57 protein-coding genes, 2 rRNA genes and 1 pseudogene are annotated in these 115,343 nt (G+C 48.9%); 15 read left to right on the top strand and 45 right to left on the bottom strand.

The annotated features are described in order from the left end of the window. Nucleotides 1-27 precede the first annotated feature (27 nt). From yidC to nadA, 3 genes are all read right to left on the bottom strand, one after another. Nucleotides 28-861 (bottom strand): membrane protein insertase YidC, encoded by an 834-nt coding sequence (yidC, locus tag C400_RS0124025; protein ID WP_016818947.1) that lies wholly within the window; start codon nt 859-861, stop codon nt 28-30. Next, nucleotides 827-1,156 carry a hypothetical protein gene (locus C400_RS0124020; protein WP_232795424.1) on the bottom strand — a complete coding sequence of 110 codons (330 nt, stop codon included), beginning with the start codon at nt 1,154-1,156 and terminating at the stop codon, nt 827-829. The genes yidC and C400_RS0124020 overlap by 35 nt, the downstream gene beginning before the upstream one ends. A gap of 112 nt (nt 1,157-1,268) precedes the next feature. Continuing rightward, nucleotides 1,269-2,375 (bottom strand): quinolinate synthase NadA, encoded by a 1,107-nt coding sequence (gene nadA / locus C400_RS0124015; RefSeq protein WP_017428492.1) that lies wholly within the window; start codon nt 2,373-2,375, stop codon nt 1,269-1,271. A gap of 167 nt (nt 2,376-2,542) precedes the next feature. Between nadA and C400_RS0124010 the strand changes: the two are divergent. Beyond that, nucleotides 2,543-3,698: pseudogene (locus C400_RS0124010) on the top strand (IscS subfamily cysteine desulfurase). Next, entirely contained in the window at nt 3,695-4,234 is a 540-nt protein-coding gene (locus C400_RS0124005; protein ID WP_016818943.1) for a transcription repressor NadR, read from the top strand. Before C400_RS0124010 ends, C400_RS0124005 begins: the two are co-directional and overlap by 4 nt. 129 nt (nt 4,235-4,363) lie before the next feature. Here the strand turns inward: C400_RS0124005 and greA are convergent, their stop codons facing one another. Continuing rightward, nucleotides 4,364-4,843: a transcription elongation factor GreA gene (gene greA, locus C400_RS0124000; protein WP_013371005.1), complete on the bottom strand. Its 480-nt coding sequence runs from the start codon at nt 4,841-4,843 to the stop codon at nt 4,364-4,366. A gap of 370 nt (nt 4,844-5,213) precedes the next feature. Between greA and C400_RS0123995 the strand changes: the two genes are divergently transcribed. After that, nucleotides 5,214-5,561 (top strand): hypothetical protein, encoded by a 348-nt coding sequence (locus C400_RS0123995; protein ID WP_016818941.1) that lies wholly within the window; start codon nt 5,214-5,216, stop codon nt 5,559-5,561. A gap of 231 nt (nt 5,562-5,792) precedes the next feature. Here the strand turns inward: C400_RS0123995 and C400_RS0123985 are convergent, their stop codons facing one another. Together C400_RS0123985 and C400_RS0123980 are read right to left on the bottom strand one after the other, a co-directional pair. Next, nucleotides 5,793-8,828 (bottom strand): chitinase N-terminal domain-containing protein, encoded by a 3,036-nt coding sequence (locus tag C400_RS0123985; RefSeq protein WP_017428491.1) that lies wholly within the window; start codon nt 8,826-8,828, stop codon nt 5,793-5,795. 102 nt (nt 8,829-8,930) lie between these two features. After that, nucleotides 8,931-10,832, bottom strand: a complete 1,902-nt coding sequence (locus tag C400_RS0123980; RefSeq protein ID WP_017428490.1) for a serine hydrolase domain-containing protein — start codon at nt 10,830-10,832, stop codon at nt 8,931-8,933. Between the two features lie 102 nt (nt 10,833-10,934). On the opposite strand from C400_RS0123980, the gene C400_RS28280 reads away from it, so the two are divergent. Next, nucleotides 10,935-11,075, top strand: coding sequence for a hypothetical protein (locus C400_RS28280; protein WP_164965038.1), 141 nt, complete (start codon nt 10,935-10,937; stop codon nt 11,073-11,075). A 22-nt stretch (nt 11,076-11,097) separates the two neighbouring features. On the opposite strand, the gene C400_RS0123975 is transcribed toward C400_RS28280, so the two are convergent. From C400_RS0123975 to C400_RS0123900, 16 genes are all read right to left on the bottom strand, one after another. Continuing rightward, complete coding sequence (locus C400_RS0123975) at nt 11,098-22,278, bottom strand: non-ribosomal peptide synthetase (RefSeq protein WP_026065510.1); 11,181 nt, start codon at nt 22,276-22,278, stop codon at nt 11,098-11,100. A gap of 165 nt (nt 22,279-22,443) precedes the next feature. Then, on the bottom strand, nt 22,444-40,158 hold the full coding sequence (locus C400_RS28275; RefSeq protein ID WP_232795423.1) for a non-ribosomal peptide synthetase: 17,715 nt from the start codon (nt 40,156-40,158) through the stop codon (nt 22,444-22,446). Next, nucleotides 40,116-64,796, bottom strand: a complete 24,681-nt coding sequence (locus C400_RS28270; RefSeq protein WP_232795422.1) for a non-ribosomal peptide synthase/polyketide synthase — start codon at nt 64,794-64,796, stop codon at nt 40,116-40,118. Before C400_RS28270 ends, C400_RS28275 begins: the two co-directional genes overlap by 43 nt. 51 nt (nt 64,797-64,847) lie before the next feature. Further along, a complete protein-coding gene (locus C400_RS0123965) occupies nt 64,848-66,713 on the bottom strand; it encodes an ABC transporter ATP-binding protein (protein WP_017428489.1) in 1,866 nt (621 codons plus the stop codon). Further along, on the bottom strand, nt 66,688-68,517 hold the full coding sequence (locus tag C400_RS0123960) for an ABC transporter ATP-binding protein (protein WP_017428488.1): 1,830 nt from the start codon (nt 68,515-68,517) through the stop codon (nt 66,688-66,690). The genes C400_RS0123965 and C400_RS0123960 overlap by 26 nt, the downstream gene beginning before the upstream one ends. 212 nt (nt 68,518-68,729) lie before the next feature. Further along, nucleotides 68,730-69,554 carry a thioesterase II family protein gene (locus tag C400_RS0123955; RefSeq protein ID WP_017428487.1) on the bottom strand — a complete coding sequence of 275 codons (825 nt, stop codon included), beginning with the start codon at nt 69,552-69,554 and terminating at the stop codon, nt 68,730-68,732. A gap of 813 nt (nt 69,555-70,367) precedes the next feature. Further along, nucleotides 70,368-71,345, bottom strand: a complete 978-nt coding sequence (glpX, locus tag C400_RS0123950; RefSeq protein ID WP_017428486.1) for a class II fructose-bisphosphatase — start codon at nt 71,343-71,345, stop codon at nt 70,368-70,370. 218 nt (nt 71,346-71,563) lie between these two features. Beyond that, complete coding sequence (locus C400_RS0123945; RefSeq protein WP_016818475.1) at nt 71,564-72,367, bottom strand: pyruvate, water dikinase regulatory protein; 804 nt, start codon at nt 72,365-72,367, stop codon at nt 71,564-71,566. Nucleotides 72,368-72,380: 13 nt separating this feature from the next. Next, nucleotides 72,381-72,995, bottom strand: coding sequence for a helix-turn-helix transcriptional regulator (locus C400_RS0123940; RefSeq protein WP_223822107.1), 615 nt, complete (start codon nt 72,993-72,995; stop codon nt 72,381-72,383). Between the two features lie 239 nt (nt 72,996-73,234). Continuing rightward, nucleotides 73,235-74,446, bottom strand: coding sequence for an ABC transporter permease (locus C400_RS0123935; RefSeq protein WP_017428484.1), 1,212 nt, complete (start codon nt 74,444-74,446; stop codon nt 73,235-73,237). Further along, nucleotides 74,443-75,162 (bottom strand): ABC transporter ATP-binding protein, encoded by a 720-nt coding sequence (locus C400_RS0123930; RefSeq protein ID WP_016818473.1) that lies wholly within the window; start codon nt 75,160-75,162, stop codon nt 74,443-74,445. The genes C400_RS0123935 and C400_RS0123930 overlap by 4 nt, the downstream gene beginning before the upstream one ends. Nucleotides 75,163-75,168: 6 nt before the next feature. Continuing rightward, nucleotides 75,169-76,626: an efflux RND transporter periplasmic adaptor subunit gene (locus C400_RS0123925; protein ID WP_017428483.1), complete on the bottom strand. Its 1,458-nt coding sequence runs from the start codon at nt 76,624-76,626 to the stop codon at nt 75,169-75,171. Between the two features lie 13 nt (nt 76,627-76,639). Beyond that, complete coding sequence (locus C400_RS0123920) at nt 76,640-77,803, bottom strand: TolC family protein (RefSeq protein WP_017428482.1); 1,164 nt, start codon at nt 77,801-77,803, stop codon at nt 76,640-76,642. Between the two features lie 689 nt (nt 77,804-78,492). Continuing rightward, nucleotides 78,493-78,816 carry an MGMT family protein gene (locus C400_RS0123910; protein WP_016818470.1) on the bottom strand — a complete coding sequence of 108 codons (324 nt, stop codon included), beginning with the start codon at nt 78,814-78,816 and terminating at the stop codon, nt 78,493-78,495. A gap of 116 nt (nt 78,817-78,932) precedes the next feature. Next, nucleotides 78,933-80,093, bottom strand: a complete 1,161-nt coding sequence (locus C400_RS0123905; RefSeq protein WP_017428480.1) for a rhamnogalacturonan acetylesterase — start codon at nt 80,091-80,093, stop codon at nt 78,933-78,935. Between the two features lie 267 nt (nt 80,094-80,360). Next, entirely contained in the window at nt 80,361-80,783 is a 423-nt protein-coding gene (locus C400_RS0123900) for a hypothetical protein (RefSeq protein WP_016818468.1), read from the bottom strand. A 168-nt stretch (nt 80,784-80,951) separates the two neighbouring features. Between C400_RS0123900 and C400_RS0123895 the strand changes: the two genes are divergently transcribed. The 4 genes from C400_RS0123895 to C400_RS0123880 all read left to right on the top strand — a co-directional run bounded on the left by C400_RS0123895 (nt 80,952) and on the right by C400_RS0123880 (nt 84,634). Continuing rightward, nucleotides 80,952-81,377: a CHRD domain-containing protein gene (locus C400_RS0123895; protein WP_016818467.1), complete on the top strand. Its 426-nt coding sequence runs from the start codon at nt 80,952-80,954 to the stop codon at nt 81,375-81,377. 200 nt (nt 81,378-81,577) lie between these two features. After that, entirely contained in the window at nt 81,578-82,753 is a 1,176-nt protein-coding gene (locus tag C400_RS0123890; protein ID WP_017428479.1) for an acyltransferase, read from the top strand. A 57-nt stretch (nt 82,754-82,810) separates the two neighbouring features. Next, entirely contained in the window at nt 82,811-83,512 is a 702-nt protein-coding gene (locus tag C400_RS0123885) for a response regulator transcription factor (protein WP_026065508.1), read from the top strand. 15 nt (nt 83,513-83,527) lie between these two features. Next, a complete protein-coding gene (locus C400_RS0123880) occupies nt 83,528-84,634 on the top strand; it encodes a sensor histidine kinase (protein WP_017428477.1) in 1,107 nt (368 codons plus the stop codon). A 15-nt stretch (nt 84,635-84,649) separates the two neighbouring features. Here C400_RS0123880 and C400_RS0123875 read toward each other — a convergent pair whose 3' ends face one another. The 8 genes from C400_RS0123875 to C400_RS0123840 all read right to left on the bottom strand — a co-directional run bounded on the left by C400_RS0123875 (nt 84,650) and on the right by C400_RS0123840 (nt 94,894). Then, nucleotides 84,650-85,405 carry a LutC/YkgG family protein gene (locus C400_RS0123875; RefSeq protein WP_017428476.1) on the bottom strand — a complete coding sequence of 252 codons (756 nt, stop codon included), beginning with the start codon at nt 85,403-85,405 and terminating at the stop codon, nt 84,650-84,652. Further along, nucleotides 85,398-86,918: a LutB/LldF family L-lactate oxidation iron-sulfur protein gene (locus tag C400_RS0123870; RefSeq protein ID WP_017428475.1), complete on the bottom strand. Its 1,521-nt coding sequence runs from the start codon at nt 86,916-86,918 to the stop codon at nt 85,398-85,400. Before C400_RS0123870 ends, C400_RS0123875 begins: the two co-directional genes overlap by 8 nt. After that, a complete protein-coding gene (locus tag C400_RS0123865; RefSeq protein ID WP_017428474.1) occupies nt 86,915-87,643 on the bottom strand; it encodes a (Fe-S)-binding protein in 729 nt (242 codons plus the stop codon). Before C400_RS0123865 ends, C400_RS0123870 begins: the two co-directional genes overlap by 4 nt. Before the next feature lie 166 nt (nt 87,644-87,809). Beyond that, nucleotides 87,810-88,568 carry a DeoR/GlpR family DNA-binding transcription regulator gene (locus tag C400_RS0123860; protein ID WP_016818460.1) on the bottom strand — a complete coding sequence of 253 codons (759 nt, stop codon included), beginning with the start codon at nt 88,566-88,568 and terminating at the stop codon, nt 87,810-87,812. A gap of 20 nt (nt 88,569-88,588) precedes the next feature. After that, a complete protein-coding gene (locus tag C400_RS0123855) occupies nt 88,589-90,064 on the bottom strand; it encodes a rhamnulokinase (RefSeq protein ID WP_017428473.1) in 1,476 nt (491 codons plus the stop codon). Continuing rightward, complete coding sequence (rhaI, locus tag C400_RS0123850; RefSeq protein WP_017428472.1) at nt 90,061-91,281, bottom strand: L-rhamnose isomerase; 1,221 nt, start codon at nt 91,279-91,281, stop codon at nt 90,061-90,063. The genes C400_RS0123855 and rhaI overlap by 4 nt, the downstream gene beginning before the upstream one ends. Nucleotides 91,282-91,538: 257 nt before the next feature. Beyond that, on the bottom strand, nt 91,539-93,608 hold the full coding sequence (locus tag C400_RS0123845) for a bifunctional rhamnulose-1-phosphate aldolase/short-chain dehydrogenase (RefSeq protein ID WP_017428471.1): 2,070 nt from the start codon (nt 93,606-93,608) through the stop codon (nt 91,539-91,541). A gap of 272 nt (nt 93,609-93,880) precedes the next feature. Further along, nucleotides 93,881-94,894, bottom strand: coding sequence for an LLM class flavin-dependent oxidoreductase (locus C400_RS0123840; RefSeq protein WP_017428470.1), 1,014 nt, complete (start codon nt 94,892-94,894; stop codon nt 93,881-93,883). 246 nt (nt 94,895-95,140) lie between these two features. Here C400_RS0123840 and C400_RS0123835 point away from each other — a divergent pair, with 246 nt between their 5' ends. The 3 genes from C400_RS0123835 (at nt 95,141) to C400_RS0123825 (ending at nt 97,557) form a co-directional block, all read left to right on the top strand. After that, entirely contained in the window at nt 95,141-95,617 is a 477-nt protein-coding gene (locus C400_RS0123835; protein WP_016818455.1) for an RrF2 family transcriptional regulator, read from the top strand. A 30-nt stretch (nt 95,618-95,647) separates the two neighbouring features. Beyond that, nucleotides 95,648-96,529: an Hsp33 family molecular chaperone HslO gene (gene hslO, locus C400_RS0123830; protein ID WP_017428469.1), complete on the top strand. Its 882-nt coding sequence runs from the start codon at nt 95,648-95,650 to the stop codon at nt 96,527-96,529. A 158-nt stretch (nt 96,530-96,687) separates the two neighbouring features. Next, entirely contained in the window at nt 96,688-97,557 is an 870-nt protein-coding gene (locus C400_RS0123825; RefSeq protein WP_017428468.1) for a class I SAM-dependent methyltransferase, read from the top strand. A 1-nt stretch (nt 97,558) separates the two neighbouring features. On the opposite strand, the gene C400_RS0123820 is transcribed toward C400_RS0123825, so the two are convergent. After that, nucleotides 97,559-100,780: an S-layer homology domain-containing protein gene (locus C400_RS0123820; protein WP_017428467.1), complete on the bottom strand. Its 3,222-nt coding sequence runs from the start codon at nt 100,778-100,780 to the stop codon at nt 97,559-97,561. 314 nt (nt 100,781-101,094) lie between these two features. Between C400_RS0123820 and C400_RS0123815 the strand changes: the two genes are divergently transcribed. Then, the gene (locus C400_RS0123815; protein WP_017428466.1) at nt 101,095-101,964 is read left to right on the top strand and encodes an aminoglycoside 6-adenylyltransferase; all 870 of its coding nucleotides are present in this window, start codon (nt 101,095-101,097) and stop codon (nt 101,962-101,964) included. A 104-nt stretch (nt 101,965-102,068) separates the two neighbouring features. On the opposite strand, the gene C400_RS0123810 is transcribed toward C400_RS0123815, so the two are convergent. From C400_RS0123810 to C400_RS0123755, 12 genes are all read right to left on the bottom strand, one after another. Then, nucleotides 102,069-102,413, bottom strand: coding sequence for a cupin domain-containing protein (locus tag C400_RS0123810; RefSeq protein ID WP_016818451.1), 345 nt, complete (start codon nt 102,411-102,413; stop codon nt 102,069-102,071). 114 nt (nt 102,414-102,527) lie between these two features. Further along, nucleotides 102,528-102,863 (bottom strand): YolD-like family protein, encoded by a 336-nt coding sequence (locus C400_RS0123805; protein ID WP_016818450.1) that lies wholly within the window; start codon nt 102,861-102,863, stop codon nt 102,528-102,530. A gap of 12 nt (nt 102,864-102,875) precedes the next feature. Beyond that, nucleotides 102,876-103,070: a hypothetical protein gene (locus tag C400_RS0123800; protein WP_017428465.1), complete on the bottom strand. Its 195-nt coding sequence runs from the start codon at nt 103,068-103,070 to the stop codon at nt 102,876-102,878. A 104-nt stretch (nt 103,071-103,174) separates the two neighbouring features. Continuing rightward, nucleotides 103,175-103,663, bottom strand: coding sequence for a hypothetical protein (locus C400_RS0123795; RefSeq protein WP_016818449.1), 489 nt, complete (start codon nt 103,661-103,663; stop codon nt 103,175-103,177). Nucleotides 103,664-103,747: 84 nt separating this feature from the next. Continuing rightward, nucleotides 103,748-104,110 (bottom strand): response regulator, encoded by a 363-nt coding sequence (locus C400_RS0123790; protein WP_014599711.1) that lies wholly within the window; start codon nt 104,108-104,110, stop codon nt 103,748-103,750. A gap of 356 nt (nt 104,111-104,466) precedes the next feature. Beyond that, nucleotides 104,467-105,465: a metal ABC transporter substrate-binding protein gene (locus C400_RS0123785; RefSeq protein WP_017428464.1), complete on the bottom strand. Its 999-nt coding sequence runs from the start codon at nt 105,463-105,465 to the stop codon at nt 104,467-104,469. Between the two features lie 35 nt (nt 105,466-105,500). After that, nucleotides 105,501-106,349, bottom strand: a complete 849-nt coding sequence (locus C400_RS0123780) for a metal ABC transporter permease (protein WP_016818447.1) — start codon at nt 106,347-106,349, stop codon at nt 105,501-105,503. Continuing rightward, the gene (locus tag C400_RS0123775; RefSeq protein ID WP_170973163.1) at nt 106,295-107,002 is read right to left on the bottom strand and encodes a metal ABC transporter ATP-binding protein; all 708 of its coding nucleotides are present in this window, start codon (nt 107,000-107,002) and stop codon (nt 106,295-106,297) included. Before C400_RS0123775 ends, C400_RS0123780 begins: the two co-directional genes overlap by 55 nt. 216 nt (nt 107,003-107,218) lie before the next feature. Next, nucleotides 107,219-108,238, bottom strand: coding sequence for an ABC transporter substrate-binding protein (locus C400_RS0123770; RefSeq protein WP_016818445.1), 1,020 nt, complete (start codon nt 108,236-108,238; stop codon nt 107,219-107,221). Nucleotides 108,239-108,306: 68 nt separating this feature from the next. Next, on the bottom strand, nt 108,307-109,095 hold the full coding sequence (locus tag C400_RS0123765; protein ID WP_016818444.1) for an ABC transporter ATP-binding protein: 789 nt from the start codon (nt 109,093-109,095) through the stop codon (nt 108,307-108,309). After that, entirely contained in the window at nt 109,092-110,204 is a 1,113-nt protein-coding gene (locus C400_RS0123760; protein WP_017428463.1) for a FecCD family ABC transporter permease, read from the bottom strand. The genes C400_RS0123765 and C400_RS0123760 overlap by 4 nt, the downstream gene beginning before the upstream one ends. Further along, on the bottom strand, nt 110,201-111,289 hold the full coding sequence (locus tag C400_RS0123755; RefSeq protein ID WP_017428462.1) for a CobW family GTP-binding protein: 1,089 nt from the start codon (nt 111,287-111,289) through the stop codon (nt 110,201-110,203). The genes C400_RS0123760 and C400_RS0123755 overlap by 4 nt, the downstream gene beginning before the upstream one ends. 231 nt (nt 111,290-111,520) lie before the next feature. On the opposite strand from C400_RS0123755, the gene C400_RS0123750 reads away from it, so the two are divergent. The 3 genes from C400_RS0123750 to C400_RS0123740 are packed head-to-tail and all read left to right on the top strand — an operon-like array spanning nt 111,521 to nt 114,636. Beyond that, nucleotides 111,521-112,522 (top strand): permease, encoded by a 1,002-nt coding sequence (locus C400_RS0123750; protein ID WP_017428461.1) that lies wholly within the window; start codon nt 111,521-111,523, stop codon nt 112,520-112,522. Between the two features lie 8 nt (nt 112,523-112,530). Next, nucleotides 112,531-113,508 carry a TIGR03943 family putative permease subunit gene (locus C400_RS0123745; RefSeq protein WP_017428460.1) on the top strand — a complete coding sequence of 326 codons (978 nt, stop codon included), beginning with the start codon at nt 112,531-112,533 and terminating at the stop codon, nt 113,506-113,508. 18 nt (nt 113,509-113,526) lie between these two features. Next, nucleotides 113,527-114,636, top strand: a complete 1,110-nt coding sequence (locus tag C400_RS0123740; protein ID WP_026065507.1) for a CobW family GTP-binding protein — start codon at nt 113,527-113,529, stop codon at nt 114,634-114,636. Between the two features lie 240 nt (nt 114,637-114,876). Here the strand turns inward: C400_RS0123740 and rrf are convergent. After that, nucleotides 114,877-114,992: ribosomal RNA gene (gene rrf, locus C400_RS0123735) — 5S ribosomal RNA — on the bottom strand. 151 nt (nt 114,993-115,143) lie between these two features. After that, nucleotides 115,144-115,343 (bottom strand): 23S ribosomal RNA (locus tag C400_RS0123730); the annotation flags it as partial.

Genomic DNA, 115,343 nt, shown 5'->3' with positions numbered 1-115,343 from the left:
CTATGTCAAACAAATAGCATCTTCTTATTAGGTTGGCGTGACTTCACCAAGTTTAATCTTATTCTCTGCTTCTTCAATTGGATAGCGTTTGCGGAACCACAGCGATTGAAGCAGCAAAAAGGTGCCGCTTACGGTCCAATATAAAGGCATGGCCGCAGGAGCGTTGAAGGAAAAGACCGCCATCATAATCGGTGAAAGATAACCCATAATAGCAAATTGCTTGCGCTGGTCAGCCGTCATCTGTTGCTGAGAAAGCTTAGCCTGTGCCAAGTATACAACTGCGACGACAATTGCCAGAATCCAGTCCGGCTGTCCGAGCCGGAACCATAAGAAGGAATGAGACGCCAACTCCGGCGTGAGTCGGATGGCAGTATACATACCGCTTAAAATCGGGAGCTGAATGAGAATAGGCAGACAACCGATATTGAGCGGATTGAATTGATGCTCTTTGTACAGCGCCATCATTTCCTGCTGCATACTCTGCTGGCTGGTGGTATCTTTTTTATTCTCATACTTCTTTTTAATTCGGTCCAAGTCGGGCTGCATAGCGCTCATCTTGCGCTTCATACCCTGCTGGGCACGCGTTTGACGCATCATTAGCGGCAATAAGGCCAGACGGACAATGAATGTCAAAGTCATGATCGCCAGCCCAAAACTTCCACCGAACCATTCCGCCAAATGCTGAATGAGCCAAGAAAGTGGGAATACCACGTAATGATTAAAAAAACCAGGTGTCTGTGCATTAATCTCCGCAGCATTCGCACCACAACCAGACAGCAGCATGACCACCGCCAACGCTACGATTAAACCCAATATCCGTTCTTGTTTACCCCAAAAAGTGAATCCCTTGAATCGTTTCATATGTTCCTCCTCGTTGATTGGCTGTGCCATTTTTCAACAAGGGGGAACAATCGGAAGCATCTTCATCTGGCGCTTCCTTCCGCCGAATGTGACGTGCTAGCCGGACAGGCATGTCCTGTCCGCGGGCAGACATCGGCATCAGTGGAGAAGCATGCGAGCGAACGGGGCCGCCTTCGACCCAGCATTCAGCTACGCTGCCATGCAAATGAGCAAGATACGTATAAGTCACAGTGCACAGCAAGCCGATCGTAAGCAAATAGGGGAGTAGGTCCTGAAGCTCAAACAAGGGATTCACCTCCTTCGGTATGTTGCTACAATTATAGCACGAAACCGGACAATCGACTAATCTTTAAATAGAGATAGAGGTCGGATTACACAAGAAAGTACGCTCTACGTAACGGTAAAACTTAACGTATAGCAAGCATACGATTCAGTGCCTGTACAGCGTCCTGTCTGATCTGAGCATCCACACGAATTACGCCTACAGGCTCTCCCCGATCAATCTGTTCCATTGCCCACAGCAAATGCGGAAGATCGATCCGGTTCATGGTCAGACAAGGACACATATCGGGATTGAGCGATTCAATCTGCTGTTCAGGGTACTGCTGTCTAATTCGTTGCACGAGATTCATCTCTGTGCCAACGGCCCAACGGGTTCCCGGCTCTGCCGCACAGATCGTATCGATGATGAATTTGGTGGAGCCAGCACAATCTGCGAGTTGTACAACCTCATAAGAGCATTCGGGATGAACGATGACTCGGATATTTTTATCGCGTTCACGGACGTTGCGAATATGATCTACCGTAAATTTTTCATGAACTGAACAATGCCCTTTCCATAAAATGATTTTTACGGTTGCCGGGTTTCGTTCAGTCTCCAACTGATCGGTCATAGGATTCCATACAGCCATTTCATCTAGCGGAATTCCAAGATCATGGGCTGTATTGCGTCCCAAATGTTGATCCGGCAAAAATAAAATACGTTCCTTTTGTTTCAGTGCCCAGTCTAGCACCTGCTTTGCATTCGAAGAAGTCACGGTAGCCCCGCCATGCCGTCCTACAAAGGCTTTAATCTCTGCTGTGGAATTTACATATGTTAACGGAATGATCGTATCACCAACCAACTCCTGCAAATGCCTCCACGCTCGTTCCGTCTGCTCCATATTCGCCATATCTGCCATTGAGCAGCCTGCGCGCATATCCGGCAGAACAACGGTTTGCCGGTCGGTAGTCAGCATATCCGCTGTCTCCGCCATAAAATGAACCCCGCAAAACACAATAAACTCCGCTTCCTGATTTTGTGCCGCCATTTGAGCGAGCTGTAGAGAATCTCCTGTTATATCAGCAAATTGGATAACTTCGTCTTTCTGATAGTGATGGCCCGGAATGAGCAGCTTTGAGCCCCATTTTTGTTTCAGCTCGGCTACGCGTTGCTCCATGTCAGCAACCGTCAGTGTTTTATAATGCTCTGGCATAAGTCCACGATTTCCTTGTAAAACGTCTAGCATAGACATTAGATTCCCTCCATATCGTTGCGGCTGACTGTCCCTCGCTCACGAATAGATAACCGCTATGTGTACAAAACATATTTACATGTGTCTTGACACCTATATTTACACATGCCTACAATAATCTCAAGAGTTTTTGGAATGGAATTATTTTTAAGCGGGGAGGATTTGCTGTGATTTACCTGGACTACGCCGCTTCCACACCCATGTGTGACGAAGCTTTGCATATATATAGCGTAATGAATAAGGAAATGTTCGGAAATGCCAGCAGCCTCCATGATGCGGGCGGTCAAGCAGCCTACACACTAGATTACAGCAGGCAACGAATGGCAAAAATGATTGGCGGGCAAAAGGAAGGCATCTATTTTACATCAGGGGGCACAGAATCCAATATGGTGGTCGTGCAATCAATCCTGAACGGGCTGCCGCCAGACAAAAAGCATTGGATTATGAGCGCTTTGGAACATCACTCGATGTATAATCTTGCTACTTTGCTAGAACATCAGGGCTATGAGCTAACTATTATACAACCGGATCGGGAAGGACGAATAACCCGTGAAGTTCTTGTACCCCATCTTAGAGACAACACCGGGCTCGTATCGATACAACACGCCAATTCGGAGACAGGGCTGATTCAGGATCTTGCTGCCTTGTCTCCCCTGCTTCACGAACGTGGTATTATGTTGCACAGTGATGCGGTACAAACATTTGGGAATGTTCACATAGATGTAGAAGCCATGGGAGTGGATGCACTCTCTATATCAAGCCATAAAGTATATGGCCCCAAAGGTGTCGGTGCTGCATATCTCAAACCCGGAACCCCATGGCGTCCGTTGTATCCTGATACACTGCATGAAAACGGATTTCGTCCTGGTACAGTTAATGTTCCTGGGATTGCAGCCTTTGTCGCAGCGGCAGAAATGATGACGGAACAGATGGAGATGCATCAGGAGCGATATGCTACCCTGCGAAGATACTTTATTACGAAAATTCAGGAAAGATCCATTCCATTACGTTGGGTCGTAGAGGAAAGCGAAAAAAAAAGCAGTGCTTCATCATATTGTAGGATGTTTTTTTCACGGTTACGAGGGACAATATGTTATGCTGGAATGTAATCGTAGCGGTGTCTGTATATCTACCGGAAGCGCATGTGCCGCCGGACATCACGATCCTTCACCTGCCTTACAGGCACTTGGAGCATCTGAACGTGAAGCCTTACAATTTATCCGTATTTCTTTCGGCAGGACAACCACCATCGAGGAATTGAATGTACTGGTAGATATTTTGACAGACCTGACGCATCGACAAGAAAGGAGCTTATCCCGTTGACTGAATCTTTAAAACGGTCAGGTACGGATCGCCGCGAACAGCTGCTATTGTGGCTCAAAAGCGAGTCACCGCTGACCGGGAGCGAGCTGGCACGCAGGTCCTCCGTTTCCAGACAAGTAATTGTACAAGATATTTCCCTGTTAAAAGCAAGCCAAGAGCCTATACTTGCAACGAGTCAAGGATACATTTATATGGAACCTGCGGCTCAAGCCGCTCCCTTAGCCTCTCGTATTATTGTGTGTAATCACCGACCTGAACAAACAGAAGAAGAATTAAAGCTAATTGTAGACTACGGTGTCAGTGTGCAGGATGTTATAGTTGAACATCCAGTATATGGAGATCTGACTGCTCCAATACGGGTCGGAACTCGCAAAGAAGTGGACGATTTTATACGTAAGATCAGCTCCACCCAAGCCACGTATTTGTCCCAGCTGACCGGAGGCATCCACCTGCATACCTTGCATGCGTCGGATGAAGATAAAATTAATGATGCCTGTGCTGCATTGGAGCAAGCCGGCTTCCTAATGACAGATTGATCTTAATACGATAGCAAAGCAATAAAAATCCTTTCCAGTTTGTGGAGTGCAAATGCACTCCGCAGGGATGGTATGTAAATAGCTTGAAATGAAAAATCCCGGCCCCCTATAAAGGGAATCGGGAATGGACTAAGTGAGCTTAATTTCTAGCAACTCATATTTGATTACAGCCATAGGTGCATCGACATGAATGATACTGCCCACTTCTTTCCCCAAAAGTGCCTTACCTAAAGGACTCTCATAGGAAATTTTGTTGTCCAGAACATCTGCCTCCGCAGGACTTACAACTTTGTATTCCACCTTCTCCGAAAATTCGATGTCATTCAGAATAACAGTAGAACCGATACTGACCGTTTTAAGATCCAGATTACTTTCATCCACTATCCGAGCTTTGGTCAACATTTTTTCCAAGACCATGATTCGTGTTTCCATAAACGCCTGATCGTCCTTGGCTGAGTGATATTCACTATTTTCCTTCAGATCTCCATAGCTGATGGCCAACTTGAGGCGTTCGGCTAGCTCCTTGCGTTTTACTGTCTTCAGTTCCTTGAGCTCTTCCTCCAGCTTGGCTAATCCCTCTTTAGTTAACAATACTTCTTCATTCGACATGGTCTTATTTCAACTCCTATTTCAGCACTTTGCATAATTCAAGTTCAATACTCGAAGGTACAATATATACGAGCTAAACCGTTAGGGTCCATCTATTGCTAATTGGATAAAGCTCCTGGAATTGATGCAAAATGCTCATTTAGCTTGCTTTATTGTAGTTTACTCTAAATTGGACCAACATGCGAAAAGAAATTCAGGAAATAGCAATCAGCTACCTTCGACCACTGTGATCCATATGGTAACCAAAGCTTTCTTGTTCGCATATCGTATGATCATAACGTATTTTAATGAGCACGTGCAGTGCCACTGCCCTTGTCCCAAATTTCATGCAAATCAGGCAGGAGCAGTGTATGGCGGGAGGAAGGATTCAATGGCTTCCTTAGGAAAGAATGGCAATGGGAACGGGAATCGCAAATCCAAATCCCCCCCTAACGGTCAAAAGAAAAATGGATTAAACAGTAATTCGGCTATCTTTTCAGCACTTCAAGGAAAAAATGTAGAGGTCCTAGTCGCAGCCCTCCTACTAACAGGAAAACTAAACGTCGATTCCGTGACTTTATACAGACAAGCAACATTATTTTTAGGTCTCACAGGAAAATACAAAACATTAGCATCTGCCCCTACTAATGTCGACAATATGGTGAAATTTTTAAATGATAACGGCAATATGACGTTGGATCAGGTGATACAAGCCTTTTCGCAGAAAATAAATAATTAACAGGTGGCGAAAGGAGATAGTTGTGGTGAGTGAGTTTGATGGAGAATCTTTTGCAGAGTTTATCATTATTGTGATTCTAGTTGCCATGATCTTCTATGGCTCCTCAGATATAGAGGGACTTTCCGCTTCGCCAACCCAATCCTAAAATGCTAATTCCCGCAAAAAAGAGCATCTATAGACTCTCGCGAGGTCAATAGATGCTCTTCCTTTTTAACGGCTCATTATTTCGAATTAACGTTCCTTCACTTCTACACTTATGGTTTGACTGGAAACCTCTCCTGCAGCATTGACTAACTCGGCCCGATACTCATATATACCCGGCTTTTGATTTTGGATGTTGGTCACAGCACTTTGGGCCTGCGGACTTTGGCTCGACAGATCCTGCGTGTCGATCAGCTCTCCATTTTCATACAGGTTGTATTGGGTTGCATTCGTACCCCACCACATGTTCATTGTCAGGGTATAGTTGCCGTCACCATCCCAATTGTTATGAGACAACACCGGTATGCCAGGAGTAGCATCGATCACTTCGACAGTTAACGGGTCGCTGACCGTTTTACCGGAAGCGTTGATCAGCTCAGCAGTATACGTGTAGGTTCCATTGCTCTTGCCTGTAACAGAAATGACTGCATGCTGTGCTTCAGGGGAAGCCGCTTGCAACGATTGGGTCGCGATCAGCTTGTCATTTTCATACAACTTGAGTTCATCACCATTCGTGCCCCACCACAGATTCATGGTGATGTTGTAGTCTCCATCCTTCAGTCCGGTGTCCTGAGCGTTATCATGAGACAGCACCGGTTTACCCGGCACTTCACCTACAGTGTTTTTCTCGACTCTAACGGTTACTGGATTGGATACGACCGTTTTACCGTCCAAGGTGACGCTCGCTGTAATCTCGGCGCTCCCCTCTTTTAGGGCCCGAAGCTCTCCATACGTATCCAGTGCAACGGATTCATGGCTGCTGATATACTGAACAGAGGCATTACTTAAATCAGCTTGGCTGCCATCTGTGAGCGTACCCTTGAGATGTGTGGCTGCTGTATCCCCAACGTTAAATGTTGTTTGATCCAGTGAAAGCTCTACTTCCTGCAAAGCTGCGCCTGTCTGAGCTGAAAAATCATCTAGTCCGCGCGGCTTTAACTGATAATTTCCTTTGAAAACCGCCGAAATTCCCTTCAGCTTCACTTGCTGTCCTTCTTGATACGGAAAAGATGTCCGTGTTAAGCCTGTACGTGCATCAACTCGCACATGATGGCTAACCTCACCCGCTACTGCATCAAATTCAAACGAACCTACAGGAGTTGCATCTATTATATTACGAATAATGGCAGTAGGAAGCTCAACCAGCTGTCCTTGATTCGCATCGCTGAGCTCGGTGACTTGCACAGCTTGCGGAAGTTGTCCTTCTCCCATTTTTTCAATAGCCACTGCATCAGTCAACTCGACTTCACCATTGTACAGTGCCAAACTTGCTGTAATCTTTACTCGATCACCTTGGTGAAAGCCGCTTTGGTTTTGATATACATAAATGCCGCCACTTTCATCCTGCATGTAAAAGGCTTGACCGCCAAAAGCCCCTGGTTCTGTCGTCACAACACCCTCTAAGGTCACAACTTTGCCAGCCGAAAGATTCCGTGCTTCTGCAACACTGATTCGAGCCGGAATTGTATTGCCATCCTCAGGCAACGGCTGGGCTGGGACATCTGCCAGCACGACGGATTGGGTCAGCAGGTTGCTGCCGTTTTGTCTCAGCCTAAGATTAGCTGCACCACTGGTACCCGGCTTGATCCGCACCGTCAGGTCCCTATAGGCATGCCCCTTGCTGTCGGATTCCAGACTAAATGTTCCGCTATAACCGTAAGAGGTCGGCCAGCTTCCATCCGGATTTTGAATCTGGGCTACTTGATTGCCGCCCGCTACATAAATACCTGCGCTGAATCCGTTAATCGTACTATGGGTAGCCAGTTGGTCGGCAACTATGCGAATTTGAAAAGGCTGTGCATTCGGTAGTTGCTCCTGCCGAACGATGCTGTACACAGGCTGCGCACTGGCTGTAAGTCCGCCATAGGAGCCGGCCTTGAACGTTCGCTGATCCCACCATTTGTAGCCGGCTGCAGGAGCGGACCAAGGCTCGGCTTGCGGTTCCGTGGAAGCCTGAGGAGCTTCAAAAGACAGCAATGCCGTCGGCTGATCTAGCTGTAAGTTTTTTACATCCGACAGGCTGGTATACTCCTCCTTCTTGGACAACCAATCGACGATATTGACCAGTAACACAGCGTCATCCTGCTCCTTAAAGCCGTCATACGTTGTCTTCTTGGTTCCTGTCTCTTCACGCAGATATTTCGGCGTTGCATCTTCAACAGGAGATGAATCCCCAATAAAAGCAGCTTTGCCTAGACCTACTTTTGCTACAGCTGCATAAGGTCCTTCCGCTATACCACCTCCGTTATAAACGCCCTGATCTACTGCATTCCCCCAAGCCTGATTGGTTTTAGGCAGATATACGATTCCCTTGGCTTTGGTCGGGTCAATAATCGCCAATGTTGATCCTGCGTGCATTGCCACATTACTCACTCCTGCTGTAATGCCGAACGCCTGGGCAGGTTCAACAATCTGATTAGCCGTGATATCGCCTAATGCATTGTAGCGAAAGCGTATACCAAACTGGTTACCCAGCCAATCTGAGCTAACCACGCCCTGCATCGCTGCCGAGCCTTTTTCTTCCTCACTCATTCCCTTTGCAGGGTCTTCCCAGGCACCACGACGGTACCCATTGATACTTTCCGATCCGTCCCAGCGATTCTTGTTGCGGTCGGCGTTATAATGATCACCAATGAAAAAAATGCTATTGCCTGCTTTAACATACTGTTCCATTGTGGCCTGTTCGCTTTGTTTAAAAGGGATATTGGGCTCCGCTGTCACAAATACATCATAATTCTTTAAATCATTATAAGTAATAGGTGTAGATTGGCGAAGTTCATGAACATCGTAGCCATTGTTTGCAAGGGCTTGGCCAAAATCTGAAAATCCACCATCAATCACCCAATCTGCTGCGCCGGCTGTCTGTCCATGTGTATTATCGAACAACACTTTTTTACCAGCGTTTTCGTTGACCACTTTGGCTGCAATGAAAGGGGCCGGGTCTGCCGGACCTTCTGCGCGTGCCGGTTGCATGCCGCCCACAACACCAGCGTACAACGATAAAGTGAAAACCATAGCTGTTGCGTATTTGAAGCTGCGGGATGTAAAACGACGAAAGATTCCCATTCTATTCCTCCTGTTAATTGGTTTAAGGCCCCTCTCAAGAGGGGCACTAAATATAAATGTTAGCATTCATTTATGTGTGGACATGCGTTGTTTTGTAAATCTTTAGGAATAATGAAAAGGGAGGAAATTCCAATAAAAAAGGTAGGCTGTATGCAGCAAAGTGAGTATCGCAAATACAATTTTCCCGGCAGCCCGGGTTCTTTTTTCCCCTGTAATCAGCTTGGTGCCATTCACGATCAATACCCACACGGCAATGAGTGCTGAAATGAGCGGCAGCGTACAAATTCCCCAGATATACCAGGCGGAATAGCCATACACCATCTGATTGTTACCATAGACGACCTGTACCCCGAGAAAAATCGTATTTAGTAACGCGATGTATGCCAGGTTGGACGAAATGTGATTATTCGTTTTGCGGATAGCTCTGATCACATATCTTATGATCCATATCAGTAGGGTTGTGACGAAAAATAAGGATGCGGCTGCATAGCTGACGAGTAGCGTCCAGGTACGGTGCCAAAGTGTCGTCTGCTTCATGGTCTTACTATCCGGGGCAATCATCATCCACGTACCCTTTTCCTGATACAGCAAAATTTTAAGCTGGCCCCCCTTTTCCACAAACAGCCCATCACCTGCTGCTTGAAAAACTTTGTCTGTTGCTTCATTCTGATCCGGGTATTTTCCTTTAACAATTAGCGTATGATCATCTTGAATATGAACGGTGTATTTAATGCTTCCCAGTATCCGAATCCATTTTCCCCACCCATGAACAGGAGTAGTATCCACCTGATATACGCCCTCGATCTCTGGCGAAAGCTTCACTTGCGTGACAGAACGAGCCAGTGACTGAGAAGCGGCCTGTGGCTTTACGGGCAGCATTTGAGCTATCGTATTGATGACTTTTCCATGAAGCAGGGTGTCTGTGTCAGCTGAATTGATGGTCACAAAAATACCGATCTTTTGGGATGGAATCAGTACCATTTCGGAAATAAAATCATCAATTTCTCCAGTAGCCCACAACATGGGTACTCCCGTCTTCAGTTGACCACGGAAAAATCCGTAGCCCAAGCCATCCAGACGGGCATCCGCTGCAAATTGCTGTGCATGCATCACTTTTACCGTTTGTGGCTGGAGTACCGCTTTGCCCTCATACTCTCCTTGGTTTAAATGAGTGATCAGATAGTGGGAAAATTCGTTGGGTGTGACGTTCAACGCTCCTGCTCCCGGCAGATTGATATACGATAAGGGTTGTTTCACATAAGCTCCATGCTTCCACTGATACGATTGCGCCAATTCTGGATGATTTAATGGCAACTCCAGTGTCGCGCTGGGCATATTCATCGGCTGGAATAGATGTGTACGAAAGTAATCATTCAGTCCCTGACCGGTTACTTGCTCCACGATATTACCGATCAGACCGAAGGCGACATTACTGTATTCATACTGAATTCCAGGTTTGCGGATAGGTGGCTGATTTTGAAAATACGTGCTGAGATACTGCTCTGTAGGTAAAACGCCTGCGCGAGTTGAGCTGTTAATGTCGTATATCGCTTCATCTAATCCCGCAGTATGTGTCAGAAGCTGATGCAGATTAAAAGGATGATTTTGGTATTGCGAAGCTTTATAGCTGTGAAGATAGCTGTTCACGTCTTCATTCAAATCAAGCTTGTTTTGCTCGACCAGTTGCATTGTGGCACTTGCACTAAATGATTTGGTTAGCGAGCCAACACGAACAATGGTCTTTGCCGGGTCGAATACCATTTTCCGCTCCAGGTCTGCATATCCATATCCTTTACTAAAAAGAATTTGGTCTTCCTGGGTCACAACGACGGCCGCTCCCGGAATATGCAATTTTTCCAATTCTATACTCATGATATCGTCCACTGCTTTTTCCACTGAATTAGGTGTTATACTATCTGCTGCCCATGCTGAATTAATGAGCAGATTCCAAAGAAACAACGTTGTTAAGAATGCGGATAGGTAGCCAATACCTCTATTCTTCATATTGAAGTACCCTCCTTACCTATGAAGTTGATTTCATGATTTAAACCGTGCGGTGATTGCATAGCGGAGCAGATATTTACACTCCGTATGGGAGCCATCAGCATGGCGCTATGGAATCATCGCACTTCCCTCGCGGGAGTGCGCATGATAAAGCGAATCCTGATCGAATCGCGTAAGCAGAAGGCTTCTTACCTGTTCGATCAGGATTCATGCATTACAGATAAAATTAGTAATTCCAGTTAGTTAAATCATCGACTGTAAGTTTTCAAGAATTATGATGGGCCAAACCTTGTGTCACGTCTTTGCCCATGCTCCGGGTTATCTTGTGTATTGTGGCACGGATACATTTTACATTTTCTTCGATAAATCCGGGTTCCAGCAGTTCATAATGATTACCAATCAAGCTATGCTCTTCATAGCTTCCTTGTGTAGCATCTTTCCATAAAAGTTTATTATCTCCTGTGCCCTTCACCGTTTCCGATCCAGCGGCAACAAAGCCATGAATATTCGCCTGAACATTTTCTGTGTTCACAAGCTGGTTGCCATACACCGCATAAGCGATCATTTTACGCTGGTACGTTTCATTCAACAGCTCACGATAGGATTCGGGAACCTGTTCCAGCATGGCATGAATTTCCTGCTCTGTTTCTTCATCTGTGAAAGGCAGAGCTTCTGCCCTTTTGACCGAATCGAGCATTAAAATATCGGATACAGTATGACCTTGACGCTCCAGTGTGTCGGCAACCTTATGCGCCAGATTCCCACCTATAGAATAACCAAGCAGCACATACGGACCTTGCGCCTGCGTGCTGATGATTAAATCAACATATCGTGCCAACATTGCCTGCTCATCCGTAACATCATCTACGAACTCTAATCCATACACAACTGCATCTTGGTCCAGTTGTTTTGCAAGCTCTGCGAACGACAGTCCGTATCCAAGCATAGGAGGAAAGCAGAAGATGGAAACCGGACCGTGTTCATTCAACCGGATGATTGGACTATCGACCTTGTAGTCCAGATCGGCTTTCAATAATGTGAGCGCTTGCTCTTCTATGGTCGAGAACTCCAGAACACTACGGATGGGCAGCTCAATATCTGTAGCAAGACGAACTTTGCGTATAAGCTCCAGTACTTTCAAGGAATGTCCACCCAACGTGAAAAAGTCATCGTGGATTCCCACTTGCGGGATTTCAAGCACCTCCTGCCAAATAGCTGCCAGCAACTGCTCCACATCGGTTCGTGGTGCGACATATTCTATCCCCGTGTGCAATGCTTTGTCCGGCACAGGTAAAGCTTTACGGTCAATTTTGCCGTTAGTCGTTAGCGGAAACCGATCCAGCTGTACAAAAGCGGACGGAATCATATAGCTCGGCAGACTGGCCGACATCACAGTTCGAAGCTCACGGATGGTCAGCTGTTCATCGGCAGTGAAGTAAGCACATAATTGCTGCTGACCTGCTCCATCCCGCAAAGCGATAACAACGCTATCCCGTACAGAAGGTACACTTGCCAGTCTCGTCTCCACCTCGCCCAGCTCAATCCGGTAACCGCGAATTTTAACCTGTTGATCAATCCGTCCAGCGTATTCCAGTATGCCGTCTTCACGCCAGCGAACAAGGTCCCCAGTACAGTACAGGCGATCTCCGTCCACCCACGGATTAGCAAGAAATCTCTCAACCGTCAGTTCAGGGCGATTCAAATAACCACGCGCAACTCCGTCTCCACCAACAACCAGCTCACCCCAGGCTCCGACCGGTTGCAAGTTAAATGATGAGTCCACAACATACGCCGTCGAATTGCAAATGGGACGTCCGATTGGCACAGAATCTCGCTGTTCTTCCGTAATGTGATATGTCGTCGAAAAGGTTGTATTTTCCGTTGGTCCATAGCCATTAATGATGTTCATATGCGGATTATCGCGCAGGACCCGGTTAATATGGGGTGCAGACAAAACATCACCACCAACCAACAAATACTTCACATCACCAAAAAGTTTACTATCCTGCTGCGAAAGCTGATTAAATAACGGTGTAGTCAGCCACATCATGTTGACGTGATGATCCTGTATCGTCTCTTTCATCTTGGCTGCGTCCAAAAGATCATCCTTATGCAAGAGAACAAGCTGACCGCCGTTCAGCAGTGCACCCCAAATTTCAAATGTAGATACATCAAATACAAACGCACATGTCTGCAGCATTCGGGTTGATTCATCAAATGGGACATAATCCGTATTGCGGACGAGACGCACAACACTTCGGTGCTCAACTACGACACCCTTAGGCTTACCTGTTGAGCCTGAGGTATAAATGACATAAGCGGCATGATTACTCGCTCCATCTATACCCGGATTGGAAGCATCTGCACTGTACGACTTATCATCATTCAGATTGACAATCTGTCCGTCAAAATAGCACCGATCCAATAAATCCTGCTGAGCCAACAGTAGCTTGGCTCCCGAGTCCTCTAGCATATAACGGATACGATCCTCTGGATATTGAGAATCTATCGGCACATACGCGCCTCCAGCCTTCAAAATGGCAAGTGTTCCCGTAATCATATCCAATGAGCGCTCCGTCAAAATGCCAACAGGTTCATCAGGTTTGACCCCTGCATCCCGCAGTATACGCGCTAATCGATTGGCTGTCTCATTGAGCTCCCGATAGGTCAATGTTTGATGATCCAAAGCTACGGCAATATGATCTGGTGTGTGTTCTGCCTGCTCCTCAAACAGTTTATGAATCGTCTGATTGTCTGGATAGGCAGAGGCAGTGTCATTAAACTCTCCAGTAATTTGCTGTTTTTCTGCCGCTGTAACCAGTTCCAGCTCTTCTACGCGAACATTTGGGTTAAGCAAAGTTTGCTCCAACAGGTTCACAAAATGTCCATGCAGACGCTCAATGTCTGTTTGATCATAATTTAACGCATTATACATAAAACGAATCTTCACGCATTCTCCCGGCATTACAACTACATTCAGATCATAGTTGGTCTGCTCAAGAGCTACCACGTTGGAAATCGGGGAAAGTTCCTGCCCATCAATTTCCATCTCCTCGACCTGCTCATCCACCGGATAATTTTCAAACACCATAATATGGTTAATTAAATCCTGTTTCTGGTCAGTCAATGCCTGAATTTCAAACAGTGGGTACGTATCATACGCATGAGAAGCCAGCGCCTGTTCCTGCGTTTTCTTCATAACTTCTGCAAAAGATTCCCCTGCCTCACTAAGGATGCGAACGGGAATGGTATTAATGAACAAGCCGATAATACCCTCGACTCCGATAATATCCGATGGGCGGCCTGAGACGACACTACCAAATACGACATCACGGTGGTTGTTATATTTTTGCAGCACAATTCCCCATACGGTTTGTAATAACGTATTCATGGTTACCTGATATCGCTTAGCCGTCTCCTCCACCCGGAGGGTAAGCTCACGCTCCAAAACCGTCACCCAATCACTAGCTGTATAGCCTCCACTCTTGCGGCCGGATTTTACAGCTGGTAATGCTGTTTGCTGCTCATACCCGGATAAATAGCTGCTCCAGTAATCAGTTGCCGCCTTGCGATCCTGTGCTTCCAGCCATTCAATAAAGCGGCTGTACGGCACTGCCGGTGCCAGCTCTGGCACTCTGCCCTCCTGAAGTGCTGCATAGCTCTCAAACACTTCTTTATTTATTAGGGACAGACACCAGCCGTCCATGACGATATGATGGAAGCTCCACACAATATGGTAACTGTCTTCCCCGGTGCGCAAAATCGCTATACGCATCAGGACATCCCGACGCAGATCAAATCCCCTTGCTTTATCTTCCAACTTGAAGTTCTTCAGCCAAATGCCCCTTGTATCGCTATCCAACTCGCGTAAATCTTCATAATAGAAGCCACAATCCCGATTTCGGTAGACCACCTGCAACGGCTCCGTATCCCGGCCGAAATAAAAATGTGTACGTAGCACCTCATGTCGCCGAACCAGCATATTCAGACTTTCTGCAAAATTCCCGATGTCTATCCGACCCCGCATATCATAAGAAACCTGCTCAAAATACGCGTCATTCGCGGCTGCTTGACTATCAAGCTGGCTGTGAAACAACATTCCTTTCTGCATCGGGGTTAGTGCATATACATTGTCGATCTCACCCGCAGCGCCCATTTCAGATAACAGGCTGTCCAAGCCCTCCACACTCATTCCTTTATAGGAAATATCACTTGGGGTCAGCTCTGGGTGTTCTTTATGGGTGCAATGTGTCAAAATTTCGCGCAAGCTCGATTCCAGTAATCTCGCCAATCGCTCAATCGTCTCTGGTCGGTAGCTGGTACGGCTATAGCTAATTGTCAGCCCCAACTGACCTCCCGAAATGATGCCGCCAAAATCCAGTGTATATGTCCGAGCCATTGTCGGGCTAAGTGGCATCCCCCCCTCATATGGGGATGACTGCAAGTCGTTTCCTTTCATATCCTGATCGAACTGTCCCAAATAGTTAAAACTAATTTCAGGAGCTGTCGTAAATATGGCTGAAGGTCCCTCCGATGCCTGTGTCTGACTGTCGAATAAATATTTCAGTGCGCCGTAGCCGATCCCTTTTTGCGGGATACTGCGCAGTCCTTCCTTCACATGTTTGATTCGCTGTGAAAGAGCAGTCTCTTCTGGCATATCGAGTAAAACAGGATATTGGCTTGTAAACCACCCTATCGTCCGGGTAATATCCACCTCTGATAAAATGGGTTCACGTCCATGTCCCTCTAGATTTATCAGGAAACGATCATTTCCGCTCCATGCCTGTAACGCCATTCCTACCGCAGTCAGCAACAGGTCATTAATTTCTGTACGGTAGGCACGATTGGCCTGCTTGAGCAGTTGCTCTGTCTCTGCATTTGTCCATAAAGCAGTAACCGACTCACTATCGCCAATCAATGGCTTATCGTGCTCGTTATGTCCGTAATCCTGCGGCAAAGGAGCCAGTTCCGCTTGTGCAAGCTCCTCCCAATACGCCCGCTCACGTTCCATGGCCGGACTGTTGGCATAGGCGTGCAGCTTTTCGGCCCACGTTTGGAACGAATCCGTCTTGTGAGGTAACTGAATCACCTGCTCACCCTTGGAGGCTTGCTCATAAGCTGTCGCCAAGTCCTCAAATAAGATGCGCCAGGACACTCCATCTACCACCAAATGATGAATTGCGACCAGCAGATGATCCCCATCGGGGCAACGGAACAGGCCGAGCCTCATCAACGGCCCTTCGCTTAGAGAAATACCAGATTGAATTTCATTGCATTTGGCTTCAATTATCTTCGCCAAGTTCCCTTCAATAGCATCACTGTTCCTATAGTCAAAGCACTCCAAATGGTACGGTTCGCCTTCATCTACACCTCGGTTCCATGCTGTATATCCGTTCTCCGACGACCGAAAAATCATACGCAATGCATCATGATGCGTTGTAATCTGATGGAGCGCCTGCCGAAGTGCCTGTTCGTCATAGCCTTCCTGCCGATAGAGCATGACCGATTGGTTGAAATAGTGTGGTTCACCTGTTGGCTGTTCAAAGAACCAGCGCTGAATCGGTGTAAGCACAACATTTCCGGTAACCTCGCCCTGCTCGGCTACTCGGTTAACTGGCTGAATATAAGCACTTAGATCCGCAATTGTCGGGTATTTAAACAAGTCTTTCATTTCCAGCTTGTATCCAGCCTGAAACAAGCGAGACGATACTTGAATGGCCTTGATGGAGTCGCCACCCAAATGGAAGAAGTTATCCTGTATCCCAACCTTCTGAATACCTAGGATGGCGCCCCAAGCCGCAGCCAGTGCTTGTTGAACATCCGTTTCAGGTGCCACATAATCCATGCCTGTATCGAGATTATGCTCAGGCAGAGGTAGTGCCCTGCGGTCTACTTTGCCATTTAGCGTCAAAGGCAGTCTGGAAAGACGTACAAAGTAAGAAGGCACCATATAGCTCGGCAGATCCTGTGATAGAGCGTTACGTAAGTCACTAGCGCTTAGTTCGCTGTCTGTTACAAAATAGGCACACAGCTGCTTTTGCCCGTGATCGTCCTGCCGTACTATCACAACCGATTCCTTCACACCTGCAATCGTGGACAAACGGGTTTCAACTTCACCCAGTTCGATGCGGTAGCCGCGAATTTTGACCTGCTCATCCATTCTTCCCTTGTACTCCAGTACGCCATCAGCACGCCAACGCACCAAATCCCCTGTACGATAGCAATATTCTCCAGGCCGGAATGGACTTTCAATAAACTTTTCTGCCGTAAGCTCAGGCCGATTCAGATACCCGAGTGCCACGCCATCGCCACCGAGAAGTAGTTCGCCCCATGCCCCCACAGGCTGCAATTTTAACGAACGATTGACCACATAAACGGTGGAATGATTAATCGGACGGCCAATGGGAACACCTTGAGTTTGCGGTTCCATAATTTCATAGGTGGTGGAAAAGGTTGTGTTCTCCGTCGGCCCATAAACATTACTCAATCGAAGGTGCGGGTACTCCTTCAGCACGCGGTTAGCGTGTGGTACGGACATCACATCACCACCCACGAGCAATTCCTTCAGGGATGCAAACACTTCAATGTCTTGCTGTGAATGCTGATTAAATAAAGCCGTGGTCATGAACATGGTGTTAATCCGATACTTGTTCATCGCCTGTTTGAACTTGGCAGCATCCAAAATAGTGTCATGATTTACTACATATAATTGGCCACCGTTCAGCAGCGTTCCCCAGATTTCAAATGTGGAGGCATCGAATACAACTGCACCCATTTGCAGCATGCGCGTATTTTCGTCAAGCGTGGCATAGCTAGTGCTCTTCACCAATCGTACGACATTACGGTGATTGACCATAACGCCTTTCGGCTTGCCTGTCGTACCAGAGGTGTATATGACATGCGAAAGATCTAAGGCAGATCCCCCATTTGAAATAGCATCTGATCCATGGGTATGAGTGTAGCCTTCAAATTCACTGCTCCATAGTTGCGCATCGCTCAAATCGATGACTGGAATACCTGGTTCAAAAGAAACCTGCTCACGTCGCTGTGACAGTAACAGCTCGGCACCGGAATCCTCTAGTAAATATCGGATGCGCTCTTCCGGATACTCGGGATCAATAGGAACGTAAGCCCCCCCTGCCTTCAAAATAGCCAGCATGCCCACGACCATTTCAATGGAACGCTCAGCCACTATCCCTACTCGCTGTATCTGAGTTCCGGATCCGTGCCGTATCCCATGGGAAGTAAGGATGCATGCCAAACGATCGGAACGCTCATTCAGCTCGCGATAAGTGAGCTGTGTGTCCGCAAAGGTGATCGCTAGTCGATCTGGCGACTGTGCAACCTGTTCCTCGAACAGCACATGCATTAATTGATCCCGTGGATACGGAGAGTCTACTTCTGTAGTGCTGAATTGCTTCACCAGCTGCTCTTTTTCTTGGGTCGAAACCATTTCTATAGCCGCAAGAGCGATCTCCGGCTGTTCGATAACCACATTGATTAACTGCTGTAAATGTACAGCCAGTCGTTCGATGGTTTCGCGTTTGTACAAACGGGTTCCGTATTGAAAACCGCAGGCAATTTGTTCCCCATCCTCCTGCGCGAACAGACTTAGATCAAATTTAGCCGTCGTTTGTTCACTCGGATAAGGCGCTAATTGCAGCTCTGCCAGCTGCTGCTCTGTTTGCTCCAGGTTTTGTAAAGCAAACATGGTATCAAATAACGGATTGCGGCTTAAATCTCGATCCACACCCAGCTTTTCTACCAGCTCTTCGAACGGATAATTCTGATGTTCAAAAGCCTTTAACGCGTTATCCTTGACCTCCAGCACATAATCATGGAACGTTTTCCCGCCTTCCGGATAATTGCGGATTGCCAGTGTATTGACGAACATACCGATCAGATTGCCAAGATCAGCATGAGGCCGCCCCGCGATTGGTGAACCGACAATGATATCCTCCTGCCCGCTGTATTGGCTAAGCAAAGTCGTATAGGCAGCCAACAGCACCATATATAAAGTCGATTCGGTCTGCATCGCAATGCTTTTTAATCCTTCGCTTTGCCGTTGATCGAGCGTAAATTCCAGTACATCCCCTTCAAAGCTTCTCACCGCCGGACGTGGATAATCAGTCGGAATATCCAGCACAGGCAGCTCTCCTGCGAAGGTATTGAGCCAGTAGTCTTCCTGTTCTTGATAGCGTTCACTTTGTTGCTGCTCCCGCTGCCAAGCAGCGTAGTCCTTATACTGAATACGCAGCGACGGAAGCGTATCCCCTGCATATAAGTGGATGAAGTCCTGAATCAATACATTTATAGAGGTGCCGTCAGAAATGATGTGATGCATATCCAACAGCAAAATATGATGCTCTGGACTAATTTCAATCAGACCAGCCCGGAACAGCGGAGCCTGCTCAAGATTGAATGGCTGGACAAAGCCATGCACCAGCTCATCGGTCTCCCTCTGGTCAGCTCTGGGGGCATGAATCAACTCCACGCGAAAAGGAACCTCGTTATGTACTCGCTGGACAGGTTCACCATTCATGGTCTCAAAGCTCGTGCGCAATGTTTCATGGCGGTCAATAAGCTGACGGAACGCATTATCCAGTGCCTTATGATCAAGTGAACCGATCAGTGTCAGGGCTCCGGGTATGTTATAGCTAATTCCCGCTCCATCAAGCTGATTGAGAATATACATCCGTTTTTGGGCCGAAGATACCGCATAAAATGGCTTATTCTCCGAAACAGGGATGGATTCATAGGTGGTTTGCTCCAGTGCTTCAATAACCTGCGCAAACTGTTCGATGGTTGGGTGCTGGAATAGATCCTTTAGCTGCACATTTTTATGCAATTGCTTATGGATGAGTGATATGACATGTGTCGCCCGCAGGGAATGTCCTCCTGCTTCAAAAAAGTTATCCTTAATGCCAATACGTTCAATTTCAAGCACTTCTTTCCAGATGCTTACCAGTTGTGCTTGTAATTGATTTTGAGGAGGTACATATTCTGCGCCTGAGCTTATGCCTCCCTCGGGTCGCGGCAACGCCCGGCGATCCACCTTGCCATTAGGTGTCAAGGGTAATTGTTCCAGCTGTACAAAATACGACGGCACCATATAACTTGGTAGCTCTCGGTTCAAAGCACTGCGAAGCTCACTTAACTGTACATCCGCATGGGTTACCACATAAGCGCAGAGCTGCTTTTGCCCCTGCTCATCCTCCCGTGCAATCACAACTGCTTCTCGGACTGCCTCCAGCTTCAACAGCTGCGCTTCCACCTCGCCCAATTCAATCCGATAGCCCCGGATTTTCACTTGTGCGTCGATCCGCCCTTTGTATTCCAGCGTTCCGTCCGCATTCCACCGCACCAGGTCCCCTGTTCGATAGCAGCGTTCGCCGTTACGAAACGGACTGTTGATGAACTTTTCGCTTGTCAGGTCCGGGCGGTTGCAGTATCCACGAGCCACCCCGTCACCGCCAACGAGCAGTTCTCCCCACGCTCCAATCGGCTGAAGCTGCATCGAACGGTCCACGACATATGCCGTTGAGTTATGGATCGGGCTGCCAATGGGCACGGCTTCTGATTGGACGCCGGTAATGGCATGCGTAGTAGAAAAGGTCGTATTTTCTGTAGGACCATAGCCGTTAATGATCCGCAGGTTCGGATGAGCCTTCAGTACCCGGTTAATATGCGGTACGGACAGCACATCGCCACCGACCAGCAACTCCCGTATCCCCTCGAACAGTTCCAAATCCTGCTGGGAAAGCTGATTAAAGAGCGGCGCGGTCAGCCACATCGTGGTAATGCCATGATTACGGACAGCTGCCTTAAGTCTAGGTGCGTCCAAAATGACATCCTGGCTCACCAGTACCAGCTGTCCACCGTTCAATAGCGCCCCCCAAATTTCGAAGGTAGACGCGTCAAAGACAACAGACCCGGTCTGCAAAATGCGCGTGTCCGCATCCAAGTGTGCATAGTTTGTATTTTTCACCAAACGCACGACATTGCGATGCTCCACCATAACGCCTTTGGGCTGGCCTGTTGTACCAGAAGTGTACATAATGTAAGCCAAACGATCAGCTGCGTAAACCGGATGTATTGGTTTAGCATGTTCTGATTGCGTAGCTTCTGTTGGGGTGGTTGTAGTAGAAGCAAGTTCGGAACTGGCGGAAATAGAGTAAAACGGATTTAGGCAGTCCACGTATGCCATATCAGCCATATCCGTATTTGTTCCATGATCATTCGGCAAGATTGGATCGTAACGATCTGCATCATCCGTTCCATAAATCGCGGCATCACTCAGGTCAAGCACCATTCCCTTAAAATCAGTGGGCCGATGTTCTATTTTCTGCACAAGTAGTATTTCGGCACCGGAATCCTCCAGCAAATAGCGCACGCGCTCGTCCGGGTATTCGGAGTCAATCGGAACATACACCCCGCCCGCTTTAAGAATCGCGAGCATACCTACGATCATCTCTATCGATCGTTCAGCTATAATGCCGACTGTCTGCTCGGTGTGAATTCCCTGCTTACGTAAAGAATGAGCCAGTCGGTTAGCCTTTTCATTTAATTCTCCATAGGTCAGGCTATCTTGTCCGGATACTACTGCCACCTGGTGTGGTACCTGCTTCGCCTGCATCTCGAACAATTCATGAATGGACGCATGACTTGGATAATCCACAACTGTATCGTTGAAGGTATGAACCAGTTGCTCCACTTCTTGCTCTGACAGCACTTGTGCTGTGTAAATCTCCAGCTCAGGCTGATGCAAAACAACGGTGTACAGCCGTATTAGTTGCTCAACAAAGTGTTCAATCGTCATCTGGTCATAACGGTCGCTACTGTATGTCACATTCAGGGAAACCACTGCATTTTCCCATTGAAATTGAAAATCCAGTTCAGATTGCACATGATTCATAAAATAAGAAGTGTGGATATTTTGCAGGGATGCAGTGGTGTGAATAAGAGGCTTATCGTTCTCGTTACGTGGAATTTCAAGCCCCTCGGTATAGTTCCAAAAAGGAATATTTTGGTGTTCAATTGCTTCGCTGACAGAAGTTTTGATTTGGGACAGCAAGGTTTTGAAGGTTGTCGAGGAATTCAGCGTGTTTTTCAGTAAAATCAGATGGTTAATCGGCTTTGCAGTACTGTTGCCAGACTTGGCTACTGGAATGCCCAGCAGCACACTTTCCTCACCTGTGTATTTATGCAATAAGCTCTCAACTCCAGCCAGCAGAACCATAAACACGGCCCATGGAGCTCCACCTGTTATAGATAATATTCTTTGGGAAATTTCAGATGGAAATGTGAGCGTGTACGTAAGAAAATTAGAACTCGTTGCAGCTGTATCCTTGGACACATGATTGGTGTATGGCAAGCAAGTGATATGATCCTCAGATTCCAGCTTATGACTCCAGTAGTTTTTTTCCTTCTCAAATAAGGCTTTCAATGACATCCCTCCTGCTTCATGGGGTCTGTACCCCTGTTGGAATGGTGCTTTGTTACGTAATTGAGCAATGTGTCGGAAAATTAATACTTTGCAGGCAAGGGCAGTCGGACAAGCCGCCGCCCTCTGCGCATGCAAAGTGAAATCATTTCTTTTTAGAAAACTGATTTAGAAAATAAAGTCGATGGAATCTGGCGAGAAGCCTTCCGGCTGCTCGCTCGAGTTCACCTGAATATCACTTAATAGCAAATCTGGATTAGCTCCAACCTGGGACAGGATCGCTATCAAATCTCCGGTTAATCGTTCAATAGCATCTACGCCAAACAGCTTTGTGCAATATTCGAAGGAACCCTTGATCTGCCCGTCTTCATCACTCATGGACAAGGTCAAATCGAATTTGGAAATACGATGCTCCTGAACATACGGACTAAAGGACAGTGTTTCAAGCTTCGCTTCCTGTGACTCCGTATTTTGCAGTACAAACATGGTGTCAAACAACGGATTACGGCTTGCATCCCGCGCTACATCCAGCTTTTCCACCAACTCCTCAAGCGGATAATCCTGATGCTCGAAGGCTTGTAGCGTACGTTCTCGGGCTTCCAGCAGGTAGCTGTGGAACGTTTGGTCGCCCTGCGGCTGGTGCCGGATGGCTAGTGTATTGACGAACATGCCGATCAGTGGCTCCAGTTCTGGTAACAAGCGGCCTGCTACCGGCGTACCGATGATCAAATCGTCCTGACCGCTGTATTTGGACAGCAGGACGGTATAGGCACTCAGTAGCACCATGTACAGCGTACTTCCGGTCTGTGTCGCGATTCGGCGCAGTTGCTCGGATACATTCGAGTCAACAGTAAAATCATACATTGCTCCCTCGAAGCTGCGAACAGCAGGTCTAGGGTAAGCAATCGGCAGCTCCAGTACAGGCAACTCTCCGGCTAAATGCTCCAGCCAGAACTGTTCCCGGCGTTGGTATGATTCACGCTGCATTTCCTGCTGCTGCCACACGGCATAGTCCTTGTACTGAATGGGCAGCGGCGCCAAGGCCTGTCCCTCGTACAATTGTCCCAGCTCCTGCACGATATTGTTAGACGACACACCGTCTGAAATAATATGGTGCATGTCGTACATCAGGAGGTGACGTTCGGGTCCGGTTTGAATGAGACGGACACGCAGCAGAGGTGCCTGCTGAAGATCGAAGCTGCGTACAAAAGACTCGATATAGGCTTCGGCTTCGGACTCATGGGCCTGCAGGCGCTCTACTGCAAACGCTACCTGATCGTAAACCCGCTGAACAACCTCGCCGTCCACCATTTCGAAGGAAGTTCGCAGCGTTTCATGGCGGGCTATTAACTGACGGAACGCATCCTCCAGTCGATCTGCCTGAAGCGGCCCCTCCACGACTAATACACCCGGCATATTGTAGCTGACCTCCCCACCGTCCAGATGGCTCAAAATATACAGTCGTTTTTGAGCCGAGGAAGCAGGATAGTAAGACTGTTTGGCAGCTGTAGGGATCACCGTATAGGTGTCTGTGCCCTGCGCGGTGATCAGCTGGGCTTGCTGCTCAATCGTAAAGTGCTGGAACACCTCACGCAGTGTAATTCGGCTGCCCAGTTCCTGATGGATTTTGGCCACCAGCGTCGTGGCCCGCAGGGAGTGTCCACCCACATCGAAGAATGAGTCGGTGACTCCTACGCTGGACAGCTTCAAGACATCCTGCCAGATTTGGGCTAGCTTGGCCTCCAGTGGCGTCCGCGGTGCCACATACTCCAGGCCTCCTTCAAGGCGTGCTTCCGGTGCTGGCAATGCCTTCCGGTCGATTTTCCCGTTTGGCGTCAGCGGGAAACGATCCAGCTGTACCACATACGTCGGGATCATGTAATCCGGCAGCTTCGGCTGCAGCGCATTCCGCAGTTCCGGTAGACTCAGCGACTCCGAAGCTACGATATAGGCACACAGATCCTTGTGTCCGTCCTCGTTTTCCCATGCTGTGACTACGGCTTTCTGAATGCCGTCCACAGTCAGCAGCTGTGCTTCCACCTCGCCCAGCTCGATCCGATACCCGCGAATTTTGACCTGATGGTCGATCCGGCCTAAATACTCGATACTGCCATCCGGCAGCCACCGTGCCAGGTCGCCTGTCCGGTACATCCGGTTTGCGTAAGTGCTGTCCGCTGGATCAGCGGCCGTCGCATCAGCAAACGGATTCGGGACAAACTTCTCAGCCGTCAGTTCCGGCAGGTTGAGGTATCCTCGTGCGATACCTGCCCCTCCGATATAGAGTTCACCCGCGATCCCCATCGGTACCAGTTGTTGTCGAGTGTTCAAGATGTACACAGCCTGGTTGGCTATCGGCGTTCCGATGGATACCGTGTGCTCCCCTTTTTCCAGCAGTACATTCAGCGACTCTACATCTTCAATCGTATAGGCGGTCGCATCTACGGTCGCTTCGGTCGGACCATACACGTTCGTAATGACCGGATGATACCCGGACCATTTGTGCAGGAACCCCTGTACCAGCTGCACGGATAAGGCTTCGCCCCCGATCAGGTAATGCTTCACATCCGGCGCTTCTGTCACGCTGACGCTTTCGTTCAAAATATGCAGATGCGCTGGTGTGCCGTCCGACAGATCAATCCGGTGCATGCGGTAGTAGGCGATCAAATGCTCTCCGCTCAGGCTGACGTCACGGGACACCACATGCAGGGTATGACCTAGCAGCAAGCTGGCAAAGATTTGCTTCACCGAAGCGTCAAATACAAATGCGGACAGCCATGCGATGTGAAGCGGCTGAGCATACCGACTGTACACTCGCTCATATAAAGCGTCTACCAGATTGCCGACACTGCCTTGCTCAATCATAACCCCTTTCGGCTGACCGGTTGTACCTGACGTGTAAATCATATAGGCCAGGTTATGCAGGCCGGCGACAGGGATCAGGTTGCTCGCATCCTGTGCTCCCCATTGAGCTTGAACGCCCTCATCGTCAAGGACTATAGCTTCTACTGTGGATGGCAAGCTCAGCGAGAGGTTGGCGGCTCTGCTGGTGATCACGACCTTGGCCCCACTGTCTTGAAGCATGTAGTCGATCCGTTCCTGTGGATACATCGTATCCATTGGCACATACGCGCCTCCGGCCTTCAGTACCCCCAGAATGCTCACCAGAAGATCCGCAGAACGTTCCAGCAGTACGCCTACCGGTTGATCTGCTTCAACACCTTTCGCCCGTAGCACACGGGCCAACCGGTTCGCCTGCTCATTCAGCTCAGCGTAGGTTAGCGTCATATTCCCAGATACAACGGCTATCCGCTCAGGGCTGTTTTTCGCTTGCTCTTCAAAACGCTCGCTGAGCGACAGACCTTGGAGTGTTCCACGCACGCTGTGCGCGTTCGGATCATTGAACACCTTCAGAATCTGTTCGGTTTCTTCGGTCGTAATCAGTTCCAGCTCACCCAGCTTCGCATCCGGGTTTGCCGCCACGGCTTCGGCTAAGCGAATAAAGTGACGTGTCATCCGTTCAACGGTTTCCCGTTGATACAACGCAGTTGCATATTGCAATCCGAACTGGATGCCTGCCTCTTCCTCTCTGGCTTCCAGCGTGAAGTCAAACTTCGCCGGTGTTTGCTCCAAGCCGTATGGACGGAAGCTCAGGTCTGCCAGTTGCAGCTCGCCTTCCTCCGTCGTTTGCAGGGTAAACATCGTATCGAACAGCGGATGGCGACTCATATCCCGCTTCACATTCAGCTTTTCCACCAATTCCTCAAATGGATAGTCCTGATGTTCGTAGGCTTGCAGGGCCCGAACCTTCACTTCTTCCACGTAGCTGCGGAAGGTATGTTCCGCTGTCGGATAGTTTCGCAATGCCAACGTACCGACGAACATGCCGAGGATTGGCTCCAAATCGGCATGCGGTCGTCCGGCAATCGGCGTGCCGACAACGATGTCCTCTTGGCCGCTGTATTGATGCAAGAGTGCGGTGTACGCCGCCAGCAGCACCATATACAGGGTAGAGCCTGTGTGCGCCGCCAGTTCCTTCAGGCGTTCGCTCACTTCGCGTCCCAGCCCAAACACCACGGTATCGCCTGCCGTACTTCGTATCGACGGACGTGCAAAGTCTGTCGGTAAATCCAGCACAGGCAGTTCCCCCCGGAAGGTGTCGAGCCAGTAGGCTTCCTGGCGCTGCATCCACTTCTGATGGACCTCGCTTTGTTGCCATACGGCATAGTCTTTGTACTGTATCCGCAGTGGCGGCAGCTTTTCACCGTCATACAAGCGGACAAATTCTTCAGTCAGTACCCCCATCGACACGCCATCCGAAACGATGTGGTGCATGTCGAGCATGAGTACATGCTGCGGTTCCTGCCCTGCTCCTGATACGCCTAGATCTACCAAGCCTACCCGCAGCAGCGGTGCGGCTTTGAGATTAAACGGACGGACAAAGCAACTCACCAGCTCTTGTACTTCCTTGTTGACCCTCGTGTCTGTGTCCGTAGTCGCACCCTCAGCTTGTACCTTCGTAAATTCGACCTCGAACGGTACGGTGTCCTCAATAGACTGCATTGGCTCGCTGTCCACCAGATCAAAGCGGGTACGCAAGGACGCATGACGGGCGATCAGTTGACGGAATACGTCCTCCACTCGCTTCACGTCCAGCGGACCGCTCACTTGCAGCACCGATGGCATGTTGTAGTTCACATCCTGCGGATCGAACTGATGCAACACATACAGTCGTTTTTGCGCCGAGGACAAGGGATAGAAGCTGCGCTCTTCCGTTACTGGAATGGACGCATATGTTACTTGATCCAGCTGTTCCAATACAACGGCCAGTTGTTCAATGGTTGGTGCTTCAAAAATACTGCGCAGGGGAAGCGGCTTGTTCAGTTCCTTGTGAATCTTCGAGGCCAGTGTGGTCGCCCGCAGCGAGTGTCCGCCAATCTCGAAGAAGTTTTCCTTCACACCGACCTGAGTGAGGCCTAGTACATCCTGCCAAATTTGCGCCAGCTTCACTTCCACCCACGTTCGCGGTGCGACATAGTCGGCTCCGGTTTGCAGGCTGCCTTCTGGTGCTGGCAGGGCCTTGCGGTCGATTTTACCGTTCGGTGTCAGCGGCATTTGCTCCAACTGTACCAAGAAAGAAGGCACCATGTAGTTTGGCAGCTCCTCACCCAGTAAACTGCGCAGTTCACCAGCGCTTACGTCTCTTTCAGCGACATAGTACGCCACCAGTTGATTTTGTCCCTGCTCGTCCGCTTGGGCCAGGACGATGACCTCTTGTACGTCCTCCACTTTCAATATTTGTGCCTCGACTTCGCCCAGCTCAATCCGGTAACCCCGGATCTTTACTTGATGGTCAATCCGGCCCAAGTATTCGATGTTTCCGTCTGGCATCCATCTTGCCAAGTCGCCTGTGCGGTACATCCGCTCATACCCGGCTTCGCCAGCCGCAAACGGATTCGGTACAAATTTCTCCGCCGTCAGCTCTGGACGATCCAGGTAACCACGTGCCAGACCCGGACCAGACACGCACAGCTCACCCGCTACGCCTATCGGAGCCAAATGCCCGTGTACATCTACCATGTATACCCGATGATTCGGCACAGGACGTCCAATGGAAATCAGCTGTCCTGCTCTCTCATCCTTGGATACCGGCCAGATGGATGTCGCTACCGAGTTTTCAGTTGGACCATAGCCATTGTAGTACGCCACCTGATCCTTCCACTTGTATACCAGCTCTGTTGAAGCGGCTGAACCCGCAGTGACCAGAATACGCAGATTTGGCATCCGCTGCGGCTCCAGATACACCGCATAGGTAGGCGGCAATGCTGCCACCGTGATGTGGTGATCCGCCATATATTGTTCAAACCGTTCGTAGTCCAAAATCGTCTCTGACGTTGGCACGTACAACGTGGCTCCGCAGAATAGAGCTTGGAAGATTTCCCAGCAAGCCGCATCAAACGAGTAGCTGGCGAACAGCAACATATGATCTGAGGTACTGATCTCGAATTCCTGATCAAAATACGTTTTCAGATTGCATAGCCCGTGATGCTCCAGCATAACACCCTTCGGCTGCCCCGTTGTCCCCGATGTATAGATCACATACGCCAGATCGTTCGGACCGGACAACGGCTCCAGGTTAGAACCATCCTCGTGATACACACTTTCTGCCCCATTCAGCACCAGCATGTGACCGTCGAAAGCTACTTTGTCCACCAGATGACCTTGAGTTAATAACAGCTTCGCTCCCGAGTCATCCAGCATATAGCGGATACGCTCTTCCGGATAGGTTGGATCGATAGGTACATATGCTCCTCCGGCTTTCAAAATGCCTAACATACCCACGATCATGTCTATCGAGCGTTCGGTCATCAGACCCACCAGCCGATCTTTTGTCACACCTTGACTGCGCAAGGTACGAGCCAGACGATTCGCGCGTTCATTCAGCTCGCGATAAGTCAACTGCTCTCCTTCGAAGTACAACGCTGGCTGCTCTGGTGTGTGCGCCGTTTGTGTCTCAAACAGACCATGGATCGTTTGCTCGCTTGGATACTCGGCGGCTGTATCTCCCCATACGCTGAGAATTTGCTCGCGTTCCTGCTCGCTTAACACATCCAGTTCCTGCACCCGAATGTCCGGATTCGCTACCACTTGTTCCAGTAGCTGTATTAAATGGCCCTGAGTCCGTTCCACGACTTCCCGATCAAATAACTTCGTATTGTACTCAAATCGGATTTTCATCGCTTCCTGCGGCATGACGACCAGATTGAAATCATAGTTCGTTTGTTCAATCATACCTGCATTGCTGATTACAAAATCCGACGCTGCACCTTCGCCAAGCTGCTCGACCTGCTCCTCCACCGGATAGTTTTCAAACACGATAATGTGGTTGATCAGCTCTTGCTTTTGCTCGGTCAAGGCTTGAATTTCATACAGCGGATACGTTTCATAATCTTGAGAAGCCAGCGCCTGCTGCTGATTCGTTCTAATCAGGTCGGCAAAGGTGTCCTCAGCTCCACTGCGGATACGTACGGGAATGGTGTTAATGAACAAGCCCACCATATTTTCGATCCCCGGAATATCAGCTGGACGACCCGACACGACACCGCCAAATACGGCATCATCACTACCGTTGTACTTTTGAAGCAGTAAGCCCCAGGCTGTTTGCAGTAATGTATTCGGGGTCACGTGGTACTGCTTGGCTACCATTTCCATGCGCCCTGTCAAATCCTTACCTAGATCGCACAACACATGCTCAAATTGTGCACCGTCCGCTTTTGCGCCGACTTTTCCGGTTGGAATCGACGTTTGTTGATCATAGCCCAGCAAATAATCTTTCCAGTATGAGGCTGCTGCTTCTACATCCTGGGCTTCAAGCCACTCAATATACTGACTGTATGGAGTCACCGGGGCGAGCTTTGGTTCTCTATGTTCTACGGCTGCAAAATAAGCCTCAAACACCTCATCCGTTACCAACGCCACACACCAGCCGTCCATTAGGATGTGATGAGAGCTCCACACAAAGTAATAATCCTCATCACCTGTCCGTAAAATCGCCACGCGCATCAACGCATCCCGGGACAAATCGAATCCGGCTGCCTTGTCCTGGCGAATAAATTCCTGCACATACGCGTCACGTTCCTGATCATCCAAATGACGCAAATCTTCATAGCTGAAACCAACATCCTTGCGCCGGAAAATCACCTGCACGGGCTCATCCTGCCAGCCGCTAATGAAATTAGCTCTAAAGATCTCATGCCGCTGCGCCAAATGATTCAAGCTATCTTGGAAAATATCTGCTTGGAAGCGACCACGCAAGTCAAAGGTCGTTTGTTCAAAATAAGCCCCTGACGCTGCATCCATCAGGCTATGGAACAACATCCCTTTTTGCATCGGTGTCAAGGCATATACATTTTCCAGTTCCCCGATGTCACGAGTCCGCTCTACTAACTGATCCAGTTCGGCCAAGGTTACAGGTTTAAGCATCACATCGCTTGGCGTCAGCTCCTGCTGTTTGCGACCCGCGCAATGTGCGATGATGTCCTGCAGGCTGGTTCTGAGCGCTTCGGCTAGCTGCTCCATCGTTTCCTTGCGATATTCCTGATGGCTGTAGCTGATCGTCAATTGCAATTGACCTTCTGAAATCAGTCCGTTCAGATCCAGCGTGTGCGATCTGGCTGCATGTGCGCTAAGCTCGGCACCGCTAGCGTAAGGAGACACGCCAATGGATTGATTTTGCATATCCTGATCAAATTGTCCCAAATAGTTAAAGCTGATTTCAGGTTCGGTTCCAAAACGCTCTTGCTCACATGCTGCAGACAGGTATCTCAGCATACCGTAGCCAATACCCTTTTGCGGAATACGGCGCAGTCCTTCTTTCACCTGTTTGATGCGCTGTGAAAGATCTTGCCCTGCGCTCATATCCAGCACAACCGGGAATTGGGTCGTAAACCAGCCTACCGTGCGCGTAATATCCAGCTCGGGCAGAATGGATTCCCGTCCATGGCCTTCCAGGTTGACGAGCACTCGTTCAATCCCCGCCCAGCGATGAATAGCCAGGCCGAGTGCGGTCAGCAGCAAATCATTCATATCCGTGTTGTAGGCACGATGTGCTTGTTTTAACAGCTGCTCCGTTTCTTGAGCTGTCCACGTGACTGTCATGAGCTCGCTGTCTTTATTCAAGGAATGAGAAGGTGATTCGTCTTTTGGAAGCGGATCATACATACCCTGCTCCATTTCTTGCCAGAAGGCGAATTCTGCTGCCATTTCTGGACCGTTCGCATAGTGAGACTGTCCCTCAGCCCAGGTACGGAACGAATCCGTTTTGTGCGGAAGACGAGTCGGTTGTCCGTTCAATGCTTGTTCGTAGGCTGTCGTAAGATCCTCGAACAAAATGCGCCAAGAAACGGTATCTACTACTAAGTGATGAATAACCATCAGCAAATGGTCTCCATCTGGGCAATGGAACAGCCCCAGCTTCATCAGCGGTCCTTCGCTTAAATGAATCCCCGCCTGAATTTCATTCGCTTTGGCCTCAATCGCCGCAGACACTTCCGACTCCTTCCTGAAGTCTGCCTGATCCAGCGTATACAGCTCACCCTCACCCACCGCGCGATTCCAAGCTTCATACCCGTGTTCGGTAGGACGGAAAACGATCCGCAGTGCATCGTGATGACTAACCATTTGATCCATCGCTGTGCGCAGTGCCGCTTCATCAAAACCATCCTTGCTATGCAGCATGATGGACTGGTTGTGATGATGAGCATCCGTCAGGTTTTGCTCCAAGAACCAGTGTTGAACGGGTGTCAGCTTCACAGCGCCTACTACTTCGCTTTGATCCGCCAATCGGGTAACGGATTGGACTTTCGGCGCCAATGCAGACACCGTTGGATGGCTGAACAGGTCTTTCATCTCCAGTCGATAGCCTGCTTGTAGCAAGCGGGACGATACTTGCAGCGCTTTGATCGAATCGCCGCCCAGCTCGAAGAAGTTATCCTGCGTGCCTACGGCCTCCACGCCGAGCACTCCGGCCCATACCGTAGCCAATACTTGTTCCACCTTGGTACGCGGGGCTACATAGGCTGCTCCCGTATGGATGCTGCCTTCCGGTTCCGGCAAGGCCTTACGGTCAATTTTGCCGTTGCTGGTCAGCGGGATCGTCTCCAGTCGCATCAGCCGTGCTGGCACCATGTGCGCTGGCAGTCCGGCTTCCAGCGTGGCCTGTACTTCCTCGATCCGCAGCTCGGTTTCTCCCGTGATGTATCCGCACAAATACTTGTGTCCACGCTCGTCCGTCCGGTCGATGACTACGGCTTGACGCACACCCGGTACCCGCTGGATCGCCGTTTCAATCTCGCCCAGCTCGATCCGATAGCCCCGGATTTTGACTTGATAGTCCATCCGGCCGATAAAGTCCACATTGCCGTCTGGCATCCACCGCGCCAAATCGCCGGTGCGATACAAACGTTCACCCGGTACGTACGGGTTCGCTACGAATTTCTCGGCTGTCAGGTCCGCACGGTTCAGGTACCCCCGTGCTACCCCGATGCCGCCGATGCACAACTCGCCCAGTACACCGATCGGTACCGGATTCAGCTGGCTGTCTACGATGTAGAAGCGTGCATTCAGCCACGCCTGTCCAATCGGCACATTCCCGCTGCTTGGCAGTTTCGACAGCTCTTCATCGTAGAAGCTGGAGTCAATCGCCGCTTCCGTGACACCATAGCTGTTGATGATACGGATATCTGCGCCAAACCGTTCTTGCAGTACCCGGTAATCCGTCACGCTGCAGCTATCCGAGCTCGTGATCAGCAGTTCCAGACTGCTCATGTCCAGTCCGTGTTCGTATACATGCTGCATAAACGGTACGATCAAGGCTGGCGTCGATTCGAACACGGTGATTTGATAATCACGAATCCAGCCATACAATCGGCTTGGATCAATGCGGTCGTCTTTCGGACAAACGACCATTGTTCCACCGTTATAAAGCGTCCGCGCAATATCGCCGACGAACACGTCGAAGGAGAAGCTGGCCAGTTGCAGCAGACGTACCGGGAACTGGTTCAGACGGTAATCCCGGCGATAGGCCGCAGCCGTGTTGACCAAGCTGCGATGCTCGATCATGACGCCTTTTGGACGTCCCGTTGTACCGGACGTATAGATCACATACGCCAGATCGTGCGGCTCGTTGATGTGATCGACGTCTGTGACATCTCCGGTATACAGCGACTCATCGTCTAATGCTAGTACAGTGTGCAGACGCAGCCCTGTTGCCAGCTCGGATGCTGCTTCGCGGCCAGACTTCGAATCTGATTTCAAGCTTACACCCTCATTGAGGCTGTCTCTTTCCATCGTTTCAGCGCTAACCGCTGTTTCCAACTCACCCTCGGTCTTTCCTTCGCCCAGAGCCCCTTGGCTTTCATTCAGCCATGCTTGCGTGCGCTCCTGCAAACTGGTTTGGGTCAACAGCACCGTCGCACCGCTGTCCTCCAGCATGAAACGAATGCGCTCGGACGGATAGTCTGCATCCAGCGGCACATAGGCGCCTCCAGCCTTCCATACCGCTAGTACGCCGACCAGCATGTCTACCGAGCGTTCACTCAGAATGCCGACAATGGATTCGCGTCCAATGCCTTCTTTTCGCAGTCTGCGCGTCAATTGGTTCGCACGCTCGTTCAGCTGGCGGTACGTAAGCTGCTGCTCCTCGTACACCACCGCCACATGATCTGGCACAAGCTGTGCCTGTTCTTCCACATAGGCATGGAATAAGACTTCTGCTTCAGCCGCAACCTCCGATACGCCTACATCTCCAAAACCATAGAGGATTTGTGCCTTCTCCTCGACAGTTACCATATCCAGAGCTGCCAGTGGCTGCTGTGGATGAAGTGTAATCGCACGTACGAGTTCGGTAAAATGCTGTGCCAAGCGTGCAATGGTCTCCGGCTTGTACAGCGCCGTGCTGTATTCCAAACTACACAGAATACCTTCGGGCTGCTCTACGGCATCCAAGGTCAGATCAAATTTGGACGTAGGATTGTCCGTCGGATACGGCTTGAAGGTCAGACCTTCCAGCTCGAACTCCTGCTGCTCAAATGTTTTCAGCTCAAACATCGTGTCAAACAGCGCATTCCGGCTCGTATCCCGCGTTAAATCCAGCTTTTCAACCAGCTCTTCAAACGGATATTCCTGATGCTCATACGCACGGAGCGCATGCTCTTTGACCTCTTGCAGATAATCCAGGAACGTTTTGTCGCCACACGGAGAATTGCGAATCGCCAGCGTGTTGAGGAATACGCCTACCAGGCTCCCCAGTTCCGCATGTGGTCTTCCGGCAATCGGCGTGCCGACGATGATGTCCTCTTGACCCGTGTATTTATGCAAAAGCGTGCTATACGCTGCCAGCAACACCATGTACAAGGTAGAGCCAGTTTGCGCGGCCAGCTGCTTCAGCTGCTCGCTGTCCTCCATACGGATCGCAAACTCAAATCGAGTTCCTTCCAGACGCTGTACAGCAGGTCTTGTAAAATCCGTTGGCATATCCAGCGCCGGGATTTCACCTGACATGGTGTTCAGCCAATAGCTTTCTTGCTCACGAAGGCGTTCACTTTGCATATCTGCATGCTGCCAAACCGCATAGTCCTTGTACTGAATACGCAGTGGCGGCAGTTCCTTGCCTTCATACAATTGAGAGAACTCCTGCACGATAATGCCTTCCGTGACGCCATCCGAAATAATATGGTGCATGTCATAGAGCATGACGTGACGCCCCGGTCCATTTTCGATCAACTGAACCCGCAGTAACGGTGCTTGTGCGAGATCAAATGCACGTACAAAGTCCTGTGCGTACTGCGGTGTCTCTTCTTCGCTTGCCTGTACATACTCCACGCTGAATGAGGCGCTGGATTCAATCCGCTGAATCACCTCACCATCCATCATCTCGAATCGGGTTCGCAGGGCTTCATGACGGGCAATCAGTTGGCGGAAGGCTTGTTCCAGTCGTTTTTTATCCAAGGAACCTTCGATAATCAACGCTCCTGGCATGTTGTAGCTAACCTCTCCACCTTCCAGGTGACTCAGAACGTACATCCGTTTTTGCGCCGAGGAAACGGGATAATACTCGCGCTCCTCTGCCACAGGGATAGATACATACGTTTGCTGGGTCTGATCTTCACCCATCACCTGTACCAATTGCTCAATTGTTGGATATTGGAAAATATCTCGCAAGGCCAGCTTGTGATTCAGCTCCTGATGGATTTTCGCCATTAGGGTTGTAGCGCGCAGCGAATGTCCTCCCACTTCAAAGAAGTTATCCTGGATGCCTATTTGCCGATGATTTAAAACACTTTGCCAAATACGGACCAGCTGCTCTTCCAGCTCTGTGCGCGGCGCCACGTACTTCGTGCCTCCTTCGAGACGTGTTTCTGGCGCTGGCAACGCTTTGCGGTCGATTTTCCCATTCGGTGTCAGCGGGAATTGATCCAGGGGTACGACATACGTCGGGATCATATAGCCCGGCAGTTTGGGCTGCAGTGTGCTGCGCAGCTCCGGCAAATTCAGCGCCTCCGAGGCTACAACATACGCGCACAGATCCTTGTCTCCGTCTTCGTTTTCCCAGGCGGTGACGATCGCTTTCTCAATGCCAGCCACAGTCAGCAGCTGCGCTTCCACCTCGCCCAGTTCGATCCGGAAGCCTCGGATTTTGACCTGATCATCCATCCGGCCAATAAAGTCCACATGGCCGTCTGGCATCCACCGCGCCAAGTCGCCGGTACGATACAGTCGTTCACCCGGCACGTACGGGTTCGCTACGAATTTCTCCGCCGTCAGGTCCGTACGGTTCAGGTACCCCCGTGCCACACCAGCACCGCCAATGCACAGCTCGCCCAGTACGCCAATCGGGACTGGATTCAGCTGGCTGTCCACAATGTAGAAGCGTGCGTTCAGCCACGCCTGACCAATCGGCACATGGCCGCTACTTGGCAGCTTCGACAGTTCTTCGTCGTAGAAGCTGGAGTCAATCGCCGCTTCCGTAACACCGTAGCTGTTGATGATGCGGATCTCCGCGCCAAACCGCTCCTGCAGCACTCGGTAGTCTGTCACGCTGCAGCTATCCGAGCTCGTGATGAGCAGCTCTAGACTACTCATATCTAGTACGTGTTCATGCACATGCTGCATAAACGGTACGATCAAAGCTGGAGTCGATTCGAACACCGTAATTTGGTAGTCACGAATCCAGTCGTGCAGACGGCTAAAATCAATCCGGTCGTCTTTCGGACAGATGACCATTGTTCCACCATTATAAAGTGTCCGCGCAATATCACCGACGAACACGTCGAAGGAGAAGCTAGCCAGTTGTAGCAGTCGTACCGGGAATTCGCTCAGGCGGTAATCCCGACGATACGCTGCAGCCGTATTCACCAAGCTGCGATGCTCAATCATGACGCCCTTCGGACGTCCCGTTGTCCCCGACGTGTAGATCACATACGCCAGATCGTGCGGTTCGTTAATATGATCGACGTCTGTCGTATCTCCGGTGTACAGTGACTCATTGTCCAATGCCAGTACGGTGTGCAGACGCAACCCTGTTGCTGGCTCGGATGCTGCTTCGCGGTCAGGTGGCGAATCTGATTTCAAGCCTAAGCCTTCATTCAGGTTGTCCCTTTCCATCGTTTCAGCGCTAACCGCCGTCTCCAGCTCACCCTTAGCATTTTCATCGCCCAAAGCCCATTGGCTTTCATTCAGCCAGGCTTGTGCGCGCTCCAGCAGGTCGGTTTGAGTTAACAGTACCGTCGCACCGCTGTCCTCCAGCATGAAACGAATCCGTTCGGATGGATAGTCTGCATCCAGCGGCACATAGGCGCCTCCAGCCTTCCACACCGCTAGTACGCCGACCAGCATGTCTACCGAGCGTTCACTCAAAATGCCGACAATGGATTCGCGTCCAATGCCTTCCTTTCGCAATTTACGCGCCAATTGGTTCGCACGCTCGTTCAGTTTGCGGTACGTCAGCTGTTGCTCCTCGTACACCACCGCCACGTGATCTGGTACAAGCTGGGCTTGTTCTTCCACAAAGGCATGGAACAGGGCTCCTGCTTCAACAGCATCAGCACCTAATACCCCCACATTTCCAAATCCATCGATGAGTTGCTCTTTTTCCTCGGCGGTTACCATATTCAAAACTGCCAGGGGCTGCTGTGGATGATAGGCAATAGCTCGAACGATTTCCGCAAAATGCTGTGCCAATCGCGTCATGGTCTCCGGCTTGTACAGCGCCGTGCTGTATTCCAGACTGCACAGAATACCTTCTGGCTGCTCTATGGCCTCCAAGCTCAGATCAAACTTGGCCGTATGATTGTCCAGTGGATAGGAGCTCAAGGTCAGACCTTCCAGCTCGAACTCCTGCTGCTCCATTGTTTTCAGCTCAAACATCGTGTCAAACAGCGCATTCCGGCTCGTATCCCGCGTTACATTCAGTTTTTCAACCAGTTCTTCAAACGGATAGTCCTGATGCTCATACGCACGGAGCGCATGCTCTTTGACCTCCTGCAGATAATCCAGGAACGATTTGTCGCTGGACGGATAATTGCGGATCGCCAGCGTGTTAATGAACACACCCACCAGATTACTGAGCTCCGCATGCGGTCGTCCGGCAATCGGCGTGCCAACGACGATGTCCTCTTGAGCTGTGTATTTGTGTAAGAGCGTAGTGTACGCCGCCAACAACACCATATACAGAGTAGCGCCGGTTTGTGCCGCCAGTTCTTTCAGGCGTTCACTAACCTCACACTCTAGTACAAATTCGATCGTATCCCCTGCCGTACTCTGCACCGCTGGGCGGGCAAAGTCAGTAGAGAGATCCAGTACAGGTAGTTCACCTTGGAAGGTGTCAAGCCAGTACGCTTCCTGACGCTGCATCCATTCCTGGTGGGCTTCGCTTTGCTGCCATACGGCATAATCCTTGTACTGAATCCGCAATGGCGCTAGCTCTTCACCGCCATACAAGCGGACAAACTCGTCGGTCAGGACCTCCATGGATACCCCATCCGAGACGATATGGTGCATGTCAAGCATAAGCAGATGTTGAGCTTCCTGCTCTACTCCCTGAGCGCCCAGATCCACCAAGCCTACCCGCAGCAGCGGCGCAGCTTTGAGATCAAACGGACGAACAAAGCTCCGTACCCGCTGTTGCGCTTCTATGTTGACTCTTGTGTACGTATCTGTAGTTGTGTCCTGATCTGTGTCCGCAGTCGCACCCTCTGCCTGTACCTTCGTATATTCCACCTCGAACGACACAGTGTCCTCAATCCATTGCATTGGCTCGCTGTCGATTAGCTCAAAGCGAGTACGCAAGGTCGCATGGCGGGCAATCAGTTGACGGAATACGTTCTCTACTCGTTTCACATTCAGCGGACCGCTCACTTGCAGCACCGACGGCATGTTGTAATTCACATCCTGCGGGTCGAACTGATGCAGCACATACAGTCGCTTTTGTGCCGAGGACAGTGGGTAGAAACTACGCTCCTCCGTCACCGGAATGGACGCATACGCCACCTGATCCAGACCTTCCAGAACAGCTGTCAGTTGTTCAATCGTTGGGGCTTCAAAAATACTGCGCAGAGGAAGCGGCTTGTTCAGCTCTTGGTGAATCTTCGAGGCCAGTGTCGTCGCCCGCAGCGAATGTCCGCCAATCTCGAAGAAGTTTTCCTTTACGCCGACCTGCGCCAGGCCCAGCACATCCTGCCAGATTTGCGCCAGCTTCACTTCCACCCACGTCCGCGGTGCGACATAATCGGCTCCACTTTGCAGGCTGCCTTCCGGTGCTGGCAGGGCCTTGCGGTCAATTTTGCCATTGGGACTCAGCGGCATTTGCTCCAGCTGTACAAAATACGATGGCACCATGTAGCTTGGCAGCTCTCGGCCCAGCTCACTTCTCAGCTCGCTGGCACGGATTTCTTGCCCCGCGACATAGTAGGCCACCATTTGTTTTTGGCCCGTTTCATCCGCACGAGCCATGACAACCGCTTCTCGTACCGATTCCACTTGGAGTAGCTGCGTTTCGACCTCGCCCAGCTCAATCCGGTACCCCCGGATTTTCACCTGATGGTCAATCCGGCCCAGATATTCAATGTTGCCGTCTGGCATCCATCTCGCCAAATCACCAGTGCGGTATATCCGTTCATACCCAGCTTCCCCGCCGGCAAACGGATCGGCAACAAATTTCTCGGCCGTTAGCTCCGGACGGTTCAGGTAACCGCGGGCTACGCCGACACCGCCGATGCACAGCTCCCCTGCCACCCCAATCGGCTGCAATTGCTCCGTGCCTTCCTTCACGATGTACAGACGGATATTTTGAATCGGTTTTCCGATCGGAATCGCTGCATATTCCTCATCCGGCTCGCAATCGAAGTACGATACGTCCACCGTTGCTTCGGTTGGTCCATACAGGTTGACTAGTTTCGCTCCGGCCAGGCTCGACACGAGCCGCTGGAACCGGGCCACATGCTGTGGCGGCAACGCTTCACCACTGGCAAAGACATGGCGCAGCGTGCCCAGCTTCGCTTGCATTACTTCCCGTGGCTGCTGCTCCACATACTCCAGGAACGCATGCAGCATGGCGGGTACAAAGTGTATCGTGCTCACACCGTCGCGGGCAATCGTGTCGACGATGTCTTCCGGGTTCTTTTCTCCGCCGACGGACAACAGGCTTACCTTCGAGCCGACCATCGACCACCAGAACAGCTCCCACACCGACACGTCGAAGGTGAAGGCCGTCTTTTGCAGGATCGTATCTGCCGCACTCAAGCCATAACGATTATGCATCCACAAAATCCGGTTCAGCACGGAATGGTGCTCCACCATCACGCCCTTCGGTTTTCCGGTCGAACCGGAGGTGTAGATGACGTACGCGACATGGTGCGGCCCGGCCAGTAGCTCCAAATTTGATCCGTCTTCGTGATAAATATTCTTGCCATCCTGCTCCTGACGATCCAGCACCAGCACCTGGCCGTCGAAACTCAGCGAGGCTTGCTCCGCCAGATGCGATTGTGTCAGCACCAGCTTCGCGCCCGAGTCCTCCAGCATAAAGCGGATACGATCGGCCGGATATTCCGGATCAATCGGCACATAGGCTCCGCCGGCCTTCAAGATCGCGTAGATGCCTACGATCATGTCCAGCGAACGGTGAACCAGAATGCCCACAGGCTGATCCGGCTGAACCCCTTCGGCACGCAGCGTCCGAGCCAAACGGTTGGCTCGCTCGTTCAGCTCTGCGTAGGTCAACGACTCTGCACCACACAGTACTCCCACTTGCTCCGGTGTATTCGCTACCTGCTGCTCAAACAGACTGCTTAGCGTCTGATCCTGCGGATAGCTGCCGCCGTATCGCCCCACACCTGAACGATCTGTGCCTGCTCTTCCGCTGTCACCAATGCCAGCTCATTCACTCGGATATGCGGATTGTCAATAATTTGCTCGATGACATGCAGTACATGTCCCTGCATCCGCTCGATCGTAGCCCGATCGTACACATTCGCGTTGTATCTAAACATGATCCGGAAGGTTTCATCTGGCATCACAATCAAGTCCAGATCATAGTTCGTTTGCTCGACAACCTCTACATTCGTAATGTCAAACGCGGATGGACGAACTTCACCCAGTTGCTCGACTTGCTCCTCGACCGGATAGTTCTCAAACACCATAATGTGGTTAATCAGATTTTGCTTCTGCTCGGTCAGCGCCTGAATCTCATACAGCGGGAAGCTGTCATAGACGCCTGAAGCCAGCGCTTGCTCCTGCGTTTTGCGCATGATGTCCACAAACGTGGCATTTCGCTCACTTTGAATCCGCACTGGGATGGTATTAATGAACAGGCCGATCATATGCTCTACACCCGGAATATCCGTCGGACGTCCAGATACGACACTGCCGAATACAACATCCTCGTTGTTGTTATATTGCTGCAAAATAAGGCCCCACACGCTCTGCATCAGCGTATTAATCGTGACCTGCTGCTGCTTCGCAATCCGGTACATGGCCTGGCTCCACGTTGGATCCAGCTCTACCGTTATTTTTTCAGAAACATATTTGCTGGTATCGCTTGTTGTCGTAGACAGAACACTTTCGCTGCTATCCGCCACGTGGTCTTTGGATAAAGTATCCGCTCCAGGTAGTAACGTCTGCTGTTCAAAACCAGCCAGATAACTGCTCCAGTACTCTTTTGCCGCACGTTCATCTTGGCGCTCTAGCCATTCGATATATTGGCCATACGGTGTGATCGGAGCAAGCTCCGGCTGTTTCTGCTCCAGCAGCGCAAAGTACGTACCAAACACCTCGCCCGTAACAAGCGATAAGCACCAGCCGTCCATGACAATGTGATGGAAGCTCCAGACCAAGTGATACGTTTCTTCATCGGTCTGCAACACTTGTACGCGCATCAGTGCATCCGTACCGAGATTGAAGCCTCTCGCCTGATCCTCCTGCTTAAACGCCTGGATATATGCTTGTTGTTCCGCTTTCGGCATTTCGCGAATATCCTTGAAGGACAGGTCGCTATCTTTGTGACGGAACACGATTTGCAATGGCTCCGGACCGTTCCCTGTCTCAAATTGATGGAAATTCGTCCGCAGCGCTTCATGACGCTGTGTCAGCAGATCCAGACTCTTACGGAAAATAGCAACATCAAAGCTGCCCTTTTGATCAAACGACGCTTGCTGGAAGTATGCGCCTGAGTCCGGCTCCATCAGACTATGGAACAGCATCCCCTTCTGCATGGGAGAAAGAGCATACACATTTTCAAGCTCGCCCACAGTAGACGTTTGCTCCGTCAATTGCTCCAGTTGCTCCAGTGTCAAGCCTTTGAACAAGACATCGCTTGGCGTTAGCTCACTCCGCTCTTGGGAGGCACAATGCTTGATGACTTCCTGCAAGCTTTCCTGCAATAGCCGGGCAAACTTCTCTACGTTTTGCTGTTGGTATACATGGCTGTCATAACGAATTTCCAGTGTCAGCACGCCTGCTGTAATCATGCCGTTCACATTCAGCGGCTGCTCCAGTACGGTGCGGTCACTCAACGGCTCTCCACCTGGATGTGAAGACAGCGTGATCTCCCCATTTTCCAAGTCCTGATCAAATTGTCCCAAATAGTTAAAGCTGATCTCAGGCTGCAGGCTCCAGGAAAGATCGGCATCATCCGAAGACATATACTTCAACATACCGTAGCCAATGCCCTTATGCGGTACATGCCGCAGGTCCTCTTTTACCCGCTTGATGCGCTGCCCTACTTCTAACTTTCCATCCACATCGAGGAGTATCGGATACTGACTCGTAAACCAGCCCACGGTACGTGTGATGTCGATATCGGGAACAATAGCTTCCCGGCCATGGCCCTCCAGATTGACCAGCACTCGCTCCTGCCCGCTCCAGTTGTACATTGCGGTACCGAGTGCAGTTAACAGCAGATCATTGACCTCCGTATGGTACGCACGATGTGCTTCCTGCAGTAGCAGTCGGGTGTCCTGTTCGCTCCAAGCTACGGTCACCGTCTCACTGTCTCTGACCACAAAATGCTGTCCTGCCGCTCTTTCTTGATCCTTAGGTAGCGATGCGACTTCCGCGTGTGCAAGACGCTGCCAATATTCGCGTTCATTGTCGATGGCCGGACTGTTGGCATATTGAGACAAACGCTCTGCCCAAGTGGAGAACGAGTCCGTTTTATATGGCAAGCGAATCGCTTCTCCCCGAACGGCCTGCTCATATCCAGTCGCAAAATCCTCAAACACAATCCGCCATGAAATGCCGTCTACAACCAAATGGTGAATGGCAATCAGTAAATGATCTCCATCCATGCAGCGGAAAAGTCCCAACTTCATCAGTGGTCCTTCGTCTAGACGAATGGAGCTTTGAATGGCATTGGCTTTCGTTTCAATGGTTGCTGTCACCTCTGCAATGGTTGGCATATCTGTCAAATCCACAACGTCCAGATGATACAGCTCGCCTTCATTCAAACCGCGATTCCACGCTTCATAGCCCTGTTCGGTCTGACGGAAGACCATACGCAGCGCATCATGATGCTCCGTCAACTTGGTCACCGTGTGATGCAATGCGGCTTCATCGAAGCCTTCTGCTCGATGCAGCATCACCGACTGGTTAAAATAATGCGGCTCTGCCGAGGCTTGTCCAAAGAACCACTGCTGGATCGGGGTCAGCTTGACGCTGCCTGATATCTCGCCCTGATCGGTCGTACGGCTAACTTTTTGTACACGACCGCTCAGCAGCGAAATGGACGGATATTGGAACAAATCCTTCATGTCCAGCTTGTAGCCCGCTTGCAGCAAGCGGGACGATACCTGGATCGCTTTGATCGAATCGCCGCCGAGGTCAAAGAAATTATCCAAAATCCCGATTGTCTTCGCTCCTAAGACAGACTGCCAAATCGAAACCAACGTCTGCTCCAGTGCTGTGCGCGGCTCTACATAATCCGCTCCGCTTTGCAGGCTGCCCTCCGGTGTCGGCAGGGCCTTGCGGTCGATTTTTCCGTTCGGTGTCAGCGGCATCTGCTCCAGCTGGATGAAGTACGAAGGCACCATGTAGTTGGGCAGTTCCTCACCCAATAAGCTGCGCAGCTCACCCGCGCTGACTTCTCTTTCAGCGACATAGTACGCCACCAGTTGGTTTTGTCCCTGCTCGTCCGCTTGGGCCAGGACGATGACCTCTTGCACGTCCTCCACTTTCAATATTTGTGCCTCGACCTCGCCCAGTTCGATCCGGTAACCCCGGATTTTCACTTGATGATCGATCCGGCCCAAGTATTCGATGTTGCCGTCCGGCATCCATCTCGCCAAGTCCCCCGTACGGTACATTCGTTCATAGCCTGCTTCGCCAGCCGCAAACGGGTTCGGTACAAATTTCTCCGCCGTCAGTTCTGGACGATCCAAATATCCACGCGCCAGACCCGGACCAGACACGCACAGTTCACCTGCTACGCCGACCGGAGCCAAATGTCCATGCACATCCACCATGTATACCCGATGATTCGGCATAGGACGTCCAATGGAAATGAGTTGTCCTGCCCTTTCATCCTCGGATACTGGCCAGATCGACGTCGCCACCGAGTTTTCGGTTGGACCGTAGCCATTGTAGTACGCCACCTGATCCTTCCACTTGTATACCAATTCTGTGGAAGAGGCTGAACCCGCGGTGAACAAAATACGCAGATTTGGCATCCGCTGCGGCTCCAGATACACCGCATAGGTCGGCGGCAAAGCGGCCACTGTGATGTGGTGATCGGCCATATACTGCTCAAACCGTTCGTAGTTCAAAATCGTCTCTGTCGTTGGCACGTATAACGTGGCGCCGCAGAACAGCGCTTGGAAGATTTCCCAGCAAGCTGCATCAAACGAGTAGCTGGCGAACAGCAGTGCATGATCCGACGTACGGATCTTGAGCGTCTGATCAAAATACGTTTTCAGATTGCACAGCCCATGGTGCTCCAGCATCACGCCCTTCGGCTGCCCCGTCGTCCCTGACGTATAAATCACATACGCCAAATCATTCGGGCCGGACCCCGGCTCCAGGTTGGAGCCATCCTCGTGATACACACTTTGTGCTCCATCCAGCACCAGCACTTGACCATCGATAACTGCTTTGTCCACCAGATGACTTTGTGTCAACAGCAGCTTCGCTCCCGAGTCGTCCAGCATGTAGCGGATACGTTCCTCCGGATAGGTTGGATCGATAGGAACATAGGCGCCCCCAGCCTTCAAAATCCCAAAGATGCCCACGATCATGTCCACCGAGCGCTCAGTCATCAGACCCACCAGACGATCCTTCGTCACGCCTTGACTGCGCAAGGTACGAGCCAATTGATTGGCGCGTTCATTCAGCTCACGATAAGTCAGCGTCTCTCCTTCAAAGAACAAGGCTGTCTGCTCCGGTGTCTGCGCCGTTTGCGCCTCGAACAAGCCGTGAATCGTTTGCTCGCTTGGATACACTGCTACTGTATTGCCCCAGACCTCAACGATTTGCTCGCGCTCCTGCACCGTAACCATATCCAGCTCACACACGCGAATGTCTGGATTCGCTGTCACTTGCTCCAGCAGCTGTACCAGATGACCTCGAATGTGCTCTACGCTTTCCCATTCAAAGGCCAAGGCATTATACCCAAAGCTCATGTGAATGGTATTCCCCGGCAGCACTACCACGTTAAAGTTATAGTTGGTCTGCTCGACAGACTCGGCTCCTGTGATGGTGAAGCTGGCCGCCTCACCGCTACCTAATTGCTCAATTTGCTCCTCGACCGGATAGTTCTCAAAAATAAGAATATGATTGATCAAATCCTGCTTAAGCTCTGACAGCCCCTGAATTTCATACAGCGGATACGTATCATACACATGGGAAGCAATCGATTGCTCCTGGGTTTGCTTCATCACGTCGGAGAATAGATTGTCCACTTGACTGCGGATACGCACCGGAATCGTATTGATAAACAGACCAATGATGTGCTCCACATTCGGAATGTCTGCCGGACGTCCAGATACCACGCTGCCAAACACGACATCATCGGTGCCATTATATTTTTGCAGCAAAAGGCCCCAAACGGTCTGCATCAACGTATTGATGGTCACCTGATAACGCTTGGCTATACGCTGAATACCAGCGGTTAGCTCTACGCCCAAATCAAAATCCAGACGCGCTGCCTGATATCCCGCCTTGCCCTGAATTTTTGCCTGTGGCAAACGGGACTGCTCCTCATATCCATCCAGCACCTTGCTCCAGTAGCTTGATGAGGCCTGACGATCCTGCTGCTCCAGCCATTCGATATATTGACTGTACGGCGTTACAGGGGCCAGTTCCGGTTGTTTATGGGCCAAGATCGCAAAATAGCTTGTAAACACTTCATTTGTCACCAGTGACAAGCACCAGCCGTCCATCACGATATGATGGAAGCTCCATACAAAACGGTACGTATCCTCACCTGTGCGCAACACAGCAACACGCATCAAAGCGTCTTGTGCCAGATCAAAACCTCTTTGCTTGTCTTTACGCGTAAATTCGAGGATGTACTCGTTTTGCTGCTCTTCCTCCATATCCCGCAAATCCTCAACATACAGTTCACTGCGCTTATTCCGGTATACAACCTGAAGCGGTTCATCCTTCCAGCCGCTGTAGAAGTTCGTGCGCAGTACCGTATGCCGCTGCACCAAGACATCCAAACTGGCCGCAAATGCAGCAATATTAAAATGTCCGCGCAGATTAAAGGATGCCTGTTCAAAATACGCTCCCGATTGCGAATCCATCAGATTGTAAAAGAGCATCCCCTTTTGCATTGGCGTCAGTGCGTATACATTTTCCAGCTCACCGATACGTGCCGCCTGTTCCGCAATCTGCTCCAGCTCTCCAGTCGTTAAGCCTTTGAAGGATACATCACTTGGCGTCAGTTCCGGTTGTTCCTGAGCCGCACAATGCGCAATGACCTCTTGCAAAGCGGATTGCAGCAGTCCCGCCACACGCTCCAGCGTTTCTTTACGATACTGCTTACGGCTGTAAGCAATTGTCAAACGCAGCGTGCCTTCCGAGATCATCGCGTTTAAATCCAGCGTGTACGGCAAGCGGGAATGGGCATCCTCTGTCTCCCCTGCATGGTAGGACGACAACGTGATTCCACTGTTTTGCAGATCCTGATCGACCTGCCCCAAGTAGTTAAAGCTGATTTCCGGTTCGGCTGCAATCGCACGGTCATTCGATCTGGACCCAGAGGACAGGTAACGCCAAATGCCATAGGTCAGCCCTTTATGCGGAATCCGGCGCAAGCCTTCCTTGGTTTCTTTAATCCGCTGAGCCAGTGTCATTTCCTTGCTGGTCTCCAGCAACACCGGATACAAGCTCGTAAACCAGCCGATCGTACGCGTAATATCCACCTCTGGCAGGATCGTTTCCCGGCCGTGTCCCTCCAGATTCACCAGCACATGGCCTGCGCCTGTCCAGTTGTGCAGCGCGAGTCCCAGCGCGGTCAGCAGCAAATCATTGACCTCGGTGTTGTAGGCGCGATGAGCCTGCTTCAGCAGTTGCTCGGTTTCAGCTTCGCTCCACGCTACGGTCAGCACTTCGCTGTCTGCGTTTAAGGAGCCCTCGTAGGCAAAATCCTTAGGCAGCGGCGTAGCTTCCGCTTTGGCCTGTTCCAGCTGCTTCCAATACGACGCATCCGAGGCAGCCTCAGGACGATTGGCGTAAGAAGATAACTCCTGTGCCCAAGTTTGGAAGGAATCTGTTTTATACGGCAATCGTACGGACTCGCCCTGGATCGCCTGCTCGTAGCCTGTCGAGAAATCTTCGAACAAGATCCGCCACGACACTGCGTCCACCACCAAATGGTGAATGGCGATCAGTAGATGGTCGCCCTCAGTGGTACGGAACCATCCCAGCTTCACCAACGGTCCTGCGGACAGGTCCATGCTGCTTTGGATTTCCGTTGCCTTCACTTCCAGCGCTTCCGCATAAGCGGACTGTTCACGGTAGTCCACCGTTTCCAGCGTATACAGCGTGCGCTCGTCTACACCGCGTGTCCAAGCTGTATAACCAGCGGAAGTCTGACGGAAAACCGTACGTAGCGCATCATGGTGCTTCACGATGTGGTCCATCACTTGACGAACCACTGCCTCTTTAAAGCCCTCAGCGCGATAGAGCAGGACCGCCTGATTAAAGTGCTGCGGACGCTCGCGCTCCTGCGCAAAGAACCAATGCTGGATCGGAAGTAGCGCCGTTTCCCCGCTCACTTCTTCTTGATTGGCCATACGACGGACCTCATGCATATGCGGTGCCAGGGCTGCAACTGTCGGATATTGGAACAAATCCTTCATGTCCAGCTTATAGCCGGCCTGGAACGCACGGGATGCGATTTGGATGGCTTTGATCGAATCGCCGCCCAGATCAAAGAAATTGTCCAAAATGCCGACCGTCTGTAGTCCCAGTACGGACTGCCAGACCGCGACCAGCGCGCGTTCTTGCGCCGTACGCGGCTCTGCATAATCGGCTCCGGTTTGCAGGCTGCCTTCCGGTGCCGGCAATGCCTTGCGATCGATTTTGCCATTAGGGCTCAGCGGCATTTGCTCCAGCTGTACAAAGTAGGACGGTACCATGTAGCTTGGCAATTCTCGGCCCAGCTCACTTCTCAGCTCGCTGGCTCCGATTTCTTGCCCCGCAACATAGTAGGCCACCATTTGTTTTTGGCCCGTTTCATCCGTACGAGCCATGACCACCGCTTCTCGTACCGATTCCACTTGGAGCAGCTGCGTTTCGACCTCGCCCAGTTCAATTCGGTAGCCCCGGATTTTCACCTGATGGTCGATCCGGCCCAGATACTCAATGTTCCCGTCCGGCATCCATCTCGCCAAATCGCCGGTGCGGTACATCCGTTCATAGCCTGCTTCCCCACCCGAAAACGGATCGGCAACGAATTTCTCTGCCGTCAGCTCCGGACGGTTCAGGTAACCGCGGGCTACGCCGACACCACCGATGCACAGTTCCCCTGCAACCCCAATCGGCTGCAATTGCTCCGTGCCTTCCTTGACGATGTACAGACGGATATTTTGAATCGGTTTCCCGATCGGAATCACTGCATATTCCTCATCCGGCTCGCAATCAAAGTACGATACGTCCACCGTCGCTTCGGTTGGTCCATACAGGTTGACCAGCTTCGCTCCGGCCAGGCTCGACACGAGCCGCTGGAACCGGGCCACATGCTGTGGCGGCAACGCTTCACCACTGGCAAAGACATGGCGCAGCGTGCCCAGCTTCGCTTGCATCACTTCTCGTGGCTGCTGCTCCACATACTCCAGGAATGCACGCAGCATGGCGGGTACAAAGTGCATTGTAGTCACGCCGTCGCGGGCAATCGTGTCCACGATGTCTTCCGGGTTCTTTTCCCCGCCCACGGACAACAGGCTTACCTTCGAGCCGACCATTGACCACCAGAACAGCTCCCACACCGACACGTCGAAGGTGAAGGCGGTCTTTTGCAGAATCGTATCTTCCGCACTCAAGCCGTAGCGATTATGCATCCACAAAATCCGGTTCAGCACGGAATGATGCTCCACCATCACGCCCTTCGGTTTTCCCGTGGAGCCAGAGGTATAAATGACATAGGCGACATGGTGCGGTCCAGCCAGGGGCTCTAGATTTGAACTGTCTTCGTGATAGATGTCCTCGCGATCCAGTACCAGCACTTGGCCGTCAAAACTCAGCGAGGCTTGCTCCGCCAGATGCGCTTGCGTCAGCACCAGCTTCGCTCCCGAGTCCTCCAGCATAAAGCGGATACGATCGGCCGGATATTCCGGATCAATCGGCACATAGGCTCCGCCGGCCTTGAGGATCGCATAGATGCCTACGATCATGTCCAGTGAACGGTGGACCAGAATACCCACGGGCTGATCCGGCTGAACCCCTTGCGCACGCAACGTCCGCGCTAAACGGTTGGCTCGTTCGTTCAGCTCCGCGTAGGTCAACGACTCCGCTCCGCACAACACCGCCACTTGCTCTGGTGTGTTCACTGCCTGCTGCTCAAACAGACTGCTTAGCGTCTGATCCTGCGGATAGGCTGCCGCCGTATCTCCCCATACCTGTACGATTTGCGCCTGTTCTTCCGCTGTTACCAATGCCAGCTCATCCACACGGATATGCGGATTCTCCACGATTTGTCCGATGACGTGGTCGATATGACCTTGGATACGCTCCATTGCAGACCGGTTATACACCAGCGCATTGTACTCAAGTAGGATAGAGATATCCTCGTCAGGTACGACAATCAGGTTAAAATCGTAGTTGGTTTGCTCTGTAAGTTCCACATTAGCAATGGAGAAGCCTGTGTGTGCGTCCGCTTCGCCGGAACCGCCCATCTGCTTCATCTGCTGCCCGATGGGATAGTTTTCAAAGACCATGATGTGATTGATCAGGTCTTGTTTTTGTTCAGTCCGTGCCTGAATGTCGTAGAGCGGGAACGTGTCATAGACACTGGAGGCCAAAGCCTGTTCCTGCGTACGCTGCAATACGTCAGCAAATGTAGCATCCTGTGCACTGCATATGCGTACCGGAATCGTGTTGATAAACAAACCGATCATGCTCTCCACACCTGGAATTTCTGCCGGACGACCGGATACCACACTACCAAACACGACATCCTGATGATTATTGTATTTCTGTAAAATAACGCCCCAAATGCTTTGCAGCAATGTGTTAATCGTGACATGTTGTTGCTTGGCCATTTGGTTTAATGCGGCACTCCGTTCTTTACCCAACATAAATGGCAGCTTTTCCAAAACATAGCCGGAATTTGAACTTTGACCGCTTCGGTTGGTATCTTCATCCCGTTCTGCTACAGAAACTTGCGCATTCTCACTAGGCAACAAGGTTTGCTGCTCAAAACCTGCCAAATAGTCACTCCAATAACGAGATGCTTCCTGTGCATCTTGGTGTTCCAACCATTCGATATAGTCACTATACGGCTTGACAGGTGCAAGCTCTGGCTGCTTGTTCTCCAGCAAGGCAGCATATGCACTAAATACTTCGTCTGTCATTAGTGACAGGCACCAGCCATCCATTACGATATGATGGAAGCTCCATACAAAACGGTATGAGCGATCACCCGTGCGGAAGACGGCTACGCGCATGAGCGCATCCTTGCTTAAATCAAAGCCTCTGGCTTTATCCTGAGACACAAATTCAGCTACAGCCTGTTCACACCCTCTGACATCCTCATAACGGAAGCTCGGATCTTTATGACAATAGACGATTTGCAAGGGTTGACCATGCCAGCCGCTGTAGAAATTCGTCCGTAATATAGCATGCCGGCTAACCAGCAGCTTCAAGCTATCCTCGAATATAGATGGCGCAAAGTGGCCTTCAAGTTCAAAGGTAGCCTGCTCAAAATACACCCCTGTTTCTGCATTCATCAGACTGTGGAACAGCATCCCCTTTTGCATGGGGGTCAATGGGTACACATTTTCCAATTCCCCGACCGCCTTGGTCTGCGCCTTAATCGTATCGAATTGCTCCAGGGTCAGACCTTTAAACAGTACATCACTTGGAGTCAATTCGGCCTGCTCCCGTGTAACACAATGCTCGATCACTTCAAGCAGATTGGATTTCAACAGATTGGCTAGCATTTCGACTGTGTCCTTACGGAAGGCTTTGCCATTATACCGAATGTCGAGTTCCAGGATGCCATTGGTTACGATTCCACTCACATCGAGCGCATATTTCAACTTCGTCCGGCCACTCACGACCGATCCCATCGAATAAGGAGACATGCGGATATCGCTGTTTGGCAAGTCTTGATCCAACTGTCCGAGGTAGTTAAAGCTTACTTGTGGCTCGGCAAAAGCTTGATGTTGACCAACGGCTTGGCCGGATTCACTCCAATATCTCCAAATTCCGTAGCCCATTCCTTTATTCGGAATATGGCGCAGACTCTCTTTGACCCGTTTGATGCGTTCCGACAAAGCGTGACCACGACCGATATCCAGCCACACCGGATATGGACTCGTAAACCAGCCTACCGTACGAGAAATGTCTGTATCCGGCAAAATGTTCTCCCGTCCGTGTCCCTCTAAATGAATCAGGCTGCGTTCATGCCCCGTCCACGTGTACAGCGTCATGCCTAGTGCAGTCAGCAGCAAAGCGTTCACTTCCGTGTTGTACGCGCGGTGTGCTTGCTTCAATAGTTTTTCTGTCTCTTCTTCCGTAAGCTGGAAGACCACTGTATCCGTGTCAGCTAGGATAAACGGTTCGGCCTCCGCTTGATCCTCAGGCAAACGTACTTGGTCAGCCAAAGCGGTTGCGTTCCATTGCTCCCAGTAGGCGTATTCGCTGTCCATGGCTGCGCTATGCGCATACTTGAAAAGTTCTTGCGACCAGAAGCGGAATGAATCCGTTTTGTCTGGTAACTGAAGTACCTCTGCATGAATGGCCTGTTCATAGGCTACGGCCAAATCCTCGAATAAAATACGCCATGATACCCCGTCCACGACCAAATGGTGAATCGCCATCAGGAGATGATCCCCATCTGCACAGTGGAACAAACCAGCCTTCAACAGCGGCCCTGCATGCAGCTGGATACTGCTTTGAATTTCACTGGCTTTCGTCTCCATGGCTGCGCTGAGCGTGGCTTCATCCGTCAAGTTTGTAAAGTCCACCACATCCAGGTGATACAGCTCGCCTTCCTGTACTCCGCGGTTCCAGGCTTCATAGCCTTGCTCGGTCTTGCTGAATACCATCCGCAGAGCATCATGGTGCGCTGTGAGTTTGCCAAGTGCCTGACGCAAAGCGGACTCATCAAAACCCTGCTCCCGGTGCAGCATCACCGCCTGATTAAAGTGATGTGCGTCTACTTGCTCCTGGGCAAAGAACCAATGCTGGATGGGAGACAAAGTTGTTGCCCCGCTCACTTCTCCCTGATCTACCCTACGGCTTACCTCGTGCATATGCGGTGCCAGCGTTGCGACGGTTGGATAGCGGAACAAATCCTTCATGTCCAGCTTGTAGCCTGCCTGGAACGCACGCGATACGATTTGAATCGCCTTGATCGAATCGCCGCCCAGGTCAAAGAAATTGTCCAAAATCCCGACAGTGGGCACGCCCAGGATGGACTGCCAGATCGCTACGAGTGTCCGTTCCGTTACAGTTCGTGGCGCTGCATAATCTGCACCGCTGTGTAGACTGCCTTCCGGTGCTGGCAGGGACTTGCGGTCGATTTTGCCGTTCGGTGTCAGTGGCATCTGCTCCAACCAGATGAAATACGACGGCACCATATAGCTTGGCAGCGCTTGTCCCAGCTCCTGTCTCAGCTCACTACTTCCAAGCTCTTGACTTGCAACGTAGTACGCCACGAGCTGGGTTTGACCCGTTTCGTCTGTACGGGCCATGATGACTGCTTCTTGTACGGACTCCACCTGCAGTAGCTGCGATTCGATCTCGCCCAGTTCGATCCGGTAGCCCCGGATTTTCACCTGATGGTCCATCCGACCCAAATATTCAAGGTTGCCGTCCGGCATCCATCTCGCCAAATCGCCTGTACGATACATCCGCTCCTGGTCTGCCTTGTCACCAGCGAACGGATGATTCACAAATCTCTCAGCCGTCAGTTCTTCACGTTTCCAGTACCCGCGAGCCAAGCCTTCCCCGGCAATACATAACTCACCCGGCACACCGACGGGCTGCAATTCCCCATTCGCATTCAGGATATATATTTGGGTATTCGCGATAGGGCGTCCGATGTTAATTTGTTGAGCATGGGTCAGTTCCTGCACGGTCGACCACACCGTCGTTTCTGTAGGTCCGTACATGTTATAAATCCGGGGACCGTTGATTTCTTGCAGTGCTGCAAGCAGCTTGGACGGCAGGGCTTCGCCCCCCACCATTATAGCCTTCACGCCTTGCAGCGCCCGGGAACCTGCTTCATGACCCAGCAGCATTTGCAACCGGGACGGTGTCATTTGCAACATCTCAATATGATGATGAGCAATCAATTCACCCAGAGCCTGTGGATTCACCTGATGCTGGTGGTCGCCAAGCACCACCGTCATTCCGCCTAACAGTGGCAGGATGGTCTCCAAGACAAAAATGTCGAAAGAAATGGTCGTGAGTGACAACATCGTTTGGCTCGTTTCAAAGTCAATGACTTCGCGCATCCCGGTAATAAAGTTGAGGACCGAGCGATGCTGGAGCATAACTCCTTTCGGATTTCCCGTCGAACCAGAGGTATAGATGACGTAAGCCAAATGCTCTGGTTTGGCAATCGATTCCAGGTTACTGTTTTCTCCCTGATACAATGCTGCATCCTCAAGAAATAGGGCATTGGCGTGGCAATGGTGCTCTTCTGCTAAATCACGACGGGTCAGAAGCACTGTGGCCTCGCTATCTTCCAGCATGTATTGAATACGAGAGGACGGAAATTCGGGATCGATCGGCACATAAGCACCGCCTGCTTTTAGCACAGCCAGCAGACCTACGATCATTTCCACGGAGCGCTGCACCATCAGACCAACCAGTTTGTCAGGTCCTACTCCCTGTGCTTGAAGGATGCGTGCCAATGAGTTGGCTCGTTCATTCAGCTCTCGATACGTCAGACGCCGATGTTCAAACACCAATGCCACCTGATCCGGCGTACACTCCACCTGCTCCTCGAACAGCTGATGGATCGTTTGATGAGACGGAAATGCACAAGCGGTATCATTAAAGGCCGCTATAATTTGCTGTTTTTCCGCTGCTGTGAGTAGTTCCAGCTCTTCCACTCGAACATGCGGGTTGAGCGAGATTTGCTCCAAGAGACGCGCAAAATGTCCATACAGACGTTCAATACCTGCTTGATCAAAGCTGAGCGTGTTATACATAAAACGAATCTTGATGCCTTCACCTGGCATCACGACAACGTTCAGATCGTAGTTGGTTTCCTCTGTAGACACCACGTTTGAAATTGTGAAGGGATCCTGTCCATCACTGCCCAGTTGCTCTACCTGCTGCTCCACCGGGTAATTTTCAAATATCATAATATGGTTGATTAAATCCTGCTTCTGCTCGGTCAGCGCTTGAATTTCATACAGCGGGAACGCATCGTAGGCATTGGAAGCCAGCGCCTGCCGCTGTGTTCGTTTCATCAGCTCGACAAAGGTTTCACCTGGTTCAGACTGCACACGCACTGGAATTGTATTGATAAATAGCCCGATCATGTGCTCCACACCTGGAATATCCCCTGGACGACCGGACACAACGCTGCCGAACACGACATCCGTACTGTTGTTATATTTCTGCAATAAGACGCCCCATACCGTCTGAATCAGCGTATTGATCGTGACCTGATTTTGCTTCGCCACCCGTTCGATCTGGGCAACCAGCTCTGGCTGGAATTCGCAATCCAGATCTTCAGCGATATATTCCCCAGCTTGCATTGATTTCGGCAGTGTTTTTTGCTGTGGAAGCGTAATTTGCTGCTCGTAGTCCGCCAGATACCCACGCCAGTATTGCAGGGCTGCCTCACGATCCTGACGTTCCAGCCATTCGATAAATCGGCTGAACGGCGTGACAGGCTCCAGCACTGGCTCATCACCCGCACGCAGTGCCAGATAGCTACCGAATACTTCCTGGGTCATAAAGGACAAGCACCAGCCATCCATCAAAATGTGATGGAAGCTCCAGATAAAGTGATACGTTTCATCCCCAGTTTGCAGGATCGAGATACGAAGGAGTGCATCCTCTGCGAGATTAAATCCCTTCGCTTTATCGGCAAGGGTAAAAGCCTCCACACGCGCTTTTCGTTCCTCTTTTTCTAGTCCTCGCAGGTCTTCATAATATAATTGTCCGCTGCGATTGCGGAAGACGACCTGTACAGGCTCATCCTTCCATGAGTTGATAAAGTTCGTCCGCAGGGCCTCATGACGCTGTACGAGCAGATCCAAGCTCTTACCGAAAGTAACCACATCGAAGCGCCCATTCAACTCAAAGGATGCCTGCTCAAAATAAGCCGCCGAATTCTCATCCATCAGGCTGAAAAAGAGCATACCCTTTTGCATCGGTGTCAAAGCATACACATTTTCCAGCTCGCCCAGATCTCGCGTATCTTCCACCAATTGCTCCAGTTCGTCTAGCGTTACCTGTTTTAACAGCACATCACTTGGGGTCAGCACCGTTCTTTCTTGGGTGACACAATGATGAATGACTTCACGCAAGCCGGATGCCAGCAGTTCTCCCAGCCGTGCAATCGTTTCATGACGGAACTGCGTTGTACCGTAGCGAATCGTGAACACCAACTCGCCATCCTCGATTAATCCGTTGATATCCAGCGCAAAATCCATAGTCGCGTTCGTGCTGACAGGCACACCGATGGAATAGGATGAAGGCTGTAGATCGTTGCCTTTATAATCCTGATCGAATTGGCCCAAATAGTTAAAACTGATCTCAGGCTGAGCCTGTAACTGTACGCCTGCTTTCTCTAGCACATTTAGATCCGACAGGTATCGTAAAATCCCATAGCCGATGCCCTTTTGCGGAATATGACGCAGCCCTTCTTTGGTCCGCTTGATCAGGCGAGCAGTATGTCCCCCTTCTCCCAGACTTCCATCCAGGACAACCGGGAATTGGCTCGTAAACCAGCCGACCGTGCGCGTAATATCCACATCCGGCACAATGGCTTCCCGTCCATGGCCCTCCAAGTTGATCAGCACTCGTTCAGAACCCGACCAGTCATAGACGGCTTTTCCGAGCGCGGCTAGCAACAGGTCATTCATTTCCGTGTTGTACGCGCGATGAGCTTGTTTGAGCAACTGCTCAGTTTCCTGCTTCGTCCAGCGGACCGTCACCACCTCACTGTCTCCCAGCCGTGCCTTGTCATTTGCAAAATCCTTCGGCAAAGGCTTCGCGAGGCTTGCTTCGGCTTGTTCGATATGCTGCCAGTAAGCCAGCTCCTGCTCCATCGTCGCACTGTTGGCATAGGCTGACAGTTGTTTGGCCCATACCTGGAACGAATCTGTTTTATGCGGCAGCCGAATAGCTGTGCCGGTTTGACCTGCAACTGCCTGCTCATAACCAGATGCCAAATCCTCCAGTAAAATACGCCACGATACACCGTCCACCACCAAATGATGAATGACGATTAATACATGGTCGCCCTCAGCACAATGAAACAGACCGAGCTTCACCAGTGGACCCGCGCTCAAATGAATGCTGGCTTGAATTTCACTCGCCTTAGCTTCAACAGCGGCAGATTCGTCTTCCACTCCGCTGAAATCTACAATATCCAGCGTGTATAGCTCGCCTTCATCTACACTGCGGTTCCAAGCGACATAGCCCTGCTCCGTCTTACGGAATACCGTGCGCAGTGCGTCATGATGCTGGACCATACGGTCCATCGTACGGCGCAATGCATCGACGTCAAAGCCCCCAGCTCGGTACAGCATCATCGCCTGGTTGCTGTGGTGCAGATCAGCCGGCTGCTGCTCGAAGAACCAGCGCTGAATAGGTGTTAGTTCCACCTGGCCTACTGCCTCTTCCTGACTGGCCATCTTGCCATCGGTACGAAGCAACGGACTGAGTGCCGCTACCGTCGGGTAGCTGAAGAGGTCTTTCATGTTCAGTCGATAACCTGCTTGTAGCAAGCGGGAGGATACTTGCAAGGCTTTGATCGAATCGCCGCCCAGCTCGAAGAAGTTATCCTGCGTGCCTACGGCCTCCACGCCAAGCACTGCGGCCCATACCGCAGCCAGTACTTGCTCCACCGTAGTACGCGGTTCCACATAGGCTGCTCCGGTATGAATGCTGCCTTCCGGTTCCGGCAAAGCCTTGCGGTCGATTTTGCCGTTGCTGGTCAGCGGGATCGTCTCCAGTCGCATCAGGCGTGCAGGCACCATGTGCGCTGGCAGTCCTGCTTCCAGCGCGGCCTGTACTTCCTCGATCCGCAGCTCGGTTTCTCCCGTGATGTATCCACACAAATACTTGTGTCCACGCTCGTCCGTCCGGTCGATGACTACGACTTGACGCACACCCGGTACCCGCTGGATCGCCGTTTCAATCTCGCCTAGTTCAATCCGGTAGCCCCGGATTTTGACCTGATAGTCCATCCGGCCGATAAAGTCCACATTGCCGTCTGGCATCCACCGCGCCAAATCGCCGGTGCGATACAGTCGTTCACCCGGCACGTACGGATTCGCTATGAATTTCTCGGCTGTCAGGTCCGCACGGTTCAGGTATCCCCGTGCGACCCCGGCACCGCCAATGCATAGCTCACCCAGTACGCCAATCGGCACCGGATTCAGCTGGCTGTCCACGATGTAGAAGCGTGCGTTCAGCCATGCCTGACCAATCGGCACATTCCCGCTGCTTGGCAGCTTCGACAGCTCTTCGTCGTAGAAGCTGGAGTCAATCGCCGCTTCCGTGACGCCATAGCTGTTGATGATACGGATATCTGCGCCAAACCGTTCTTGCAGCACTCGGTAGTCCGTCACGCTGCAGCTATCTGAGCTCGTAATCAGCAGCTCCAGACTGCTCATGTCCAGCCCGTGTTCATGCACATGCTGCATAAACGGTACGATCAAGGCTGGAGTCGATTCGAACACGGTAATCTGATAATCGCGAATCCATCCGTATAGACGGCTTGGGTCAATCCGGTCGTCTTTCGGGCAGATGACCATCGTGCCGCCGTTATAAAGCGCCCGTGCAATATCACCGACAAAAACATCGAAGGAGAAGCTGGCCAGTTGCAGCAGTCGGACTGGGAACTGGTTCAGACGGTAATCCCGGCGATACGCCGCAGCTGTATTCACCAAGCTGCGATGCTCGATCATGACGCCCTTCGGACGTCCTGTTGTCCCCGACGTGTAGATCACATACGCCAGATCGTGTGGCTCGTTGATGTGATCGACGTCTGTGACATCTCCGGTATACAGCGATTCATCGTCTAGTGCCAATACAGTACGCAGACGCAGCCCTGTTACCGGTTCGGATGCTGCTTCGCTGTCAGACTTCGAATCTGCTTTCAAGCTTACGCCTTCATTCAGACGGTCTCTTTCCATCGTTTCAGCGCTAACCGCCGTCTCCAGCACACCCTCGCTCTTTCCTTCGCCCATAGCCCATTGGCTTTCCTCCAGCCAACCCTGTGCGCGCTCCTGCAAGCCGATTTGCGTTAGCAGCACCGTCGCACCGCTGTCCTCCAGCATGAAACGAATTCGTTCGGATGGATAATCTGCATCTAGCGGTACATAGGCGCCTCCTGCCTTCCATACCGCTAGTACGCCGACCAGCATGTCTACCGAACGCTCGCTCAAGATGCCGACAATCGATTCGCGTCCAATGCCCTCATTCCGCAATCTACGGGCCAGTTGGTTCGCACGCTCGTTCAACTCACGGTACGTAAGCTGCTCCTCCTCGTATACAACGGCCACATGATCCGGCACAAGCTGCGCTTGTTCTTCCACATAGGCGTGGAACAACAATTCGGATTCCTTTTCATCACTCCATGCAGCTACGCCCACGGATCCAAAACCATCGATAATTTTCGCTTTTTCCGCAGTAGTCACCAGCTCAAGCTCATCCACCAGTGCATCTGGTCGGTGAATCGCTTCTTCAATCATATGCAGCAAATGCTCACGGATTTGCTCTACAGCTGTACGTTCCAACACCTGCGCGTTGTACTCCAAATGGACATGGATTTCATCGCCTGGCACCACGGTGATGTTGAAATCATAGTTTGTTTGCTCTGACATGGAAGCATTGGCAATCGTAAAGCCATTGTTCCCGCGGCTACCCATCTGCTCCATGCGCTGCTCCACGGGGTAGTTTTCAAACACGATAATATGGTTCACCAGGTCCTGCTTCTGCTCGGTCAGGGCCTGAATTTCATACAAGGGATAGGTTTCATAGGCACGGGAAGCCAGTGCCTGCTCCTGAAGCTGCTTCATCAGCCCAGCAAATGTCATCTCTTTCTCACTGTGAACTCGTACAGGAACCGTATTAATGAACAACCCAATCATTTTGTCGATGCCCGGAATATCTGCTGATCTGCCGGATACGACACTGCCAAATACCACATCCCGACTATTGTTATACCGCTGTAACACAACGCCCCACGCTGCTTGCAGGAATGTATTGACTGTCACTTGCTTCTGCTTAACCAGCTTGTTCATCCGCTCCGTCACTTCACGGCCCAGTGTAAATGAAAGCTTGTCCGCTTCATATGCTTTTGCATGACCGTCCAGCTGTTTGACCTGCGGCAATACGGTCTGCTGCTCAAAGCCCGCAAAATAATCGCTCCAGAACCGTTCTGCCTCCGCGTTGTCCTGTCGATCCAGCCATTCAATATATTCGCTGTATGGCGTTACCGGAGTAAGCTCCGGCTTACGGTCTTCGAGGATGGCAAAGTACGTATGAAACGCTTCCCCGACAACCAGGAACAAGCACCAGCCGTCCATCAAAATATGATGGAAGCTCCACACAAAACGGTACGACTCCTCACCTGTACGTAAAATAGACACCCGCATTAGCTCGCCGGAGCTGAAATGAAAGCCTTCGGCTTTGTCGCGCTCGGCAAAATCAGCAAGGTATGCGTCCTGCTCTTCTTGTCCCATTGAACGTATATCTTCAAACCGGAATCCAGCCGCTTTATGGCGGTACACTACCTGTAAAGGCTGCTCATTCCAGCCACTATAAAAATTCGTTCTGAATATTTGATGGCGACCCACCAGCTGGTTGAGGCTTTCGGCAAAAGCCTCCACTTGGAAGCTGCCTTGCAGATCAAATGTCGCCTGCTCAAAGTACGCCCCGGATTGCGGCTCCATGAAGCCGTGGAACAGGATGCCTTTTTGCATAGGGGTTAACGAATAAATGTTTTCCAGTTCTCCAGCAGCAGCCGTCTGCTCTACAATATGATCCAGTTCTACAGCCGTCAGTCCTTGGAAGGACAAGTCGCTTGGGGTCAGCTCCGGCAACTCTTTAGCCACACAGTGAGCCAACACCTCACGCAAGCTCTCCTGCAGCAGATCAGCCAGTTTTTTAACCGATTTTTTCATGAACATTTTGTTGCTGTAGCTGATCGTCAGTTCCAGGGCACCGTCCGTGATCATGCCGTTGATATCCAGAGCATACCGCTTGGTCAACGTGTCACTCATGGAAGCTCCGACGGAATAAGGAGACATGCGGAATGCATTCTGCTTCAAATCCTGATCGAATTGGCCGAGATAGTTAAAGCTGATTTCCGGCTCGGCCACAAAAGTGGCTTCTTCTGCCCTGTCAGCAAGATATCTCAAAATTCCGTATCCAATCCCTTTATGCGGCAAACGGCGTAGTCCTTCCTTGACGTTCTTGACACGCTGTCCCACATTCCGGTCCTCGCCCATATCCAGGACCACTGGGAATTGGCTGGTAAACCAACCGACGGTGCGCGTAATATCCATATCCGGCAAAATGGCTTCCCGTCCATGCCCCTCCAGATTCACAAGCACCTGACCGATGCCTGCCCACTCCTGAACGGCCGTACCCAGAGCTGTGAGCAGCAGGTCGTTTGCTTCTGTATTGTAGGCCCGATGGGCTTGTTTCAAAAATTGTTCCGTTTCTTCGACCGTCCACGCTACGGTCAGTGTCCGATCATCGCGAAGCTGTGGTTTGGCCTGAGACTTACGAGTGTAATCCTTAGGCAATGCCTCTTGTGCAGCACCAGCTCGCTCCACCTGCTCCCAATACGCACGCTCCTTCTCTAATGCTGCGCTAGTCGCATAGGTTGACAGCTGATCCGCCCACAGACGGAAGGAATCCGTCTTATTCGGTAAACGGACAGACTCGCCCCGTAAAGCCTGTTCATAGCCGGATGCCAGATCCTCCAGCAAAATACGCCAAGACACGCCGTCGACCACCAAATGGTGGATCGCTACCAACAAATGGTCTCCATCGGTGCAACGGAACAGACCCAGCTTCACTAGCGGTCCTTCATGTAGATGGATGCTACTTTGAATTTCGCTAGCTTTGCTCTCCAGCAAATGGGCAAAGTCAGACTCCTGGGTATAATCCACCACTTCGAGGTTATACAGCTCTCCTTCTTGCACGCCACGGTTCCATGCTTCATAACCACCCTCTGCATTTTGGCGGAATACGATGCGCAAAGCATCATGATGCTCGACAATGCATTGCAATGTTTGATGAAGCGCCGTTTCGTCCAAACGATCCTCACGGTGCAGCATCAGAGCCTGGTTATAGTGCTCAGGATTAGATGGCTGCTGTTCAATAAACCAGTGCTGAATTGGTGTCAAGGCCACGTTTCCTCTGACTTCTCCTTGATCGGACACGCGGGTCACCCGCTGCACCCGTCCATTCAGCTCAGCAATCGTTGGATACTGGAACAGTTCTCTCATTTCCAGCTTGTAACCATTTTGCAGCAATCTCGAAGACACCTGGATGGCCTTAATCGAGTCGCCTCCCAAATGGAAGAAGTTATCCAGTACACCAATTTGTTCGATACCCAGTACAGATTGCCATACCGATACCAATATCCGCTCTACCTCATTACGGGCGGCTACATAATCCTCGCCGGAATCCACGCTTCCCTCCGGCTGTGGCAACGCCCGCCGATCCACCTTGCCATTCGGTGTCAACGGCAATTGCTCCATCTGTACAAAATACGACGGCACCATGTAACCTGGCAATTCCTGGCTCAAGGCGCTTCGTAGCTCACTTGCCGTAATATCCGCAAGGGTGACTACATATGCGCAAAGCTGTTTTTGTCCCTGCTCATCCTCACGTGCAATGACGACGGCTTCTTGCACCGCCTCCAGCTTCAACAGCTGCGCTTCCACCTCGCCCAATTCAATCCGATAGCCACGGATTTTCACTTGCGCGTCGATCCGTCCTTTGTATTCCAGCGTCCCGTCCTCATTCCAGCGAACCAAATCGCCTGTACGGTAGCAACGCTCTCCACTGCGGAACGGACTATCTATGAACTTTTCAGCTGTTAAATCAGGACGATTCCGGTAGCCACGTGCCACCCCGTCGCCGCCGACGATCAGTTCACCCCATGCCCCCACAGGCTGAAGTTGCATGGAACGATCTACGACATACGCTGTGGAGTTGTGGATCGGACGCCCGATTGGCACTGCTTCCGATTGCACGCCAGCAATCGCATGAGTTGTAGAAAAAGTTGTATTTTCCGTCGGGCCATAGCCATTGATAATCCGTAGGGACGGATGAGCCTCAAGCACCCGGTTAATGTGCGGTACGGACAGCACATCACCGCCGACCAACAGTTCTTGTACCCCCTCAAACAACTCCAGATCCTGCTGGGATAGCTGGTTAAAGAGTGGCGCAGTCAGCCACATTGTTGTAATACCATGGCTGCGGACAGCTTCCTTGAGCTTCGGAGCGTCCAAAATAACATCCTGACTTACCAGTACAAGCTGTCCTCCATTCAGCAACGCACCCCAAATTTCGAAGGTGGACGCGTCAAAGACAACGGCGCCGGTTTGCAAAATGCGCGTGTCAGCACCCAGTTGCGCATAGTTTGTATTTTTCACCAAGCGCACAACATTGCGGTGTTCTACCATAACCCCTTTAGGCTGTCCGGTCGTACCCGAAGTGTACATAAGATAGGCAAGTCGATTACCAAATGTATGTGCTCCAGTAGTACTGTCTACGACAGACGAAGAAGATTCCTTTAAAAGGTCATTTTTCAGATTCGAATAATAGGTAAAATCTGCATGACTAGCTTCGTTTTGTTCCCCATGTATGTTATTTGCATCTTGATTATTCTCTGCCCCGTACACAGCGGCATCGCTCAGATCCAGCACAATTCCGGTGTAATCCTCCGGTTGCTGTTTCGCATGCTGCACCAGCAGCAACTCCGCTCCCGAATCTTCCAATAGGTAGCGCACACGTTCAGCCGGATAATCAGGGTCAATCGGCACATATGCGCCGCCCGCTTTGAGAATCGCCAGCATGCCGACGATCATATCTACGGAACGCTCAGCAACGATACCTACAGTTCGCTCAGCGGTAACACCGTTCCCGCGCAGCGTGTGAGCCAGCCGATTGGCTTTTACATTCAATTCGCCATAAGTTAAATGGGCGTTGTCAGACACAACTGCTGTCTGATTCGGTGTACGTGCCGCCTGTTCCTCAAACAGCTCATGAATGCCTGCTTCGTGTGGGTATTCCACTGCTGTAGCATTGAATACGTCGACGATTTCCACCCGTTCTTCCTCACTGATCAGCGACAATTCCTCTATCCGCTTGTGTGGGCCCTGTACCATATGCTCCGCCACACTCAAAAATTGTTGAATAATTCGAGCAATTTCCTGCTCACTAAACAGCTCGGTACGATAATCCAGGTATAATACGAGTCTATCGTCATCCAGCATTTCAACCATGTGAATATCGAAGTCGTTCACTGTATCTCCGCAGAAATCGTTATCCACCTGCTGAATCGCTTCATCAAAACGGGAGAAGCTCAAGGTACGGTACTGAATAGATGCCCCAAATAAACGTTGGATGTCCAGACTACTTTGCTGTTCGCGTAAATCTTGAATAATTTTGTTGTACGGGTAACGCTGATGCCGCAAAATGGACGCCTGCTCCTTCCCTACACCCTGCAAGAAGGCCAGCAGTTCGGATTCCGGTTCGACCAACAGACGAGTAGCCACGGTGCTGACGAACATGCCGATGGTATCCTTTTCTTTCTTAGACGTACGGTTGGCATAGAGAGTCCCTACGGTTAAGTCCTGCTCACCCGTCACTTTATGCAAATAAATATACAGAGCCGCCAGAAAGAACGTGAAAATACTGATTTTATGTTCCTCGCAAAAAGCCGTAACACCACGATACAATTCATGCTTCAGTATAAAACTCTCCCGGCGTGCAGCTGTGCTCAGTGTCAGCGGGTTATATGATTTTAAGCCTGTGGTCTCTGGCAAATCAGCAAACTTTTCCGTCCAATACGTCTTGTCCTTTTGATAACGGTCAGATTGCTCATAGCTTTGCTCTACCTGAATAAAATCCAGATAAGGATTGCCTTTGGTCGGTGCATCCTGACCTGTACCATGCACAATATTCATATAATGTCCGGTGATTTCATTAATGGCCTGATTCATGGACACGCCGTCCGAAATAATATGATGCATTTTAAAATTGAACCAGGTTTCTTCTACCCCTAGCTGTAAAATAACAAATCGGTACAGCTGCGAATCCAACAATGAGAACGGTTGTGGATTATGGCGCTTTAACCATTCATTCGCTTCTTCCGGGGTTACTTGAAGCGTTTCAATATTTTCCGCTGTAAACGGCTCTACATATTGATATGGGATTCCATCCTGAGCAGTGATTTTGATACGGAAAGAATCGTTTTGGGCAATCACTCGGTTCATTGCTTGCTGCAATGCATCTATACGAACAGTTCCTCTAATTTTTACAGTACCGATAATGGTTGAAGTGTTCCGATGAGGATACAAAAGCTCCGTATACCAAATACGTTGCTGTGGCTGGCTTAGGGAAAACAATTGAACATCTTGCTGTGTCATCCGTCTCTCTCCTCGCAAAATAGATATTTGGTAAAAAGAAAATTCGCATATTTATGCGGTTTGTTCCTCTGGATGCTTTCGAAACTGAAGCTCATACAGCTCCGCATAATGACCACCCTCAGCAAGGAGCTGGTCATGAGTTCCCTGTTCTTTGAGCTCGCCATCGGCAAGAACACAGATCGTATCCGCCCTCTCAATCGTAGACAATCGATGGGCAATAACTAATGTCGTACGATCCTTCATCAGCTCATCTAAGCCCTGCTGAACTTCATATTCCGACTCTGCATCCAGGGCCGAGGTGGCTTCATCCAGCAGCAAAATCGGCGCATTTTTGAGCAGAGCACGGGCAATCGCGATTCGCTGTCTTTGACCCCCGGACAAATTGGCTCCGCGTTCACCGACAATCGTGTCATAACCCTCCGGAAGCTCAGCTATGAAGCCGCTGGCATAGGCTGTTTTGGCCGCAGCCTTTACTTCCTCATCCGTGGCATCCGGTGAGCCGAAGCGGATATTGTCTGCTACTGTACCGTGGAACAGTGTAGCCTCCTGTGGTACATAGGCCATTAAATCCCTAACCTCATCCAACCGAAATTCTTCTGCCAAGCGGCCGCGAACCCGCAGCACACCTTCATCCGGTGGGTAAAATCCCAGCAACAACTTCATCACGGTGCTTTTCCCACCACCACTCGGACCGACAATCGCGGTTACCTGCCCTTCTGGCACGACCAAGTTCAATCTTCGCAGCGTTGGACGGTCTGGCTGATAGCCAAAGCTGATATTGTGCAGCTCCAGCGCAGCAGCAGTCTGTTCAATAGAGAGGTCTGAATCCACAGTCTCGACACCGTCATAGGATTCCTTAGGTTCACGGGCTGATGAAGCTGACACCTCCGGATCGATAAGCCCGGTTACTGATTCCTTCTGTTTCGCCGCGGGAAACTGTTCCTCTTCCTTCGACTCATTCAAGATTTCGCGGATACGTGCCAAGCCTGCCAAAGAGTTTTGTAACAGGGATACAGCTGCCCCCAGCTCCAAAAATACCGTTGAAATACCCGTTTGCAGCTGCACAATCTGTCCCAAAACTCCGAGCTCCATTTGCTTCTGCGAAACCAAGATCAATCCAGCAACAAGCACACCGCCCAGCGTAATAAATTCAATAACAAAATTACACATATCCTGCAGTCCCATATGACGTCCCTGTCGGATACTGATGCGATTTATGTCCTCGCTTGCATCGTTGCAAAGTCCACCCACTTTTGTCCTTAACCCAAATAACTTCACCGTCTGTAAACCGGAAAGCAAATCACTCAATCGTTCCGTGAACCTGCTCATCCGTCCCTGTAATTCTTCACTCGTCTGTCGCATTTTCTTCGCAAAATGAGCATTTATCCAGGCTGAAGCTAGTCCTAGTAGAACCGCCATAATCCCAAATCGCCAATCCAGCACCATCAGAATGACTAGTGAGCCTAAGAAAAGCGAAGTTTCCAGTATAATCGAGCGAATATGAACGGTGTAAGCCTGCTCCAGCGTTTGGACATCGTTTGTCATGCGGGAAACAAGATTACCCGAATGGTGTTTTTCGGCTTTTTCATACGATAGCTTGACAACATGGCCGAATAGTTTCATTCGTACATCGGCAATTGCGAGCTTGACACATCGTTTATACATATAGCTACACACGGGGGAAATAAGACTTAACGCCAAAAATGTGCCGCTGACCAAATAGACCGCTCGGTACAGCTCCTGTACATCGCCATTAACCGCAAAATTCAGCAAATAATGCACCACAAAAGAAAGCAAAATTGTGATGCTGGCATTGGTCAGACTGTTGCCAACCAACCCCGTAAAATACCATTTTCGATGCGGCTTCATCAGGGACATCAATTGCTTAAATTCATAAAACCCCTGCTTGAAGGTCACGACGCTCACTCCTTTCCTCAGGCAGTGAATACCCGTTTTCCTCCGTTTGCTGTCCTTCAAAATTTTGCAAATACAGCTTTCGGTACACACCTTCACGGCCTAGTAATTCCTCATGTGTACCCGATTCCACAATGCTCCCCTGATCAAGTACGATAATGCGGTTCGCCTGGCGTACAGTTGACAGTCGATGAGCTATGACCAGTACCGTCCGGTTTTGCATTGCTGCATTCATTGCAATCTGTACCTGAGCCTCCGACTGGCTATCGAGTGCTGAAGTCGGCTCGTCCAGTAGAAGCAGCGGAGCATTTTTCAGCAATGCTCTTGCTATAGAAATACGCTGTTTTTGTCCTCCAGACAATCCGCCTCCCCGTTCGCTCAACAGAGTTTCATAGCCCTCGGGTAGCTGAACAATAAAATCATGCGCATGTGCCGCTTTCGCCGCCTCGACAATTTCTTTCCGGGTCGCCTCCAGACGTCCATATCCGATATTTTCTGCAATAGTGGCCGGAAAAAGCGACGGTTCCTGAGATACCATCGAAATATGGCTACGCAGGCTTGTTAGGTTCCAATCTGTCAAATTCTTACCAAACAATTGAACGGTTCCGGCATGCTCTCCAGGTTCATTAAATCCGCAAAGCAGCTTGAAGATTGTGCTTTTACCGCCACCGCTGGCCCCAACAATCGCTACCGTTTCTCCTTGTCCTACCTGGAAGCTAATCTCCTTCAGCACCGTGTTCTCTTCGTTGTAGCCAAAGGTTAAATGCTCAAAGCTGACTACAGGAATGTCGTCCTTGCTTTCTGCATCGTCTTCCTTGAGATCTTGGCTTATTGAAGTGATTTTCCCGTCTTGCCGCTCATCTGGCCAATCCAGCACCTCAAACAAATGCTTCGCTGCTCCCCCCGCTTCCTTCATTTGCGAAATGATCGTCGGCAGCATGGCAACAGGCTGCAATATGAACGAAATAAGATATAAAAAAAGGACAATGCCACCAGCATTCAACTCACCTTGTTGAATCAAATATCCACCGTACACAATGACCAAAATAATCGGTGTTGCCAGCATCATCACACCTACTGGAGTTATGAACGCATAGCGTTTTTCTAGCCGCAATCCGCGCTTGATGACCTCCTGCGTAATCACCATATACTTCTTCAACAGCACAGCCTGCATATTAAATGCCTTGACGATAGGAATTCCTCCGATCGCATCCTGTCCCACCGCGTTCAAATGAGCAATTTTCTCCTGAAGCTCCTTGGAGTATTTCTCAATTGGCTTGCTCATCAGTGAGGTTATGATCATTCCTACAGGCATAAGCGCAAGACTTGCCAAAACCAGTTTCCAGCTTGTCAGTAAAAGCAACGTTAAGGATGCCGTAAACACAAGTGGCAAATAAAACAGATTAGCAAACTGCTGGATAAAAAAGTTCTGCAACAGCGCCGTATTGTTTGTTAGACGGGATACCAAATCTCCGGTGAACTTGCTCTCCACGCTGGAAACAGGTAAATCATAAAACTTATGTACGAGATCGCCTCTCAAGTCGCGCAGGGCACTAACACTAAATCGTGCCGAAGCGTACCTCATCACAAACTTACAAGGCATTCCAATTACCGTCATACCAACAACTAGATAGATCATGTTCTGGGTGGAGGAGAATGTTCCCTGTGCCATTTGCTCTATGGCCTTACCCAAAATAATGTCAATAGCTGCCAAACACAAGGAGGAAATCACGGCTATAAAAACCCAAAGATTATAAGGCTTTATATAGCGTGTGAGTCTCCGAAAAGCAGAATTTGATCGAAACAAAGGCATCCCTCTTTTTCATTGCCACACTTTAGCAGTGCGAACTTTTTAGATTGGCGATGGACGTCATTGAAGTAAACTCTGTGTCTGAAATGATGAGGGCCTGTACAGAAAAATTGGATTTTAATCTACGCTGGAAAATGCATCATGGTGGGCGGTTTTATCGGTTATTGCTGAGATGGTGATAACGAGGTGTATCGTGATGTGTGGGACATTCAACTCTGCCTGAATCGTGGTTGTGGAGTGCTTGTGTTGTAAGTTGTATGAGCTGCCGCAGCGTGGGCCATCGGCGAGAATGCGGAGAGAATGTCCTCGACTGCGCTCATAACCTCTTGCTCTTGTTCATGGATGAAAAAGTGATTGCCTTCGAACATCCGGACATCCATAGGTGACATCGTATGCTGCTGCCAGGCACGAAGTGAATCTGTGCTAACCTCAAAATCCCTCGTTCCCCCTAAAACCGTCATCGGGCATGCCAGTGGATCTCCCGGCTGATAAACATAAGTTTCACATACCTTAAAATCTGCACGCAGACGAGGCATAATAATTTGCATCAATTCTGCATTTTGCAGCACCTCTTCGGGGGTGCCCTGCATCAAGCGAAGCTCTTCGGTGAAAGAATCGTCTGCTAAATCATGGAGTCGTTTTTTGGAGTATGGAAGATGAGGGGCGGATTTACCAGATACGATAATATGCACAGGTAGTTTTCCAGTTTTACTGTACAACTGCCGCGCTGTTTCAAATGCAATCAGTGCCCCCATACTGTGCCCAAAAAAGGCAAATGGCTTATGTATGTATGGAGCCATAGCGGGAACCAACGATTGGACGATGTCTTGAAGGGTTTCCATTGGAGCTTCAGTGGAGCGGCTCTCACGTCCTGGGAGTTGTATTGGCAACACAGTAATATCAGGCGCGAGCCTGGACTTCCAAGAGTTAAATATGTAAGCACCACCACCGGCGTAGGGGAAGCAGAATAGTTGGAGCTTCGCAGCCGGTTGGGCCTCTGTTTTAGCGAACCAAGATTGTGATCGAGTCGTCATATGAATTCCTCCATCCTCTATGCAGTTCATAATTTTACAGTAAATCCTTATATCTCTTTTTTTCTTCCAACACTTTCTAGCTTTTTTAAATATACAAACTTTAAAACGGCTTGACACGGGACAAAAGGGCTAAATTACTAGACTTCATAAAAATAAAACAAAATCCATATTATGCTATTTGTTTCCAAACTACAAAAACAACAATTTGACTTTTTCGCTCATTATCTGCCCATCATGATCTGTAAATCTAGCCTAAAACATAATTTCACATTTTCACGAACATTGTAAAACTAAAATCATTATGATTTACAATTACGCCCAAACCCCTTATCCTATAACAATTTTATCTTTACATGCCATTAACATAAATGTAACAAATTCAACCTGATATCATCCGACAAATTCCGCCTTTTTCCGCGCCCACCTTCAACCTCCTATATAATGGAACTAATTTAAAACAAGCACACACAAACCAAAATTAATAACTCTTTAAATTTTTAATAAACCGGGTTTTTAAGTAGTTCTAAAGAACTATATTATGCATAATTTTTTTTGACTCTTCGTCTAAAAAAATTAGTTCTAATTGATTTTTTCGCTTCCAAAGCTATGTTTTTTTCTTTTCAAGCCTAATAGAAACTTTTCAATTTTACTTCATAAGTACCTGTTTTTTAGAAATTTATATCCTTGATTTTACTCTTTCATCCCCCAAAAACAGTAACAGCAAACAGCAAGTCTCCCTTTAGTCAGAGACTTGCTGTTTTATAAGTTTATTATGATTGAATTCACCAGCGAGGGAAGTCTTGACTTCAAATTTCAAGAGGATGCCGCTGCCGCGAGCGTACCGGAAGAATCAGCAGTATGATGAATACTTCGCACGAAACGAATCGTTTTTGTATCTGAATGCATTACAACTGAATGGGTTTCAGCTCTGTGACCAGGCAGAGAACGAACCCCCTGCAACCACTCACCAGCCGTCACGCCTGTAGCGACAAACATCACGCCTTGGCGTCCGACCATGTCCTCCATCGACAGCAACGCCCCTGGATCAGTAATACCCATGCGTTTGCAACGTGCAATCTCTTCTTCTCCATGAGGCAGCAAGCGGCCCTGTATTTCTCCGCCCATGCATTTCAGCGCGGCCGCGGCCAATACACCCTCAGGAGCGCCGCCAGAGCCGATATGCAAATCTACACCGCTGTCCAGGCAGGTTTCAATTGCACCCATCACATCCCCATGACCAAGCAGCTTGATCCGAACGCCGCTTTCCCGCAGAAGCTGAATGATCCCGGCATGCCGTGCACGATCCAGAATGGACACTGTAAGATCGGACAAGGATTTCCCCAGTATGCGCGCTGCTTTTGACAGTGTAGTCGGGATCGTGTCCTCTAGTGACAGCTTTCCAGCCAATGCCGGACCAACAGCTAATTTTTGCATGTACATATCCGGAGCGTGTAGTAGACTACCACGAGGTGCAGCAGCAATGACCGACAGTGCGTTATTCAAACCGTTCGCCACCGTTTCCGTCCCTTCGAGAGGATCAACAGCTATGTCCATGGCTGGCCCTCTGCGATTGCCTACTCTCTCCCCGATATACAGCATGGGAGCCTCATCCATTTCGCCTTCGCCAATCACGACCGTGCCGTCCATGGATACCGCATTAAAATGAGTACGAATGGCTACTGTTGCCGCCTCGTCCGCGCTATTCTTATCTCCACGCCCTGTCCATTGTGCCGATTGCAGTGCCGCTGCCTCTGTTACCCGAACGAATTCCAATGCCATTTGACTCTCCATACCTATCCCTCCACCTCTCCTAAAAATGATATTACCTACAGGCAAATAAATATTTTCAGGGCAGCTTTGCTGCCATTTTATTTATATCTTTATATAATCTCCTATATCCTACGGCCGATCCTTATCTTTAGAGCAGCTTTGCTGCCTTTTATATTTACACTCCTGTATCCCGTAATTCATATTTTCTTTATAAGCGCTGCTTCTAAGTTGTTTCGCTTCTATAACATTCTGATAATCAAGCCTGCTGTCTCTTCAATGGCTTTATCTGTAACATCAATGACCGGACAATTCAGCTCTTTAAACAAAGACTGCGCATACGCGATTTCCTCTTCCACCCTTGTCGCTGTGGCATATTGCACATTATTAGGAAGCCCCATAACCTTTAGTCGTTCACTGCGTATTTTCAACAGCAGCTCCGGCTGGATCGTCAATCCGAATACTCGGCCATGCTGAACATCCTTCAACTGAACAGGCGGTGTAAGCTCCGGTACAACCGGAATGTTGACTGTTTTATAACCTTTATGTGCGAGAAACATGGATAAAGGAGTTTTGGAAATACGTGACACTCCAAGCAATACTATATCTGCTTTGAGAATGGCGCTCACATCTTTGCCATCATCGTATTGAACTGCAAAATCCAGTGCCTCTACACGCCGAAAATAGTTGTCGTCCAGTCGGTGCAGTAGACCAGGCTTCTCTTTGGGATCGTTATGAAACGTATCGGCAAACGCCTGCATCATCGGTCCCATAATATCGACAGCCCGCACATTCAGCCGGACAGCCTCTTCTTTCATCGCCTCTCTCAATTCCGGCTGTACCAGCGTATAAGCTACAAAGCCTTTACGCTCGGCAACTTCCTCCATTACCCGACTCAGCTCGTCTTCATCCCTCACGTTCATAAATCTTTTGATCTCTGTGTCTGGTAACTCAAATTGGCGCATGGTCGCCTGTACGACAGCTTCTGCCGTCTCACCAATCGAGTCTGAACAGATCGCTATAAAATGACTGCTCGCCTGAACCATTCGATTCCTCCCATTAATCCTCTGCTACCATATCGAGCAACATTTTAATAATATTTGTTTTTGTAATACGTCCCACGACTTTCCAGTGCTCTCCTGGTTTGTCAGAATCCGAAGGGACGACGACAGGCAGGCTGTCGATTTGACGAGCAATAATTTTGCGTGCTGCCTCTAGTACGGTATCCTCTGGGGAAACAGTGACCACATTCGCCTGCCGGGTCATCACAAGACTGACAGGAATGGTTGCTGCATTGGGATTGCCTAACGTTACCTTGAGTAAATCCTTGCGGGAAGCCACCCCTGCCAAATCTCCGTCTTCATCGGTGACGATCAAATTGCTCACATTTTCCAAAAATAGAGCTACGACAGCTTCCTGAATTGTGGTTGTTTCACGTACGATGACTGGAACCCCGTGAAGATCACCGACCTTCATTTGCAAAAGCCGGAATTTTTCCTCCCGGTTCGGCGTGCCCCGCTTTCCAACAAAATAACCGACCTTGGGCTTAGCATCTATGTAATTCAGAATGCCCAATTTGGATAGGTCGGTCCGAATGGTCGCCTTACTGAGATTAAGCATTTCCGCAATCTGGTCACCCGTTATCGGGGCATGCTTTTGTACGATGTTTAAAATTTCTACTTGTCTTGCCGTAAGGTCGATGATGAACGCCCCTCCTTTTTTTGCTTGCGATCTGATATTGAATATAATACGTCATATATAATAATAAATCAACCTAAAAAAAGCATATAAAACATCACATATATAAAATTAAAGTGGTTATTCATGTTTTTTTATCATTTAAAACACTTATTCCATACAAAAAACGGGTGCTTTATCCCCCCTCTTTCGAGTAAGGCAAAGCACCCGCTTTCCTATTCGTATCTTAAAGCATCAATCGGACGCAGCTTCGAAGCCTTGCGCGCCGGATATACTCCAAACAGTACGCCGACTCCCATGCAGCACAGAAAAGAGTACAACACTGGCTCTATCGAATACACAATCGGCATTTGGACGAATTTCTCAAGCAGCTTTGCACCCCCAAGACCCACCATTACACCGACTAGTCCACCCATTAGACTAAGAAAAACAGCCTCAGCCACAAACTGCAGCATAATATCACTGCGCTGCGCACCAATCGCTTTGCGAATTCCGATCTCCCTCGTACGCTCCGTGACGGACACCAGCATAATATTCATAATACCAACACCGCCAACACCGAGCGCAATTGCAGCTACACCGATCAGCAGCATATTCATAACCCGGTCAACCCCAGACACTGTTTTTAAGATTTCCGTCTGGGTCATGATTTGAAAATCATCGCCCTCTGATGGCTTTAGCTCATGTCTGGCACGCAGCACCTGCCGGATTTCAGCACTTGCCTGATCAATCCTGTCCTCCGTTGTTGCAGAGGCATTCACCTGCTGAATGCTCATATTGCCCAGCCGTTCCATTCCAGTTGTAATCGGTACATATACCTGCTGCCCGCTGTTGCTCATATTGGAATTGGAATTGGTCAGCACACCAACCACCTTAAAAGGCAACTGCTTGATCATGATGGTCTCACCGACTGCCCTGGAGGCATCCGGGCCAAAAATATTACGGGCTGCATCACTCCCCAGCACAGCCACATTCATCCGTTTATCCACTTCATAGTGAGTAAACGACCTGCCCTGAGCTAGCGACAGCTTTCTCACATGGACAAATGCCAGCGAAGTCCCCTCAATTTGCCCGCTGACCTTATTGCGACTCCACGTAATATCTGCACTGGTCATCGCACTTGGTGCTACCTCTGCGACTGCTTTTTGCTGCTCTAGCGCCTCGATATCCTCCAGAGATATCCCTTTCGTCTGATTGAACGACATGGAGCTGGACCCATCATATGGAGCATAAGGATAGATCATCAGCAGATTATTTCCCATACTATTGATCTGCGATGTAATTGTAGCGGTTGATCCTTTACCGATGGCTACAATCGCAATCACGGCGGCCACTCCGATAATAATGCCCACCATGGTCAGCAAGGATCGCAGCATATTGGTTCGCAAACTATTGAGCGATACACGAATAATTTCCTGAAATTTCATGCCTTCACTTCCTCTGCCGCCATTCTTCGTTTCTCAACAGGCTGATCCTTTTCAATCCGCCCATCTCGAAAATGAATCAGACGCTTGGCGTATTCCGCAACCTCCTGATCATGAGTAACCAGTACAACCGTTTTCCCCTGATCGTTCAGACGCTGAAAAATCCCCATGATTTCCACACTTGTTTTGGAGTCCAAAGCTCCTGTCGGTTCATCCGCCAAGAGAATAACCGGATTGTTCACAAGTGCACGCGCAATGGATACCCGTTGCTGTTGACCGCCTGACAATTCGTTTGGCCTGTTGTTCATCCGGTCGCCTAGACCTACACTTGTGAGGGCATCCATGGCCCGCAAACGACGCTCCTTGGCAGAAACTCCCGCATAGATCATAGGCAGTTCCACATTCTCCAAAGCTGTTGATCGCGGAAGCAAATGGAATTTTTGAAATACAAATCCGATTTTCTGATTACGTATAATAGCCAGTTCATCCTCGCGGGCATCTAAGATCGAATATCCATCCAAATAAAATTGTCCTGACGTAGGTAAATCCAGACAGCCGATAACATTCATCATCGTGGACTTGCCTGAACCAGACGGTCCCATAATCGCAACAAAATCACCGTCAGCAATATCAAGTTGAACCTCACGCAGAGCATGAATTTCCTGATCTCCGACATGGTACACTTTTTTCAAACCCTCAATCTGAATAACATATCTCATGCCCGTTTAAAAGCCCCCCTGCATGCCGCCCATTGCGGAAGGATCTGGCGGAGGTTCAGGAGCAGGCACAACAATCGTGTCCCCCTCCTTTACACCGGATTTAAGCTCTACTCGGTCTGGCGTGTAAAATCCGAGTTCTACGGGCTTAAATGTGCGTGCCCCGGGATTCGCAGCGTTAGCAGAAACATACACGCCATCCTGGCCTCCTTCGGATCTCAGTGCAGTCGCAGGAACGAACAGTACATTTTTGTGTACTCCCAAAATAACGGCCACATTCATAATCATGCCTGTTTTTAGCTTACCTTTCGGGTCATGTACAGACATCTCCATTAAATACGTCGTCATCCCTTCATCCGTAGAGGCTTCCGGTGAGACAAATTGCACCTTGCCTGGAAACGATTCACCCGGATATGCATTGGTCGTCAACACAGCCGTAAGCCCCTTTTTGACCTTGACAATGTCGGTCTGACTTACCTTCACAACGACCTTAAGGTCGTTGGAATCCGAGTTATTCATTACAATAAATGGAGCCGTCGGACTGGTTCCCACATCTCCGTTCACCTTTAAAACCACTCCGTCCCACGGCGCCGTGACCTGAAGCTTGTTCAACTCATTTTTTTTCTGCTCCAGCTCAGTCGCCAGTCTTCGAACCTCTATCCGTGAGGATTGAATACTCGATGCATCAGCCGGAACCTGAGTCTTATGAAGCTCAGCCATTGCTGCACGGTAGCCAATTTCAGCCTCTGAAATGGTGCGACGTTTTTGCGACATAATTTTGCGGAACTGTAAATCTAGATTATCATAGTCCGTTTGTGCTTTATCCAATGCTTGCTCAGCCTGCTCCAATTCACTGTTGGATACTGCCCCGGCATCGTGTAAAAACTTTTGGTCTTCATATGCCTTTCGTGCCTGCTCCAACTGCTTTTTGGAAGCTTTCTTCTGACTTTCGGCTTCTTCCAGCTCAAATGATTCTTGCGCTGTATCGACAGCCATTTTGGCCCGAAGTACATTTGTTTTCTGAATTTCAATATCCTCCGCCTTCGGACCCTTCTCCAATTCAGCCAGCTTGGATTTCGATATCTCCAAAGAATCAGACGCACTTTGTATTTGCATTTTAATTTCTGAACTGTCCAGAAGCGCCAGCACTTGCCCTTTTTTGACCTTGTCCCCGGCTTTCACGTTCACCGCAGCCAGCTTGTTATCGCCTGCACTCGTAAAGTTCAGCTTCACTTCCTTGGATGCTTGCACGGTGCCGGACGTGTCCAGCTTCTCGCTCACATCGCCGCGCTCTACTTTAAACGTCTCGTCCTGAACTACAGGTGCTGCCTGCTCTTTGGGCATATTCAGATATACTGCTGCTCCGCCTCCGCCTACAACCAGCAAAAAAATCGCAGTCCAGATCCACTTTTTTCTCCGTTTTCTCCGTAGCTTGATTAAAGCATCATTTAAAACCGTTTCTGCCAACGCCTTTTCCTCCCTATGTGCTCCATGGCTTGTTCAACGTATACTCATTTTGATCCAACTCGATCGCCAGCTCTTCCATTTGCCGTTCAATCTGGTTTACTTTCAACTGGTTGTTTTTCAATTCCATCTCAATAATTAGACCTCTGACCCACTTTTTGTGTGATAACTCCAAGGCTTCTTTTGCTGTACGCAAGCTTTCTTCCAGTTGTACGTATTTCTTTTGGTTTTCCTTAACCGTGGCATACAAATTGCGGAGTGATTCAGCAAAATCCTTTTGACCTTTGGCGAGCTCCTCCTTAGCTGTATCAACATCCATTTTAGCTAGATCGTAAGCACCTGCACCGTTATTAAAATCAAAATATCTCACATTGAGTTCCGAAGTTTTGATACTATCCTCCAGCTTCCATAAATTCGGATTCATGTCTGTCAGCTGTTGTATATGTAATTCAATATCCAGCTTCTTCGGTTCCTTGTACACGGGTCGATCCACCATTTCATAGGCTGTTCCGTTAGGCTGTCCCATAAGGAAGTTCAGAGCATCCCTGGATTTTTGCAACGCAATTTTCCCCTGCTCGACCGCTTGCTCCGCCTGGACTCTGGCCTGTGTACTCTCGTTTTTCGCATATTCAGACAGCTTGCCTCGCGCAAATTTGGCAAGTGCAATCTTTTCCTCCGCTTGGGCGATTTCAAGCGCCTCCAGATCATTTTTCACCTGATTCTCTGCTACAAACACACTTTGGTAGCTTTTCATTACATTAAAATAAATCTGGTCTTTGGCATATTGCGCTTGCTTTTTGCTGGCTAGATAGGATAGTGTCGAGGAACTGTAATTCCTCCAGGACGTTTCATTATCAACATACTCATTGTCTATATAATCGATAGGTGAATTACCCAGCTCCTTTTCGGCATTTTTCAATTCAAGTCTACGGCGCTCTACATCCCGCTCGGCGGTACGCGTATTGTAGCTGTTCGTCTGTGCCCATTCCACTGCCTGCTTAAGCGTTAATGGAGGTAGAGCCTGTCCCGTTACGGATGATGTCTTTGACGTAGCTGCAGCAGATGAATTAACTGACATATTTGCTGACATGCTTCCTGATGGACTGTCAGCCTGTACAGTGGTGACCAAACCTGTAGAAAAGGACAATACAAGCAGCACGGCAGCCGCTTTTTGCTTCATAAATGAATTTCTCCCCTTTCGGTGCATCTTCGAATCTTTTCCATTCTTTTCGACATAAATTTCCACGAATTCTTCGCATTCTAATTGTACTTTCAGGTTTATGTTGGTACAAGGTGTCAAAACAATACATTTTTGTAACCTTTACTGCCAGATTACTCGTTGTAAACTACTTTACACCCCACCAGACATAGATTTAATCTGTTTTTACCTGAACTTTACCTAAATTTCAGCTAATTTTAAGGAAACTAACAGCATCTATTAAGGTTTGGAACATATACTAGAGAAAGAATAACAGCCGCTCACTAGGAGGGTTAATAGATGATAAAAGAATCTCGCATGACAACTACTAACGAACCGTCTGATTTATGGATGACTCGCTTTCTACGCGAATCAGAACAAAAAAAAGAAACAACTCATTCGGGAAGCCCGAAAAAATAATGATATACCGCTAATGAACAGTATTTCTTTTCACCTTGCCCAGCGTGACCAGCAGCATCTGATTGGATAAGCTTAACTGGGAAATCTAGTGCTATATATGAATACCCCCCTTCGTTAATCTACATGATACGCCAGTTTAAAAAGAGACGGGACAAATCAAAACTATGATTTGTCCCGTCTCTTTTTGGCGAGGATTCAGACTAGTGTTGTATTGTGTCTCAAAAACAATGCCACCTTTGCTCGTTCCTCGCCTATTCTTCCATCTCCGTCTGCGGATGATATAGATATTGATCCAGCGGGATACGTCCGTTTGCATTAAACTGTATGCCCTCTTCTTCCAAGTACAGGCGCTGCAGGGATGCGGACTCATCCTCCTGCAAAGCAATCTCTCCCAAGCGGTTGACTACTCTATGCCATGGAAGTCGGTGTTTTTGGCTCAGTGTATGCAAAATTCGCACCACCTGTCTAGCACCTCTTGGGCTTCCGGCCTCTGCCGCAATTTGACCATAAGTCATTACTTTTCCCTCAGGGATCAGCAATATAATCTGAAGCACTCGGGCAGTGAAAGGCTGCATGTTCTAATTCCTCCGCATTACTATTGATTTTTTCCATTATTATAGCACCCTGAACAGAGGCCAAAAACCCCTGCTCCTACAAATGTAAGAAGCAGGGGTAAAACCATCATTGAAATTTAGAATCCACTCAGACCCTGCTTCTTCAAATCCTGTGCTACTAATCGCGCCAGTTCCCTTGCACCCGCAAAGTTTGGATGTAGTGTATCACCGTTCATATACAAAGCTAGCGTAGCTTCTTTGCCAATAGAGGTGAAATAAGCTGAACTGAGAACATTCAGATCGACTAAAGGCGTTTGTTCCTCTTGAGCCAGCGCCAAAATAGCGCTTCTATACCATCTGTTTTCAGCGTTGTGTACATTGTTAGCATTAAAGTCAGTGGCTCGGCCTTGCGGTGTTGACAGAATTACCGTCGCCCCCTTAGCCTTCACCTGCCGAATCATATCCCGCATCCAATCCTTAAACTCCGCTTCGCTTTCGTTATGCTTTGGATTGGTGTCATTAATGCCTAATTGGAGAATAAAATAATCCCCTGGCTTGATATATTGAACGATCGCCTCTAACTGACCATCGTGATGGAAGCCTCTAGCAATCTGGCCCCCTGACGCCATATTGCGAATTTGAAAAGTATTCGTATTTACAAACTCTGGCAGCAGTTGACCCCATCCTGCCTGCACACTGCTATCTAGCGGATAATAGTTACATACCGTAGAATCCCCGCCGATATAAATCGTGCGATTCGTTACTGGATTGCTAGACAATTGCCTGATTTCCAGTGCACTGAGTGTGAAGACTGCGCCCTCTTTGCCTTCAGTAACTAGCAGATTTAATTGTCCGTCTGTCACTGGAATTTGAAAACGATCCTTGGCCCCATTTCCCGTCATATTTATGACCTGATACACCCCTTCGGCCGCAACACTCGAACGAGAAGTATTTCCTAAAGTAACCGACACCTCATACAAACCTGGAGAAAGATCGACGTCGAAAGTATTCTCGCTTTTCGTACCTGTAGCCAAGAATTGTACCGCATCACTTGCCACTCCAGTTCCCGATGCACTGACATTACGCATATTCTCAGGGGTACGAAAGCCATAGCCACGTGCTGAGTCATAGGACAGCGAAGCGCTCACTCCGGTATACCCCGTTTCGACCGTACCCCCGCCAAAATCAAACTTGTACTCGCCAGTGGATGCATGTGCCGGGGTAGCTATCCCCAGCCCCGGCGCACCACATAAAAAAGCTGCTAAAAGCATACCAGTCAATCCTTTTTTCCACTTCATTTTTCATTCCTCCTCCAGATTTTTAATTGCATGAAGCAAAGAATATTTTTGTAAGCGCATACATAAAATTCTACCCATGGTTGCAGGGTTGTACCTATGTCATTCTTATGCAATTGAAAAGTAGCTTATTCGTTAAGCTGAACTTGTACTTGTCAGCCTGCATAGTGAGTATGATCCAGTATATTATATGCCTGTACACAAAAAAGCTTCGCAGATCCAACTGCGAAGCTCCCTGAAGCAAAATTCCGTTAGTTCAAAACTACTGCATTAATCCGAAACCAAAATCCCGTCGAAGCTCTCTGGACCTACTCGTATTGTACCCAGCAGGTTAGCTGATACAAAGGCTGTATACACCAATTGTGGCGTAATCGGTGGGTTAAAATCATCTGCTGAGAACGCAATAACCTGTGGAGCTAATAAACTTAAATTAAAAGTTGACGTAGCCGAATAAACAACAGGGTCTGTTATCTGCGTACCTCTCACAATAGTAATTGTAATCCCTACTAAAGCAAGTGGAATTTGAAGAGATATAGTTCCTTTAAGCAGAACCCGTGGTGTACCTGTAGCTCCTTGGGTGTTTAATCCGATCTGTCCGAACAATTGCGGCGTATTTAAAAGAGTGATTGGGATGGCAATAGAGTTGGCTGTCGAAGCATTTTGGGATGTTCTTCCATCAATAAATGTTCCCATAGTTTCTCCTCCTCTCTCTATCAGATACTCATAGTCTATGAAAAAATCAGTTTTGTGCTTGGACTGAATAACTTGTAAAACACACAACTTCTGATGAATAGGCGAATGTACAGCCCCTTCTCTGATCCTGTGAATACACTAAACCAACACTGGGAAAGGAGGGACGTAATGTCCAATAAGTTTAGAGCCACGTTGAGGGGGGCTAATGAAGTGCCTCCTGTCAGAACGAATGCGACAGGAACTGCGGAATTTCGTTACCGTCCAGCGAGCCAGCAATTAAGCTTTGAGCTGACGGTTCGCAATATTTCACGGGTAACTGAAGCGCACATTCATCTGGGACGAAGAGGTGAAAATGGTCCTGTTGTTGCTACACTGTTTGGCCCTTCGAAGTTTGGGATTACCGTAAGAAGAGGTGTCGTTACCGGCGTGCTGCGTGCAATTGATCTTACCGGTCCACTCAGAGGCAGAACCATTAATGATTTGGTATGCCAAATTAGAGAGGGCAATGCCTACGTCAACGTCCACACGATCCGTCATCCGAACGGTGCCATTCGTGGGCAAATCAGACGCGCACCTATCAAACGTTGCAAATAACGAATGAACATGAGTACTAAAAAGAACTTCCATACTGCTCATTTTGAGCCTATGGAAGTTCTTTTTTTTTAATTCTTAACAAAAGTTAAGAAGTTCATAAGCGATTCTTAAGCCGCTCCCTTTCAGGTTGTTAAGAACTTTATCTTTTAATAGAAAGAGTTCAACAAGATACAGTTCACTACTGAAAGGAAATGAAGCTTATGAAGCCTACGACCAAAGAAAAAATTCCTGAATTACAGTTGGTCAGAGCCATGGCGATTTTAGCCGTCTTAATGGTACATGCCACTTCCTATGCAATGGTCCAACTTACAAATTCCAGCCTTTATGTTGTATATAATGCGCTCAATGTGTTGATGAAGTACGGTACCCCTGTATTTATCGCGCTTAGCAGTATGGTGCTATTCTATAACTATAAGGATCGCCCGCTGGGACGACAGCTCTTGAGGCGCTTTTATAAGCAGAGATTGCTGTACATCCTCTTACCTTATGTCATGTTTTCTCTGTTTTATTTCATCCTGTCCCTTATGGCTGGCAGTACCGAACCATGGAGTATAACTACACTTGCGGAAAACTTTGCTCTGAAACTGGTTACGGGCAAAGCGTACACCCATTTATATTATATTTTTATCATGATGCAATTTTATCTTGCATTTCCATGCATACTGTGGCTATTCCAGCGTTATCGGCAATTTCCGCAATGGTCTATTGTCATTGGGCTGCTGCTACAGTGGTCATTTATAATTAGCAACAAATTTCTCTTTCAGGTTCAAAATAAAGGCAGCTGGGCGCTGTCCTATGTGGCCTGCTACATGCTGGGCGCAGCTCTCGGCTATTACTATCCCCAGCTTCGAACTTGGTTTCTGATGCGTAAGGAGGAACGAAGCTTTACAAGTGTGCTGACATGGATCGCAATTTGGGCTTTATGGCTGATTTCAGCCACCATTCATGTCTATATGTGGTACGAAAATAGATTGTACGGAACCTCGTACAATTCGCTAGTTTTTGAACTTATGTATAACATGTACAGCCTGTCTAGTACGCTGGTATTACTACAGATTTCCTTTTTAATGTATAGAAGACAACATTCCTTTGTCATTCGCAAGCTGGAACGTCTGGGCACACTGTCCTTTGGTGTGTATCTCATACATCCATTTTTCCTACTCTTGTATCGGCAGTTTTCACCACACATTGGCTCACCGCAGCTTATTCATGTGTGGTACGCTGGAGGTTTTTTCTGTGCACTTCTTTGTTCTTGGCTCGTCGTGTCGGTCATCGCCCGCTTCCTGCCATGTGCGTGGATTTTGTTCGGTCAACTACCAGCCAGCAAGCGACCTGAGATCAGTGTCCATAGCCTCCATCGCCAAAAAGGTATATAATACGCCCATATTGTATACTGCTGGAAAGAACAGAAAGGGTGCACAACCATGCATAACATGCATAACGGAACCATTTTATTAGTAGACGATGAGCCTGAAATTATTAAGCTCATGCAAATATATTTAGAAAATGAAGGATATCGCTTGCTCATGGCACGGGACGGACTGGAAGCGCTAGAGCAGGTTAATCGGGAACAGATAGATGTAATGGTGCTGGATGTGATGATGCCCAACATGGACGGGATTGAAGCCTGCATGAAAATCAGGGAAACCGAGCATTTTCCGATCATTATGTTGTCTGCGAAGGGACAAGATATGGACAAAATTACAGGGCTTAGCGTTGGGGCCGATGATTATGTCACCAAGCCGTTCAGCCCGCTGGAGCTAGTGGCACGCATCAAATCCCAGCTACGTAGAGTACGGAAATATACCCACTCCTCTCCTATATTGGAGCATGAAATGGTACTGGATGAACTCTCCATTAACACTGTTACACATGAGGTCACTCTCGCTGGAGAATCCGTTAAGCTGACTCCGCGTGAATTCGCTATTGTTGAGCTTTTGGCTCGACACCGGGGTCAAGTGCTGAGCATGGAGCAGATTTATGAGAAGGTCTGGAAGGAACAATATCTGGAATCCAACAACACGCTAATGGTTCATGTGCGTAAAATTCGCGAGAAAATTGAGACTGATCCAAGAAAGCCCAAATACCTGAAAACGGTGTGGGGCATCGGCTATAAAATGGAAAAATTCGATTAATGGAGGACTTGCGTCTTGAAGGCAAAACGATACGATACGCTGGGATGGAAGCTGGCAGCCCTTAGCCTTGCCGCCTTCACTTTAACTGGACTAATTTTAATGGTGTTTTATTATGGAGCGTCTTTGCTGTTATGGCTGAATCCCTCGCGTTCTTTTTTTGGCACTCGGCTGATCCGCTGGACCGTCAATCACATTGGTTCCTCACTGATCTTGCTGGTGTGTGGGCTGCCTTTATATATTTATTTCTTTTTCCTCTTTACCAAAAATACGATTGGCTATCTACGCGAGATTACGACAGGGATGCAGAATTTCGCGGACGGAAATTTATCCTATTCGATCCCGGTATCTTCCGCAGATGAACTGGCAACCTTGGCAAAAAATATGAACACCATGGCAGACAAGCTCCGTCTTTCAATAGAAGAAGAACGGGCTTCCGCCAAAGCGAAAAACGACCTGATCACTGGTGTATCCCACGATCTTCGCACCCCGCTAACATCGGTGATTGGCTTTTTGGAGTATATTGAAACCGACCGTTACCGGGATGAAATTGAGCTACGCTATTATGTAAACATTGCTTATGAAAAATCGCTGACGCTTAAAAAGCTGATCGACGAGTTATTTGAATACACGCGTGTGAGTGGTGGTAGCCTGCCACTGGAGCTGGAGCCTGTAGACCTCGGCAAATTGCTCACTCAACTTGCTGAGGAATTTGTACCCTCACTGGAACAGGCGGACATGTCCTATCGTGTCCGAATCGTTGAGCCTGTTCGGATTTTGGCCGACACGGACGAGCTGGTGCGCCTGTATGAAAATTTATTTTCCAATGCGATTCGATACGGAAAGGATGGTAAGCGTCTCGATATCACGATAGGACGTGAAAGCGATGAAGCGATAGTGATCTGCACCAACTACGGCACCCCGATTCCACCGGAAGATGTCCCACATCTCTTTGAACGGTTTTACAGAGTGGACAAATCACGCTCCAAGGAAACCGGAGGTACCGGGCTGGGCCTTGCTATTACCAAGAGCATTACCGAGCTACACAATGGCCGCATTTCGGTTAGGAGTAATCGCAAACAAACAGATTTTGAAACCCGTTTTCCGATCTATCGCGCCCGTTAGACGGGCAGTATAACGCTAACCAATCAACAATGTATAAACGATACCTGGTCCGTGTACACCGATCGTCAAATCATTTTCGATATCCGACGAGCGGCTCGGTCCAGTAATAAAATGAATTCCTGCGGGTAATTGCTCGCGCCCTGCTACGTCAAAACGGCTTAAAATCTCGCCCAGTCGTGTTCGCAGACGTTCCACGGGCAGGAGAATGATCAGCACGGTCGGCAGCAGACTGACCGAGCGCCCCTTCTCCGGCGAGGATAGCACTGCTACCGAGCCGGTGTAGGTGGCGGCCTCATCGGCCATGACGATGCCGATATCGGCCTCCGCGGCGCGTGCCTTCCAGTCTTCGGCTGGATCGGTGTTCCACACCGACAATCGGACTTCCGGTAGCGCTGCTTCCAACTGAAGCGCATCCAGGTCCGGCTCATTCTGCCGGACGATATAGGCTGCTCCCAGCTCGCGCGCCTTGTGCGCGATCCAGTCTGCCGCCTTCTTCAGATCTGGCAGACGCACCACGTGTCCGCCAACACTTGTAAAGTTGGCGGTGAACTCCTCGATGCACTGCTCCGCACTCCATTCGAATTTGTGCCAAAACGCAGGTGCGCCGCGAAACGGCTGCATCGGTGGCTCCGTCTGTCGTGGACGCTTGAGCCGCGCCGCAATGCCTTCCATAAAGCGTGCCTGCTTGACACGGGATTCTGCTTGCATTTGATGAAGCCATGCTTCATGCTCCGCTTTTGCTTGCGCAGAAGGATTACGCTGTTCACTCATGCTGCATCCCTCCTTTTCTTCTATCCGCCAAGATCGTCTCCATTCGGCTGAGAATGTCCGGATGCATGACCTTGCGTTCCTGCTCCAGCTCACGCGCTAGTGTGTTCCAGTGCTGACGGAAGGATTTATTCGCCAGACTAGGAGCCACACGGTACGTATTCCAGCCTTTTAAGGGGCCAAGCTTAAGGGTAATTTCTCCCTTACGAACCACCGCTTTCTGTGCGATCTGCCCGAGACTGATCGCCGCAGCGAATCGCTTCGAGCTGGAAACTACCGCCGCAAAACCTTTCATCCCGATCGTCTCCAGCTTATCCCCTTGTCCTGCCTCCACCTTGCGTCTACGCAAATAAACCAGCATATCATGCAGTGGTATTTTGACCGGACAGGCTTCATAACACGCTCCACACAGACTGGACGCACTCGCAATATCGTTCCACTCTTCAATGTTGCCATGAAGGGCAGGCGTAAGCACTGCACCGATAGGACCGCTATATGTCCCGCCATACGCGTGCCCCCCAATGTGTCGGTACACCGGACAAGCGTTCAGGCAAGCGCCGCAGCGGATGCAATTTAACAGCTCTTGAAACTCAGGATTGCCTAGCTGAAGCGAACGTCCATTATCTACGATGATAATGTGCATTTCCTCCGGTCCATCGGCATCCTGGCTGCGTCGGGGTCCTGAAATCCCCGACATATACATCGTCAGCTTCTGTCCGGTAGCGGAGCGTGGCAGCAATGTAGCCATCACCTCCAAATCTGTCCAGGATGGAATAATTCGCTCCATACCCATCAGGGTGATTTGCGTTTTGGGCAGAGTGGAAACCATACGCGCGTTGCCTTCATTTTCAAACAAAACCATGGAACCCGTCTCGGCAATGGCAAAATTGCAGCCTGTCATGCCAATATCCGCTTCTAGAAACTTTTCACGCAGCTTTTTGCGGACAAAGCCCGCCAAAATCGTCGTATCTGCGGACAGCTCCTCTCCCGCTTCTTTGGATAGCAGCTCGGCAATCTGATAACGATTTTTGTGAATCGCAGGGATCACGATATGAGATGGTGCCTCTCCCGCCAGTTGAATAATATACTCACCGAGGTCACTTTCAATCGTCTCGATATCCGCACCTTCCAGCGCCTGATTCAAATGCAGCTCCTCCGACACCATCGACTTGGATTTGACGACAGAACGGGCTTGATTATGCGCGGCAATGTCCAGTGTAATGCGCACGGCATCCACTGCGGTGTCGGCAAAATGGATATGCACCCCGTTGGCACGGGCATTTTCTACAAATAGATTTAAGTAATAGTCCAGATGGGCAATCGTATGAAGCCGAATTTGACGCCCCCGCTCACGCCATTCCTCCCAATTTCCATGCTGCTCTGAAGCTACACGCTTACCGTTGCGCAGCCGCTCGGTAGTGAAACGAACTGCATTCCGCAGAAAATCATCATTCAGAGCCAGCTCTGCACGTTTTTTGACCTTTTGGTTCATAGAGTGCGTATGTACAGCGGTCATGCGTGCTTCACCCCTTCGTATAACAGCTCTGCCAGATGCATCACCCGAACTGGCTCTTTCCGATATCTGAGATTACCGGCGATATTCATCAAACAGGCCATGTCCAGTCCGACCAGTACCTCGGCTTCCGTCTCCCTGATATGGTCCACTTTTTCAGTCACCATCGCTCCCGAAATATCGGGCATTTTCACCGCAAAAGTACCACCAAACCCACAGCAGTCCTCCGCAAAAGGAAGCGGCACTAATTGCAAACCCTTTACGCTGCCAAGCAGCTTCATCGGTTCCTCCTTTACGCCGAGCAAACGTGTTCCATGACAAGACGGATGATAGGTTACCGTATGCGGAAAAGACGCACCCACATCGGTCACGCCAAGCACCTGCACCATAAATTGTGTAAACTCATACGTCTTTTGCTCCAGCCTCCGTGCCGACTCCAGCCACTCAGGCTCATCCTTGAACAACTCCGGGTAATGATGAATCATATATGTGCAGGAACCGGAAGGAGCTACGACAAAATCACTGTTATTAAACGCTTTCAAAATCGTTTTTGCCGCTGCCCTTGTTTCATCCCAATAGCCGCTGTTATAGGACGGCTGCCCGCAGCATGTCTGCACCTTGGGAAATTCCAGCTCGACACCATATCTGGCAAGCAAGCGGGCCATCGCTTCCCCTACCTTGGGATAAATCGCATCACTTAGACAGGTAATAAATAAATATACCTTCAAACGGCACACCCCTTCCGTCCATTTTCCAAAGGAAAACTTTCATCATAAGCATACGCTTGCAGTGGGATTCTCACCTAAGTAGATCTTACTCATCAGAGAATCCCGCTGCAACAGCGATCGTAAATCAAATGAACCGCAGAGCGACCTCACGCCGGAAACTACCTGCTTACACAATCGTAACCGGAATGGACAACTCTGCGAGCTGACTGCGAATCGGGTCCGACAGCCGCGAATCTGTAATAATTTCGGACACTTGCGTCAAATTCACGACATGGGTAAACGCCTGCTGCCCGAATTTGCTCGCATCTGCCAGTAAAATTACCCGATCCGCAATGCTGACCATTTTCTGCTTCAAACGAGCTTGCAGCTCATTTGATTCACTAATGCCACGATCCAGATGAACTCCCTGACTGGAAAAAAACAGCTTATCCACATAATAGGTTTCTAATGAACGCTCTGCAAGCGGGCCCACGAATGACAGTGAACGTTGAAGCAACTGTCCTCCCGTCGAAATGACCTCGATTTTTTCCTTACCTGCCAGTTCTGTAGCTACCCGAATCGAATTCGTCAGTATCGTTAAAGGAATATCCGGCAGACTGGACGCCATATACCAGGCAGTCGTACTGGCATCCAGCAAAATGCGATCGTGCGGCTGAATCTGCTTGACCGCTTCCTCAGCAATCCGACGCTTTTCCTCCGCGTTCATAATTTCCCGTACCGCATAGGGCGTTTCAGGCTGCTCGTTTTTGACACTAACCGCTCCCCCATGAGAACGGCGCAGTCGTCCCGCCTGCTCCAGACGATCGAGATCGCGGCGAATCGTTTCTTCCGTTACTTTACACAGCTCACTCAATTCGGACACCCGTATGCTTCCTCTTTCATTTACGAGCTGCACTATCATCTCATATCTTTCTGCGACCAGCATGGCAATCTCACTCCACATCTTTAATGTACAAAAAGTCCTGTCACCCGCCGGAACCGCCCGTAGGCATCCTCCCACGCTTCTGACTCGGCAGGTTCATATTCCTCTACGGTAATAGAATCCGCAATGACCCGGCGTGCTTCCCATATATCGGCGAACTTTCCCTGTGTCATCCATTGTACCGCAAGATTGCCGATTGCGCTCGCTTCTGCGGGTCCTGCCCATACGGGTTTTTGAATCGAATTGGCCGTCCATTGGCACAGCAAGCGATTTTGAATCCCTCCGCCGACCATATGCAAACCATTAAAACGCTGTCCTGACACCCGTTCTGTAAGCTCCAAAATGTAGCGATACTTTAACGCCAGACTTTCCAGAATGCAGCGCGTAATCTCTCCCGGCGTCTCCGGCATTAGCTGCCCGGTATTGCGGCAGTATTGGCGTATGCGTGTTTTCATATCCCCGGCATGCAGAAACAGTTCATCATCCGGGTCAATCAAACAAGTGAACGCTGGAGCCTGTTCCGCCATATGAACCAATTCAGGAAAAGAATAGGAGTTTCCCTGCCGTTCCCACTCTCTGCGCGCCTCCTGTAGAATCCACAGTCCCATGATATTTTTTAGCAGCCTGTAGGTTCGGCCTACGCCGCCTTCATTTGTAAAATTAAATCGAAGCGTATCATCATTAATTACTGGCTGTGCGGTCTCCGTTCCCATCAGGGACCATGTTCCGCAGCTCAAGTACGCAAAGGACCGCTCCAGCGCTGGTACGGCAGCCACTGCTGATCCTGTGTCATGCTCTGCTACTGCAATCACAGGAATCGCTCCAATACCCAGATCCGTCATGACCGATGAACGGATTGTACCTGCAACATTTCCCGGCTCCAGTACCTCTCCAAACCAAGAGCGGGGAATGTTGATTCCAGACAAAAGCTCATCATCCCATTTTTGCTGTAACGGATGATATAACTGCGTGCTGGTTGCATTAGAAAACTCATGATACATTTCACCTGTCAGAAAATACCGCAGCAAATCAGGGATCATCAGGAAATGTTCTGCCTGCTCCAGCAAGGGTGATCTTGCATTTCGCATAGCAGCCAGCTGATAAATCGTATTAAACGCCAAAAACTGAATGCCTGTGCGCTGAAAAATAAAATCTTTTCCCAGCCGTTCCTGTACTTCTTCCATTACTCCATGGGTGTGCCAATCCCGATAATGATAAGGGTTGCCCAGCAATTCGCCGGTTTCTCCAATCAGTCCAAAATCGACCGCCCAGGAGTCAATCGCCAGGCTGGATGGGTTCACTCTCATATGCTTGGCTTTGAGCAATCCTTGCTGAACCTCGTGATAGAGACGCAATATATCCCAGTGCAGGCGCTCCCCAACCTTGACCGGATTATTGGAAAAGCGATGGATTTCCTCCACCACGATACGTGAATCGGTTAATTTTCCGAGTAGAACCCTGCCGCTGCTTGCCCCCAAATCATAAGCGAGGATGCTCACCAGCTCGCACCACCCTTGCCTCTTTGCAAAATCTGCGTACCATACTCAGACGCCAAATAGGCTTTCATTGGATCTGCAGGTAATCCTTGCTCTTCACGGATTGCTTTGAGCAACGGGGCCACATCAAACTCAAATGCTTGGCGTACGGCATCCTCCGCACCCAGCACATCCTGACGGCTCACCGCTTCCTCCACCTCTGCATGATTGATCAAAAGTGCCTTCGCATATTGAGTCTGCACATTTAGGACCGAGCGAATCATGGCCGGAATTTTGGGTTCGATATTGTGCGACTGATCGATTAAATAAGCAATTTTATCGACAGTATGACGGATACCTGCATCGACATCCTGAGCTGCGTTCAAAATCTGATAAAAGATTAAAAACAGCTCATACGGATTGGAGGAACCCACGATCAGATCATCATCCGCATATTTATAACTGTTAAAATGAAAGCCACCCAGTCGCTTCTCATCCATTAAAAACGCAACAATATGCTCCACGTTGGCTCCCGGTAGATGATGCCCTGTATCCACCAGCACCTGTGCCTGCGGCCCCAACTTGGTCGCGTAATGGTACGCCATGCCCCAATCAGCAATATCCGTATGGTAAAAAGCCGGCTCAAACGCCTTGTATTCAATCAGCATGCGCATATCCGGCGTAAGCGCCTTATACATTTCATGGAGCGCCTCCAGCATCCAATTTTTGCGTTTGCGAATGTCCCCCTGACCGGGATAATTCGTTCCGTCCGCAAACCATAGGCTAAAGTCGTTGGAGCCTGTTTCCTTTGCAATATCCACGCATTCCAGCAAATGGTTGATAGCCTTGCGACGGATTGCCGGGTCTACATTAGTAACGCTACCGAGCATGTAGTCCTCGTCTTGAAAGAGATTGGGATTTACCGCCCCAATTTGCAGGCCAAGACTTTCGGCATGACTGCGAAGCTTGCCGTAATTGTTAACTTTATCCCACGGGATGTGAATGGCAACGGACGGACACAAGCCTGTCAAGGCATGAACCTGTGCGGCATCCTCCAGCTTTTCGAACGGATCACGCGGCACACCCGTTTTCTGAAAGACTTTAAAACGTGTACCTGAGTCGCCATATCCCCAGGAAGGTGTTTCTATGCTAAGCGCTTTCAGTTTGGTCTTTACTTGCTCTAGGTCAATGCCTCGTTGTTGCTGTTGTTCCTCGAATAAGGCGTACGCTTTGTCACTCATCGTGGTTCCTCCTTGGAAAATGAAGTGAGTTATGGGAGGCCGCTTCGCTGCTTACCACCCATAAAGTCACTTCTAATTTAAAGTGTTGGTGTATATATAAAAGGATGAAAACACGCAAATAAGTGTTGTTGCTTATTTACGTGTTTCCCAGAGTATTTTACATCCCTTCGGAACTATGGGCTTGTGCCCTCGATTAATGAAATGGATTAGTGAAATAGAAATGAGTCTATCGCTTACAGAGATTCATTTGAATTTGGCTAGCGTGTAAAGGCTGCGGGTACACCGCCGTCGATGGTCAACATACATCCTGTTGTTTTCTCTGCCTTGGATGAGGCGAAAAAGGCAATACCCTCTGCGATATCCTGCGGATAGATATTGACCAGCAGTGTCGTTCGCTTGCGGTAATGCTCCTCCAGCTGGTCTGGCTCGATGCCGTAGGCAGCGGCGCGTTCATTGCGCCAATTGGAGTTCCAGATTGCCGAGCCTTGCAAAATCGCATCCGGCAAAATAGTGTTTACGCGGATACCGTATTCGCCGCCTTCTGCGGCAATACAGCGGGCTAGGTGCGCTTCCAGCGCCTTGGCCGAGCTGTAGGCCGTTACATTTTTACCCGCATAGACTGAGTTTTTGGAGCCGACGAACACCATACTGCCACCAAGCGTCTGTTCCTTCATCAGCTTGAACGCTTCACGCGCGACCAAAAAATAACCCGTTCCCAACACGTTTACATTTAAATTCCATTCCTTTAATGATGTTTCATCGAACGGGCTGGATGTAGCAAGCCCTGCGTTGTTAACGATGACATCTACACCACCATAGATCAGCGCCGTCTCGGCATAGGCCGCCTGGATTTGCTCCTCCTGCGTCACATCCATTTTCACGGCAATTGCACGGTTTTCACCGTAACTGCTATTGATGTCTGCAGCTACCTTTTGCGCACCTTCCAGATTGAGATCTGCCAATACAACATGCGCACCTTCTTCTACCAAACGCCGCGCGGTTGCACTACCGATTCCGCCTGCACCACCCGTAATGAATGCAATTTTGCGTGAAAATTCTGCTTCTGCCGGCGCAAGTGACAGCTTATAAAGCTCCAGCGGCCAGTATTCCACGTTGTAAGATTCATTTTCACTAAGCGAAACAAATTCTCCTAACGCCGTTGCTCCTCGCATGACAGCAATGGCACGATGATATAAGGCGCCGCTCACCTGCGCATTGCTCCAGCTTTTGCCTGTGTTGATCATACCGATACCCGGAATTAAGATGACACGCGGTGCTGCTTCAAATCTCACGTCTCCTTCATGTCGATTGCGCTCAAAATAAGCTTGGTACTGCTCCTTATAGGTTGCTATACCCTCGGCAAGCTTAACTTTCAACCCCTCTACATCCTCCATATCCGGTGTCCAATCTACATAGAGCGGCTTCATTTTGGTATGAACCAGATGATCCGGGCACGCTGCCCCGATCTGAGATAAAGCAGCAGAATCCTGGCCGTTCACAAACTCCAGCACATCCTCCGCGTCATCAAAGGTGAGGATCATCTTTTTCTCATCACTGACTGCACCTCGAACGGATGGCATGATCTGGGACACCATGCTGCGCCGCTCCTCTAAAGTAAGCGCTTTATATTTTACGCCTCTAAACGCATGCTTTTCCTCTTGGCAAGCTTTAATATAGCTTTCTGCTTCTTGGATGATTTCAATCGTTTTGGCATAAGCTGCTTCGGAAGTGTCTCCCCACGTAACCAAGCCATGCTTTTCCATCAGTACCAACTCAGCTTGTGGGTGATCGAGCACCCCTTGGGCAATCATTTTCGACAGCTTAAAGCCAGGACGGATATAAGGTACCCATACAAAACGTTCACCGAAAATTTCCTTAGCGATTTTCTTGCCGTTATGCGCACAGCACAAGCTGATGATCGCATCCGGATGTGTATGATCGACATGCTTAAATGGCAAAAATGCGTGTAGCAGTGTCTCAATGGAAGCCCGCGGATGCTTGGCATCTATCATACAGTTCGCCAAATATGCGACCATATCCTCGTCAGACATCTCTTCCCGTTCAAACAGTGGACGAATATCCTCCATACGAAGCCCTGTGAAGTTATGCGCTTTCATTGTTGCGAGATCGGAACCGCTACCCTTAACATACATCACCTCTACTTCACGCCCGCGAAAATCTTGTATCGTCGTTTTGGCCGAAGTGTTGCCGCCTCCCCAGTTGCACACGCTCCGATCTGTGCCAATCAGGTTAGAACGGTATACGAGCTGTTCCAGTGTGCTTTTCTGCTCAGATGCTTGCGAAGAATTCCATAGACTTTGTACCATAGGAAAAAGACCTCCAAGTTCTGTTTTGGTTTTGAATGGCTTTATTAAGGTGGATATTTTTATTTACGGAGACTATAACACTTTTGTTTAAATTTGAAAATATAAAATACAAAAATAATCAAAAATAATTTTTAATTTTATCCATATGTAACACGAATATATACATCTGTAAAACAATCATGACCACACAGACACACACAGACAATAAAGGCCGTGCCAGGAATGGTTATAAGAACCTCTCTGGCACAGCCTCGTTTGTTTAACTCAATTATTTACCCATCTATGCGCATCACTTGAGCTAGCAACTCGTACGAACGCAAACGTGCCTGATGATCATATACCTGAGCGGTGGTAATCAACTCATTGGCTCTCGTCTGGTTGATTATAAAATCCAGCCTTTGCTTGACTGTGTCAGGACTACCGATTGCTGAATACCCCAGCATATTACCACGAACCATCTCCTTCTCCTGCTCACTCCAAAGCTTATCCATGTCATCGACTGGTGGTTTTAGTCCTCCGCTATGTCCGCGCAGCACATTTAAAAATTGTTGTTCTTGTGAAGTAAAAAGCCGTTGTGCTTCTTCATCAGAATCTGCAGCAACCACATTCACACCAACCATCACATACGGTTGATCCAGTGCCTTGGACGGCCGGAAATTACGGTGATACAATTCCAGCGCCTGTAGCAAATGAGCCGGGGCAAAGTGGCTAGCGAACGCAAACGGCAGCCCAAGCTGACCTGCCAGCTGAGCACTGAATCCGCTTGAGCCCAACAACCAGATAGGTATATCCATCCCTTCTCCTGGAATCGCTCTTACCCCCGGCACGGCTCCGTTTAACGCTGGATTCAGGTAAGAACGCAGCTCATTCAATTGCTCGGGGAAATCTTCCCCCGTGGTGTGCAGCCCTCGCCGCAATGCTCTCATTGCGGGTTGATCCGTGCCAGGAGCCCTGCCAAGTCCCAGATCAATTCGCCCTGGATAGAGCGACTCTAAGGTTCCAAACTGCTCCGCAATCATGAGTGGAGCATGGTTAGCCAGCATAATACCACCTGAACCGACCCGAATCTTGTGGGTATGTGCAGCCACATGTCCGATGATTACAGAAGTAGCAGCGCTGGCAACCGCCTGCATATTATGATGCTCCGTTAGCCAATAGCGTCGGTATCCCCATTGCTCAGCATGCTGGGCAAGATCCACCGTATCACGAAAAGAATCGGCAGGAGTACCGCCTTCAATGACAGGTGCAAGATCTAATATAGACAGTGCAACATTCCGCGTGGTCATTTTATATAAACCTCCTGTCAAACTATTATTTTACGTATTTCTTTCAACGCCTTAATTCTTTGACCTATCAATTGATGCATCAACTATAATAATGTGTCGTCTTATGAATTGCAAATAATTTAAATTTTTATTATTTATCAAAAAAATAGTTTACTTTTACGATCAGCTCGTCTATCATGCTCATATGTGGATAATGATTATCCATGTTAGCCTGGTTATAACATATTGAGGTGATTGCTAGTGCATATGAAAACAGGTGTCGAACAATCTGTCTACGCTCTCCTTCTGCTCACGATGCTACCGGACAAAGCCGTTTTACCTGGAGAGGCCATTAGCCAGCAGTTAGGCGCTTCACCTACTTATTTTCATAAGCTGTTACGAAAATTGGTTAGCTCTGATTTGATTACTTCTGTACCTGGTGTCAAGGGCGGATTCAAATTAAAGAAAAAACCTGAGGATATACGAGTATTTGATATTTATCTAGCGATTGAGGGACAGCAAACCCTCTATTCTTCCAGCGGTATATACAACGATATGCTTGAATTAAAGAAAGACGATCAGTGCTGTTTACTGGCAAATTTGATGGAAGAAGCGGAAGCCTCCTGGAAAGCCGTTCTGAAAAGAGAAACCATCGCGTCACTCTCTGCTGACTTTTTTAAAGAAGGATATGATGCGAAAATTACTTCTTTGAAGAACTGGATTCAAGAAAAAATGGTCTTGTAAAGAACTTCAAAAACAGAAAGGGATATGAACATGAATGATTATTTAGTAAAAGCTCTTGCCTACAATAACCAGGTGCGGGCTTATGCTGTGAGAACAACGGAAACGGTAAGTGAAGCCCAGCAGCGTCATTATACCTGGCCAACAGCATCGGCTGCATTGGGACGTTCCATGACGGTGGGCGTGATGCTGGGAGCTATGCTTAAACATGAGGATAAACTGACGATTCGGATTAACGGTGGAGGGCCCATCGGCACTATTCTTGTCGATACCAATGCCAAAGGAGAAGTTAGAGGTTATGTAAAAAATCCGCAAACCCATTTTGAGCTTAATCAGATCGGGAAATTAGATGTCGCCAGAGCCGTAGGAACAGATGGAGCGCTGATTGTATCCAAAGATATCGGCCTAAAACAACCATTTGTTGGACAAGTCCCTCTCATATCGGGTGAACTGGGCGAGGATTTCACCTCTTATCTCGTTCAATCCGAACAAATTCCTTCTTCTGTGGGAGCAGGGGTTATTGTTAACCCGGATAACTCCATTCAGGCGGCTGGAGGTTTTATTATTCAGCTGATGCCGGGTACACCGGAAGAGGTTATCAGTTTTATCGAGAGACGGATTGAGAGCATTCCGAGCATCTCCGCAATGGTCATGGAAGGTCTTACGCCAGAGCAGATTCTGGTCGAGATTTTGGGAGAAGGCAACATGAACATACTGGAAACCATGCCTGTACAATTTCATTGTCCCTGCTCAGAAGAACGAGTTACCAATGCCATTATCAGCTTAGGGAATCAGGAAATAGAAGACATGATTCGTACCGATGGACAAGCTGAAGCCCATTGCCATTTTTGTAACGCACATTACCACCTTACCAAAGAAGATCTCGAAAACATGCTGGAAACAAACATCAGTTAAATACGGGCTGTTCCCAAAAGTAGTTTTAGCTACTGGGGAACAGCTCTTTTCTTTCTCAATGCTTTCGATGGATGGTTTCCTTGGCCAAAAACGGTGGACTTGTTTATGACGCAAGTGTTAATGTTATATTATTCCAATTACATGAGGTGAGATGCACTATGTTCGAAAAAGATACGCATGAAATTCTGGCTTATTATGATGGCGGTGCAGAAATAGGCAGATTAGAGCGAGGCATCGGAAAAATAGAGCTGGAAAGATCAAAAGAAATCATTTCCCGTTATCTCAGCAAGTCCACTCATGTTATTTATGATATCGGCGGCGGTGTAGGGGTCTACTCTTCGTGGCTGGCAGAACTGGGATATGAAGTTCATCTATTCGATCTCTCTTCGCAAGCCATTGAATTCGCTCGTCAGCAGCAACTGAATAAACCCATCATCAGCAAGCTGGAAATCGCAGATGCCAGAAATCTTGATCGTAAAGATGAAAGCGCGGACATCGTGCTTTTGATGGGACCTTTATATCATTTAACAGAACAGAAGGAAAGAGTAAAAGCACTGCAAGAAGCAGCGCGTGTCTTAAAGAAGGGGGGAACGCTGATTACTTCGGCTATTTCCAGGTTTGGCTCGCTACTGTGGGGGCTATCGGTGTACGGCGAGTGCAATACCATTGTGGAGGAAGATGCGTTCATGGATATGGTCAGACAGGAGTTAACAGATGGTCAGCATGTACGACCGGCGGCTTATCCCTCTTTTATCACACGCTCCTACTTTCATACACCAGATGCCTTGCGTGCAGACTGGCAGGCGGCTGGATTGCAGGAGCCTCGTGTACTGGGTGTCGAAGGCCCCGTCTGGATTGCACCCGGATTTGAAGAGAAATGGGCCATTCCTTCTCATCGCAGACGTTTGCTGGATATAGCACAGCAGGTTGAAGAGCAGGATTCTGTCATCGGCATGAGCCCGCATATGCTTGCGGTAGGTATCAAGCAAAAAGACGAGCCAAACAGGCTCGCCTCTGTATCATTCTAGATTACTGCTCCAAACTTTCCAATACGGTTTTAATTTCGCTGTTCAAACTAAGTGCATTATAAATCGCAGTCAAGGCTTCAGCACGTGACGCATGATACTTAGGTCCAAACTGACTCGTACTTATACCCGAAAGCACACCGGCTTGTGCTAATTGTTTAATCGTATCAGCCGCAAAAGAAGCGGATAAGTCGGTGAAGCTTTTTTCATTCGAGGTGTCCTTTTTCAATCGGTCTAAATCCAAGATCCGCGCCAAAATGACAGCCATTTCTTGACGGACAATTGTTTGATCCGGTTTAAAAGTACCATCCTCATAACCGTTTAATACTCCAGCTGCGGTCAATTTTGTTATGGCATCCTGCGCCCAGTGATCCCCAATATCGTTCAAAGCCACAGGCTGATTTCCACCACTAATATCGAAGATTCTAGAAATGATAGCAGAAAACTCCGCACGGGTAATTTCACCATCAGGTCTGAAACTGCCATCCTTATATCCATTTACGATACCCAGCTTAGAAAACGTGTCGACCGTCTTTTCTGCCCAATGTCCTTGTAGGTCTGACGGTTTAACACTAGTAGAAAAATTTAAAGCAGATTCTGCTTTGGACTTTATATTCTGCAGTACTTTGTTGTCTGCAACCACTACGTTACTGTTGAATATGTCTTGCACAGGAGCAGTTGGCTCAGTCACCAATTCTTCAGATACAGGTACAGTTACTGGTTCTTTAGATACAGTCACCGATGGAGATGATACAGCTGATGTTGCCGTATTGCTGCTGGAATCATCGCTAGAACGGTCCCTGTTTCGATGCCCAGACCCGCCGCCACTGGAACTACTGGAATCACTGCCAGCATTATTGGGTGCGGGAGCAGCAACAGCTGTTACGGTAACTGGAACATTAAAGCTATATCCGCTGTATGTGGCGGAAATTACCGTGTTCCCTTCTGAAAGTGCTCTAATCTCTCCCTGAGTAACCGTAGCGACATTCGCATTGCTGGAAGTCCAAGTTGCTTCTTCACTGACATCAATCTCTGAAGAGTCCGATTTTACAACTTTTGCTATAGCCCGTTCTGTACCCCCTACCAGCATTTGACCATTATTGATAGAAACACGCAATTCCGTGTGACTATCATCTGTTGGTATCGGATCTGGCGTTGGTACTGGATCTGGCGTTGGCACCGGATCTGGTGTTGGTACTGGATCTGGCGTTGGTACCGGATCTGGTGTTGGTACCGGATCTGGCGTTGGCGTCGGATCTGGTGTTGGTACCGGATCTGGTGTCGGTGCTGGGTTGATAGTGAATGCAACGGTAGCTGTTGAACTCTTCGCATCTAATGCTCCGTTCGTTGTACCGTCATCAATCACAGTATAATCAAAACTTGCCGGGCCCTGGTAGCCTGAATTCGGAGTGAATAGTACAACCGCTCCGTCTAGAACTACCGTCCCACCTTGTGCATTTTCTACCAATGCGATGCTCAGATGTTGTAAGCTCTCGTTGACAGGGCCTGCCGTGTCGTTTGCTAAGAGTTCATCAATAGCGATAGATTGTGCCCCTGCATTTGCCGATAACGATGGTAGTGTATCATTCACAGCTATCGGACTGTTGTTTACCTCACTCACAGTGATTTTGGCTTGGTTCGGCTCGCTGATCCCTGTTCCGCTCATATCTAGTGATGATTGTACGTCGAAACTGAAATGATCACCTGACGGAGAGTTAGCATAAAGATTTGGCGTAAATTTAAGCCCTGCTTCGCCATCCGCTACAGAAATAAATTGACCATCTCGGATTTCCATTACTCCATCATTTTTATAGAGGGTTCCACCAATAATGTTTGAGATTCTAAAGTACGACACGTCAGATCCATCCACTTGATTACGAGTAATGATCAAACCGTCAAAGCTTTGCTTGTCTTCCTCTGTCAAAGCATCAGTCACGTTAGGGACATCAGCGACGGAATTTACTGTAAAAGAGGCTTGCTTGACCACCGACTGCGGGACTGAGACGCCGTTCGATGTTCCATCATCGGTGACGGTAAAAGAGAAGCTAGCGGTTCCATTAAAATTCGGCTGAGGTGTAAAAATTACATTTGTTCCATCTAAACGTACAGCCCCTCCTGCGATGCTGCTGACTGAGGATACCGTTAGGTGTTGACCATTCTCATTCGGACCGGCAGACGCATGCGCAAGCAGTTCTGCAAAAGGAATTGTCCGCTCTCCTGAGTCTTCTGTAATGGAGGATAGCGTTTCGTCTTGCGCTGCCGGGGGATCGTTTACTTCCGTAACATGGACAACAGCCTTAGTGACATCGCTCAGTCCATTACCCGTTGCACTCTGAGCCGCCTGCACATCAAAAGAGAAGGTATCTCCCGCTGCGTTGTTGGCGTTTGCCATAGGCACAAACCTCACGCCATCCCTAGCTTCTGCTGCTGTGATAAACGTTCCGTTGGAAATCTCGGTGATACCATCGCTATGATACAGCCTGCCTCCGATAATGTTCGTAATTTGATAATGTGTCACTACCGTTGAATCTTGCGGGTTGGGTGTAATGGTTATATTGGATGTTGGGATATCTTCCTCAGTAGTTACAGCAGCTACCTCAGGCATTTTAGACGAAACAGCTGGGGCTGATGTTTCCAATATCAACTGGGGAATATCTACGCCGTTGTCGTCGGCTGAATATGTAATTTCCGAATAGTCTCCAGGGTTCCCTGCTTCATTAGCAAGCAATGCAAATGAGACCATACCATCCGTCTGTTGTTGTACAAAATGGGTAACATCAAAATCAACCCATCCTACTTGAAGGTCTGAGCCTGTTTTCGTATCCGAAGGCTGATCCAGCGGGTTTAGCGGAAAAGCTCCGCTGCTCCAAACATCAGCAGTCGATCCATACACGATCAAAAAAGGATTCTGGTTAGAGCTGTAGCTGATAGAAGAGATATGAATACGCAAGGTTGCCTTCGTTACAACCTTCCCAGTCAGCTCAGGCATTTTAAACTGAATCGCTGATCTGTAATATCCTAACACTGCATCCGAAGATCTGCCAACATAGTTTTCTGGTGCATCCATCCAAACGTCGGCAGACTTGCTCCATGTTCCATCTTGGATTAATTTGGGCTGTTCGGTTGGTGCCGCACCAGCATCCGCCACTAAAATTGCCGATGAAAAGATTAGTGATACTGCTGTTAATGCACATGTGAATCGTTTAGTAGACTTGCAAAAATGCATACCTTTCCTCCTGTTGAAATAAATCTATGATTGCTGCTTGATATTATACAATTTCGTCACTGAACAAATTCTGAACAATTGCATTTTATCCTTCTATTCAACCAGCTCAGCAAGAATACGAGCAATTTGCTCGCTGTTTATTCAGTTGAATGGTTTCCGTGGATAAGCTATTGTAAGGATAGGATACTTTTCCCAGATAAAACAACTTACAGGAGGTCGTTTTTCTTGATGATCCTTGAACTGGTGGGCTTTATTTCTACTGCTGTCTTATCTACGTTTTTTTCCTTTCGATACCGCTTGTGGAGACAACTATAGTGAGAAGTGAACAAGAGATGCTGCATACCATTCTCCAATTTGCTCAAGAAGATGAACGGGTACGTGCCGTGATTATGAATGGTTCACGCGCCAATCCACATGCTCCACGAGATATTTTTCAGGATTATGACATCGTCTTTCTCGTATCTTCCATGGACAGCTTTATTCAGGAACGTCACTGGATTCGCCGCTTTGGAGAATTGATCATTATGCAGACACCCGATGAGCATGTGGAGCCTACTGTGACGTTCCGTGATCGCTTTGCTTTTCTCATGTTATTTACGGATGGCAATCGCATTGATCTTACCCTCTGCCCTGTGACTAACATCGCCAATTGGCCCCGAGACAGCTTAAGTGTACTGCTGCTGGATAAAGACGGCCTGGTGGAGCCTTTCCCACCGCCAAGTCTTCAGGATTATAAGACGGTCCCTCCAACCGCCCAAACCTATGCGGATTCCTGCAACGAATTCTGGTGGGTCAGTACTTATGTGGCTAAAGGATTATGGCGACATGAGCTTCCCTATGCCAAATTCATGTTGGATCGACCTGTAAGAGATGCGCTTCACTTCATGCTGGAATGGCATATGGGTATACAAACTAACTTCACGGCAGATCCAGGTAAGCAGGGAAAATATTTCGAGAAGCACCTTGAGCCTGAACATTGGACGGCCTACATCCAAACGTTTGCGGATGCAGATTATGAACATATGTGGCAGTCTCTTTTTATCATGGGTAATTTATTTAGAGAAGTTGCCCAGAAGGTGGCGAACCATTATGGTTATAGATACCCGATTGAGGACGATCAACGTGTAACAAACTATCTCTATCACGTAAAAGCTCTCCCTACAGATGCAACGGGCATCTATTAAAGAAAAAAACCAGTCGGGCACTTGATTTACATGTGCTAGCCTGGTTTTTTTATACTCTAACATTATTTGACCTATATACGTTTGGAATCTGCTGTCTCCTAATATTAGTTTTCGGTCAGCACCCGGTCGCCTCTGCTCGCAGGCTGAGAGATAACCAAAAATTCAACATCCTCACTCGTTTCATTAAACATTTGATGAGGCACCATAGGAGGAACCTCACACCCTTCCTGAGATCCTAATTGGATGCGTTCACCATCCACTTCAAGTACCGCTGCACCTGATAAAATAAAGAAAAATTGGCGCGCATGATGATGATAATGTCTGACTTCATGTGTATTTCCCGGCATGCGCTCATGAATAATACTCAAATCATCATTTTTCACCAAGCGCCAACCATCACATTGTTCTCCCCATATATAATGTTCAGCATTATGTTTACTTATTTTCAAATTGGCTCCCCCTTTGTAGTTACAGTTTTATTGTAAATCTGGATTCACTGAGCTACAATCTTAATTATAAAAAACGATAGAACCCATGTAAAAAAACTCTGAGTCCGACCATTTTTAGATATCCGCCTCGATAATTTCCTCCAACTTAATCCAGCTAAAATCCTCTTCCCCACGAGATAGCTTCACTTCTCGCCGACTTGTGTTAATCACTGTAACCAGTCCGCGCAGCTCCTCATCATCAAACGGATTAAACACTCTTAGTGTAATAGGCTTCCGTTCGTTATAGGATACGATAATGGCCTGTTCAATCTGCTGTATTTCCTGATCGTCCAGTGTCGGCTTGCCGCGTCTTCCCTGCTCCTTCATCAGTCTTACATATGCCTCCCGATGCTCAGGCAAAATCATACGCGAGCTTTCCCATATGCCATTTCCTTCAAGCTTTTTTCCCATCGTAAGCCCCTCCTATGCTGTTCTGGTTACCGGATGCCATGCCAATACATGATCTAATCGAAAAACACGTGGCTGACCAGTTTGCAAACAGGTGGCCCGGATCAAACCATTCTGCACACGATGCACCTCTATCTGCCGATGAGACAGTTTGCCCTTTCGGTCCATATACACGATTTCCACGATCTGTCCCACATATTTCTCCAGCATCATCCTTCACTCCTCATCAGAACGTTTGTTTGTATTATATGCGAACATGCGTTTGATTATCAATGTAAAAAAATCCCCTGAGGGAGTTGCCTCTCTCAAGGGATTTAAAACTCATAGGTGGACAGCTTAATATCCTCTTTATTCAAATCTTTCAGCGGATACACAGGGCCATTCCAATAAGTCAAAATATTAAGTGGCTCATTAGTACCATGCTCCTTTAAAGTGTGAGATAATTCGAGCAATACATGTGGAAGTTGATAAGAGCTTGTTAAAAATTGATATTCTTCTGGACTTTCGCAGTCTTCTGCTCGATAAAATACAAAGTAACCCTCGGTATAATCCCCAATGAGTACAATATAACGAGCAAGAAACATAATTTCACCATTGGCAAACGGAATGGAAAATGTCGAAGCAGAGATTAAATCTGTCTCTAATGCCTCTATACGAACGGTGAGTTCATTGTTTAGAGCATCCATTTTTCCCCTTTGTTCACTGATGAGGTGTTCATAATTTACAGGAACAAGCCCCCCACTCTTGATCGTAGCGATCAGTTCATCTATAAATACTTTTTGAGACAATACTCGATTGCTCATCCTATTCATCTCCATATTCGTGAAAAATAAGCATGAAACTCCCGCTTCAATATGTTCAATATTATGTATTAAAAGCTTGATTCATTAATTATCCAGCATTTTTGTGACGGCATTCACGACCCTTTCCATCTCAAATGGTTTCACAATAAAATCTTTTGCCCCTGCCTTAAATGCTTGTATAATTGCTTCCTGCTGACCCAAAGCGGAACACATTAAGATGTTGGCTTTAGGATCAAGCTCTACAATCTTTTTAACAGCCTCAAGCCCATCCATTTTTGGCATATTAATATCCATGGTAATTAAATCTGGTCGAAAGTGTGCATATTTCAAAACTGCATCATATCCATTTTCCGCTTCTGCAATAACAGAGTGACCTAAATCCAACAGAATATCCTTAAGCACAGAACGCATAAATAAAGAATCATCCACTATTATAACTGTTGCCAAGTTAACCTCTCCAATCCGTTGTCATATGATATGCACGCCCAAACTTCAATATCGGTGAAAAAACTAGTTATATTAATAGAAAGAATCTGTAAAAAGAAAAACGCTACCATTGAATTATAAAAGGAATTTAAAACTAGCTACTACAGCATTAATTTCAATAAAAACGTTTCGCAATGACGTAAATCATTCCTGTAGTATGAAGATTACAAAGTACTAGGTATTCAATGAACCCTTAGCACTATGCAGGCGAATTCAAAAGTGAGGAGAATCATTGGGTCAACTCCTTAAACAGACATAAAAAAAGACATCGGTATCATGCCGACATCTTTTTTTTAAACTATTCGTTTAAAGTTTGCTTATTCATTCAGAGCTTTTTTCAAAGCCTCCAGATTGTTTTTCATCACACCAAGGTAATCCAGATTCTTCTGTTTGTCTTCATCCGTCAGTCCTTCAAGCGGATTCAGTACATCCGTTTTCGAACCAATTTCTGTAGCTACGGTCTCAGCAACCTTCGGATCAACCAACGTTTCAAAGAAAATTGTCTTCACATTATTATCTTTAGCAAACTTGATAATACCTGCCAACTTGTCCGGCGTAGGCTCCTGCTCTGGAGATAATCCGGCAATTGGCACTTGGGTCAGACCATATTGCTTAGCCAAATAGCTAAAAGCAGCATGCTGCGTAATAAAGTCTTTACGTTTTACATTTTTCAGACCCGTTTTGAATTCAGTATCCAGCTCTTTCAGCTTAGCAATATAAGCATCAGCGTTTTTCTCATAGTCCGCTTTGTTTGTAGGATCGGCTTTTACAAGCCCTGCTTCTATAGCTTCTACTTCTTTCTGAGCTAAGACTGGATCAAGCCATACATGAGGGTCCAGCACATGATCGTGATCATGGCCTTCCTCTGCGTGTGCTTCTTCTCCTTCTTCCTCCTCGGCAGATCCTTCCATCAGGTTCAACCCTTTGCTTGCTTCAACTACTACACGCTTATCATTCGATGCGCTGCTCAAAGCCTGTTCTGCCCAACCTTCGACGATCCCGTTATATACAAATACGTCAGCATCCTTAACCTGTGCCATATCCTTGGCGCTTGGCTCCCAATCATGCGGCTCAGCACCAGCAGGAATCAACGCGGTTACGTTAGCATGATCTCCGGCAACTTGCTTGGTGAATTCATACATCGGATAAAAAGTGGTGACTACATTCAGCTTTTTACCACTGTCCGCTGTTTGTGCCGGATTAGGTTCAGTTTGAGATGCATTCGTGGCTACATGATCAGATTTAGCTCCGCAACCGGCCAAAATAAGTGCTAGCCCCGCGGATAATACAAATGATTTTTTGAACCATGTATTCATATTCATAACTCCTTATGTGTTAGTTTTTTATAAACTCACTGACCTGCCGCATTCTTACGTCGGGAAGCCTGTTGCTTGCCAAGCTTACGGACCAGCTTTTGAATACTAGCTCCTACGATCAGGAATAATAATAGCACCATAGCAATCGTCCCACCTGGGGGTGTACTGAGTTCATATGATGCGGTTAATCCCATAAATACGCCGATCAATGCGGTGATCATGGATATCCAGATAGCTGCCGCGAAGCTCGGTGCAATTCGAATCGCCAGCGCAGCAGGCAACACGATTAGTGAGGAGACAAGCAGCACACCGACAATCGGCATGGCTGCGGCTACAATCATCCCAGTCAAAATACTAAACGCAAACGAGATAGACTTGACAGGAAGACCATTGGTCTTTGCCGTTTCTTCATCAAAGGTAATCTGGTACAAAGGCCGTCGGAACACGAAAAAGAAAATACCTCCGATGACAGCCACAACGATCATCAACATCAGCTCGGTCTGATTGACGGCTACTACCGACCCAAACAAATAAGCGGAAAAGCCTTTGTTAATGCTCTGATTCAGATTCATTAAAATAACAGCCGTTGAGAGGCCACCTACCATAATAATAGCCACAGAAATCTCACTATACGTTTTATAAGATCTGCGGACGTATTCAACAATAATCGCACCGATCACCGCAACAATAAATCCAGTTATCGTCGGGTTAATCCCTAAATAGGCACCTGCTGCCACCCCTGCCAGCGATACATGCGATAGCATGTCCGCCATGAGAGCCTGACGCCGTAGCATCAGGTATACTCCAAGCACCGAGGCCAGCAGTGCAATTACCCCACCGGCACAAAATGCCCGCTGCATGAAGTCGTAGTGCAGCATTTCCATCCGCCATCTTCCTTCCTTTCAAGCTCAATAATACGATCCAGATAATGTTGTACTTCCGATAGTCCATGGGTAACCATGACTACAGTTCTTCCATATTCCTTAACCTGCTGATTCATCAGATCGTAGAAGTGATGTCGGCTTTCCTGATCCATTCCGGTCGTGGGCTCATCCAAAATGAGCAAATCCGATTCCTGAGCAAGTGCCCTTGCCACACAAATACGCTGCTTCTGTCCACCAGACAATTCGCCGATTTTGCGGTGCCGTAAATCCCACATCCCTACTTGACGAAGCGCCTGCTCTGTCAGATCATGATCCTCAGCCCGCATCCGGCGCAGCCAAGAGCCATGAGTATATCTACCCGAACGGACAAATTCCAGGATGGTACTTGGAAATCCTCCATTGAAGGCAGCAATTTGTTGTGATACAAATCCGACAACGAGCTTTTTACCTTCACCTGTACGGTCGGACATAAACACTTTGCCCTTCCAAGGCTGAAGTAAACCGAGCAGCAACTTGAGCATCGTCGATTTGGAAGCACCGTTGGGTCCAGTGATCGCCACAAATTCTCCGGAAAAAATTTCAACATTGGCATCCACCAAGTTAGGAACATCTCCGTAGCCAAATGTGACCTGTTCCAATGAGGCCAATAACATGACGCAAATCTCCTTTTCCTTTAAAAAGCCTGGAGCCATCTGAGCGGTCATCATAGCGCAGATTCTCCAGGTCGTTTATGATCATTAAACCATCTACCGTAATTATTACGATTTGGTAATAAAAAAATAAGCGCTTGATAAACGTAACCTTTACGCATTAGCAAGTTTAACAGTTTAGGCAAGGTTCGTCAATGTTTTGGCAACTCTTTTGTTTGTTTATTTCACTTTGTCCGGGTACAAGCCTGCTGCCAAGGTTTTCAGTGCAATCGGTGCTCGCACACCTTCAGCCGCTGCGGATAGAGGCAGCACCACAAATCGTTTGTTTTTGATCGCTTCAACACCAGCCAGCGCGGGCTTGCTCAACAGAAGCTTTTCTTTATCCGCCAGTGAAGTATCTCCGTAGTCGAGAATAATAATAACATCAGGGTTGCGGTTCACGACCTCTTCCCAGCTTACTTCCGTAAAACTTTTATCGATATCATCAAAAATATTTTTCGCCTTCACACTTTTAATCAAAGACGTCAGATAATTGTTGGCAGCCGTAAATGGCTTGTCTTCGCCGCTGTCATAAACAAAAACCTTGGGTGCCCGTTCAACCGTGCCAATTTGAGTCTGAATGGACTGCACTTGTGCACGAATGTCATTTACCAGTTTTTCTGCACGCTCCTCAACCCGGAAAATACGTCCAATATTTAGTATATCCCGATATACATCTTCTAATATAGGACCCGGCTTATTGGAGGATTCCTGTACATAGGTTTGCACGCCCTGTTGGGCAAGCTCCTCACGGGAACCCAGATTTTTATCATTAAAGGCACTCTTCCAGCCCGCATAGGCAAAATCTGGTGCAGCTGCCATAAACACCTCTTTGGACGGATATTGTTTGGCTAGAACCGGGATTTTATCATATTGAGTCTTATATTTCGGTAAAATCTGATCATCCAAATAGGCGGTTCCTACCATGGAAGATTCCAGTCCAAGGGCCAGCATAACTTCTGTCGCATGCTGGTTCAATGTAACCGCACGTTTGGGCGCTTCGGGAAATACCATTTTTACACCCATGTTCTCAATCTCTACTGCCTTCTCTTGGATTGTTGATTGCGATGCATCAGATTGCTGCCCGTTTGCAGATGAATTTGTGGTTTGAGCCGTGTTTCCTGCTGCGCAGGCCGATAATAACAGCATCGCCAAAACTAGCATAACCAGCGGTAATGCGGGTTTGCTACATTTATTCATATGTAACGTCTCCTCTTTCATTCACAGTTTTATCTTACCTTATCGAATCACCATTCTGCCTGTTAATGTCATAGATGGTCTCCACCTCTAAGAGAATCCGGTAAAAAGGTAATACTCGGTTTCCCGGTTTTCGGATGAATACGAATTTCTGTTTCCACCCCGAATACACTGCGTAGCAGGTCAGGCTGAAGCACATTCTCTGTTATGCCGGAGGCTACCACCTTGCCTTCTTTTAATACATACAATCGGTCACAATAACATGCCGCCAAATTTAAATCATGCAGTGCAGCTAAAGCAGTGATCTGAAGTGTTTTGACCAAATCGAGAATTTGCAGCTGATACCGGATATCGAGATGATTCGTCGGCTCGTCCAAAATGAGAAATTTCGCTTGTCCGGCCAAAGCCCTGGCGATTAATACCCGTTGCTTTTCACCGCCCGACAGGGTAGCAAACCCCTGATCCGCTTGAGCATTCATGCCTACCCGCTCCAGCGCCTGCTCAACCAGTTCATGATCGAAGACAGTATCTGCTTCCAGCAGTTTCTTATGAGGATGGCGGCCCATCAGGACGATGTCCCGTACTGAAAAATCAAACGTTTGGGGCGCATCCTGACTTACCACTGCCATTTGTCGTGCTGTCTCTTTGTACTTCATCCGTAGTAAATCCCGGCCATCCAGCGTCACCAAACCACTATCAGGTCTTAGCACACGATACATATTCTTAAGCAACGTCGATTTGCCACTGCCATTTGGACCGATCAGCCCGACCAGCTCTCCCGTTTTTACCTGGAGACTGATACCGTCGATCAATCGTTTATCGTGAATACTGAAGGTCACGCCTTCGACTTCTATATTCATTTTTCGCCTCCAAACGAGTAGGAACTGCGCCGCAGCAACCACACAAAAAAGGGTCCGCCGCACACAGCCGTTACAATACCAATCGGCAGCTCCTGTGGAGCCAGCACGAGCCGGGCACATACGTCTGCCCACACGACGAAGATAGCTCCCGAAAGCAGGCTGACAGGCAGGACACGCCGATGATCCGATCCCACTATTAGCCTAACGATGTGTGGAATCATAAGCCCGACAAAACCAATCGAGCCACTCACTGATACGACTGCCCCGGTTAAAAGGGAAGCGACAACAACCAATAATACACGGAACGCCTGCACGTTCACACCGAGCGTTACGGCGGCTTCTTCTCCTGTCAGCAAAGCATTCAATGAGCGGCATCGGGTCAAAAGGACAGCCGTTCCCACCGCTATAATAAGGCTTGGAATGAAAAGCGTATCCCATTGAGCGCCTGCCAGACTTCCCATCATCCAATACATCGCGTCACGGATGCCTTTTTCATTCGGGGCCATCGTAACGATAAAGCTAGTCACAGCCGACAGCATCATAGATACCGCCACCCCTGCCAACAGCAAGCGGGTCGTCGATATCCGTCCGGCCACACGAGCCAACGCAAACACCATAAGCATCGCAGCTAGAGAGCCTGTAAAAGCAGATATGGGCAGTGTAAGTCGTCCCAAAAATCCAAAAGCTCCAAACACAATAACTAACGTCGCTGTCACTGAAGCACCCGATGAGACTCCTAGAATATAGGGGTCCGCTAACGAATTGCGAATTAATGCCTGTATAGCCGCTCCGGTAACAGCAAGTCCTGCTCCCACGACAACACCTAGCAGCACACGCGGAAAGCGAATTTCCCAGACGATATATTGCTCCGGTTTGGTCCATGTCACGGGTATCCACTGATCCAGCCAGGGCAGATGGGACAGCGCAATTCGCCATACTGTCCCTGGAGCGACAGCCACAGGACCCAGCATGACCGCAAGTGTAACTGACAGCACCAGTCCCGCAGTTAATAGCAGCAGAATTGTTGTAAATCTCCATGGAGGCTTCCCTGCTAGATCAGCTCGAGAATGAGGCTTGGATGAATAAACGCTATTTGTTCTCGAAATCATGAACTAGCCAGTGGCTTTGCAGCCGCTTCAAGCTTTTTCAATCGTTCCCCGATCTCAGAAGCAGAGAAATTCTCGCCCATGATCACCACTACATCGTTCACTGGCTTTTGCGGTCGGATCGGGATGATTTCCAGCTCACGATAGGCAAATTGAAACATCATTTGACCCTCCGATTCCAAAAATCGCACGATTCCTTTGGCCCGGTAAATTTCAGCAGGCAAACTGCGGAACAACTGTTCAAACTCGGAGCGTGACACAGGTTGTCCAAAAAAATGCGTATGAACAACTACATGGTCGTAGGAATGATAATGCTCTCCGTGTTCATGTTTATGGTCGTGATGCTCGGGCTCATGATAGTCATGAGGATGATGGCCTGTATGATCATCATGACCATACGTGTGAAAATGAGCTTCCGCATGCTGATGATCATTCGCGATATCGACTGTGGACTCCTTTTGCCGTGAAACATCCATCCGTTTCTCTCCTTGAATGGAGAAAAAGGCACCCAAATCTACGTCACTACGCTCCGTGCTTACAGTCAAAGCATAAGGATTTAATTCTTTTACAAGGGCCTGTACTTTTTGCAATTCTCCCGCAGCCAATAAATCAGTCTTGTTAATAATCAGTTTGGAAGCACATCGCAGCTGATCCTGCATCAAACGAAACGACTTGCTTCTCTCACTACCCAAGGAGAAATCCAGAAATTGACGCGCATCCACGACCGTGATAACAGATTGTAAAACCATAGAAGAATATATGGAGGCATCTGTCACTGCATCTACAATCTCCATTGGATTAGCCACTCCGGTACATTCTACAATAATCACATCTGGCTTATATTCCTCGGCAAGATTCATGAGCTCGACGCCCAAATCTCCGCGAATGGTACAGCATATACAGCCACTGAGCATTTCCTTCATGGGGGCTTGGTCGTTCACCAAACTGCCGTCCAGATTAACATCACCCAACTCATTCATCAGAATAGCTGGCTTGAGCCCCTGCTCCTTGTAGTAAGCCAGCGCATGCTGAAGAAGAGTTGTTTTCCCGCTGCCCAAAAATCCGGATAAAACAACAATCGGTATCATATAATCCTCCTTGTCTTTACAGCACTAATATGGATCGTACCGTAAAAGTTTTCTTCTTGCAATCATTTATCGGATTTTAATCGTAATAATTACTATTACCGAACATAAATATATATGACCACGCTTTGAATTGTCAATATAGGAGGTGATTCAAGCATAATCCTGCGGCATGATTGTCCCAACACAGGCATAGGATGTAGATAAGAACCCTTATTCCCAAGGAGATGTGGAATGAAAAACAGTACGCTGTTGAAGATGCTGCCTTTTATGATTCCGTTTGCCTTTCTCATCCCTGTGCTTATTACGCTATCTCCTCAGTGGCTTCGTTTGTTAGATATAGGGCAGCTGCAGTCATTAAAGACGGTATTTATGGGTATTTTTCTGGAGGCTGTTCCGTTTCTCCTGATCGGTGTGCTTGTTTCATCCCTTTTACAGTGGCTTGTACCGGAGACATGGATTCGTAAAATAGCGCCTGCCCATCCTGTGCCGGGTGTCCTGCTCGCCTCCTTGCTAGGTATGCTGTTTCCCATCTGTGAGTGTGGCATGATCCCTGTCGTTCGCCAATTAATGCTCAAGGGAATGCCTGCCTATATGGGTATCACTTTTATCTTAAGCGGACCTATTATCAATCCCGTAGTACTGGCTGCGACGATGATGGCTTTCCCTTCCCATCCTGAGGTCACTGCCGTTCGAATGGGTTTGGCCTTTGTCGTTTCCGCGACCATCGGATTGATCATATATGCCTTTGTGCGTGTGCATCCGCTCAAACGGTCTTTGCTCTCTTTTAACCAACAAAAGCAGAACAATCAGACTCATCGGCATAACCGCACATGGCGGGGATTTTTTGTACATGCTGGCGACGAGTTTTTAGACATGAGTAAATATCTCATTATCGGTGCATTATTGACAGCTTGTATCCAAACCTTTATCCCACGTGACGAAATGCTTTCGTTAAGCAATGGAACGGCTGGCTCGTACGCCTTTATGATGGGCTTTGCCTACGTGCTATCGCTATGTTCCACCTCTGATGCCTTTGTAGCTACTGCTTTTTCGCATACCTTTACACTGGGTCCGCTGGCAGCCTTTCTTGTACTCGGCCCGATGCTTGATTTCAAAGGCACACTCATGCTGCTCAGCACCTTTCGCACCAAATTTGTCGTGATCTTGGGCTTACTCATTATTTTACTCGTCCTGATGGGATCTATAGCTGCTGAATGGTTATTGGGGAGGTAAATACAAACGTGAATTCAACCTTTAGCATCCGCTGTCAATATGGCATGCGCTCCTTGCTCATGATCGGATTAGCTGTATACATCATCACATTACATCGCACAAGTGCACTTCATTACTACTTGGCTCCGCACATGCAAAAGCTGCTTTTACTCTGTCCTGTGCCACTCATATTCATCGCTTTGGCGATGGCATGGCACGTAATCGTGGGAAGCCGGGATGGTGAAGATGTATGCGATTGCGAACATCCTTTACCGCAAAGCTGGTTCAAAAAAACTCTCGTATATGGAATGCTGCTCATTCCGTTGCTGTTCGGATCACTGCTGTCCAATCAGGCGCTTGGCAGTGATATGGCAGCCAAAAAAGGTATGTCCTTCACCTATCCCAACCCGGATATCCGACGAAAAACAGACATACAAACCACGAACACACCCGCAGCCTCCCTTTTATCCACTCCATCTTTCACACCAACTTCGCTCCCTCTAAAGGGAAAATGGAGTCAGGAAGCGCTGGATAAGCTGTTCGTTCCACCCGATGAGTACAATGTAGAATTCGCCGAGCTGGCGAAACGTCTGTATCAGCAACCCATTATACAGATCCATCCGGAGATTTTTTCCGAAACTATAGGAGCGATCGAACTGTATAAGCACGCTTTTCAAGGAAAAAAAGTACAGGTGACTGGCTTTGTCTATAAAGACGACAACCTACCGGGTAAAGGTCTATTTGCAGTAGGAAGGTTCCTCGTTATGTGCTGTACTGCCGATGCCATGCCATTCGGGGTTATCGTCCAATCCCAGAACCCTCCGTCCTTTGACAAGGATACCTGGGTGACTATTGAAGGAACACTGCATGCAACGCAAAAGGATAATGCACCCGTACTTGAAATTCGATCCGATAAAATAACGACTGTCAAGCAGCCAGAATCCCCTTATGTCTATACCCAAGCAGACTCGGTAGCAACCTATGATCGCTTGAATACGGCACACTAAACCCGCCAAGGAGGAAAAATGATGAACAAAGTTCCTGTTATATTAATCAGTGGTTTTCTTGGAAGCGGCAAAACGACACTACTTTTGCGGCTGTTAGCCTATACTCGTCAGATTCCTCTTCGTGCTGCTGTTTTAATGAACGAAATGGGCGAATATGATGTAGACAGCGCTATTATTTCAGAGGAAATGCCTGACGTAACAGTGGAAGGACTGCTAGAGGGGTGCATTTGTTGCAGCAAAAGAAATGAGCTGGCTGGCGCACTGCACACCCTGCTCAGCCAAGAGCCAGATGTGATCTTCATGGAGACCACCGGAGTAGCCAACCCCGAGCAGGTGTTGGAGGAACTTCGCTCTCCACTGCTGGCAGATCGGCTGTATCTGGTTCACGGCATCAGTGTGGTGGATGCTGAGCTGTTCCATGAATACAACAGCCGCTTCACTGCAGACAAGGAGCTGGTTCGGACTCTGCACGGACAGCTTCGCTCCGCCGACTTTATTGTTGTGAACAAAACGGATGTCGCAAATAGCCGTGAAGTGGCTAAGGTCGTCAAGAACATCCGCAAGCTCAACGATACGGCCAAGTTGCAAACTACTGAGTATAGCCGCATTGACCTTGAACCACTGCTGGAACCTGTCCTGAACTCCGTATGGGTTGACCCGAAACCTGTACAAGTATTTCAACATACATCGGCACAGATGCAGCCCAACAATGCAGAAGCATCGCCTATCCCAATTCCCGCTAAAGATAACGAAAGACCTAGCAATGCCTCCAGAAGTACCGCATTCAAAGTAATTTCTGCACACCGTCAAAACCACAGTCACGATCACGACCTCCCCCATTCCTTTTCTCGTCTGGAGAGCTTAACACTGCATCAATATTCTCCTCAGCCATTGGAAAAGCAACGATTAGAAGACTTCCTGACTGGGCTAGGTTCCTCGCTGCTTCGTGCGAAAGGTTATTGTGTGCTTCCGCATGAGGGTACAATGCTTTTGCAATTCTCAGGAAGTCACTTGGAATGGCAGCCCACCGCACTTCCGGTGAGCCAGGGATATGTCACACTCATTGGAGAGCAGCTTGACAAAGCGTCCATTACCGACCAATGGGAACAGTGCTTCGTTTCGCTGTAGTCGACAGATTCGGCTCGAAATGAAATTTCCCTCCAAAATGTCTACGAAATTAAATTATAAAAGGCTGTTCCTTTGACCTTTAAAAGTCATGGAACAGCCTTTTTTTTGTAACTATCATAAATTTGCATATAAGCAGTATATACCTTATAGGATGTTATGTTGAATGATGGGAAAATAAAAAAAGCCGTCGAGGCATTCTCGACGACCTGAGTACGACTATGCAGAGTCATACTATTATTTGCTTGGCGGCGTCCTACTCTCCCAGGACCCTGCGGTCCAAGTACCATCGGCGCTGGAGGCTTAACGGTCGTGTTCGAGATGGGTACGTGTGGAACCCCTCCGCTATCGCCACCAAACATGAATTTGCCTCGCAAATTCCTTCGTAAGGTTATTCGGTTCATCACAGATCTTGTGAATGAATCGCCATACGCTTGTCGTATGTACTTCTACATACCTTCAAGGTTACACCCTGAAAACTAGATCCGAAACTTCATTGCGTCTTATCTTTAGGATAAGCCCTCGACCGATTAGTATTGGTCAGCTCCATGCATTACTGCACTTCCACCCCCAACCTATCTACCTCGTCGTCTTCAAGGGGTCTTACATACTGGGAAATCTCATCTTGAGGGGGGGCTTCACGCTTAGATGCTTTCAGCGCTTATCCCTTCCGTACATAGCTACCCAGCGGTGCTCCTGGCGGAACAACT

This window comes from Paenibacillus sp. ICGEB2008, assembly GCF_000307675.1.
Lineage (GTDB): Bacteria > Bacillota > Bacilli > Paenibacillales > Paenibacillaceae > Paenibacillus > Paenibacillus polymyxa.
This window is presented reverse-complemented; position numbering and strand designations above follow the sequence as displayed.

What these genes read in the sequence shown, in the direction of transcription:
- glpX (WP_017428486.1), bottom strand. Translation starts at nt 71,345, where the DNA reads ATGGAGAGTCAAATGGCATTGGAATTCGTTCGGGTAACAGAGGCAGCG.
- rhaI (WP_017428472.1), bottom strand. Translation starts at nt 91,281, where the DNA reads ATGAGTGACAAAGCGTACGCCTTATTCGAGGAACAACAGCAACAACGA.
- C400_RS0123985 (WP_017428491.1), bottom strand. Translation starts at nt 8,828, where the DNA reads ATGGGAATCTTTCGTCGTTTTACATCCCGCAGCTTCAAATACGCAACA.
- C400_RS0123945 (WP_016818475.1), bottom strand. Translation starts at nt 72,367, where the DNA reads ATGGTTCAGGCGAGCAGTCATTTTATAGCGATCTGTTCAGACTCGATT.
- C400_RS0123820 (WP_017428467.1), bottom strand. Translation starts at nt 100,780, where the DNA reads ATGCATTTTTGCAAGTCTACTAAACGATTCACATGTGCATTAACAGCA.
- C400_RS0123825 (WP_017428468.1), top strand. Translation starts at nt 96,688, where the DNA reads ATGTTCGAAAAAGATACGCATGAAATTCTGGCTTATTATGATGGCGGT.
- C400_RS0123765 (WP_016818444.1), bottom strand. Translation starts at nt 109,095, where the DNA reads ATGAATATAGAAGTCGAAGGCGTGACCTTCAGTATTCACGATAAACGA.
- C400_RS0123770 (WP_016818445.1), bottom strand. Translation starts at nt 108,238, where the DNA reads ATGAATAAATGTAGCAAACCCGCATTACCGCTGGTTATGCTAGTTTTG.
- C400_RS0123835 (WP_016818455.1), top strand. Translation starts at nt 95,141, where the DNA reads ATGAAAACAGGTGTCGAACAATCTGTCTACGCTCTCCTTCTGCTCACG.
- C400_RS0123800 (WP_017428465.1), bottom strand. Translation starts at nt 103,070, where the DNA reads ATGCTGGAGAAATATGTGGGACAGATCGTGGAAATCGTGTATATGGAC.
- yidC (WP_016818947.1), bottom strand. Translation starts at nt 861, where the DNA reads ATGAAACGATTCAAGGGATTCACTTTTTGGGGTAAACAAGAACGGATA.
- hslO (WP_017428469.1), top strand. Translation starts at nt 95,648, where the DNA reads ATGAATGATTATTTAGTAAAAGCTCTTGCCTACAATAACCAGGTGCGG.
- C400_RS28270 (WP_232795422.1), bottom strand. Translation starts at nt 64,796, where the DNA reads ATGACACAGCAAGATGTTCAATTGTTTTCCCTAAGCCAGCCACAGCAA.
- C400_RS0123845 (WP_017428471.1), bottom strand. Translation starts at nt 93,608, where the DNA reads ATGGTACAAAGTCTATGGAATTCTTCGCAAGCATCTGAGCAGAAAAGC.
- C400_RS0123750 (WP_017428461.1), top strand. Translation starts at nt 111,521, where the DNA reads ATGAAAAACAGTACGCTGTTGAAGATGCTGCCTTTTATGATTCCGTTT.
- C400_RS0123755 (WP_017428462.1), bottom strand. Translation starts at nt 111,289, where the DNA reads ATGATACCGATTGTTGTTTTATCCGGATTTTTGGGCAGCGGGAAAACA.
- greA (WP_013371005.1), bottom strand. Translation starts at nt 4,843, where the DNA reads ATGTCGAATGAAGAAGTATTGTTAACTAAAGAGGGATTAGCCAAGCTG.
- C400_RS0123955 (WP_017428487.1), bottom strand. Translation starts at nt 69,554, where the DNA reads ATGACGACTCGATCACAATCTTGGTTCGCTAAAACAGAGGCCCAACCG.
- C400_RS0123740 (WP_026065507.1), top strand. Translation starts at nt 113,527, where the DNA reads ATGATGAACAAAGTTCCTGTTATATTAATCAGTGGTTTTCTTGGAAGC.
- C400_RS0123875 (WP_017428476.1), bottom strand. Translation starts at nt 85,405, where the DNA reads ATGAGTGAACAGCGTAATCCTTCTGCGCAAGCAAAAGCGGAGCATGAA.
- nadA (WP_017428492.1), bottom strand. Translation starts at nt 2,375, where the DNA reads ATGTCTATGCTAGACGTTTTACAAGGAAATCGTGGACTTATGCCAGAG.
- C400_RS0123785 (WP_017428464.1), bottom strand. Translation starts at nt 105,465, where the DNA reads ATGAATACATGGTTCAAAAAATCATTTGTATTATCCGCGGGGCTAGCA.
- C400_RS0123995 (WP_016818941.1), top strand. Translation starts at nt 5,214, where the DNA reads ATGGCTTCCTTAGGAAAGAATGGCAATGGGAACGGGAATCGCAAATCC.
- C400_RS0123900 (WP_016818468.1), bottom strand. Translation starts at nt 80,783, where the DNA reads ATGGGAACATTTATTGATGGAAGAACATCCCAAAATGCTTCGACAGCC.
- C400_RS0123860 (WP_016818460.1), bottom strand. Translation starts at nt 88,568, where the DNA reads ATGCTGGTCGCAGAAAGATATGAGATGATAGTGCAGCTCGTAAATGAA.
- C400_RS0123895 (WP_016818467.1), top strand. Translation starts at nt 80,952, where the DNA reads ATGTCCAATAAGTTTAGAGCCACGTTGAGGGGGGCTAATGAAGTGCCT.
- C400_RS0123910 (WP_016818470.1), bottom strand. Translation starts at nt 78,816, where the DNA reads ATGCAGCCTTTCACTGCCCGAGTGCTTCAGATTATATTGCTGATCCCT.
- C400_RS0123980 (WP_017428490.1), bottom strand. Translation starts at nt 10,832, where the DNA reads ATGAAGAATAGAGGTATTGGCTACCTATCCGCATTCTTAACAACGTTG.
- C400_RS0123935 (WP_017428484.1), bottom strand. Translation starts at nt 74,446, where the DNA reads ATGAAATTTCAGGAAATTATTCGTGTATCGCTCAATAGTTTGCGAACC.
- C400_RS0123780 (WP_016818447.1), bottom strand. Translation starts at nt 106,349, where the DNA reads ATGGAAATGCTGCACTACGACTTCATGCAGCGGGCATTTTGTGCCGGT.
- C400_RS0123775 (WP_170973163.1), bottom strand. Translation starts at nt 107,002, where the DNA reads ATGTTATTGGCCTCATTGGAACAGGTCACATTTGGCTACGGAGATGTT.
- C400_RS0123890 (WP_017428479.1), top strand. Translation starts at nt 81,578, where the DNA reads ATGAAGCCTACGACCAAAGAAAAAATTCCTGAATTACAGTTGGTCAGA.
- C400_RS0123870 (WP_017428475.1), bottom strand. Translation starts at nt 86,918, where the DNA reads ATGACCGCTGTACATACGCACTCTATGAACCAAAAGGTCAAAAAACGT.
- C400_RS0123795 (WP_016818449.1), bottom strand. Translation starts at nt 103,663, where the DNA reads ATGAGCAATCGAGTATTGTCTCAAAAAGTATTTATAGATGAACTGATC.
- C400_RS0123760 (WP_017428463.1), bottom strand. Translation starts at nt 110,204, where the DNA reads ATGATTTCGAGAACAAATAGCGTTTATTCATCCAAGCCTCATTCTCGA.
- C400_RS0123930 (WP_016818473.1), bottom strand. Translation starts at nt 75,162, where the DNA reads ATGAGATATGTTATTCAGATTGAGGGTTTGAAAAAAGTGTACCATGTC.
- C400_RS0123885 (WP_026065508.1), top strand. Translation starts at nt 82,811, where the DNA reads ATGCATAACGGAACCATTTTATTAGTAGACGATGAGCCTGAAATTATT.
- C400_RS0123840 (WP_017428470.1), bottom strand. Translation starts at nt 94,894, where the DNA reads ATGACCACGCGGAATGTTGCACTGTCTATATTAGATCTTGCACCTGTC.
- C400_RS0123920 (WP_017428482.1), bottom strand. Translation starts at nt 77,803, where the DNA reads ATGAAGCAAAAAGCGGCTGCCGTGCTGCTTGTATTGTCCTTTTCTACA.
- C400_RS28280 (WP_164965038.1), top strand. Translation starts at nt 10,935, where the DNA reads ATGGCGCTATGGAATCATCGCACTTCCCTCGCGGGAGTGCGCATGATA.
- C400_RS0123905 (WP_017428480.1), bottom strand. Translation starts at nt 80,093, where the DNA reads ATGAAGTGGAAAAAAGGATTGACTGGTATGCTTTTAGCAGCTTTTTTA.
- C400_RS0123805 (WP_016818450.1), bottom strand. Translation starts at nt 102,863, where the DNA reads ATGGGAAAAAAGCTTGAAGGAAATGGCATATGGGAAAGCTCGCGTATG.